General features: G+C 66.5%; 97 protein-coding genes, 1 tRNA gene and 4 pseudogenes (1 of these 102 running past the window's edge). 50 read left to right on the forward strand and 52 right to left on the reverse strand.

The window, feature by feature from the left end:
* A protein-coding gene (locus K0O62_RS22675; protein ID WP_073857991.1) for a type VII secretion EssC family protein crosses the window boundary here: on the reverse strand, nt 1–3,091 show its 5' portion. 1,343 nt of this gene lie to the left of the window's left edge; 3,091 of the gene's 4,434 nt are visible here — the first part of the coding sequence; its start codon is at nt 3,089–3,091; its stop codon lies off the left edge, out of view.
* The gene (locus K0O62_RS22680) at nt 3,091–3,591 is read right to left on the reverse strand and encodes an RDD family protein (RefSeq protein WP_234800199.1); all 501 of its coding nucleotides are present in this window, start codon (nt 3,589–3,591) and stop codon (nt 3,091–3,093) included. The genes K0O62_RS22675 and K0O62_RS22680 overlap by 1 nt, the downstream gene beginning before the upstream one ends.
* Before the next feature lie 701 nt (nt 3,592–4,292).
* Here K0O62_RS22680 and K0O62_RS22685 point away from each other — a divergent pair.
* Both K0O62_RS22685 and K0O62_RS22690 read left to right on the forward strand, forming a co-directional pair.
* Nucleotides 4,293–4,490, forward strand: coding sequence for a DUF4190 domain-containing protein (locus K0O62_RS22685; protein ID WP_073857992.1), 198 nt, complete (start codon nt 4,293–4,295; stop codon nt 4,488–4,490).
* Nucleotides 4,491–4,740: 250 nt separating this feature from the next.
* A complete protein-coding gene (locus K0O62_RS22690) occupies nt 4,741–7,086 on the forward strand; it encodes a DUF7159 family protein (protein WP_097933590.1) in 2,346 nt (781 codons plus the stop codon).
* A 10-nt stretch (nt 7,087–7,096) separates the two neighbouring features.
* Here K0O62_RS22690 and K0O62_RS22695 read toward each other — a convergent pair whose 3' ends face one another.
* Complete coding sequence (locus K0O62_RS22695) at nt 7,097–7,753, reverse strand: DNA-binding response regulator (RefSeq protein ID WP_073857994.1); 657 nt, start codon at nt 7,751–7,753, stop codon at nt 7,097–7,099.
* Nucleotides 7,754–8,145: 392 nt separating this feature from the next.
* Here K0O62_RS22695 and K0O62_RS22700 point away from each other — a divergent pair, with 392 nt between their 5' ends.
* From K0O62_RS22700 to K0O62_RS22720, 5 genes are all read left to right on the forward strand, one after another.
* The gene (locus K0O62_RS22700; protein ID WP_073857995.1) at nt 8,146–8,949 is read left to right on the forward strand and encodes a WXG100 family type VII secretion target; all 804 of its coding nucleotides are present in this window, start codon (nt 8,146–8,148) and stop codon (nt 8,947–8,949) included.
* Between the two features lie 15 nt (nt 8,950–8,964).
* Nucleotides 8,965–9,573: a hypothetical protein gene (locus tag K0O62_RS22705; RefSeq protein WP_131817428.1), complete on the forward strand. Its 609-nt coding sequence runs from the start codon at nt 8,965–8,967 to the stop codon at nt 9,571–9,573.
* A 620-nt stretch (nt 9,574–10,193) separates the two neighbouring features.
* A complete protein-coding gene (locus K0O62_RS22710) occupies nt 10,194–11,258 on the forward strand; it encodes a hypothetical protein (RefSeq protein WP_073857997.1) in 1,065 nt (354 codons plus the stop codon).
* Nucleotides 11,259–11,299: 41 nt separating this feature from the next.
* Complete coding sequence (locus tag K0O62_RS22715; protein ID WP_073857998.1) at nt 11,300–12,271, forward strand: hypothetical protein; 972 nt, start codon at nt 11,300–11,302, stop codon at nt 12,269–12,271.
* On the forward strand, nt 12,268–13,935 hold the full coding sequence (locus K0O62_RS22720) for a vWA domain-containing protein (RefSeq protein ID WP_073857999.1): 1,668 nt from the start codon (nt 12,268–12,270) through the stop codon (nt 13,933–13,935). Before K0O62_RS22715 ends, K0O62_RS22720 begins: the two co-directional genes overlap by 4 nt.
* Before the next feature lie 7 nt (nt 13,936–13,942).
* Here K0O62_RS22720 and K0O62_RS22725 read toward each other — a convergent pair whose 3' ends face one another.
* Together K0O62_RS22725 and K0O62_RS22730 are read right to left on the reverse strand one after the other, a co-directional pair.
* Nucleotides 13,943–14,308, reverse strand: coding sequence for a hypothetical protein (locus K0O62_RS22725; protein WP_073858000.1), 366 nt, complete (start codon nt 14,306–14,308; stop codon nt 13,943–13,945).
* Between the two features lie 57 nt (nt 14,309–14,365).
* Nucleotides 14,366–14,941 carry a hypothetical protein gene (locus K0O62_RS22730; RefSeq protein ID WP_073858001.1) on the reverse strand — a complete coding sequence of 192 codons (576 nt, stop codon included), beginning with the start codon at nt 14,939–14,941 and terminating at the stop codon, nt 14,366–14,368.
* Nucleotides 14,942–15,408: 467 nt separating this feature from the next.
* On the opposite strand from K0O62_RS22730, the gene K0O62_RS22735 reads away from it, so the two are divergent.
* A complete protein-coding gene (locus K0O62_RS22735; protein WP_165777139.1) occupies nt 15,409–16,053 on the forward strand; it encodes a hypothetical protein in 645 nt (214 codons plus the stop codon).
* 345 nt (nt 16,054–16,398) lie between these two features.
* Here the strand turns inward: K0O62_RS22735 and K0O62_RS22740 are convergent, their stop codons facing one another.
* From K0O62_RS22740 to K0O62_RS22775, 8 genes are all read right to left on the reverse strand, one after another.
* Nucleotides 16,399–16,866, reverse strand: coding sequence for a hypothetical protein (locus tag K0O62_RS22740; RefSeq protein WP_131817429.1), 468 nt, complete (start codon nt 16,864–16,866; stop codon nt 16,399–16,401).
* A gap of 143 nt (nt 16,867–17,009) precedes the next feature.
* Complete coding sequence (locus K0O62_RS22745; RefSeq protein WP_073858004.1) at nt 17,010–17,807, reverse strand: M14 family zinc carboxypeptidase; 798 nt, start codon at nt 17,805–17,807, stop codon at nt 17,010–17,012.
* Entirely contained in the window at nt 17,801–19,441 is a 1,641-nt protein-coding gene (locus tag K0O62_RS22750; protein WP_073858005.1) for a hypothetical protein, read from the reverse strand. Before K0O62_RS22750 ends, K0O62_RS22745 begins: the two co-directional genes overlap by 7 nt.
* Nucleotides 19,442–19,594: 153 nt before the next feature.
* On the reverse strand, nt 19,595–20,503 hold the full coding sequence (locus tag K0O62_RS22755) for a serine hydrolase (RefSeq protein WP_097933588.1): 909 nt from the start codon (nt 20,501–20,503) through the stop codon (nt 19,595–19,597).
* 414 nt (nt 20,504–20,917) lie between these two features.
* Nucleotides 20,918–21,928, reverse strand: a complete 1,011-nt coding sequence (locus K0O62_RS22760; protein ID WP_073858006.1) for a DUF2189 domain-containing protein — start codon at nt 21,926–21,928, stop codon at nt 20,918–20,920.
* A gap of 104 nt (nt 21,929–22,032) precedes the next feature.
* A complete protein-coding gene (locus K0O62_RS22765) occupies nt 22,033–22,656 on the reverse strand; it encodes an Rv1078 family RDD domain-containing protein (protein ID WP_073858007.1) in 624 nt (207 codons plus the stop codon).
* A gap of 156 nt (nt 22,657–22,812) precedes the next feature.
* Nucleotides 22,813–24,207: a cystathionine beta-synthase gene (locus K0O62_RS22770; RefSeq protein WP_073858008.1), complete on the reverse strand. Its 1,395-nt coding sequence runs from the start codon at nt 24,205–24,207 to the stop codon at nt 22,813–22,815.
* Between the two features lie 29 nt (nt 24,208–24,236).
* Complete coding sequence (locus K0O62_RS22775; RefSeq protein WP_073858083.1) at nt 24,237–25,283, reverse strand: alpha/beta hydrolase; 1,047 nt, start codon at nt 25,281–25,283, stop codon at nt 24,237–24,239.
* Nucleotides 25,284–25,480: 197 nt separating this feature from the next.
* On the opposite strand from K0O62_RS22775, the gene K0O62_RS22780 reads away from it, so the two are divergent.
* The 3 genes from K0O62_RS22780 to purT all read left to right on the forward strand — a co-directional run bounded on the left by K0O62_RS22780 (nt 25,481) and on the right by purT (nt 29,003).
* The gene (locus tag K0O62_RS22780; RefSeq protein ID WP_073858009.1) at nt 25,481–26,455 is read left to right on the forward strand and encodes an SGNH/GDSL hydrolase family protein; all 975 of its coding nucleotides are present in this window, start codon (nt 25,481–25,483) and stop codon (nt 26,453–26,455) included.
* A gap of 45 nt (nt 26,456–26,500) precedes the next feature.
* Nucleotides 26,501–27,718, forward strand: a complete 1,218-nt coding sequence (locus tag K0O62_RS22785) for an acetyl-CoA C-acetyltransferase (protein ID WP_073858010.1) — start codon at nt 26,501–26,503, stop codon at nt 27,716–27,718.
* Nucleotides 27,719–27,803: 85 nt separating this feature from the next.
* Nucleotides 27,804–29,003 carry a formate-dependent phosphoribosylglycinamide formyltransferase gene (purT, locus tag K0O62_RS22790; RefSeq protein WP_073858011.1) on the forward strand — a complete coding sequence of 400 codons (1,200 nt, stop codon included), beginning with the start codon at nt 27,804–27,806 and terminating at the stop codon, nt 29,001–29,003.
* On the opposite strand, the gene K0O62_RS22795 is transcribed toward purT, so the two are convergent.
* Nucleotides 28,984–29,898 (reverse strand): endonuclease domain-containing protein, encoded by a 915-nt coding sequence (locus tag K0O62_RS22795; protein ID WP_073858012.1) that lies wholly within the window; start codon nt 29,896–29,898, stop codon nt 28,984–28,986. The genes purT and K0O62_RS22795 overlap by 20 nt on opposite strands.
* Nucleotides 29,899–30,020: 122 nt before the next feature.
* Nucleotides 30,021–30,872, reverse strand: a pseudogene (locus tag K0O62_RS22800) (Bax inhibitor-1/YccA family protein).
* A gap of 186 nt (nt 30,873–31,058) precedes the next feature.
* Between K0O62_RS22800 and K0O62_RS22805 the strand changes: the two are divergent.
* Genes K0O62_RS22805 through K0O62_RS22815 form a run of 3 tightly spaced genes read left to right on the forward strand, consistent with a single transcriptional unit; the run spans nt 31,059 to nt 34,612 of the window.
* Nucleotides 31,059–32,117 (forward strand): enoyl-CoA hydratase/isomerase family protein, encoded by a 1,059-nt coding sequence (locus K0O62_RS22805; RefSeq protein ID WP_073858014.1) that lies wholly within the window; start codon nt 31,059–31,061, stop codon nt 32,115–32,117.
* A gap of 14 nt (nt 32,118–32,131) precedes the next feature.
* A complete protein-coding gene (locus K0O62_RS22810; RefSeq protein WP_073858015.1) occupies nt 32,132–32,905 on the forward strand; it encodes an enoyl-CoA hydratase in 774 nt (257 codons plus the stop codon).
* Between the two features lie 9 nt (nt 32,906–32,914).
* Entirely contained in the window at nt 32,915–34,612 is a 1,698-nt protein-coding gene (locus K0O62_RS22815) for an alpha/beta hydrolase (protein WP_073858016.1), read from the forward strand.
* Here K0O62_RS22815 and K0O62_RS22820 read toward each other — a convergent pair.
* Nucleotides 34,577–34,987, reverse strand: a complete 411-nt coding sequence (locus K0O62_RS22820; protein ID WP_073858017.1) for a rhodanese-like domain-containing protein — start codon at nt 34,985–34,987, stop codon at nt 34,577–34,579. The two genes, K0O62_RS22815 and K0O62_RS22820, sit on opposite strands and share 36 nt — an antisense overlap.
* A 3-nt stretch (nt 34,988–34,990) precedes the next feature.
* Nucleotides 34,991–35,575: a cysteine dioxygenase gene (locus K0O62_RS22825; protein WP_073858084.1), complete on the reverse strand. Its 585-nt coding sequence runs from the start codon at nt 35,573–35,575 to the stop codon at nt 34,991–34,993.
* Between the two features lie 114 nt (nt 35,576–35,689).
* On the opposite strand from K0O62_RS22825, the gene lpqV reads away from it, so the two are divergent.
* Both lpqV and K0O62_RS22835 read left to right on the forward strand, forming a co-directional pair.
* Nucleotides 35,690–36,124 (forward strand): lipoprotein LpqV, encoded by a 435-nt coding sequence (gene lpqV / locus K0O62_RS22830; protein WP_073858018.1) that lies wholly within the window; start codon nt 35,690–35,692, stop codon nt 36,122–36,124.
* Between the two features lie 58 nt (nt 36,125–36,182).
* A complete protein-coding gene (locus tag K0O62_RS22835; protein ID WP_073858019.1) occupies nt 36,183–37,145 on the forward strand; it encodes a patatin-like phospholipase family protein in 963 nt (320 codons plus the stop codon).
* Nucleotides 37,146–37,186: 41 nt separating this feature from the next.
* On the opposite strand, the gene K0O62_RS22840 is transcribed toward K0O62_RS22835, so the two are convergent.
* The gene (locus K0O62_RS22840) at nt 37,187–38,035 is read right to left on the reverse strand and encodes a patatin-like phospholipase family protein (RefSeq protein WP_073858020.1); all 849 of its coding nucleotides are present in this window, start codon (nt 38,033–38,035) and stop codon (nt 37,187–37,189) included.
* Between the two features lie 3 nt (nt 38,036–38,038).
* The gene (locus K0O62_RS22845; RefSeq protein ID WP_073858085.1) at nt 38,039–38,512 is read right to left on the reverse strand and encodes an SRPBCC family protein; all 474 of its coding nucleotides are present in this window, start codon (nt 38,510–38,512) and stop codon (nt 38,039–38,041) included.
* 27 nt (nt 38,513–38,539) lie between these two features.
* Here K0O62_RS22845 and K0O62_RS22850 point away from each other — a divergent pair, with 27 nt between their 5' ends.
* Entirely contained in the window at nt 38,540–39,586 is a 1,047-nt protein-coding gene (locus K0O62_RS22850; protein ID WP_073858021.1) for a zinc-binding dehydrogenase, read from the forward strand.
* Here K0O62_RS22850 and K0O62_RS22855 read toward each other — a convergent pair whose 3' ends face one another.
* Nucleotides 39,587–40,663 carry an NAD(P)H-dependent amine dehydrogenase family protein gene (locus K0O62_RS22855; protein WP_073858022.1) on the reverse strand — a complete coding sequence of 359 codons (1,077 nt, stop codon included), beginning with the start codon at nt 40,661–40,663 and terminating at the stop codon, nt 39,587–39,589.
* Between the two features lie 181 nt (nt 40,664–40,844).
* On the opposite strand from K0O62_RS22855, the gene K0O62_RS22860 reads away from it, so the two are divergent.
* Nucleotides 40,845–42,035, forward strand: coding sequence for a lipid-transfer protein (locus tag K0O62_RS22860; protein WP_073858023.1), 1,191 nt, complete (start codon nt 40,845–40,847; stop codon nt 42,033–42,035).
* Between the two features lie 189 nt (nt 42,036–42,224).
* Here K0O62_RS22860 and K0O62_RS22865 read toward each other — a convergent pair whose 3' ends face one another.
* Nucleotides 42,225–43,853 carry a fatty acid--CoA ligase gene (locus K0O62_RS22865; RefSeq protein ID WP_073858024.1) on the reverse strand — a complete coding sequence of 543 codons (1,629 nt, stop codon included), beginning with the start codon at nt 43,851–43,853 and terminating at the stop codon, nt 42,225–42,227.
* Between the two features lie 105 nt (nt 43,854–43,958).
* Here K0O62_RS22865 and K0O62_RS22870 point away from each other — a divergent pair, with 105 nt between their 5' ends.
* Nucleotides 43,959–44,264 carry a hypothetical protein gene (locus tag K0O62_RS22870; protein ID WP_073858025.1) on the forward strand — a complete coding sequence of 102 codons (306 nt, stop codon included), beginning with the start codon at nt 43,959–43,961 and terminating at the stop codon, nt 44,262–44,264.
* A gap of 27 nt (nt 44,265–44,291) precedes the next feature.
* Here the strand turns inward: K0O62_RS22870 and K0O62_RS22875 are convergent, their stop codons facing one another.
* The gene (locus K0O62_RS22875; protein WP_073858026.1) at nt 44,292–45,314 is read right to left on the reverse strand and encodes an MmpL3/TtfA transport complex stabilizer; all 1,023 of its coding nucleotides are present in this window, start codon (nt 45,312–45,314) and stop codon (nt 44,292–44,294) included.
* 411 nt (nt 45,315–45,725) lie between these two features.
* Nucleotides 45,726–46,505, reverse strand: a complete 780-nt coding sequence (locus tag K0O62_RS22880; RefSeq protein ID WP_234800200.1) for an amidase — start codon at nt 46,503–46,505, stop codon at nt 45,726–45,728.
* Between the two features lie 301 nt (nt 46,506–46,806).
* Between K0O62_RS22880 and K0O62_RS22885 the strand changes: the two are divergent.
* From K0O62_RS22885 to K0O62_RS22895, 3 genes and pseudogenes are all read left to right on the forward strand, one after another.
* Nucleotides 46,807–46,965 (forward strand): annotated as a pseudogene (locus K0O62_RS22885) (C4-dicarboxylate transporter DctA); the annotation flags it as partial.
* A gap of 130 nt (nt 46,966–47,095) precedes the next feature.
* On the forward strand, nt 47,096–47,782 hold the full coding sequence (locus K0O62_RS22890) for a DUF3060 domain-containing protein (protein WP_165637013.1): 687 nt from the start codon (nt 47,096–47,098) through the stop codon (nt 47,780–47,782).
* Between the two features lie 195 nt (nt 47,783–47,977).
* Nucleotides 47,978–48,919, forward strand: a complete 942-nt coding sequence (locus tag K0O62_RS22895; protein WP_073858027.1) for a methionyl-tRNA formyltransferase — start codon at nt 47,978–47,980, stop codon at nt 48,917–48,919.
* Between the two features lie 10 nt (nt 48,920–48,929).
* Here the strand turns inward: K0O62_RS22895 and K0O62_RS22900 are convergent, their stop codons facing one another.
* The 4 genes from K0O62_RS22900 to K0O62_RS22915 all read right to left on the reverse strand — a co-directional run bounded on the left by K0O62_RS22900 (nt 48,930) and on the right by K0O62_RS22915 (nt 53,041).
* Nucleotides 48,930–49,778, reverse strand: a complete 849-nt coding sequence (locus tag K0O62_RS22900) for a peptidoglycan recognition protein family protein (RefSeq protein WP_073858028.1) — start codon at nt 49,776–49,778, stop codon at nt 48,930–48,932.
* A 7-nt stretch (nt 49,779–49,785) separates the two neighbouring features.
* Complete coding sequence (locus K0O62_RS22905) at nt 49,786–50,559, reverse strand: amino acid ABC transporter ATP-binding protein (RefSeq protein ID WP_073858029.1); 774 nt, start codon at nt 50,557–50,559, stop codon at nt 49,786–49,788.
* 6 nt (nt 50,560–50,565) lie between these two features.
* On the reverse strand, nt 50,566–52,047 hold the full coding sequence (locus tag K0O62_RS22910) for an amino acid ABC transporter substrate-binding protein/permease (RefSeq protein ID WP_073858030.1): 1,482 nt from the start codon (nt 52,045–52,047) through the stop codon (nt 50,566–50,568).
* Nucleotides 52,048–52,150: 103 nt separating this feature from the next.
* Nucleotides 52,151–53,041, reverse strand: a complete 891-nt coding sequence (locus K0O62_RS22915) for a glycosyltransferase family A protein (protein ID WP_073858031.1) — start codon at nt 53,039–53,041, stop codon at nt 52,151–52,153.
* A 440-nt stretch (nt 53,042–53,481) separates the two neighbouring features.
* On the opposite strand from K0O62_RS22915, the gene K0O62_RS22920 reads away from it, so the two are divergent.
* On the forward strand, nt 53,482–56,118 hold the full coding sequence (locus tag K0O62_RS22920) for an alpha/beta fold hydrolase (protein ID WP_079244118.1): 2,637 nt from the start codon (nt 53,482–53,484) through the stop codon (nt 56,116–56,118).
* 64 nt (nt 56,119–56,182) lie between these two features.
* Here K0O62_RS22920 and K0O62_RS22925 read toward each other — a convergent pair whose 3' ends face one another.
* Together K0O62_RS22925 and K0O62_RS22930 are read right to left on the reverse strand one after the other, a co-directional pair.
* Nucleotides 56,183–56,680, reverse strand: a complete 498-nt coding sequence (locus K0O62_RS22925; RefSeq protein ID WP_131817430.1) for a hypothetical protein — start codon at nt 56,678–56,680, stop codon at nt 56,183–56,185.
* A gap of 494 nt (nt 56,681–57,174) precedes the next feature.
* A complete protein-coding gene (locus tag K0O62_RS22930) occupies nt 57,175–58,572 on the reverse strand; it encodes a cellulase family glycosylhydrolase (protein ID WP_234800206.1) in 1,398 nt (465 codons plus the stop codon).
* A 261-nt stretch (nt 58,573–58,833) separates the two neighbouring features.
* Here K0O62_RS22930 and K0O62_RS22935 point away from each other — a divergent pair, with 261 nt between their 5' ends.
* The 3 genes from K0O62_RS22935 to K0O62_RS22945 all read left to right on the forward strand — a co-directional run bounded on the left by K0O62_RS22935 (nt 58,834) and on the right by K0O62_RS22945 (nt 61,703).
* Entirely contained in the window at nt 58,834–59,700 is an 867-nt protein-coding gene (locus K0O62_RS22935) for an LLM class F420-dependent oxidoreductase (protein ID WP_073858034.1), read from the forward strand.
* A 90-nt stretch (nt 59,701–59,790) separates the two neighbouring features.
* On the forward strand, nt 59,791–60,942 hold the full coding sequence (locus K0O62_RS22940) for an acyltransferase family protein (protein WP_073858035.1): 1,152 nt from the start codon (nt 59,791–59,793) through the stop codon (nt 60,940–60,942).
* Nucleotides 60,939–61,703 (forward strand): DUF427 domain-containing protein, encoded by a 765-nt coding sequence (locus K0O62_RS22945; protein WP_073858036.1) that lies wholly within the window; start codon nt 60,939–60,941, stop codon nt 61,701–61,703. The genes K0O62_RS22940 and K0O62_RS22945 overlap by 4 nt, the downstream gene beginning before the upstream one ends.
* Before the next feature lie 126 nt (nt 61,704–61,829).
* Here K0O62_RS22945 and K0O62_RS22950 read toward each other — a convergent pair whose 3' ends face one another.
* Nucleotides 61,830–62,216 (reverse strand): hypothetical protein, encoded by a 387-nt coding sequence (locus tag K0O62_RS22950; protein ID WP_073858037.1) that lies wholly within the window; start codon nt 62,214–62,216, stop codon nt 61,830–61,832.
* A complete protein-coding gene (locus K0O62_RS22955) occupies nt 62,213–62,848 on the reverse strand; it encodes a hypothetical protein (RefSeq protein WP_234800201.1) in 636 nt (211 codons plus the stop codon). Before K0O62_RS22955 ends, K0O62_RS22950 begins: the two co-directional genes overlap by 4 nt.
* A 278-nt stretch (nt 62,849–63,126) precedes the next feature.
* Between K0O62_RS22955 and K0O62_RS22960 the strand changes: the two genes are divergently transcribed.
* Nucleotides 63,127–65,127, forward strand: a complete 2,001-nt coding sequence (locus tag K0O62_RS22960; protein WP_073858039.1) for an Ig-like domain-containing protein — start codon at nt 63,127–63,129, stop codon at nt 65,125–65,127.
* Nucleotides 65,128–65,152: 25 nt separating this feature from the next.
* On the opposite strand, the gene K0O62_RS22965 is transcribed toward K0O62_RS22960, so the two are convergent.
* Nucleotides 65,153–65,551 carry a YkvA family protein gene (locus K0O62_RS22965; RefSeq protein WP_372512872.1) on the reverse strand — a complete coding sequence of 133 codons (399 nt, stop codon included), beginning with the start codon at nt 65,549–65,551 and terminating at the stop codon, nt 65,153–65,155.
* 468 nt (nt 65,552–66,019) lie between these two features.
* Between K0O62_RS22965 and K0O62_RS22970 the strand changes: the two genes are divergently transcribed.
* The gene (locus K0O62_RS22970) at nt 66,020–66,634 is read left to right on the forward strand and encodes an LGFP repeat-containing protein (RefSeq protein WP_073858041.1); all 615 of its coding nucleotides are present in this window, start codon (nt 66,020–66,022) and stop codon (nt 66,632–66,634) included.
* A gap of 45 nt (nt 66,635–66,679) precedes the next feature.
* Here the strand turns inward: K0O62_RS22970 and K0O62_RS22975 are convergent, their stop codons facing one another.
* On the reverse strand, nt 66,680–67,117 hold the full coding sequence (locus tag K0O62_RS22975) for a hypothetical protein (protein WP_073858042.1): 438 nt from the start codon (nt 67,115–67,117) through the stop codon (nt 66,680–66,682).
* A gap of 275 nt (nt 67,118–67,392) precedes the next feature.
* Between K0O62_RS22975 and K0O62_RS22980 the strand changes: the two genes are divergently transcribed.
* The gene (locus K0O62_RS22980; RefSeq protein WP_073858089.1) at nt 67,393–70,110 is read left to right on the forward strand and encodes a cation-translocating P-type ATPase; all 2,718 of its coding nucleotides are present in this window, start codon (nt 67,393–67,395) and stop codon (nt 70,108–70,110) included.
* Between the two features lie 18 nt (nt 70,111–70,128).
* On the opposite strand, the gene K0O62_RS22985 is transcribed toward K0O62_RS22980, so the two are convergent.
* Together K0O62_RS22985 and K0O62_RS22990 are read right to left on the reverse strand one after the other, a co-directional pair.
* On the reverse strand, nt 70,129–71,313 hold the full coding sequence (locus K0O62_RS22985; protein WP_073858043.1) for an osmoprotectant NAGGN system M42 family peptidase: 1,185 nt from the start codon (nt 71,311–71,313) through the stop codon (nt 70,129–70,131).
* Nucleotides 71,314–71,477: 164 nt separating this feature from the next.
* Nucleotides 71,478–72,638 carry an alpha/beta hydrolase family protein gene (locus tag K0O62_RS22990; protein WP_073858044.1) on the reverse strand — a complete coding sequence of 387 codons (1,161 nt, stop codon included), beginning with the start codon at nt 72,636–72,638 and terminating at the stop codon, nt 71,478–71,480.
* 123 nt (nt 72,639–72,761) lie between these two features.
* Between K0O62_RS22990 and K0O62_RS22995 the strand changes: the two genes are divergently transcribed.
* Both K0O62_RS22995 and K0O62_RS23000 read left to right on the forward strand, forming a co-directional pair.
* Nucleotides 72,762–73,619: a class II glutamine amidotransferase gene (locus K0O62_RS22995; RefSeq protein WP_073858045.1), complete on the forward strand. Its 858-nt coding sequence runs from the start codon at nt 72,762–72,764 to the stop codon at nt 73,617–73,619.
* Between the two features lie 20 nt (nt 73,620–73,639).
* Entirely contained in the window at nt 73,640–74,500 is an 861-nt protein-coding gene (locus K0O62_RS23000; RefSeq protein ID WP_073858090.1) for a patatin-like phospholipase family protein, read from the forward strand.
* A gap of 12 nt (nt 74,501–74,512) precedes the next feature.
* On the opposite strand, the gene K0O62_RS23005 is transcribed toward K0O62_RS23000, so the two are convergent.
* A complete protein-coding gene (locus tag K0O62_RS23005; RefSeq protein ID WP_073858046.1) occupies nt 74,513–75,301 on the reverse strand; it encodes an SDR family NAD(P)-dependent oxidoreductase in 789 nt (262 codons plus the stop codon).
* A gap of 230 nt (nt 75,302–75,531) precedes the next feature.
* Between K0O62_RS23005 and K0O62_RS23010 the strand changes: the two genes are divergently transcribed.
* The gene (locus tag K0O62_RS23010; protein WP_234800202.1) at nt 75,532–76,464 is read left to right on the forward strand and encodes an alpha/beta hydrolase; all 933 of its coding nucleotides are present in this window, start codon (nt 75,532–75,534) and stop codon (nt 76,462–76,464) included.
* A gap of 73 nt (nt 76,465–76,537) precedes the next feature.
* On the opposite strand, the pseudogene K0O62_RS23015 reads toward K0O62_RS23010, so the two are convergent.
* The 5 genes and pseudogenes from K0O62_RS23015 to K0O62_RS23035 all read right to left on the reverse strand — a co-directional run bounded on the left by K0O62_RS23015 (nt 76,538) and on the right by K0O62_RS23035 (nt 81,616).
* Nucleotides 76,538–76,932 (reverse strand): annotated as a pseudogene (locus tag K0O62_RS23015) (nitroreductase family deazaflavin-dependent oxidoreductase).
* A gap of 169 nt (nt 76,933–77,101) precedes the next feature.
* Nucleotides 77,102–78,595 (reverse strand): hypothetical protein, encoded by a 1,494-nt coding sequence (locus K0O62_RS23020; protein ID WP_131817431.1) that lies wholly within the window; start codon nt 78,593–78,595, stop codon nt 77,102–77,104.
* A gap of 349 nt (nt 78,596–78,944) precedes the next feature.
* On the reverse strand, nt 78,945–79,136 hold the full coding sequence (locus K0O62_RS23025; protein ID WP_073858049.1) for a hypothetical protein: 192 nt from the start codon (nt 79,134–79,136) through the stop codon (nt 78,945–78,947).
* A gap of 591 nt (nt 79,137–79,727) precedes the next feature.
* A complete protein-coding gene (locus K0O62_RS23030) occupies nt 79,728–80,120 on the reverse strand; it encodes an ASCH domain-containing protein (RefSeq protein WP_205870698.1) in 393 nt (130 codons plus the stop codon).
* An 11-nt stretch (nt 80,121–80,131) separates the two neighbouring features.
* Complete coding sequence (locus K0O62_RS23035; protein WP_131817432.1) at nt 80,132–81,616, reverse strand: GNAT family N-acetyltransferase; 1,485 nt, start codon at nt 81,614–81,616, stop codon at nt 80,132–80,134.
* 365 nt (nt 81,617–81,981) lie between these two features.
* Between K0O62_RS23035 and K0O62_RS23040 the strand changes: the two genes are divergently transcribed.
* From K0O62_RS23040 to K0O62_RS23055, 4 genes are all read left to right on the forward strand, one after another.
* The gene (locus tag K0O62_RS23040; RefSeq protein WP_131817433.1) at nt 81,982–82,413 is read left to right on the forward strand and encodes a hypothetical protein; all 432 of its coding nucleotides are present in this window, start codon (nt 81,982–81,984) and stop codon (nt 82,411–82,413) included.
* Between the two features lie 199 nt (nt 82,414–82,612).
* On the forward strand, nt 82,613–83,215 hold the full coding sequence (locus K0O62_RS23045) for a recombinase family protein (RefSeq protein ID WP_073858051.1): 603 nt from the start codon (nt 82,613–82,615) through the stop codon (nt 83,213–83,215).
* 345 nt (nt 83,216–83,560) lie between these two features.
* The gene (locus K0O62_RS23050) at nt 83,561–83,983 is read left to right on the forward strand and encodes a hypothetical protein (RefSeq protein WP_131817434.1); all 423 of its coding nucleotides are present in this window, start codon (nt 83,561–83,563) and stop codon (nt 83,981–83,983) included.
* Nucleotides 83,984–84,079: 96 nt separating this feature from the next.
* Nucleotides 84,080–84,973, forward strand: coding sequence for a DUF4062 domain-containing protein (locus tag K0O62_RS23055; RefSeq protein WP_073858053.1), 894 nt, complete (start codon nt 84,080–84,082; stop codon nt 84,971–84,973).
* An 848-nt stretch (nt 84,974–85,821) separates the two neighbouring features.
* On the opposite strand, the gene K0O62_RS23060 is transcribed toward K0O62_RS23055, so the two are convergent.
* The 4 genes from K0O62_RS23060 to K0O62_RS23075 all read right to left on the reverse strand — a co-directional run bounded on the left by K0O62_RS23060 (nt 85,822) and on the right by K0O62_RS23075 (nt 89,088).
* Nucleotides 85,822–86,019 carry a helix-turn-helix transcriptional regulator gene (locus K0O62_RS23060; protein WP_073858092.1) on the reverse strand — a complete coding sequence of 66 codons (198 nt, stop codon included), beginning with the start codon at nt 86,017–86,019 and terminating at the stop codon, nt 85,822–85,824.
* A gap of 215 nt (nt 86,020–86,234) precedes the next feature.
* Nucleotides 86,235–87,554: a tyrosine-type recombinase/integrase gene (locus K0O62_RS23065; protein ID WP_234800203.1), complete on the reverse strand. Its 1,320-nt coding sequence runs from the start codon at nt 87,552–87,554 to the stop codon at nt 86,235–86,237.
* A 63-nt stretch (nt 87,555–87,617) separates the two neighbouring features.
* Nucleotides 87,618–87,694: transfer RNA gene (locus tag K0O62_RS23070), tRNA-Leu, on the reverse strand.
* A 92-nt stretch (nt 87,695–87,786) separates the two neighbouring features.
* On the reverse strand, nt 87,787–89,088 hold the full coding sequence (locus K0O62_RS23075; protein WP_073858054.1) for an HNH endonuclease signature motif containing protein: 1,302 nt from the start codon (nt 89,086–89,088) through the stop codon (nt 87,787–87,789).
* Between the two features lie 161 nt (nt 89,089–89,249).
* Between K0O62_RS23075 and K0O62_RS23080 the strand changes: the two genes are divergently transcribed.
* Nucleotides 89,250–89,795 carry a DUF6611 family protein gene (locus K0O62_RS23080; protein ID WP_073858055.1) on the forward strand — a complete coding sequence of 182 codons (546 nt, stop codon included), beginning with the start codon at nt 89,250–89,252 and terminating at the stop codon, nt 89,793–89,795.
* Between the two features lie 114 nt (nt 89,796–89,909).
* On the opposite strand, the gene K0O62_RS23085 is transcribed toward K0O62_RS23080, so the two are convergent.
* Nucleotides 89,910–90,221: a hypothetical protein gene (locus K0O62_RS23085; protein WP_073858056.1), complete on the reverse strand. Its 312-nt coding sequence runs from the start codon at nt 90,219–90,221 to the stop codon at nt 89,910–89,912.
* 10 nt (nt 90,222–90,231) lie between these two features.
* Complete coding sequence (locus K0O62_RS23090) at nt 90,232–90,858, reverse strand: flavodoxin family protein (RefSeq protein WP_073858057.1); 627 nt, start codon at nt 90,856–90,858, stop codon at nt 90,232–90,234.
* A gap of 132 nt (nt 90,859–90,990) precedes the next feature.
* Between K0O62_RS23090 and K0O62_RS23095 the strand changes: the two genes are divergently transcribed.
* A complete protein-coding gene (locus K0O62_RS23095; RefSeq protein WP_073858058.1) occupies nt 90,991–91,569 on the forward strand; it encodes a hemerythrin domain-containing protein in 579 nt (192 codons plus the stop codon).
* Here K0O62_RS23095 and K0O62_RS23100 read toward each other — a convergent pair.
* Entirely contained in the window at nt 91,538–92,251 is a 714-nt protein-coding gene (locus K0O62_RS23100) for a hypothetical protein (RefSeq protein WP_073858059.1), read from the reverse strand. The two genes, K0O62_RS23095 and K0O62_RS23100, sit on opposite strands and share 32 nt — an antisense overlap.
* 217 nt (nt 92,252–92,468) lie before the next feature.
* Here K0O62_RS23100 and K0O62_RS28785 point away from each other — a divergent pair, with 217 nt between their 5' ends.
* The 9 genes and pseudogenes from K0O62_RS28785 to K0O62_RS23140 all read left to right on the forward strand — a co-directional run.
* On the forward strand, nt 92,469–92,564 hold the full coding sequence (locus K0O62_RS28785) for a potassium-transporting ATPase (protein WP_073858060.1): 96 nt from the start codon (nt 92,469–92,471) through the stop codon (nt 92,562–92,564).
* Nucleotides 92,561–92,650: a potassium-transporting ATPase subunit F gene (locus K0O62_RS28790; protein WP_109789074.1), complete on the forward strand. Its 90-nt coding sequence runs from the start codon at nt 92,561–92,563 to the stop codon at nt 92,648–92,650. Before K0O62_RS28785 ends, K0O62_RS28790 begins: the two co-directional genes overlap by 4 nt.
* Nucleotides 92,650–94,329, forward strand: coding sequence for a potassium-transporting ATPase subunit KdpA (gene kdpA / locus K0O62_RS23110; RefSeq protein ID WP_073858061.1), 1,680 nt, complete (start codon nt 92,650–92,652; stop codon nt 94,327–94,329). Before K0O62_RS28790 ends, kdpA begins: the two co-directional genes overlap by 1 nt.
* Nucleotides 94,329–96,458: a potassium-transporting ATPase subunit KdpB gene (gene kdpB / locus K0O62_RS23115; protein ID WP_073858062.1), complete on the forward strand. Its 2,130-nt coding sequence runs from the start codon at nt 94,329–94,331 to the stop codon at nt 96,456–96,458. The genes kdpA and kdpB overlap by 1 nt, the downstream gene beginning before the upstream one ends.
* 1 nt (nt 96,459) lies before the next feature.
* On the forward strand, nt 96,460–97,347 hold the full coding sequence (locus tag K0O62_RS23120) for a potassium-transporting ATPase subunit C (protein WP_073858063.1): 888 nt from the start codon (nt 96,460–96,462) through the stop codon (nt 97,345–97,347).
* A 7-nt stretch (nt 97,348–97,354) separates the two neighbouring features.
* On the forward strand, nt 97,355–99,901 hold the full coding sequence (locus tag K0O62_RS23125; RefSeq protein WP_275564748.1) for a sensor histidine kinase: 2,547 nt from the start codon (nt 97,355–97,357) through the stop codon (nt 99,899–99,901).
* Nucleotides 99,898–100,578, forward strand: coding sequence for a response regulator (locus K0O62_RS23130; protein WP_073858065.1), 681 nt, complete (start codon nt 99,898–99,900; stop codon nt 100,576–100,578). Before K0O62_RS23125 ends, K0O62_RS23130 begins: the two co-directional genes overlap by 4 nt.
* Before the next feature lie 23 nt (nt 100,579–100,601).
* Nucleotides 100,602–102,377: a sensor histidine kinase gene (locus K0O62_RS23135; RefSeq protein ID WP_073858094.1), complete on the forward strand. Its 1,776-nt coding sequence runs from the start codon at nt 100,602–100,604 to the stop codon at nt 102,375–102,377.
* A 103-nt stretch (nt 102,378–102,480) separates the two neighbouring features.
* Nucleotides 102,481–104,358: pseudogene (locus K0O62_RS23140) on the forward strand (propionyl-CoA synthetase); the annotation flags it as partial.
* A gap of 119 nt (nt 104,359–104,477) precedes the next feature.
* Here the strand turns inward: K0O62_RS23140 and K0O62_RS23145 are convergent.
* Nucleotides 104,478–106,034 (reverse strand): hypothetical protein, encoded by a 1,557-nt coding sequence (locus K0O62_RS23145; protein WP_131817435.1) that lies wholly within the window; start codon nt 106,032–106,034, stop codon nt 104,478–104,480.
* Between the two features lie 287 nt (nt 106,035–106,321).
* Between K0O62_RS23145 and K0O62_RS23150 the strand changes: the two genes are divergently transcribed.
* Nucleotides 106,322–106,813 (forward strand): MarR family winged helix-turn-helix transcriptional regulator, encoded by a 492-nt coding sequence (locus tag K0O62_RS23150; protein WP_079244216.1) that lies wholly within the window; start codon nt 106,322–106,324, stop codon nt 106,811–106,813.
* Between the two features lie 6 nt (nt 106,814–106,819).
* On the opposite strand, the gene K0O62_RS23155 is transcribed toward K0O62_RS23150, so the two are convergent.
* Both K0O62_RS23155 and K0O62_RS23160 read right to left on the reverse strand, forming a co-directional pair.
* The gene (locus K0O62_RS23155) at nt 106,820–108,001 is read right to left on the reverse strand and encodes a cytochrome P450 (RefSeq protein WP_073858068.1); all 1,182 of its coding nucleotides are present in this window, start codon (nt 107,999–108,001) and stop codon (nt 106,820–106,822) included.
* Complete coding sequence (locus tag K0O62_RS23160) at nt 107,998–108,834, reverse strand: mycofactocin-coupled SDR family oxidoreductase (protein WP_073858069.1); 837 nt, start codon at nt 108,832–108,834, stop codon at nt 107,998–108,000. The genes K0O62_RS23155 and K0O62_RS23160 overlap by 4 nt, the downstream gene beginning before the upstream one ends.
* A gap of 51 nt (nt 108,835–108,885) precedes the next feature.
* Here K0O62_RS23160 and K0O62_RS23165 point away from each other — a divergent pair, with 51 nt between their 5' ends.
* On the forward strand, nt 108,886–109,482 hold the full coding sequence (locus tag K0O62_RS23165; protein WP_073858070.1) for a TetR/AcrR family transcriptional regulator: 597 nt from the start codon (nt 108,886–108,888) through the stop codon (nt 109,480–109,482).
* A 349-nt stretch (nt 109,483–109,831) separates the two neighbouring features.
* The gene (locus K0O62_RS23170) at nt 109,832–114,232 is read left to right on the forward strand and encodes a lectin-like domain-containing protein (protein ID WP_220045473.1); all 4,401 of its coding nucleotides are present in this window, start codon (nt 109,832–109,834) and stop codon (nt 114,230–114,232) included.
* On the opposite strand, the gene K0O62_RS23175 is transcribed toward K0O62_RS23170, so the two are convergent.
* Nucleotides 114,229–115,026 carry a siderophore-interacting protein gene (locus K0O62_RS23175; RefSeq protein ID WP_073858072.1) on the reverse strand — a complete coding sequence of 266 codons (798 nt, stop codon included), beginning with the start codon at nt 115,024–115,026 and terminating at the stop codon, nt 114,229–114,231. The genes K0O62_RS23170 and K0O62_RS23175 overlap by 4 nt on opposite strands.
* Nucleotides 115,027–115,343: the final 317 nt, after the last annotated feature.

Below are 115,343 nucleotides of genomic sequence, written 5' to 3' on the forward strand. Positions count from 1 at the left end.
ACTTACCGGAGCCACTGGTCCCGATGATCACGAGGTTGCCCTGATCCGGCTGATAGGTGGCGGTCGGCTGCAGCTGCTGGGCGGGGCGGTCGAGCCGCCCGATGACAAGGTGCCCGACCGGTGCGGGAATCGACTCCAACGCATAGGTGGGATCGAGCGGGGGCAGCCACGGCTTGCGCGGTGTCGTGATGCGCAACTGATCCGAGGCTGACCGAACGTTGGCGACGGTCCGGGCGATGTCGGTCGGGCCGGACGCCGATCGGCCGGTACCGCTCATCTGCACGTTCCACGGACGGTGCCGTCCGAAGACGAACTCGCGGATGTCGATGGGGGCACTCTCGGGTTGGTCCCCGGTCCAGCCACCCACATATCCGGCCTGGAACGTGGTGAGTCGTCCAGGTCCGGTCTTGGCGACCGCCCGGCCCGGAATCTCCGGGGGGAAGTGCGCGGCCATCGGATCACCGACGACATCAACCGAGTCGTCGACATCGTTGAGTCGCAGCGCGATCCGCAGGTTGGTGTTGGCTCGGAGATTGTCCTTGATGACGCCGGCCGGCCGCTGCGTGGCCAGGATCAGGTGCAAACCCAGTGACCGGCCACGTTGCGCCACGTCGATCACACCGTCCACGAACTCCGGAACCTCACCGGCCAGTGCCGCGAACTCGTCGACGATGATCACCAGCGCCGGCGGGGTATCCGGGTCCCCGGTTTGCTCCAGGGACACAAGGTCCTTCGCTCGCTTGAGATTCAGCAGTTCTTCTCGTCGGCGGATCTCGGCCCCCAGTGAGGTCAGTGCCCGACGGACGAGGTGCGGCGACAGGTCCGTGACCAGGCCCACGGTGTGCGGTAGTTGTGCACATTCGGCGAAGGCCGTGCCGCCCTTGTAATCGACGAGCAGAAAGGTCAGCCGGTCGGGGCTGTTGGCGGTGGCCATACCCAACATCCAGGTCTGCAGAAACTCGCTCTTACCGGATCCGGTGGTGCCACCCACCAGCGCGTGGGGTCCGTGTTCGCGAAGGTCGAGATAGAAGTCCTGTACGCCGGTCGAGCCGACCAATGCCCCCAGCGCGGCCGGTTTGCGCGATGGCTTCTTCACCGACCCGTCGCGCGGAATGACCGAGTCGTTGGAAATCCACAGCCGGGCGACAGCGGCTGGTTCAGAGGCGATCTCGGTTCCCGACAGACTCAGATAGGACACCGACCGCGGTAGGTCCGTGTCGTCCTCGACGGCGGCACCCACGTCGACGACCGGGGCCAGCAGCAGGGCGACCTGCCGTGCGTCGGGCACATCGATCGCATCACAGGCGACCGGATAACTGTGCCGCCCGTGCCGCACCTCTCCGACGGTGGAACCCGACTGGGTATTTTCGATCAGTACGAAAGTGCGGCAGGCAGCGGGCAGGCTCGTCAACTGTGTCGCCACCCAGATCACGTGCACGCTCACCGTTGCGCCCCGCTCTGCCAGTCGGGTCAACCGCGACCGATCGATCGGTGCGGTGTCGTCGACCAGCACGATGACTGCGGGCAATGTCAGCGCCGCGCGGGTCTCCGCGCCGGTGTCTCCGCCCGGGATCGAGCCGAATGTGGCTGCCTGACCGGAGGTTTTGTCCCCGGTGCGCGCTTTGACCAGATCTTCCAGCCGGGAGAGCAGCGCGATACCACCATTGGGACTGTCCGTGAGGTGGTTACCGGACAGCGGGCTGTACACCGATCCGGCGTGCGGCAGCCACTCCAGCCACTCCCATGATGACCGCGAGTGTTGTGAGGCGAAAGCGGTGATGGTCAGCTCGGCCGGCGAATGAAGTGCGATCAGCTGCATGATGATGCCGCGGGCCACACCGTCGACGACGCCCCGAGGACCGCACACTCCGAACGCCCCGCATTCCCGCAGATCGGCGACCACGGGCACATCACTGACCTGAGCGAAATCGTCGCGCAGTTGCGTCAATTGCTGCAGGTACTTTGTTTCGGCATCGTTGTCTCGGGACATCTCGATGTGGCATCTCGATGGTGCGTCCCCGAGTCCTATACGCACCTTGAGAAATTCAGGGCTCTCCGGCCGGTGTGTCCAAAGCAAGGGGCCGAGCCGGTGAATCGCCTCGACCACCTCCGCCAACGCCGGGGTCTCTGTCCGCCGTACTGCTCGCTCCACCTGCTGTGCGGCGGTCAGATCGGCGGCGAGCTGGCGCTGCGCCTCGGCGAAGCGCTGAACGTCGCTCTCGTACTTCTTTTTCGCCTGATACTTGCTGTCGAAGTACATACCGAGCATCAGCAACGGGCTCAAGGCGATGAACACCACGGACAGCAGGCTGCGGGTGACCGCGAACATCACCAATCCGAGCACGAGCGGAAGCAGCATCGACACGATCGGAAAGTGCGCGGGCTGCAACGGTTGTGGCGGCTTCGGAGCAGCGAAGACCGTCTTCTCGGATCGCGCCACCACCCTGGGCGATCTGTTGAACTCGATCGCCACGCTGTCGGCCTGCACGGCACCCGGGCGGACCGTGTGCAGGATCGCCACCGAGGTGCCGGCCAACTGGACCACATCGGAGGACCCCACGACCGCCCGCTGCACGGGCTGGCCACCGATCAGCACACCGGTCGGGCCGGCGAGGTTCGCGATCTCGATGCTCTCGCCGACGGTGACGGCGGCATGCACTTCGGCAACGCCGTGATCGTGCAGTTGCACTTCACTGCGCAATCCGCGACCGATGACGGAATTACCAGGTGCCAAGGGGAACTCGCGGCCGATGTCCGGCCCGTCCAGCACCCGCAGAACGGCAACCGAGCGCCCCCGACGAGACCGTGGCACCCCGGCCGGCGCGCTGGCGATACTGACCGTCGATCCGGACCTCATCCCCGATTCGATGAGGCTGCGCCCCGGGTCCAGGACCTTCCCCTGTACCCCGTTGTCGAAGGCGGACTGCTCGAGTTTGAGGGTCAGGCTGCCCTGCACCCGGGCCGGGCGGTAGTCCGGATCGCCGGTCGCCAACGCCGTCGCAAGGTCCGATACCGAAGCGGTGGCATCCGCGGTGACCGCGACCTGCGCTCGACTGCCATCATCGCGACGCAAGATGAATTTCAGTTGCACTACCGGTGCCCCGTCGCATTAACCGGCAGTGGCGCGGCCACCCTGTTCAATCCGCGGTCCGGCGATCGGCGGAACACCGGATCTTGCTTTTTCCCAAGTGGATTGGCCCCCTGCACGACGTCGATCATGATGAGTCCGGAAACCTTGTCGTGCAATCCGGGGTGCGGTGTCTCATTCATGATGACCGGTATGGCGGCCAACCCCGCGGTGGCCCCGAAGACACCGCTGCGGGTCATGCACGCAGCCAGGCCGGGCGGACGGTTGTCCGACGCGCGGATCAATCGCAGGCCGAGCATGGACCTCCCGAACGTCAATCCGGTGTAGCCCTGCCAGATCTGCATCCACAACCAGACCGCGGCGAACGCCACCGGCAGCACGACGTAGACGATCTCGGCGACCCCCAGTACCGCGGCCGCGATCGCCAATGGGAGTGCCGGACTGAACATCACCGCCAGGTCCATCAGGTAGCACGCGCACCGGACCCCACGGCCGGCACCCACGATCTGATCCGTCGGCGCCGCCGGCACTGCCGGGGCACTCGGAACCGGAGCGGCCGGCCGCGGGGGTTGCTGTCCGCGGTTGGGCACCGACCGTCCACATGAACCGCAGAACGGTGCGCCCACGTGCAGGGGCGACCCACAGTGGCGGCAGGTGCCGTCACTGTTAACCGCTGACCCGTGCATCATGTTTGCCCCATTCGCTCTTGACGTACTGGACCCTACAAAACGCTGATGCTGATCGGCGTGGTTTGTTCGTACGACATTGCCATTTCAATCAGCGGTTCGCTCGGCCGAATAGACACCGAAGTACCCTCGCCGAGATTTTGCGAAGCCATCGAAGCCGGCACGCAGTCCTGCGCAAGTCACCGTGTCCGCCGAACGGATGATTGACGCATACGCAACTTCGCTATCACAATCCACAGGCCTGTTTCATATGGGCAATTCGAGACACCTGTGTCGCGCAGCCCACCGACCACCTCGCGCAAAGGAAGGCCCGATGTTCGCAGCACACGAGGCCGACCACCGCCGTGTCTGACGGACAACAACTGCGGCCGAGCAGGTTCGCCGCAGGACACACAGTGGGCGGGTCGCCCGCCCCCACAACCGCCACCCTGCCGCCTGCACGACCGATTCACGTGCCGACTACAGCGGCATCAATTTCGTTCACAGCCACTCCGCAGGGGACCAACCGACTGGCTGTCATGTCGTTCGTCCTCGTGGTGGCGCTGGGGCCGCTGACCGCGCCGGCCGGCGTTCCACTCGCGCTCGTGGCGCAACGGCAGTGCGAGCGCACCGGTGAGCGCGGAACCGGCCTCGCCAAGGCCACGATGTTCATCGGAATTGCCTATCTCGTCCTGGCCGTCGCGGTCGTACTGCTCGGTCTGCTCACGAATGGCTAGTTGATTGCGGAGCTCCCACGACGCCTGTCGTCCGGACGTCCGACGACACCGCATCCCCACCCGTGCGATGGTTTCCTCAAGCATTAGCTACAGCTTCGTCATCGCGGGTACTCCATCATTCTGTTTTAGCGCCCGTCGCTGTCACATTTGCGGTACCGTCGGCCCGATCGAAGCACGTAACGGGAATCGCGGATCCGAAACAATCGGCATGCCCGCGTGCGTGCTCGGAATTAGCTAGGGGGACACCTAGATGCAACTCGTCCTTGGCGTGGCCGTGGCGGACTCCGTCGCGCGCCTCGCCCTCGTGGATGCGTCCAACCCTGCGTCCGTGCTCGACCGGTTCGAAGTCCGTCTCGCCGACGGGACCACCCGCAGCCTGGTGCGTACCATCGTCGACACCGAACACTCGCTGGCCGCAGACCAGCATTACCTGTCGGCCATCAATGTCTGCTCGGCAGACAAGGCTGAGGCGAACACACTGCGCAACTCCCTGGCCGGCGAGGGTGTCAACAATGTGACGGTCGTGTCGGCGGCCGACGCGGCCACGGCCTTCGTTCGCACCACCGCGGGGAGCGCCGGAGAACAGACATCGGCGCTGCTATTGGTCGACGCGGAGACAGCAGCGCTGTCTGTCGTCGGCGCCGATGACGCGCATACCAGTTTGATCGACGCCGAGCAGTTGGCGTCGTCCGGTTCCGAGTCGGCCTGCACTGCGATGCTTGAGCGCCTGCGTGAAGAAACCGGTGGGGCACAGACACTTTATGTGCTCAGCACTTCGGAGGACTCCGCCGCGCTGACCGATCGACTCAGCCCGGAATCGCCCATACCGGTGCATCTGGCGGAGGAGCCGGCGTACGTCCTTGCGCGTGGCGCGGCGTCTGCGTCGGCGATGCCGACGACATCGATCCCGGCCGCCCACCCGTCGCAGTACGCCACGTCCGCCGGCCCGGTGATCGGCGAGCATCTCGCGTACTCGCTCGCCGAGGACAGCGGGTCCATCCCCATCGCAGAGTACGAGGACAGTGGGCCACTCCAGGCGCCGATGCCGCCGCTGAGCAACGTGCCCTCGCCGGCCAGCTATGCCGACGATCCCAGGGAGATGGACGTGCCGGTCGCCGCCGGCCGCCCCCGAGTGTTGCTGCTGGGCAGCACCATCGCGGCCGTTGTGGTGGTGGGATTCGCCGCGCTCGCGGTCGGGGTGGCGATCAACATCAAGCCGGTGGTGAGCCAGCAGGCCGTGCGCGATTACGAAGCGGTCCCCGGCAAGTACCTGCCGCCGATGCCCGGTCAGGGCGTGGAGCCGGTCAAGGATGTGGCCGCCTACAGCGTACCGGTGGTGCCAGTGTCCGCGGCGCCGACGCCGGAGACTCCCGCGGTGTACACGCGGGGCAACCGTGGAGGGTCGGGCTCCTACTCGACGAGCGCGGGTAGGACCGGTGGTGCACCTGCAGTCGTCGGTGGCGGGGCTGCACCGCCCGCCCCCGGTGGCCCTACACCGGCGGGCAGCGCTGCCGGGGGATTCAGGTTGAGTGACTTCATGCCCGAGCTCCCGGACGTGGTCATCAACTTCCCGGACGGTCAAGGGTGTGACCTGTCGTCCGCACTCTGCATACTCAAAGAGTTCGGCTGCTGGGTGGACCGACCCGGCTTCAACGACTGCATGACGAAAGCCATCACCCAGCGTTGGCCCGGGGAAACGAAGCCGGAGCCGACGGACCGCGACTCCCCGACTGTGCCTGATCCCGACGCGGACGAGCTGCAAGTCGAGGCCGAAGACACCGAACAATCCGAACAGCGACAGAAGAAGACATCGGACGATCCTGGTCAGTCCGAACCTGCCGAGGAATCCGACAAACCCGCAACCGTGAACGACGGCGATGAGCCAGCCGACACCGCCACCGACGCTGAGGTCGCCGACGACCCGAAGGACGCTCCCGACACCGCTGACGCACCCGAGGCACCAGAGGCACCCGAGGGAACCCCGCCGTCCGACGCGCCGGCCGAGACATCTTCGGAACCGGCAACCGAAGGCAGCGGCCCCACCACGACTCGTACGACAACATCCCCGGCAGCCAAGCCGGACAAGACAACTCCGACGTCGGATGCACCCACGTCGTCTTCGGCGCCGAAGGTGAGCTCCGCACCCGCCCCGGCGCCCGAGCCGGCCGAGCAAGCACCGCCGGAACCCCGGTCGGCACCGCCTGTGCCTGAGCCCGCTCCGGAACCTGCACCAAAGCCCGCACCCGCACCGAAGCCTGCTCCGGCACCCGCTCCGGCCCCGGCACCCGCTCCGGCCCCGGCACCCGTTCCCGCGCCGGCCCCGGCGCCCGTGGTCGAAGCTCCCGCTCCGCCGCCACCACCCCCGGCACCCGCCGTCGTGGAGGCACCTGCACCTGCACCTGCACCTGCACCTGCACCTGCACCTGCACCGGTGGTTATACCGGAACCCGTTGCACCGCCGGCAAGTAGCGGAAGCTCAGGCAGCGGCTCCGGATCGTCATCCTCCGGCTCCTCGTCGAGCAATTCGGGGTCCGGATCATCCGGTTCGAGCTCGTCCGACTCGGCTCCGGTGACCACCGAAGTGGAGTCACCGTAGCCGGTTCGCCTCAGAGGTCGTCGGGCCCCAGAATGCCGTCTTCGATGGCCCGAGCCAGCAGGGCAGACTTTGTCGGAGCCGGACGCCCCACGAGGGAGTACTTGGCGCGAGCCCGCTGGAGGTGCGTGCGCACCGTGGTCGGAGCGATGTAAAGCCTCTTGCCTACCAGCTCTTTGCTCTCGGTCTGAAACCATGCCACCAGCACTTCGCGTTCACGGTCAGACAATTTGACGCGACCTAGCGTGCTGTCATTGAGCAGCGCCCGACCCATCCTCGGACCGACGTAGGGAGATGAGTTACGCGCGGCGTAGATCGCATCGATCAGGTGCCGCTGGCCTTCCGACTTCACCAGATACGTCGCAGCACCGATATCCAGCGAGGTGAGTATTACTTCGTCAGCCGTGAGGTGCGAGTACACAATTACTTTCTGTCCGCCAGCACAGAATCGACGCAGAGTATCGAAATCCGGCTTCGTACCGCCGAATTGCAGATCCAAGATGACCACATCGACCGACGGCGACACGTCGAGATAATCGTCCGACGTGAAAAAGCTACCGGCCACGCGAATCCCGGGATCGGCTTCAGCACACCATGCTTCGATACCGGCGTGCACCACATCGTGGTCATCAATGATCGCCACTGCGGTCGGCTCGTCACCCAGGATCATCGCCCTGCCCCTATCCGCAGTTTTCGAGATTTGGCAAGATCGTAACTACCGAGCAGTCGACATGCGTAGCTAATGCCACTCGCGGTTACCGGTCGTCGGCAACTGCACTCAACCTGCCTCAAGACGTAAACCAATGTTTAAGCAGCACAGTTACGCACCTCGTACTCAACTCAGTTTCTCCCATAGATGAGGAACATTCACAAGCACCTTTCCTTCTAGTCGCCGCAAGCGCACGCCGTCTAAGCAAAATTCATACGTTCGACGTATTGGCAACACCCAAACAAGCTGGTTTGTCGGTCATTGGAACGACACCGAAGCGAATGGAAACCTGCTCTGATGGTCGTAGCATCCAATCTGGCCGGTTCTGAGCAGTCAGTCGAGAGGTAGATGACATGGGGATGGTCGGTGCCGACGTCGACCAGTTACGCGGCCTCGCACGAATTTTGATACAGGCCGCGGATCGACTTGAGGGTATGTCCGGGGAGGTCAGTGGGCGACTGTCGACGGTTTCGTGGCACGGCTCGGACTCTCAGCAATTCCGGTCACGCTGGCAAGGAGATTCGCAGCCCCAGATACGCGGCGTGATCACCGCATTGCGCGGTGCGGCTGCCGACATCGACCGCAACGCGAACGAGCAGGAACAAGCCAGTGCGAGTAATGGTGCGGCCTCCTACGGTGGCGCCGGCAGCACGGTACCCTTTTTGGCTCCAACCGACGTGCCCGCGCTCCAGCTCCCCAACTACTTCAGTGGGATGTTCGCGAATCCGCTCGCTCCGTTCGTAGATATTCGCGACTTCCTCAACGGCAATACAATCTGGCCGATCAACAACGGCTTCGCCATCGGGGAGGCCATCCCCGGAGTGGGTCCGGTACTGCCGCTCCTCGACGCGCTGGGTATCGCCGGCGATACGACGTTGAGCCCCGATGACAGAATTGCTGAATCGACCCGTGCTTTGACCGACCTCGGAGGCGGGCTACTGAAGGACTTGGTTCCCGGCCCCGTGGGATATCTCAGTGGCGTGGCGGTCGCGCAGTGGGGTGATGTGGCGTACGAAGTGTCCAAGGCCGATTTCAGCCCGGCGGCGTTGCAGACCACAGCCGATTACATTGCTTCCGACCCCGGCGGCGCCTTCGAGGCGGCGCGGGATGCCGTATTCGGCTATGCGCCGAAATTGATCTCGAACCTTTGGAAATAGCAGGGAAGGTCTGCCGTGGAAGATACTGCGCTACTCACTGACGATGAGATAGTTGCCCTGTGTGCCGCCGATGGTCGGCCGTGGCCGCTGAGTCTGCCGACAGTTGAACCAACCGCAGAAGCGCTGGCTCACGCCGGTGTGCGCGGCATGCGGTCACTGTTGGTACGCCGACTGGCCGGTGCCGACGCCGACGCACCAGGCGTACGTCCGCACGAGTGGATTGCCCGCGATGTCTCGGCCTTCCTCGGTGCCACGGAACGTATCGGCGCGTACATCGCACCGGCATCTGATGATTTGGTGCTAGGTGGCGCGGCGGTGAGCGCGGCGTGCACGGACGATGGCTGGGTTATCAACACCTCAACGGCTGCCGGAGTACACACGTTGCGCGCCACCACGGCTGAAGACGCGGCTGACGCAGTGGTCGAACTGGCAGAATCTGCGCACAACGGAACCCTGTTCAAGGATCCGAATCTTGCCGCAGCGTGGACATGTGTCGTGCGCTTCGGCGCCGACGCCCAGAACACCATCGTGCTGGGGCCTCACTCGGTCCGAGGAACCGTCGACGGGAACCCGGTTTCCGAATGGGACCCCGCTTTCATCCGCGGTTTGTTCGCCGCATCTTAGGTTTCCACTGAGCAGGAGTATTGGTGACTAACCTCGACGACAACACCCGCCGTGAGGGGTACCCGCACCCTGGCCCGGCGGGGAAGGCCTCGCCGCCACCACGTATCAACCGGGACGCAGTCAGTGCCGTGGACGCTCCTGACCAAGCCGTCACAGAGCAGTGGACAGCCGAACCAGCGCAGGTACAGCCGCAGCCACCGACACCACGACCCAGCCGGTTCGCAGCCGGAGTGACCTACAGCGGACTCGCCGACGCGTCAGACCCCCCACCTGTGGTGCCTACAGACATCCCCAGGCCCAGCATGAATTTCGTACCCGACGACGCGCCCACCCAACACCTCACCGCGCCGTCGGCTAACGTGCCACCGCAGCAGCAGTCGATGCCGGTCTCACCGGCTCCGCAGGGATCTCTCCCACCCCAGCAGTCCATGCCTGTGACTGCGCCGTCGACCTCCGGTCCACCACAACCACCGCCACCGTCGGCGCCTCCCGAGGGAACTCCTCCGCCCCAGCAGTCGATGCCGATTTATCCGTCGGATACCGGCGCTGCCCCGGACCAAGACCCTACGACTCTCGGCCCAGCGCAGCGGTTCGAACTCCAACCGTCCCATGCATTGTGGGTGCTCACCGTCTTCGCGGCGCTCGCGACGCTGGTCTCCAGCCTGGGCTGGATCCTGGTGGTGGGCGGCTGCGCCTACGGCGCGTGGTACCTCGATCAGCGACAAGCCCGGTGGCCCGCCGACATTCGAGATCTCCTGGCTCGCGCCGGCCTGGCCCAACCCACGAGTGCGGCGGCTCGACACAGCGGAACGCCCCCGACTGCTGTCATCCCGTTCCGTCCGATGTCGTTCCCGGAGATCTTCACCGGCGCGTTCCGGGTGGTTTCCCGACAGTGGCCCACCGTGGTGGGGATCCCGATGGCATTCCTGCTCGTGGCCGGGATGCTTCTCATGGGCGTGCTCTACATCATGTTGCAGACCGTCGTCGGCTCCCCGTTGATATACGGCTCATCCGGACTCGGTGGATTTCTGGTCGTCTTCGTGGTGCTCGGGCTGCTGATGTATGCGGTCGCACTGCCACTGGACGCACTACTCATCGCGTTGACCGTCGTCACCAGCGACAAAGCTGTCCGCGGTGAGCAGATCCGGATGGCCGACATCTTCACAGTGGCGCGGCAACGTATGTTCGCGGTGCTCCGATTGACCCTAGGGTTTTATAGCATCTTCATCCTCACGGATGTGTTGGTGTACGTGATCGTCGTCGCCGCACTGCTGAAGTCCGCCTTGGCGGCAGGCATCTTCTTCTATCTCCTCCTGCTTGCGGCGAACTTCGCGATCGGGATTCTGTTCAGTCTCGCCCCCATCGTGGTGATCACCGAGCAGCGTGGGGCGCTTGACTCCTTCAAACGTTCAGTGCAGCTGGTGAAGTCCGTGTGGGGACGAATCCTGGGCATCCACCTGCTGTGGGCGGTGTGCGTCATACCGATCCTGCTGATACCCGCGTTGACGATCTCCTTTATCCTCGGGTCGCTCGGCATGGCGATCTTCATGCTCGTGGCCCTGTCGTTCCTGTTGGCTTTCACGCGCACACTCCAGGTGCTGGTCTACACCGATCTCCGTATGCGCCAGGAGAACTACGAGCACGAGTTGATCGCCGACTGGGCACGGAACACCGGAGTCCGTTGATGCACCCGGATGATGAACCACAGCCGCCATCGAACCCAACGATGAACGTCACGCAAGGGCTGCTGGTCGCCGGCGCCGCGATGGGCGCCACGGCCGCCCTCGTGGTCGTCAACTGGTTCTTGACAGAACTTTTCGGTGGTGCCGCGGTCGTTCTTGTGGTGCTCCTTGTCACCGTCGCCGGCGCCTATCTGTGGTTCCGGCAGCAGAATGCTGCACAGGCACGCGCGATGGAGTCACGCGTGAAGCAGTTCACCGGTAATGCGATGACTCAGATGTCGGCCCGGTACGCGGCCAGAGGAACGGCCGGAGGCACGGGTTACCCATCTCCGCCGGCGGCCGGGCCCCTTCACCCCGGCGTCCCGTACGTAGCTCCCACGGGTGCCGCATCGGACAGTTCCGCCTGTCTCGTCAGTGCCCTTCTACTCCTCCCCAGCCTGCTCGCCTACGGCCTGGTCTACGGGTCCGTATCCTTTAGTTCGATTTGGCAACCATGGTGGATCATCAACGGCCTCAACCTGTTCTTCGTGCTGTGTGTCCTCGGCAGAGCTCGGTCGGCGGGACAACGGACGGCTGCGATGCTGCCCGCCATCGCCGGACTCGTGATCATCGGGTTGGCGACGAGTCCTTCCCGGGATGTCAGCCTCACATCCATCTTCTCGACCAGACATTCGGTCGGCGGCTACACCTACACCGCGCCCTCGCCTGACCTGATGCCTTGGCTGATGCGCGCACCGATGCTCACGATTCTGCTGTTCGTCCTGGCGTGGGGCCTGGCGCGCCGCCAGGGCAGTTGGGCCCTGGGTCTGATCCCCGCGGGACTGGTGCTGTGGTGGGCGATCTGGTATCGGGAGAACGCGTTCACCGGAGAGGCCGGCTGGATCGGGGTCTGGGGATTGAATGTGGGTGTCTTTGTCGTGGGTTGCTTGGCGTGTTGGGCGGCCGATGCCTTGACTCGACCGCACCCCGCACCCAGCAGCAGCACTGGCCCCGTTGAGGCGTCCGAGGCGTCATGAAACTGCGCTCGTCCATCGGAATCATTGCCTGCGTTTCACTACTGGTGAGTTGCTCCAGCTCCGCGGCGCCTGGAACCGATGATGCGGCCGCCCCCGTACCCACCGTCTTGATCCTCGACGGCTCCGGCTCGATGAACGAGGAAGACGCACCCGGCCCTCGAATTGCAGCCGCCAAGAACGCAGCCCATGAGTTCATCGACGCACTACCCGATGCCGCCAGTATTGCGCTGCAGACGTACGGGACGAACCACGGCACCTCCGAGGGCGAGAAGAGCGCCAGCTGTGAGGATGTGACGACGCTGCTGCCGCTGGGCCCGCTCGACCGGACCGATATGGAGGCCGCCATCGACGGCATCATCCCCTCCGGTTTCACGCCCATCAATCTTGCCCTGCAGCACGCTGTCGATCAGCTACCCGACGGTGACGCTCAACAGGCCGTTGTACTGGTCTCCGATGGAGAGGAGACGTGCGACGTTCCTCCATGTGCGACCGCGGCACAACTGAAGGAGCTGCGGCCCGGCCTGACCATCTCCACGGTTGGATTTCGCGTCGACGGAACCGCCGCCGATCAGCTGGCCTGTATCGCCGACGCGTCCGATGGCATCTCCGTACAGGCTTCCAACGCCCGCCAGCTTGTGACCAGGCTCTTGGCTACCCAAGACATCGACCGGGCGGGCAAGTCACTGTCGGCATCCGGCATCTTCGATATCGACCTCGGCGGCAGCCTCGATGACATTCGCGCCAAGCATCGAGGCTTCCCTGACGTATCGCCCGAAGGCAGGGTGGTGGTCGAATGGCTCAACTGTGACTTCGGTTTTCAGGATGGCATCCTCGGTTCGATCAGGCCTCATACCGGCTCACGGACCATCGACGGGCTCGGCATCGGGTATCCCAAGGTCGCCGCCGACGATTTCTACGGCGCACCGTTGAAAGCCGTGAGCAACGGCGACGGCACCATCACCTTCACCTACGATGCCGATCCGCACAGCGACGCGGCATATCAGATCACCGTTCATGCGACCGGTTTGCTCACCGGCCACATCAAGTCAATCGTGCTCTGCCTGTGCAAGCCGCGGGCAGGAGGCGCTCCGGACCAGTCTCCCGTCATCACCGAGGACACCGTACTCAACATGACGTTCCCGGCCGGGACGTGTGGGGATGGATACTCCGGCTGGTCTCATGACGCCCCCATTACTGTGACCAACGGCGACGGGGAGTCCCGCACTGCATCTGGTGAGTTCGGTGGAGCATCGATCAGAGAAGCTAAGCTGATCGGACTGTTGGATGCCGATGAGGACGGCGTCGAGGAAGCGGTCGTCTCGTTCGTCTGCTTCGGATCAACCTTCGCAATGTGCTGTGCAGGGCGCTCTTCAAACATGCTGTATGTAGGAGTATTCGACTTCACAGACCCACTTGCACCCCAGGCGATCGGTGAAACCATCAGACCTGGTGTATCACCGGTCCGGGGTGAGAAGTACGGAGAGTCCCGTTACATCGATGAGGTGCGAGTCGCAAGCTCAGCGATCATCGCCTATGAGAAACTGATATACGCCGACACGAGCGGCGCAACTGCGGATCTGGATCATTCCCCCTACGCGACAATTGAAGTCACGCACCGTTTTTCGGACGGCGAGTGGGTATCTACCGAACGTGTCATCGGCTAGCGGACCGTCAGAAACGGGAAAGGCTGTAGAGCTCTTTACCGTTCTTGGCGAAGACGGTGGCTGCATCTGCGCCGGAGAACTCGACGAAGTACGACGCCTCGTTCGGCCCCTGGGTGACAAACAGTTTGAAGCGTCCCGATTCATCGGGTTGGCTGGACAACTGACAGGTTGACGGTCCGCCGATGTCCAGCGGTTTTCCTGTCGAACTAGCATAGAAGAACCCACGACATCCACCCCCTTCGCTGAACGTCTTCACCGACGTTCCGTCGGACGGTGTCCAACTCCCGAACAGAATCGGCGGGCTGGTCGATTCTTCGCCGTCCGCCGGCATCGAACAGGCCGACATCACGACCATCACCGAACCCGCCAGCACTGCCCCTATACGAATCATCTGATCGCCCCTATCTGATCGAATCGATAACCGACAACGTCATATCCGCGGCGGACTGGGCTGCGCTCTTGACACGGTCGCGGTCGGGTCAAGCTGAAGCAGCGGACTGAGCATCCACGGCATGACGTTCTCCAGCACGGCCTCATCCGTCCAGTCCGGGTTGCTGGAGAACCTCGTCAACCGCACACGTCCATCGGTGGGAGGACCGATGAGGCTATGCGTCAGTTCGGCGACGACGACCGGAGTTCCGGACGCCTTCAGCCTCGGCCCCCCTTCCACTTCGAATCGGGTGTCTTCGTGCCAGGCGATGTCGACAATGAAACGTCCCGGCTCGTCAGCCTGGACGATCACCCGGTTGGCCGGATGGAAGTCGTCGCCGGCGAAGTGGGATGCAAGGGTGTCGTGCAGAACCGCCGGCGACATGGCGGTTTGAAACTGAAGTCCGTGAACCAGTGTTTGAGACTTCGCCTTCTCTCGGGCCCTAGTCGCCGCCGCGAAGGGCGCTTTGATCACAGCCACCATGCCCGCCAGCACGCCGTCGACCATCTTCTCGAGGATCATCGAGCCGACGATGAGCACCACTACGATCAGGATGAAGATTCCGATGCCTTCCACAAGGATTCCCTTCGCATGTCTGGAACGTTCTTCAAGTCTGCCCCTTCCAGACGGTCCCACTATTCAGCACCCTTTGCTATAACCCAAACGTTCGACAGCGCAATCTGATACGCGCCGTCTTTCAGTTCCACGGCTACCGAGAACCGGGGCCGCAACATTTCGCACAACCGATCTGAGACGACGAAATATCCAGACTCACCGGGTGGTCCGGCTAACATTCGGGGATGAGGTGACGGTGGATTCTTTCCCCGGCGATGTGCTGTCTACTGCCGGCGGGATGCGCCACTGATCGCTTCATCGGCTTCTCTGACACCACCGCTCCAGCAGGTCCGTCCGACGCGACCGCGCACCCCATATCAGTTCCGACTGTGTTGGTCCTGGATGGCTCGGCGTCCATGGCCGAGCAGGACGCGCCCGGCCCGCGTATCGAGGCCGCGAAGGCCGCTGCCCGGGGCCTGATCGACGCCATGCCCGACGATGCCGCCCTCGCGCTGCAGACCTACGGCACCGCTATAGGTACCACGCCGGAAGACAAGGCTGCCGGCTACGGGGATGTCAGCTTGTTACTCTCGCTGCGCCCTCTGGATCGGGAGATCATGTACACCGCAATCGATTCGATCACCCCGTCGGGCTCGGGCACCGGCCTCGGAAACATCCACCTCGGCTCGACGATCGACGACATCCGCGCCACGATCCCCGACTTCCCGGATACCGCGGGGACCGGATCGACGACCGTTGTCTGGCGCGACTGCGACTTCACCTTCGTCGACGGAGTCCTCGACACCATCGGGCCCCGTAGAGGCGGCCGGACCATCGATGGGATCGCACCCGGCAAACTGGTGGCGAAATCCACTAACCTGCACCGTGATTCGCTGACCACCATCCCCGGCAACGGTGGCACCACAACCGTCATCTTCGATGCCGCGTCGGGCACCGACAATGCCTACCGAATGACCGTGGAGAAGTACGCCGCGGCTGGCGACACCCGCACCGGGACCGGGACCGGGACCGGGACCGGGACCATCAAATCCATCGTGCTGTGCAGGTGCAAACCGCGAGAACAACGGCGTGTAGATCTCGTTCTCAACACATCGAGGTCGGAAGAGGATTAACTCGCTTCGACCTGGACAGACGGTGGGGAACTCATCAGTTTTCCGACGTATCCAACGTGACGTTCGATACCCCGAGCGCCAACATCACATATTCGTGGGACCGCGAATCTCGTAGCGATTCGCGTCTCGCCTGGGATATCTCCCAGCGAACCTCACCTGACCCACCCCACCCCGCGGACTGTCAGGGAGGACCGTCCTCCCGTACGGTTCCGCATTTGATCGCTGGAGATTACGGCTGCCGATCCGACGAACGACGGGTGACGTGTGTGCACCTACCTTCGGGACACGGGTTCCACGTCAGCCGCGAAACCTTCGAGCCATTCTGATATCCGGGCGGCCCGTCGGTCAGAACACCACGAGGTCGAACGGCAACTCGGCATGCTTGACCTCACCGGTGTCCTTGTTGGTCACGTCGAGGATGTATTTGAACGTGCCGAGTCCGAATACCCTTGCCCGCCAGCCGCCACCGCCGGTGCACCCTCCACCGAGATCCTGTTGTCGCTCGAACACCACACCGCCGAACGGATTGAGGATCTTCACCTCCTCATGGCAGTACGCGCCCACAGCCTTGCCGTTATTGGTTTCCCAGCGCAGTCCGACGGTGACGGTGCCGTCACGACCGGGCTTGAATCGGTTCGGGCCGGCTTCCTTCCCGGAATCATCGACATTGTGGGGCTTGGTGAGACGAGGCACCAGCACCGTGTCATCCGCGTTAGCGACCGGGGCACAAAAACCAGCCGTAACCACGGCCGCTGCCGCCAGGAGCGATCCCGCACGCCGCGCGGCCCGACCCGTTGATCTCACGCGAATCATCTGTCCACTCCTCATCCCGAGCCACGGCTCTGCGCCCGGCTCCGCTCCTAGCAAACTAGCGCAGTGGACATGAGTCCTCCACGGATACTGGTGCACCCGAGCTGTTTTCGTACGATCGGAGTACACCGGCGGGTCACTGGGCGTCAGCCCACGATCACCTGCAACAACGCGAATCGCAATCTGTCCCAGGTCACCTGCGGGTCGGCCCCTTTGAGCACCTCGATACTGAGCACGGGGATGCCTCGGTCACGTCCAGCGTATGAGCCCAACGAGCCAGGTGTCGGCGCGAATTCCGAGGAAGCCTTGACCTGGAAGCCACTGGTCGACGAGAACTGCTCTGCCAGACTCCGGGCCGGCCCATCGAAGTTGATGAACTGGTCTCCTGCCCATGCGTGAAACGCAATGACCACACTGGGTTCGATACGGTCGATGGTTTCGGCGACGGCCCGCGATTCGGGCTGACTCAACGGGGTTTTCCCGTTGGCCGGATCTGTTCCATCGAAATTGGTGGCAGGGAAGTTTCGATTGACATCGATACCGTTAGCGTTGCCACGCGTGCCTGCGGCTCGACCGTCGGGGTTGGCATCCTCCAGAATCGTCAGTGCGACACGGTCTGCCAAACCTGCCGCCTCGAACGCCGCGGGCAACTGGTCTGTCGTGAACTCACCTTCGGTCTCATCGCCGTGGATGCCCCCGATGAAGAGCACGGCGCGCGGACCATGTCCCACCGTGCGTGCACGTATCGGACGGCCCTGAACCGATGTGCCCACCTGTTCCCAGTCCGAGCGGCCGACGACAATTGTCCGGCTCGGCGCTGCTGTCTCGGCGGCGTAGGGTGCGGCGGCCTGCGACGTCGTCGCTTGTATCGCCGAGCCCGCTGTCGAACCGCATCCGACGATGAGAGTTCCCGCGGTCAGCGTCGAAACCGCGATTTTCAGCACGCTGAGATGCCTGCCGGGGATGTATTCATGTACACCGAAGCCACGTAGGCGTTGTTGGCCAGCCGGTACCAGACACTGCTCGAACCGCGGCCATCACTGGAACGGACGTCACCAATCGTTTGGCACACTACCGTCACAGCGTTGCCGTCGTGTAAGTCGTTGGGCACCAGACGGTCTGCGGCCGTGTACGGCGCACTGCGCTGCTTGACACCACATGTGCCGCCCTCATCGCAGGTTCCCACGATCACCAACTGCCACGAGGACTGTTGCGACGGAAGCGGCGGCGGTAGGGGGGCAGGCGATGTCGACGTACGCGGATAAGACCAGGACTCATTGGGAACCGGCACGTGATCGGTGACGGCTTCCGTGGTGTATTGCGGAGTCGCCGTGGGTTTCTCAGTCGAGGCCGCTACTCCGACCAGGACTCCTACCCCGACCAGGACCCCGATGATCAGCACGCTCCACAACACCCATCGATTGCCCTTTCCGCCGGATGGGCCGCCTACCGCCGTATGCGCACTCACGGGGGTCGGCTGCTTCGGCGGAGGACGGTGCTGGCTGAGCGAGGGCATGACGGTCTGTTGGGGCCGCGGCTTACGCGCGCGCCGCGCTGCCTCGATACCACACCAGGGGCACATGCCCGATTCCGCCGGAATCTGGTGTCCGCTGGGACAGTTCACCACCTGAATACGCGTGAGCGCTTGCCGCCACTCCTCTGCCGTCGGCCGTGCGCTCGGATTCCGGGCACCGTCAGTGAATGCGCGCCTGAACAGTGCCTGAATCTCGTTGGGCAGAAACTCGACCGACGGCGCAAAGGGATGTGTGTGCAGCGGGGATCCGGGACCACCGGCCCAGCTGCCCTTCCGCGCCAGCGTCAGCGCATCCGGTTGGTCGCCCGGGCCCGTCCACACTCCGCGCAGGAACGGATGATTGCCGGCCATGATCAGCAGGTGAATATGGATGGCCAGCGCGAACAGATCGGACGCCTCAGCCCGGGCAGTGTTTCGCAGGTCGACGTTCACCAACTCGGGTGCCGTGAACTCAGGCCGACCGAGCGGCGAGAGATATTGTCGCCCAGATGAATCGGTGAACTGCATCGAGTCACAGTCGACCAGCGTGACGCGCACGGTGTCAGCGACCAGAATGTTCCGTTCTTGAAAGTCCCCGATCACGGCTCCCGCGTGATGAACGACGTCGACTGCGAGACAGAGATTTGCGGCCGCTGTCACCAGATGGTTCCAGGTCGCTCCGGTTGTCCACTGAGGGGCGGACGGCAGCGGATTGGCACGATTTGACGGGTTGCTCAGCGAGTGGATCTCGACCGCTTGAGAAGTCGAGATCCGAGGCATCAGAAAGCCCACGGGCGCACCGTCGCGGTAGACCATCTGCCGCGGCCAAGCCAACACGACGAATCCGTCACTCTGCACGGCGCCCTCCGGCGTCGTGTCGACCATCGCCGCGACCTTCGCCAGCTTTACATCCAGCCCGTCGAGGTCGGGATGAAACACCTTGACCACGACATCCGGGCGGCCGGCCACGTCGTAGATCGTGCCCTCACCGGCCTTCGCCAGAACCGATCCCAGCTCGATCCATGAACCGCCAGCCGAGGACAGCAGGGACTGTGGAGAGCTCACCCACGGCGCCTTTCTCAAGTCGACGTCTCTTTGATGCGACGGATGAGGATCTTGCCATGTGCATCAGGGTCAGGTAGGCCACGCGCAGTCATCCGATCGGCGGACAGACGGCGCGCACGGCACAATCGGTTCGGCGCCGGACGCCGTGTGCGCCTAGCCGACTTGGCACTCTCCCGCATCGAGATCACCGGCGTGCTCTTGGACCCACGTGGCGATACGGCTCAACGCCGTCGTGCCGTCACCGAACGCACCGGAGTTGGCCACAGCAGCGAGTGCAACGGCCACCCGGCCCGTCGGCGTCGGCACCACCCCGAACTGACGGACCAGGTACAGACCGTCTGTTCCCGGCCCCCATCCGCCCTTGAAATAGGTGCCGTCAATCGTGCCCAGCCCCCACTGCTGCCCAGAGGCAATCTGCCCCATCAGGTCCGTCACGGGGGCGGCTTGCGGATCGCAGGCTGTGCGCGCGAGGAATCGCGCCTGGTCGGCCAGAGACCAGTCCGTCTGGCCGAATATCGAGAACCCCGCCCGACGAAGCTCGCTGGGAACATCGGTTGCCGGATTGCCGGCCTCGGCTAGGACCTCCTCGATCTTGCCGGCAGCCGCATCACCGCCGCCGAGTTGCTCCCACATCGACTGAGCCGCAGCGTTGTCCGACACGGTGATCGCCGATTGCATCGCAGAACTGGAAGTTCCGGTCTCGCGCAGCAGTGCGAGGGCTAGCGGCACCTTGATGGTCGACCAGGCCGGTCCGCTGGACCAGTCGCCGAGGAGTGTGACCCGATCTGGTTGGCCCAAAGGTGCATAGGCGAAGCCGATCTGGGCGTCCAAACCCGAGCTGAGTTCCTGGAACGATGCAGCCAAATCGTCGCCGATGGGCGATGCAGCCGGATCTGGCTGCGGCGTCGGTACGACCGGTAATTCCGGGGATGGCGGGGCGACCGGCACCAGTGGGGACCCCGGAGCGGCAACCGCCGGGCTGCTCGCCTCTTCCGAACCCAGGCCGTACAAGGCGAAGGCGCCAACGACGGCCACCGAGGCCAGGACTACAGCGACCTTCACGCGCGCATTGGGTTCGTATGGAAGGCGATGGCGGGCATACGGATCCTCTCGGGTATGCATGTGGTGATAGTCCTGTCGCTCAGATGACCACTTCCGCAGGGCCGTCGGCATCGGACCTCCGGCCCTGCGCGACCGAAGCCCACGGCTGCTCCCGCACGGGCGCTGTCGAGCGGATACTCGCCCCAGTCGGCGGGCTCCTCGAAGCGGGACACTCGATAGCTCCTCTAGACCCCAGGCGATGATGCCGGCCCGAACCGATGAGACGGCAGATCTATGAGATCAGGTTCGAGATTGATTGGCTGTCGTCCCAATGACCGACACGCGGCCGGCGCCGCGCTGTCCGGGATAGCAGATGAGGAACGGGGCGGACCCTTGCGATCCACCCCGTTCCTGTTGCATTGCCAATCGATGCGCCTACGGCGTCATGGGCGCGACCTCTGCTCCGGTCAGGCGCCGGTAGGCGTAGACGGTGATCAGCGAGATCAGCGGGTACGCGACCAGCAGGCCGACGAAACACGCCAGCACACCGAGAATCCCGATACCGATGGTGGTCAGCCAGGTCAACGCCATCGCTCCGAAGTTGGCCTTGCCGATCTCGAAGCTGGTCTTGACGCCGTCGATACCGGAGGTGTTGCGGTCCAGCACGATGACCGTGGTGAACAGCAGCATGATCGTCGCGATGATGCCCGGCACGATGCACAGCAGGACGCCGATGAAGACGATGATGCCGGACACGACGGAGGCGATCACCACATTGCCGACGTTGCGCGGTTTGAAGAACGAGCCGATCTCCACGGGCTGCCCGTTGGCGATGTCGAGCATGCCGCCGATGTAGGCGGACTGCACCACGGCCGCCACCACCAGCATCACCGCGCTACCGAGCAGCGAGACGATGACGCCGCCGGTGCCCATCGAGAAGCTCGCGGAGTAGTCGTCGACCGACGTCGTGGTGAACTGGCCGGAGATGAGCTGGATGATGCCCTGCACGACGGCGTAGACCAGGCCGAACACGATCGTCGGGACGAGGATCGCCGCGACGTTCTTGCTGAACTTGTTCCACGCCCAGGAGACGGCCTCCCCGACGCTGTAGGCCGGCGCACCGAATCCGGGGGCACCGGGGTATCCGGCCGGCGGGTAGCCGCCCTGCCCCGGGTAGCCGCCCTGCCCCGGGTAGCCCCCGGGCGGGGGTGGCGGCGGGTACCCACCCTGCGGCGGCGGCGGGTAGCCCCCGGGCGGCGGTGGCGGCGGGTAGCCACCCTGCGGCGGCGGCGGGTAGTTGCCCGGCGGCGGGTATCCACCCTGCGGCGGCGGGTAGCTCCCGGGCGGCGGGTAGCCGCCCTGCGGTGGCGGCGGGTAGCCGCCGGGGGGCGGGACGTTCTCCGGGGGCGGCGGGTATCCGCCGGGCGGGGGTGGTGGTTGAGTCATGTCACCTTCTCGTGAGTGAAACGCTGACGGGAAACACCGGTCTGCAATTGTGAATCCACGAACCGGCATTTCGGATGTACCGATGACGCCGCGATGAGCTTATGTCACAACGGCAGACAGACGGTCTTCATTATCTTGTCGGCCAGTGTCTGACGTTTGGCATCCCAGAGCGGGAACAGGAAGCCGATGTAGCAGATGATCGCATCCACCACGTGCGCCAACTGCCGCACGATGGACGGGCCGAAACCGATTGGCTGACCGGTATTCTCGCTGACAACCTTGAATTTGAGGATGCCCTTGCCGATGCTCGACCCGGTGGTGCCCTGCCGGTAGCCGTAATTCCAGATCAGATAGACCAGCGCAAGGATCCAGGTGACGGTGAACGACACCTGCCCCAACGTGGACGCCCCGGTGGCGCAGAACTCGCCGAGTTCGTATTCCGAGGAGTCGGTGATGCACACGGTTTCCCGAGTGCCGATGAGCAGGCCGTAGCCGATCGCTTCCAGGATCGCAACCGGGAGGATGTCGATGATCCAGGCCAGCACGCGGGTCAGCCACGGCGTGTAGGCCTCTTTCGGCAGTCCGGCACCGTAACCGCCCGACGATGGTGGTGGCGGCGGAAATCCGCTCTGCGGCGGGGGCGGATACCCCCCGGGCGGTGGGGGCGGAACATTTCCAGGCGGAGGCGGCGGGTAATTCCCCGGAGGTGGGGGCGGTTGCTCTGTCATGTGCGCGCCTTCCAGGTGAGGAATTTTGCTGACTCTGCGGCGTGTAACCCTACCTGAGACCGTGCTCAGATTGGCGCCGCTGAGCCAACTTCATCTACCCGATACGGCGCAGGTCAGCCGCTTATTTGCCGACGCAACCAGCGCGTTTCGCCACCCCTAGTGATGCACTCGCCCCTCGGACAGCGATCCCAACAGGTCGTGGCGGGTCAGCACGCCGATCGGCTTGCCTTCCTCGACGACCATGACAGCATCGCAGTCCCGCAAGGTTTTTGCCGCGGTCCCGAGCAGTTCACCGGACCCGATCAGCGGCAGCGGAGCGCTCATGTGCAGCGCGACCGCGTCGGCGAGCTTTGCTCGTCCTTCGAAAACTGCTGACAGCAACTCCCTTTCGGACACGCTGCCGGCGACCTCGCCCGCCATCACCGGGGGCTCCGCGCCGACCACCGGCATCTGCGACACCCCGTACTCGCGAAGGATGTTGATGGCGTCACGCACGGTTTCGGACGGATGCGTGTGCACCAGGTCCGGCAGCGCACCGGACTTGCGGCGCAACACCTCTCCCACCGTGACATCCTCGATGGACCCGTCGAGCCGGCTGCGCAGGAAGCCGTAGGACGACATCCAGGCATCGTTGAAAACCTTTGACAGGTAGCCCCGCCCGCCGTCGGGCAGCAGCACGACGATCACCGCATCGGGCCCGGCCTGCTCGGCCACCTTCAGCGCGGCCACCACGGCCATCCCGCACGATCCGCCGACCAGCAGCGCTTCTTCGCGGGCCAGCCGCCGGGTCATCTCGAACGAATCCGCGTCGGAGACCGCGATGATCTCGTCCGGGACGGTGGGATCGTATGCGCTGGGCCAGAAATCCTCACCGACACCCTCGACCAGGTACGGCCGCCCGGTGCCGCCGGAGTACACCGAACCCTCCGGGTCGGCGCCGATGATCTTCACCCGCCCGCCGGAGACCTCCTTGAGGTAGCGGCCGGTGCCGGTGATGGTGCCGCCGGTGCCTACCCCCGCCACGAAATGGGTGATCTTGCCGTCGGTGTCGGCCCAGATCTCGGGGCCGGTCGTCTCGTAGTGGCTTTCCGGCCCCATCGGGTTCGAGTACTGATCGGGCTTCCACGCGCCCTCGATCTCCTCGACCAGTCGGTTGGACACGCTGTAGTAGCTGTCCGGGTGATCCGGCGGGACCGCCGTCGGGCACACCACCACATCGGCGCCGTAGGCCCGCAACACGTTCTGCTTGTCCTCGCTGACCTTGTCCGGGCAGACGAACACGCAGTGGTAACCACGCTGCTGGGCAACCAGCGCCAGCCCGACGCCGGTGTTGCCGGAGGTGGGTTCGACGATGGTGCCACCCGGTTTGAGCTCGCCGGACGCCTCCGCGGCGTCGATCATCTTGACCGCGATGCGGTCCTTGGAGCTGCCACCCGGGTTGAGGTACTCGATCTTCGCCGCGACCAGGCCCGACCCCGGTGGAACCACCGAATTGAGCTGGACGAGCGGAGTGTTGCCGATGAGCTCGCTGATGTGCCGGGCGATACGCATGCCTCTATGGTCTCAGGCCGCCCGGCGACTCACCAGGTGGCCTCGCGAATGTAGTCACCGATCTGCCGCAGGGAGCGGGTCGCCTCGCCGACGATCGGCGAGCACAGCTGGAACACATGCATCTGACCGGGCCAGATGCGCACCTCGACAGGGACCCCGGCCTCGGCCAGCATCCGCGCCGCCTTTCGCGCGTCGTTGAGCAGAACTTCCGAGCCCGACACGTGGATGAGCGTGCGCGGCAGGCCCGGCTCGATGTGGTCGAGCGGTTCGTAGATCTCCTCGCCCTGCCGATCGGCGGCCGCGCCGATGATCTCCACCAGCGCCTCGAACGCCTTCCCCGGGAACATCGCGTCGGTCCGGGCGTTGGGGTGGTGGGCGCGGCTCCTGTTGTCGATCTCGAACAGTGGGGACATCGTGACGACCGCGGCGGGCAACTCCTCGTCGAGACCCTCGGCCTGCAGCCGCTGGGCCAGCGCCAGGGCCAGGTATCCACCGGCCGAGTCGCCCGCGAGCACGATCCGCTCGGGCGCGTAACCGGCCAACCGCAGCCACTTGTAGGCGTCATAGCAGTCGTCGAGCGCCACCCCGATCGAATGCTTGGGGATCATCCGGTAGTTCACGACGAACACCGGGCTGTCGGCGAACCTCGACAGCTCCGTCGTCAGACGGCCGTGGGTGTTGACCCCGCAGGTCAGGAACGCTCCGCCGTGCAGGTAGAGGATGATGCTGCGCTTGCCGTCGGCGGGCAGCACGCCGGCCGCGCGCACCAGTTGCGCCGTGCAGTGCGGCAACGCGATGGTGGCCCGCACCGTGCCCGGGGCCGGGCGCAGCACGCGAGCGGCGAAATCCAGCATGCCGAACGGCCACGGCAGCTTGGGAACGTGGCTGCCGATGGCCAGGGTGGGCTTGATCGTCATCATCGCGACTAACCCCGCCAGGCGGCCCGCGATGCCGGCGCCGTCCTCGACGATCTCTGACGGCCGCCGGTCCCCGACCGGGAAAAGTCGAGGTTGACGGGCTTGAGCTGGGCTTATTGCCGCGCGCGCAGTACCAGAGACCTTGCTTGGTGCCGTCATCGCCACCACTTCCTACGCCGTTGAGATACCTGTTGTCGGTATTTACTTAGCCGCCCGGGGTAATTTAGCTTGCCGCACCGCTAACAGGTTCAACAATCAAGGAATCTGTTTTGCTACCGCCTTCGGTACCCCAATGTGACCTGCGCTAACCCATCGGGGGCGCCGACAATCTGGCCAACGTCTCTAACATCGACGGTGTGGGTTCACGCAGCCGTGCTCCTCGCCTCCGAAACCGGTCGACCCTGGCCGCGGCGGCGGTCGCCACCGTCGCCTCCACCGGCTATCTCGGGGCGCGCAGTCTGCTCAGCGGGCAGGCCGCCCAGACCCGCCAGGTGATACCCAAGTCCTGGGACATCCCGCCCCGCGCCGACGGCGTCTACTCCCCCGGCGGTGGGCCGGCCGAACGCTGGACCCGCGATGTGCCCTTCGACCTGCACCTGATGATCTTCGGCGACTCGACGGCCACCGGGTACGGCAGCGCCACCGCCGACGAGGTGCCCGGCGTGCTGCTGGCCCGCGGTCTGGCCGAGGAGTCCGGCAAGCGGATCCGGCTCAGCACGAAGGCGATCGTCGGCGCCACCTCCAAGGGGTTGTCCGGGCAGATCGACGCCATGTTCGTGGCCGGCCCCCCGCCGGACGCGGCGGTGATCATGATCGGGGCCAACGACATCACCAAACCCAACGGCACCCGGGCGTCGGCGCGCCGACTCGGACGGGCCGTCGGGCGCCTGCGCGTCGCGGGTGCGGTCGTGGTGGTCGGCACCTGCCCGGACTTCGGCGTCATCAAGGCCATCCCGCAGCCGCTGCGCTGGGTGGCGCACAGCCAGGGCCTGCGACTGGCCCGGGCGCAGGCGGCCGAGGTGCGGGCCGCCGGCGGCATGCCGGTGCCGTTCTCCGACCTGCTGGCCCCGGAATTCCACAAGACCCCCGAGGTGCTGTTCTCCTCGGACATGTTCCACCCGTCGGGCGCCGGCTACCGGCTGGCCGCCCAGCAGCTACTACCCGCGCTACGTAATACGTTGGGCGACTTCGTATCTGACGGACCGTCCGAACCGGCGCTGGAATCGCGGGTGGATGAGAACAATTCGCTGCTGGCCCGGATCGGCAACGTGAGCCGGCTGTGGCGTCGCACAACCGGGGTCCCCGCTCCGATCGTGGCGCCCGCGGGCTAGGTTCCTTGGAACACGTTCTAGATGTCTGAATACCGAGGAGTCGCCATGCCCGAAGCCGTCATCGTCGCCACCGCCCGATCCCCCATCGGGCGCGCCGTCAAGGGGTCGCTGGCCACCATGCGTCCCGACGATCTCGCCGCCCAGATGGTGCGGGCCGCACTGGACAAGGTGCCCTCGCTGGACCCGCGCGACATCGACGATCTGATGATGGGCTGCGCACAGCCCGCAGGTGAGGCCGGTTACAACATCGGACGCGCGGTCGCCGTCGAACTCGGCTACGACTTCCTGCCCGGCACCACCGTGAACCGGTACTGCTCGTCCTCGCTGCAGACCACCCGGATGGCCTTCCACGCCATCAAGGCCGGTGAGGGTGACGTGTTCATCTCCGCCGGTGTGGAGACGGTGTCGCGTTTCGGCGTCGGCGCCGCCGACGGCGCCCCGAACAGCAAGAACGCGCTGTTCGCCGAGGCCCAGGCCCGCACCGTCAAGCAGGCCGAGGACGAGTCCACGTGGCATGACCCGCGCGAAGACGGGCTCATCCCCGACGTCTACATCGCCATGGGCCAGACCGCGGAGAACGTCGCCACCTACACCGGCATCAGCCGCGAGGACCAGGACCACTGGGGTGTGCGGTCGCAGAACCGGGCCGAGGAGGCCATCAAGAGCGGCTTCTTCGAGCGTGAGATCTCCCCCGTCACGCTGCCCGACGGCACCGTCGTCTCCACCGATGACGGCCCGCGCGCCGGCACCTCCTACGACAAGATCAGCCAGCTCAAGCCGGTGTTCCGCCCGAACGGCACGATCACCGCCGGCAACGCCTGCCCGCTGAACGACGGCGCGGCCGCGGTCGTCATCATGAGCGACACCAAGGCCAAGGAGCTGGGCCTGACCCCGCTGGCGCGCATCGTGTCCACCGGGGTGTCCGGCCTGTCGCCGGAGATCATGGGCCTGGGCCCGATCGAGGCCATCAAGAAGGCGCTCGCCAAGGCCGGCAAGACCATCTCCGACATCGACCTGGTCGAGATCAACGAGGCCTTCGCGGTGCAGGTGCTCGGTTCGGCGCGCGAACTGGGCATCGACGAGGACAAGCTGAACGTGTCCGGCGGCGCGATCGCGCTGGGCCACCCGTTCGGCATGACCGGCGCCCGGATCACCGCCACCCTGTTGAACAACCTGTCCACCTACGACAAGACCTTCGGCATCGAGTCGATGTGCGTCGGCGGCGGGCAGGGCATGGCGATGGTCGTGGAGCGGCTTTCCTGAGTTCACGTCGACCCCGCGGTGAGGGCGCCGAGGTGCGCGAGCACGGCACCCTCACCGCGGGGTCGTTCCCTTAGACTCCGTGCCGATGACCACTCTCGGAACACCCCTGTCCCCGAACGCCACCCGGGTGATGCTGCTCGGCTCCGGTGAGCTCGGCCGTGAAGTCCTGATCGCGTTGCAGCGGCTCGGCGTGGAGACGATCGCCGTCGACCGCTACGCCGATGCGCCCGGGCAGCAGGTCGCCCACCACGCGCGCACCATCTCCATGACCGATCCCGAGCAGCTGCGGGCGCTGATCGAGGCCGAGAAACCGGATCTGGTGGTGCCGGAGATCGAGGCGATCGCCACCCCGGTCCTGGAAGCGCTGGAGGACGCCGGCGTGGTGCGGGTGATCCCGACCGCGCGGGCGGCCCGGCTGACCATGGACCGCGAGGGCATCCGGCGGCTGGCCGCCGAGACGCTCGGGGTGCCGACCAGCCCGTACCGGTTCTGCGATTCGCTGTCCGAGCTGCAGGCCGCGGTCGCCGAGATCGGCTACCCGTGCGTGGTGAAACCGGTGATGAGCAGCTCCGGCAAGGGCCAATCGAAGATCGACGGGCCCGAGGGCGTCGAGGCTGCCTGGGAGTATGCGATGTCGGGCAGCCGGGTGAGCAACACCCGCATCATCGTCGAGGGGTTCATCGACTTCGACTACGAGATCACGCTGCTGACGGTGCGCGCGGTCGGCGCGTCCGGGCAGGTGGAGACCCAGTTCTGCGAGCCGATCGGGCACCAGCAGGTCAGCGGCGATTATGTGCAGAGCTGGCAGCCGCACCCGATGTCGGCGGCCGCGCTGGCCGGCGCCCAGGAGATCGCCCGCAAGGTGACCGAGAACCTGGGTGGGCAGGGCATTTTCGGCGTCGAACTGTTCGTCAAGGGCGACCAGGTGTGGTTCAGCGAGGTCAGTCCGCGCCCGCACGACACCGGCATGGTCACGATGATCACGCAGTGGCAGAACGAGTTCGAACTGCACGCGCGGGCCATCCTGGGCCTGCCCGTCGACACCACGCTCAAGACGCCCGGGGCGAGCGCGGTGATCTACGGCGGCGTGGATGCGACCGGCATCGTCTTCGATGGGGTGGACGCCGCTCTGCAGGTGCCGCGCACCGACATTCGGCTGTTCGGCAAGCCGGAGAGCTTCGTGCGACGCCGGATGGGTGTGGCGCTGGCCTACGACGCGGACGTCGAGGTCGCGCGGGCCAATGCCGTCGAGGCGGCCGGCCGGGTCACGCCGCGGGTCCCCTGAGCGCCGACGGTGCACACAGATCGCCTTTTCGGTGAAAATCTCGATCTGAGTGCACTCTCGCGTCCCAGGCCCGCGCGAGCCGCTGGAGAATCTCGGGTTTGTTGTGCCGCTTGGTCACGCGGATCCGAATCCACCCCAGATCTTCGAGGTCCTCGGTGCGGACGATGTCGTGGGCGAATTGCGCCGGACTGGTGCGGTGATGGTCCCCGTCGTACTCCACGGCGAGCTTGAGCCGCTCCCAGCCCATGTCGAGGAAGTATCTGCGGCGCCCGTCGCCGCTCACCACCGGGATCTGGGTCTCGGGGCGCGGGTAGCCGGCGCGAACTGTCAGCAGACGCAGCCAGGTTTCGCGCAGCGATTCGGCGCCCGGATCGTGTAGGTCCAGCGCGATCTCGAGTTGCCGTATCCCGCGTTTGCCTCCGTGCCGCGAGCGTGCCCAGTCCAGCACCTCGGGGGCTCGGAAGCACCGGGCGTTTCCCAAAGCGTCCAGTCGGGCCACCGCCTCGTCGAGGGGACTGCGCCGGCCCAGGTCGAACACCGTGCGTGCGATGGAGGTCGCGGGCAGTCCCCACTGCCCGGCTTCGGTGATCTCGCCCTCGCGCAGTTCGTGGTTGTACGCGCGGATACCGCCTGGTGGCCGACGATTCGGCGAGACCAGTTCGACCGGCTGCGTGTCCTCGACATAGCGCGCGCCGTGTAGCGCCGAGGCGGTGAGCCCGCACAGCACCGCCCGCCGGCCGGACCACAGCCAGGCGCCCAGCGCGCGGTCGTCGAGGGTGAGGTCGGCATCGTCGGCGACATAGACGTCGGGGTAGATCGCGGTGAACCGGCTGCGAAGGTCGTACTTCGAGGCACGACCGGCCGCGACCGCCTCGCTGCCGAGGAAGGGCGCCATGAGACGAGAATCGCGTGTCGTGGGCGCCCGGTATACCCCCGCCGCGGCATCTGTGGATGAATCGGCGCCGGCGCATGAAAAAGGGCGCCCACACTGTGGACGCCCTTTCTCTCGCGGTACTGCTAGTCGTTGTTGAAGTAACTCAGCAGGCGCAGGATCTCCAGGTACAGCCACACCAGGGTGACCATCAGGCCCAGGGCGACGCCCCACGCGGCCTTCTCCGGAGCACCGGCGCGGATCATCTGGTCCGCCGAGTCGAAGTCGATCAGGAAGCTGAACGCCGCCAGACCGATGCAGAGCAGCGAGAAGCCGATCGCGATCATGCCACCGTCACGCAGGCCCATACCGGCGCCGCCACCGACACCGAACAGGCCGAGCACCAGGTTCATCAGCATCAGGGCGACCACACCGAACAGGCCGGCCACGATCATGCGGGTGAACTTGGGGGTGACCCGGATGGCTCCGGTCTTGTAGACCACGAGCATGCCGAAGAACACGCCGAGCGTGCCGACGATCGCCTGCGCGATCATCCCTGCCCCGCCGACCGAGGCGATGTTGGCGATGATGAACGACACGGCACCGAGGAACAGGCCCTCCAGCGCGGCGTAGCTCAGCACGATCGCCGGGTTGTCCTGCTTACGACCGAAGGTCGCGATCAGCACCAGCGCCAGGCCGCCGAGCGCACCGACGAGGGTGAACGGGCCGGCCAGGCTGAGGTTCTGGCTCACGAGGAAGTAGGAAACGACCGCCACTGCCGTCAGGATCGCCAGGCTGATGCCGGTCTTGGTGACGACGTCGTCGATGGTCATCGGCCGGGAAACGCCGGCCTGCTGCTGGTCGGGGTACTGCGTCGCCGCGTATGGGTCTGCATGCACCTGCTGCGCACCGAAGCTTGCGGCTCCGGTACCGAACTGCGCGTATCCGCCCTACCCCTTGGGCAGCGATCGGAATACCGGGTTGCTGCTTTCGCGCACCGTAGGTCCTCTCCTGAGTACTGGTGGTTCGAATTGCCGAACACACGATCAACGATCAACGCTCCGAACAGGTTCCCATGCCCTGCCAGGGACAACTGAGAAAGTCCTCAGGAAACGTCCAGGTTGATCTTGGTCCAAACCCTACCCGTCGCACGTCACGCCCGGACTACGAACTACATTGCAGACGTGGCAGAAAACGAGGACATCCTAGTAAGTGTCCGGAACGGCGTCGGCATCGTCACGTTGAACCGCCCCAAGGCGATCAACTCACTCAATGACGTCATGGTCGCGGGCCTGCAGCAAGCACTCACCGAGTGGGAGCGCAACGACGAGGTCAAGGCCGTCCTGCTGACCGGCGCCGGTGAGCGTGGCCTGTGCGCCGGCGGCGACGTCGTGGCGCTCTACCACAGCGCCAAAGGCGACAAGGCCTACGCGCGCAAGTTCTGGTGGGACGAGTACCTGCTCAACGCGCACATCGGGCGTTTCGCCAAGCCCTACATCGCCGTGATGGACGGCATCGTGATGGGCGGCGGTGTCGGCGTCGCGGCGCACGGCAATGTCCGCGTCGTCACCGAGAAGACCAAGATGGGCATGCCCGAGGTGGGCATCGGCTTCATCCCCGATGTCGGCGGCACCTACCTGCTGTCCCGCACCCCCGGACTGCTCGGCGTGCACGCCGCGCTGACCGGCGCCCCGTTCTCCGGGGCGGACGCCATCGCCATGGGCTTCGCCGATCACTTCGTCCCGCACGACCGACTGCCCGACTTCATCGAGGCCGTCGTCACCGGCGGGCACGAGGACGCGCTGAACTCCTACGCGGAGGAGCCGCCGGAGAGCGACCTGCTGGCCCAGCGGCACTGGATCGACAGCTGCTACGCCGGCGACACGGTGGAACAGATCCTCGCCGACCTGCGCAGCCACGCCGACGAGGCACAGGGCCACGACGGGGGCAACGCCGCCGCGGCCGCCGCGGATCTGATCGCCACCCGTTCCCCCATCGCGCTGGCGGTCACGCTCACCGCGATCCGCCGGGCCGCGCATCTGCACACCCTGGAAGAGGTTCTGCAGCAGGAGTTCCGGGTGTCGGTGGCCTCGCTGGCCTCGCACGACTTCGTCGAGGGCATCCGCGCCCAGCTCGTCGACAAGGACCGCAACCCGCAGTGGTCGCCCGCCACGCTCGACGCGGTGGACGAGGCGGCGATCGACGCCTACTTCGCTTCCGCCGACCCCGATCTCACCTTCTGAAGAGGAGCATCCACATGAACTACGAGACCATCCTGGTGACCCGCGAGGGTCGGGTCGCCACCATCACCCTGAACCGGCCGAAGGCGCTCAACGCGCTCAACAGCCAGGTCATGCGCGAGGTCACCACCGCGGCGGCAGAACTCGACGCCGACCCGGGCGTCGGGGCCATCATCCTCACCGGCAGCGAGAAGGCCTTCGCGGCCGGCGCCGACATCAAGGAAATGGCCGACCTGTCCTTCGCCGATGTGTTCAGCCAGGACTTCTTCGCGCTGTGGGGCGAGTTCGCCGCCACCCGCACCCCCACCATCGCCGCGGTCGCCGGGTACGCCCTCGGCGGTGGCTGCGAGCTGGCCATGATGTGTGACCTGCTGATCGCCGCGGACACCGCGAAATTCGGTCAGCCCGAGATCAAGCTGGGCGTGCTGCCCGGCATGGGTGGCAGCCAGCGGCTCACCCGCGCCATCGGCAAGGCCAAGGCGATGGACCTGATCCTCACCGGCCGCACCATCGACGCCGCCGAGGCCGAGCGCAGCGGTCTGGTGTCGCGGGTGGTGCCCGCCGACAGCCTGTTGGAGGAGGCCAACGCCACCGCCGCGACCATCGCCGGGATGTCGCTGTCGGCGGCGCGGATGGCCAAGGAGGCCGTCAACCGCGCCTTCGAGTCGACGCTGGCCGAAGGGCTGCTCTACGAGCGGCGGATCTTCCACTCGGCCTTCGCGACCGAGGACCAGAAAGAGGGAATGGCCGCGTTCACCGAGAAGCGCGCGGCGAACTTCACCCATCGCTAAAGTCGAGCGGTGACCGCCGTTCCCGCCGCCGCGACGTCCGATGCGTCAGCGCCCGAGCCGACCGTCAAGTCCGCCTTTTGGATTCGGCACTACACCTTCACCGGCACCGCCGTCGGCCTGGTGTTCATCTGGCTGTCGCTGACCCCTTCCCTGCTGCCCCGCGAGCCGCTGTTCCAGGGGCTGGTGAGCGGTGCGGCGGGCGGTATCGGCTATGGCCTCGGCGTTTTCGGCGTCTGGCTGTACCGGTACATGCTGTCCAAGGACAGCACCCCCGCGGCACCGCGTCTCGCCTGGGTGATCCTGGTCGTCGTCGGTGTCCTCGGCCAGATCGCCGCGATCGTCTATTTCCACGTCTGGCAGGACGACATCCGCGACCTGATGGGCGTGCCCCGGATGGGATTCTGGGACCACCCGCTGACCGCGGTGCTGGCCATCGTGTTCCTGTTCATGTTCGTCGAGATCGGCCAACTGATCGGCAAATTGGTCCGATTCCTGGTGCGCCAACTGGAGCGGGTCGCGCCGCCGCGGGTGTCCGGCGTGGTGGCCGTCGTGCTGGTTCTGGCGCTGGCGATCGCCTTGCTCAACGGCATCGTGGCGCGGTTCGCGATGACCACGATCAACAACACGTTCGAAAGCGTCAACAATGAGGACGATCCCGACAATCCCGCTCCGACAACAGTTCTGCGCTCCGGCGGGCCGCAGTCACTGGTCAGCTGGGAGTCGTTGGGACATCAGGGCCGCAACTTCGTGGCGGGCGGGCCGACGGTGGCCGAGCTCACCGAATTCAACGGCGCCCCGGCGACCGAGCCGATCCGCACCTACGCCGGGCTGAACTCCGCCGACGGCATCAAGGCCACCGCCAAGCTGGCCGCCGAGGAACTGCGCCGCACCGGCGGGCTGGAGCGCGACGTCATCGGCATCGCGACCACCACGGGCACCGGATGGATCAACGAGGCCGAAGCGTCGTCGCTGGAGTACATGTACAACGGCAACTCCGCCCTGGTATCCATGCAGTACTCGTTCCTGCCCAGCTGGATCTCCTTCCTGGTGGACCAGGAGAACGCACTGCAGGCCGGGCAGGCGCTGTTCGAGGCGGTCGACGCCATGGTCCGGGAACTCCCCGAGAACGACCGTCCGAAGGTCGTGGTGTTCGGGGAAAGCCTCGGGTCCTTCGGTGGCGAGGCCCCGTTCCTGGCGCTGAACAACCTCATCGCCCGCACCGACGGGGCGTTGTTCTCCGGGCCGACGTTCAAGAACGAGATCTGGACCTCGCTCACCATCAACCGTGACGAGGGTTCCCCGCAGTGGCTGCCGATCTACGACAAGGGTGAGAACGTCCGATTCTCGGCGCGCCCGGAGAACCTGGGCCGCCCCGATGACCCGTGGGGCCGGCCGCGGGTCGTCTACCTGCAGCACGCATCGGATCCGATCTCCTGGTGGAACCCGGATCTGCTGTTCGCCAAACCGGATTGGCTGCGCGAGACCCGCGGTTACGACGTGTCCCCGCGGATGGAGTGGATTCCGGTGGTGACGTTCCTGCAGGTGTCCGCCGACATGGCGGTGGCCGTGGATGTGCCCGACGGGCACGGCCACGTCTACGTCCGCGACGTCGCCAACGCGTGGGCGGCGATCCTGCAACCGCCGGGCTGGACGGCGGAGAAGACCGAGAAGCTACGCCCGATCCTGCGCTCCGACGAGAACAGTTGACCTCAGTTCGTCCGGAAGGGCGTGGTAGCCGCCGATGACGTCGGTGGCCTTGTGCAGGCCGAGATCCTGCAACGCCGCGGCGGCCAGGCTGGAGGTGTAGCCCTCCGAGCACAGCACGATCCATTCGACGTCGTCGTCGACGGCCTCGGGGATGCGGGCGTCGCTGGTCGGGTCGCAGCGCCATTCCAGGTGATTGCGCTCGATCAGCAGGGCTTTGCAGGCCGGGGCCACGTCGCCCTCATCGGCCCGCTGCCAGCCCGGCCGGATGTCGACCAGCAGCGCCCCGCGGCGCAGCGCCTCGGGCACGTCCCGGGCTTCGATCCGTTGCAGACGGGCCCGGGCGGCCTCCAGCACGGCGTCGATTCGACTGGGCATGAGCTATCCCTCCGGCGCGTCGGTGAGCTCGGTGCGGTTGCGGCGCAACGTGTTCCGCTCGGTGACCTCGTAGTACGACATCGCCGACAACGGCGGCGAATAGGCGTGCACGCTCAGCGTCACCGGGGCCGGCTGTGCCGATCCCCCGGTCGCTGCGCTCTCCCGCGCAAGCGGGCGGTGCCCCCAGCCCGACGGGGCGGCCCAGACCACATCGTGCACCCAGCCCAGTGGGAACGCGGCCTGATCGCCGGCGGTGAGCTCGCGGTCACGCAGGGTCTGCCCGTCCCAGCGGGTCTCCCGCAGGGCGCCGGACACCACCGTCAGCGCGCCCAGCGACCCGCCGTGATCGTGCAGTTCGGTGGACTTGTCCGGCACCCAGCTGATCAGCCAGATGTCGAGTTCGTCGTCGCCGTAGAGCCGGTTGTACCAGCGCTCGTCGACCGTCAGCGGGGCCGCGGCGAGCAACCGGTCGTAGCGGCCCGAGAGCACGTCGTCGGCGCAGCGGTCGGTGGCCTGCAGCAGATCGGGCAGCCGCAGTCGGGTCGGTGCGGACACGGCGGGAGGGGTTTGCAGAACGGGGGCAACCATGATGGAACTCCAGGAAGAGAAGACGAACAGATGGGCGGGCGTCAGACAGCCCGACAACACCCCTGGTACGCCGTTCCCTCCGTCATGGCGGTCAGTCTTGCATAGATTGGCCCCATGCGCCGCTACCCGATCCTCGTGACCGCAGCCGCCGCCGCCCTGCTGGCGGGGTGCACACCGACCACCGAGAAGCCGTCCACCGAGACCTCGACGCCGAGCCCGTCGAGCACCGAATCGCCGTCGCCGTCCCCGTCCGGGACGGCAGCCCGCGGCGCCGTGCAGGTGTCTCCGGGCGGCGTCACGACGGCCGTGGACGCGCCCGCGAACGCGACCGAATCCGGCTATGGCCAGGCCTGTCGTGCCGCACGGGCGTGGATCGACGGGCGTCCGGGAGAGCCCGCTGAGCTGGCCGAGGCCTACCTCAAGACGGTGCAGGAACCAGGCGCGGTCGGCCCGGGCAGCTTCAACGTGGCGTGGGCAGATCTGACGCCCGGCCAGCAGGCCGGCGTCATCATGGCGGTCAACTCCGCGGCCGCCAAAGAGTGCGGATAGCGTTCGGATCACGCCGAGCGGAACGGCGGCCCGCGCCGGGTTACACCACAATGGAGCCATGCAGATTGCGCTGGCACTGGGTAGCGGAGGGGCGCGCGGCTACGCGCACATCGGGGTGATCAACGAGCTCACCGAACGCGGCTATCAGATCGTCGGCGTCGCCGGATCGTCGATGGGCGCGCTCGTCGGCGGTCTGCACGCCGCCGGGCGGCTGGACGAGTTCGCGCACTGGGCCGGTTCGCTGACCCAGCGCGCGGTGCTGCGTCTGCTCGATCCGTCGCTCAGCTCGCCGGGTGTGCTGCGCGCGGGCAAGATCCTCGACGCGGTGCGCGACATCCTCGGCGATGTCGCGATCGAAGACCTGCCCATCCCGTACACCTCGGTGGCCACCGACCTGATCGCCGGGACGTCGGTGTGGCTGCAGCGCGGCGCCCTCGACGACGCCATCCGCGCGTCCATCGCGATCCCCGGCATCTTCACCCCGCATGTGCTCGACGGCCGGCTGCTGGCCGACGGCGGCATCCTCGATCCGCTGCCGATGGCGCCATTGTCGGGAGTCAAGGCCGACCTCACCGTCGCGGTCAGCCTGGCCGGTGGCGACCCGGCGGTCCGGTTGGACGAACCGCCGGCTCGGGTGACCACCGCGCGGTTGAGTCGGATGTGGCGCAGCACAACGGCTCTGCTCGACACGTCGACGGCGCAGCGGGTGATGGACACCCCGGCCGCCAGATCGGTGCTGAGCCGGTTCAGCAGCTCGCTGGAGGATGGGGCCGAGGCCGCCGAATCTCTGGCCGAGGGCGACTCCCCCGCACTCCCGCGGCTGGGCAGCTTCGAGATCATGAACCGCACCATCGACATCGCCCAGTCCGCGCTGGCGCGCCACACCCTGGCCACCTACCCGCCCGATCTGCTGATCGAGGTCCCCCGCAGCGCCTGCCGCAGCCTGGAGTACCACCGGGCCGAGGAGGTCATCGAGATCGGTCAGGAGTTGGCGGCCGCGGCGCTCGATGCCCTGGGCTGACGAAACGCCGGCGTCGCCATGCCCTCACCCGCCGGTTCGGCTCAGCCGGTGAGGAACTCCGTGATCGCCGCGGCGACCCGGCGTCCCTGAGCCCGGCCCGCCACCGCCGACGGTTGCCGGCAGGCCGGGTCCAGCGGATTACGCCCGAACGCGGCGAGCGCGTCATCGTCGGCGAACACCGCGAACGTCCGGCCGGGAAACTCCGCGATCTCGGCGGCCGTGCCGTCTCCGAACGGGGACGGCGCGTTTTCTCCGGCCGGCACCAGCACCACCGCCGCATCGCAGTCCTGTGCGACGGCCATGTGCACCGTGCTACCCACGCCGCCGTCCATGTACCGGCGTCCGTCGATGGTCACCGGCGGCCAGGCCCCGGGCACCGCGCAGCTGGCGGCGACGGCGTCGACCACGGCGACACCGGAACGACGGGTGAAGACCACCAATTCGCCTGTGCCGGTGTCGATCGCGGTGATACGCAGATCCCGGTCGGGCCAGTCGAGCGAGGGCAACCGGTGCGCAATGACCGTGCGGCGCACCGATTCCGGCACGGTCTGGGCGGACAGCGCGATCGTGCCGATGCGCTGCAGCCGTTCTCGGGTACTGCCCGGGGCGCCGAGCGCTGTCAAGAACACCGCGGTGATGTCGTCGACGGTGACGCCGGAGTCGATCTCGTGGGATTCCTCGGCGGTCTGTCGGGCGTACAGCTCATCGAGGTCGGCGCCGCTGCCGATCTGGGCGGCGACCGCCGAGCCGGCCGAAGTGCCCAGCAGCACATCAGAATTCACCAGTTTCGAGGCGGTATCGGGCGCCGCGTCGGCGATTCCGGCCAGCACCCCGGTCTCCCAGGCGATGCCGGCCAGCCCGCCGCCGGCCAGGACCAGTGCGCGCGGCATGCCTCAGCGCACCAGCAGATTCGACAGTTCCTCCAGCGACTGGCGGGCGTAGCCCTTCCACAGCCGGCCGAAGACGGGCAGCGCCGGCGCGGCCAGCGCCGAGCGGGGATGGATGGTCCACCGCCAGGTCACCTGGGTTCCGGTGCCGATCGGCGCGAACAGCCACAGCCCGTCGACATGGTCGACCAGCGGCGCCAGCGGCCCCTTCACCTGCGACAGGGTGTACCCGAAGGACCGCGGCGGGTCGTAGGAGGTCAGTTCCTCGCGCATGCTGCCCCCACCGGTGAGCAGCACCGTGCGCGACTGCCCCACGCCGTCCCAGTCCCCGGTCTGGCCGCGGGTCGCCTTGATCGGCGGAATGGGCCCGTACCAGCGGCGGAACAGGTCCGGCAGCGGCATCGGCACCAATCCTGCGAACAGGTCGACGGGAGCCAGCGGGATCGCTCGTGATTGCTCCACCACCAGTGGTTGCGCCATGATGGCCATACTAGCGAGGGGAGCAAGATGACCACCGGGACCATGCGCGCCCAGCGATTCTATGCGGACACCAAAACCTTTGCCGTCGAGGACGTTCCGATACCCGAGCCGGGGCCCGGCGAGGTGCTGGTGAAGGTCGCCTTCTGCGGCATCTGCCATTCCGACCTCAGTCTGATCAACGGCACCTTCCCGGCCCAGGTGCCGGTGGTCACCCAGGGCCACGAGGCCTCGGGCACCATCGCCAAGCTGGGGCCCGGTGTCAGCGGCTGGACCGAGGGCGATCGGGTGGTCGTGGCCGCCGGGCGGCCGTGCCAGGGCTGCCCGAACTGCGCCCGCGGCGATTTCGCCAACTGCCTGCGGATCCGGTTGATGGCGTTCGCCTATGACGGCGCCTGGGCGCAGTACACCGTGGCGCAGGCGTTCGGGTTGACCCGGGTGCCGGACAATGTGCCACTGGAACAGGCCGCGATCCTGGCCGATGCGGTGTCCACGCCCTACGGCGCGGTGGTCCGCACCGCCAAGGTCGGCATCGGCGAATCGGTGGGCGTGTGGGGCGTCGGCGGGATCGGGACCCACATCGTGCAGTTGGCCCGGCTCGTCGGTGCGGCGCCCATCATCGCCGTCGACATCAAGCCGGCCGTGCTGGACCGGGCCCTGGAACTGGGCGCCGACCACGCCTTCGACGCCCGCGACCCCGCCCTGGGAGAGAGGATCACCGCGGTCACCGGTGGACGCGGCCTCGACGTCGCCTTCGATGCGGTGGGGGTGGGCTCGACGTTCGACCAGGCGCTGGCCGGTCTGACCATGGGCGGCCGACTGGTCGGGGTGGGCATGAGCGCCGACGCCCCCAGCATCGGGCCGACCTCGCTGTTCAACTTGACCCGCAAGCAGGTGCTGGGCCATCTGGGCTACCAGAACGCCGATATCGCGACGCTGGCCAACCTGTTGTCGCTGGGCCGCCTCGACGTGAGCCGTTCCATCAGCGACATCGTGCCACTGGAGGACATCGCGGCCGGGATCGACAAACTCGAGCGCGCCGACGGTGATCCGATCCGAATACTGGTGCAGCCCTGACTAACCGAGCCTCGGTGCGGCCTTACCTCCGAAGAACGGCAGATCCCGGTAGGTCACCACGCCGGGCGGTGCGGCGCACACCGCGGGGATCGAGTTCACGCAGTGCGCGGCGGTCGCGACGACGCCAGGTTCGGCGGAGCCGCCGATCCAGCCGGAGCCCGGGCCGTCCTCGCCGACCTCGCCCTGGAATCCCTTGATGGAGACCGTGAAGTCGGGGTTCCCACGCACCTCCATCTCGTAGCGCTGGCCCTCAGGGCCGAAATCCCATGCCGGCTCCAGGTTCTGCTCGCCCATCAGCCAGTTCACCGTCACCCGCACCACCACCTCGTCACCGACGAGGGCCTCCCAATGGAACTTTCGCGCCGCCACCTGACCGGGTTCGATGATCCCGATCGGCGAGTCGATCGGCGCGGTGGCCACCGCAATCTCTTGACGAGCAACGATTTTCGGGTCGGCGTTGAAGCCGAACTGGTCGACGCACATCCGTACCGCCTGGATGAAACCGCCGTCGAGCAGCTTCTGCATCGGACCGGACAGCGCCTTGTCGGGCGTGGCACCGAAGCCCATCACATGGCGCACCACGTCGGGTGCATGGTAGGTGCGCAGATCCGAGAACTCCTCGGCCCGAACGAAGGTCACCCCGGTGGACATCGCCGAGAACAGCACCGGGAACTTCTCGCTGATACCGCCGGGCGCGATGCCGGTGCCGTGCAGGGTGGCGTTACCGGCCAGCCCGGCCTCCCGCAGCGGCGCGGCCTGCTTGTCGCTGGGATACACCCAGCCGACGGGGGTGACGACGTTCTTGCCCGACCGCAGCAGCGCCGCGACCTCGTCGGGGTCGGGCATCAGCGGTGCGTAGATGACGGCGTCGGCGTCCAGCGCCAGGATGTCCTCGACGCTGGTGGTGGCGTTGACACCCAACGGCGCACCGCCGATGAGTTCCCCGACGTCGCGGCCGTGTTTGGACTCCGAATGCACCCAGCAGCCCACCAGTTCGAGGTCCGGATGCTCCAGCACCCCCTTGATCGCGGCGACGCCGACTCCGCCCGTGGCCCACTGCACGACCCGCAATGTCATCAACCGCCCCTTCCACAGAACTAGAACACGTTCTACCACTTCGGGTGCATGGTCGGAGCACAACCGCGCAGGTGGCCCGATGGCGGGCACCTGACTTCCCGCCCAGGCCCCGCAATACGTCGGCGCGCTCGGCCCAGGGGTTATGTTGGGCCTGCACCGCAGCGCAGCGAAAGGGACAGCCATGCCGAATCGGGTATTTGTCGTCGGAGTCGGGATGACGAAGTTCGAGAAGCCCGGTCGGCGTGAGGGCTGGGATTACCCGGACATGGCGCGTGAGTCCGGCACCAACGCGCTGGCCGACGCCGGCATCGAATACACCGAGGTGCAGCAGGGCTTTGTCGGCTATTGTTCCGGCGATTCGACCTCCGGGCAGCGCACGCTCTACGAACTCGGGATGACCGGCATCCCGATCGTCAACGTCAACAACAACTGTTCCACCGGGTCGACGGCGCTCTATCTGGCCGCCCAGTCGATCCGGGGTGGACTCGCCGACTGCGTGATCGCCCTGGGTTTCGAGAAGATGCAGCCGGGATCGCTCGGTGGTGGCGCGCAGGACCGCGAATCCCCGATGATGCGCCATATCATGGCGCTCAACGAGATCGAGGAGATGCAGTTTCCGGTGGCGCCCTGGATGTTCGGCGCCGCCGGCCGTGAGCACATGAAGAAATACGGAACCACCGCGGAGCATTTCGCCAAGATCGGCCACAAGAATCACAAGCATTCGGTGAACAACCCGTACGCGCAGTTCCAGGACGAGTACACCCTCGACGACATCCTGGCGGCCAAGATGATCTCCGACCCGCTGACCAAACTGCAGTGCTCACCGACCTCGGACGGGTCCGGCGCGGCCATCGTGGTCAGCGAGGCCTTCGTCGACTCGCACGGCCTCGCCGATCAGGCGGTCGAGATCGTGGGCCAGGCGATGACCACCGATTTCGCGTCCACGTTCGACGGAAGCGCCGCCAACCTCATCGGCCATGAGATGAACGTCAAAGCCGCGCAGCAGGTTTACGCACAGTCCGGGCTGGGACCCGAGGACTTCCAGGTCATCGAACTGCACGACTGCTTCTCCGCCAACGAGCTGCTGCTCTACGAGGCGCTGGGCCTGTGCGGTCCGGGTGAGGCCCCGGCGTTGATCGACAACGAGGACACCACCTACGGCGGGCGCTGGGTGGTCAATCCGTCCGGCGGACTGATCTCCAAGGGTCATCCGCTCGGGGCCACCGGGCTGGCCCAGTGCGCCGAGTTGACCTGGCAGCTGCGCGGCACCGCCGACAAGCGTCAGGTCGACAACGTGAGTGCGGCACTGCAGCACAACATCGGGCTCGGCGGGGCGGCCGTGGTGACCGCGTACCAGCGCGCGCAGCGCTGAGCCGGGTCCGCAGGCGTCCGGTCAGGTAGCACTGCCGCCGGCCGCGTCGTCGACCACCGTGAACAGCGATTCGCCGGGCCCGGCATCCGCCTCGGGGTCGATGTCGGGTTCCTCCTGCCCTCTGTTTCGTCGGTGCTCATGCCTCACGGGTTGACCGACCGACGCCGAGCCAAACGTACCGGCCGGTGATCAGAGCGTGACGACCTCATAGCTGCCCTCGGCGTGCCGGGCCCGGATGGTCTTCTTGTCGTACTTGCCGACGCTGGTGCGCGGCACCTGCTCGACGAAGGTCCAGCGCTCGGGCAGCCACCAGCGAACCACCTTGTCGGCCAGGAACTCTCGCAGTTCCTCGGGGGTGTGGGCGACGCCGTCCTGCAACACCACCACCGCCAGCGGGCGCTCTTGCCACCGATCGTCGGGCACCCCGACAACGGCCGCCTCCAGCACACCCGGGTGCCCGATCAGGAGATTCTCCAGCTCCACCGAGGAGATCCACTCGCCACCCGACTTGATGACGTCCTTGGCCCGGTCGGTCAGGGTCACGAACCCGTCCGCGTCGATGCGGCCGACGTCACCGGTGCGCAGCCACCCGCTGTCGAACTTCTCCGCGTCCCGGCCCAGGTAGTAGCCGCCGGTGATCCACGGGCCGCGAACCTCCAACTCGCCCACCGCTTCTCCGTCGGCGGGCAATGGGTGTCCGGCATCGTCGACGATGCGGATCTCGACCCCGCACATCGGCCTGCCCTGCGTGGCGCGCATCTCCCAGTGCCGGCCCTCGGACACGCCAGGCAGCGGTTTGGCGACGGTGGCCACCGGCGACGTCTCGGTCATCCCCCAGGCCTGCTGGATGTAGACGCCGTGGCGCTCCTCGAAGATCTGCATCAGCGACAGCGGCACCGCCGATCCACCGCAGGCGACCAGTCGCAGGGACGAAATGTCATGACCCGGGTTCTTCTCCAGGCAGTTCATCACGTCGTTCCAGATGGTCGGCACCGCCCCGGCCAGGGTGGGCCGCTGCGATTCGATGAGTTCGATCAGCGACGCCCCGTCCAGGAAGCGGTCCGGCATGACCAGATCAGCACCGGCCATCAGAGCGGCATAGGCGAGCCCCCACGCGTTGGCGTGGAACATCGGCACGATCGGCAGCACCACATCGCTGCTGCTGACGTCCAGCGCATTGGCGGTGCAGGTGTTCAGCGAGTGCAGGTAGGTCGAACGGTGGCTGTAGACAACACCTTTCGGGTTGCCGGTGGTGCCGCTGGTGTAGCACATCGCGGCCGCCGCGTTCTCGTCGATCTCCGGCCAGTCGAACTGGGTCGGCTGCCCGGCCAGCACGTCGCCGTAGCCCAGCACGGTGATGTCGGTGCCGCTCAGGGCGGCGGTGTCCGCGCCGCCGGTGACGATGACGGTGTGCACCGTCGTCAACAGGGGCAGTACCGGCGCCAGTAGCGGCACCAGTGAACCGTCCGCCACGATCACCTGGTCCTCGGCCTCGTTGGCGATGAAGGCGATCTGCTCGGCGGACAACCGGATGTTCAGGGTGTGCAGCACCGCGCCCATCGCCGGGGCGGCCAGGTAGACGGCCAGGTGCTCGGCGTTGTTCCACATGAAGGTGCCCACCCGCTGGTCGCCGGTGACACCCAAACCGCGCAGCCCGTGGGCCAGTTGGGCGGCCTGCTCCCCGAGCTCGGAGTAGGTGGTGCTGCGGTAGCCACCTTGTCCGGTCGCGGTGGTGACGACGCGGTCGCCGTTCACTCCGCACGCGTGCCGCAGGATCGCGGCGATGGTCAGGGGCCAGTTCTGCATGGTGGACAGCACCCCGGCGATGTTAATGCCATCGCAGACCCGGATTGCAACGAATCGGCAACTGGCGGCGATGTATCTGGCAGAAGCACTTTGAGCACCTCAGACAGGGGGCGCACGATGCGTCCGATCATCGTCGTCGCGGGACTGCTCACCGCCGCGCTCGTGGTGTCCCCGCCGTGGGCGTGGGCCGAGCAGACCGCTGCCGAGACCATCGCCTCATGGCAGGCCCAGGGCTATACCGTCAACCTCGACCGGATCGGCAGCGCACCGTTGGATCGGTGCGTCGTCACCGGCGTCCGCAATCCCCAGCGGGTCACCCGCTGGATACGCGTCGAGGACGACGGCTGGAACGGGCACGACTCCGAACTGGTGGAGGTCGTGGTCAGCCGATCGGTGTCGGTGTCGCTCGACTGCGCCCACTGACCGTTGGGGCCCTTCGAGCCGTTCGGGTCAGACCCCGGCCGGGGCGAGCTCGCGCACCTGGTCGAAGGCGGCCGCGTCGAACGGCGAGTACATCGGCGCGGGTGCGGCGACCCGGAACGCGGTGACGTTGCCGTCGACATCGGCGATGTAGAGCCGGTCACCGGGGGTGTTGAGGGCGGCCGCCATCGGGCGGGCACCGACGGTGATGGTCTCGACGACCTCGCGGGTGACCGTGCAGAGCACCGCGACCTCGTCGTAGTCGACGACGTAGGCGAGCGCACCGTTGGCCGACAGCGCCATCTGGATCGGCAGCGTGCCGGCGCCGATGCCGGCGGTGATGGCGAAGGTCCTGGGGTCGATGACCTCGATGACGCCGCGGGCCGCAAGATCGGAGGTCAGCACGTACACCGTGCCGTCGGCCGCGACGGCGAGGTCGCGGATCGGCGCCCCGAGGGCGATCGACTTGCGCGCCTTGGCCGTTTCGGTGTCGACGACGACGAGTCGGCTGCCGGTGCTGGTGGTCACCGCGACGTAGAGCCGGCGCCCGGACGGGTCGACGGCCAGGCTGTCGATGACGGAGGTGGCACCGAGGGCGATGTCGACGGTGCCGACGCGCTCCGCGGTGGTGTCGATGACGGCGACGTCCACGTGATCGTGTCCGGCGCGAGCGGCGTAGGCGCGCTTGCCATCCGGGGAAGCGGCGACCGCGGTGACCGTGAACGCCAGGGGGTAGGTGGCCAGCACGGCGTTGGTCCGGGTGTCGATGACCTGAACCGCATCCGCCTCGGCGGCGCTGACGACGACGAAGGCACGGTCATCGGTGAGGGCGACCGCCAAGGGCTCGCCGCCCACGGGCACCCGGGCGGGCGCGCCGGCGGAGTCCGGACGGACCACCGAGACGCTGGCATCGCCGTAGTTGGCGGCCACGACGGCGCCGGCGTTGGCCGACAGGTCGGCGATCGGACCGTGGTTGATGGCGACCGAGCCTGCGAAAGCGGTCTGCGGGTCGTTCAGCGCTGCCGCGTTGGCGCGCACGAAAACACTTGCCATTTCTTCGACACCTCCGCCGGATGGTCATCCGGCACTAGATTCAGTCGGCGTGCGCCCTGTTGAGCGCATTGCAATCGAGTCTAGCGACGGAAAAACGTACCCAATCCGGGTCGGGACCGCGCGCCGAGTTAACGAGCACGCAACCTCTCATACGCCCCTCAGGAAAAGATTGTTATGGACTTGTGACCTAACTGGAGCAATGTCGAAAACCGCGATCAGCTGCGGAAACCCCTCGATGAGCTAATCGCCCGCAAACCCGGAACCTCATCTGTCACACACTGTTTCCTCAGAACGCCGGCCGAAAATGAGCGGCAGATCACAGCCGACACGCAGCAAACTTTTCCGCGTCACGACGCGCACTTGGTACGGGAACATACCTGAATTGACGTTGCTGCCAGATTAGCGGGAGCCTCACGGCGCCGGGATGTAGGACAGTCCGGGAGCGGCCTTGACGGTGCGGCCCGACCAGATATGCGGCGCAGTTCCCGGCGCCCCCATCTCGGTGACTCGCAGATACACCCCGTCCGCCCGGTTCGAGGTGGCGTCCACCCAGGCCACATGCCCCGAGTCGGGGGCGTCGAGCACCCCGGGCGGGATGACCACCATCGCGCGGGCGCGCGGATCGCCGACCACGGTCCACCCCGCGCTCCGCGCCACGGACACCAGGTCGCGCGGTGTGCCCCGCACCGCCGGATAGGACCGTTTCCCGGAGGTGAAGTACCACTTCTCCAGTGCCCCCCACAGCGCGGTGCCCTCCTCGGCCGGGTTGCGGGTGACCGTGGCACCGGCCGGGCGCGGCGCCGCCGGGCGCGTCGATTCGGTGGCACACGGTGGGACAACGGGGTCGTTGGACCCGGTGACCAGCATCGCGTCGGTGACGTAGCCACCGTCGGCCAGCCGGTTCCACAGGTTGGTGGTCAGGTCGAAGGGGCCGCCGCTGAACACCGTGCCGCGCGCGTGGCAGGTGATGACCACCCGGGAACCGTTGCGCACCGTGCCGACCCGATGGCTCGTCGCCGACGGCGCGGAACGCACATTCAGATCACCGCTGTCGGTCCGCACGGTGACGGTCACCGCGCCCGCGGTCGCCTCCGGGGCCGCGGCGGCGGGGATCTCCGTCAGCCCGATACCGGCCGCCAGCACCGCGGGCATCACCAGCGCCAACCGCCGAGCCAATCCAGTCGTGTGCACAGCAAGCCTTTCGGACACCGGTGGAAAGAATGGTAATTCCGCCACGGTATATTTGCTGTGGTCACACAAAGTATTTGCTGAACCGAGATCTGACGGGGTGCGGGACACAGAATCAGGCTCACCTCGCGGGAACCGCGGCCGGCGTCCGGGCGCACTTCGGCCTGGTAGCGGCCGCCGAGGGTGTCCTCGTTGGCGCGGATGTCCTCCTGGATCAGGCCGTGCTGGATGCCGCGGACCACCTCCGGGGAGATAGGAGCGTGGGTCGAGGAAGGCGAGTCGAACTTCGACACTCGGCGCCACCGATAACGCAGACGGCGTCGGTCTCGTCGTCGGCATCGACCGGTTCATGTCCGAGGCGCGGGCGCTGACCAACCTCTCCGGCAATGCGGTCGCGACCCTGCTGGTCGGATCCTGGACCCAGACCATCGACCGCGACCGGGTGGACGCCGTCCTGGCCGGCGCGGCCCGGTTCCGGTGTAGGCCCCGTCGGAACCGGCGGCGCCGGAGCCATCCCGCGGCGGTGCCGGCACCGCATTCGGGTGCCCCGGCACCGGCCCCCCGAGACCGCACGAATATGCGACCATCGGCCGATGAACCCGCAGGACGATCCGGAAGCCCGGGTCCGCGCGCTGGAACCCACCGAACTCGGGTACGAGAACAGGCCGCAGACCGCGGCGCCGCCGACCCAGCAGTGGCCCGGCCAGGTCGGTTACGGTCAATCTCCTTACGGCGCAGACCCTTACGCCACCGCATACTCCGCGCCGTATCCGTCGGCACCGCAGCGGCGCCCCGCCATCCGGCCATGGATGGTGCTCGCCGCGATCCTGCTGATCTTTCTTGCGCTGGCCGGTGCCGCGGCGGTATTCGTGATGGCCTCCGGCACCTCGACGCCGGGCGTGCCCGCCATCTCCGGTGGCGGCGACGTGCTCACCGACGAACCCGGCGGCCCCGTGCCGCCGACCCTCATCGAACCCCCTGGCGCACAACGGCCGTCGAACCCGATCCCGGAGTCGGGTAGCACGCTGACCATCAGCGGGATCGGCGCCGACAAGTCCGTGACCTGTAACGACAACGTCGTCATCATCAGCGGAGCGAACAACACGGTGGACATCACCGGTCATTGCACGGCCGTGACGGTGTCGGGATTCGACAACGGCGTCACCGTGGAATCGACCCGGGAGATCACCGTGTCGGGGTTCGACAACACCGTCACCTACCGCACCGGAACGCCGCGGGTGAGCGAGTCGGGCAACGGCAACTCCATCAACCGGGGCTGACCGGTGCCCGCCCCCGGGCGCGCAACCTCAGCAACCTCACCGCCGGCGGTTCATCGGCCGCCCGCCTGGACACAGCCCGCACACAGGGAAGACTTAGCTTAGCCTTAGGTAATCTGCTAACTTAGCGATGTCATACCGGGGTGGGGCGGCCTGTTCCATGGCCGGCAGCACCACATTCAGCGAGGTCAGTGGCGTATGCGCATCGTTTCGTTCGGCTTTCAGACCTGGGGGGTCAAGACCCTCCAGGCGCTCGTCGACCTCGGCCACGACGTGGCGCTGGCGGTCACCCACCCGGCCAGCGACGACTCCTACAAGGGCATCTTCTCGGACTCGGTCGAAGAACTCGCCCGCAGCTACGGCATCCCGGTCCATCTGACCGAACGGGTCGACAATGCGACCATCGACCTGGTCAGGCGCGCCGAACCCGACGTCATCGTCGTCAACAGCTGGTACACCTGGATGCCGCCGGAGCTCTACAACCTGCCGCCGCACGGCACCCTGAACCTGCATGATTCGCTGCTACCCAAGGGCACCGGGTTCTCCCCGGTCATCTGGTCGCTGATCAGCGGGCAATCCCAGATCGGCCTGACGGTGCACCGGATGGACGAGAACCTCGACACCGGCGACGTGCTGGTCCAGCACTCGCTGCCGATCGGCCCGAGGGACACCGGGACCGAACTGGTCGAACGCGGCATCGACCTGATTCCCGGGGCATTGAAGGAGGCGCTGAGCGCCCTGGAGTCCGGGAACCCGCAGTGGCGGCCGCAGGACCGGGCCGCGCGCACCTACTTCCACAAGCGCTCCGAGCGGGACAGCCTGATCGACTGGAACTGGCCGGCCGAGGATCTGGAGCGACTGGTGCGCGCGCTGTCGGCGCCCTATCCCCCCGCCTACACCCACTACCGGGGCGAGCGGATCGAGGTTCTGGAAGCCAAGGTCTCCGAGATCCGTTACGGCGGAACGCCGGGCCGGGTGATCGTGCAGGAAGGCGGCGGCGCGGTGGTCTCCGGTCCCGCCGCCTACCGCGGTGGCAACCTCGGGCTGGTGATCACCCGGGTGCGCACCGCCGACGGGGCCGAGCATTCGGGCGACAAGTTCTTCCGGCGCGGCGGCTATCTGACGGCCACCGCCTCCTGATCCGCCCGGGTCACACGATTCGCAACCGTAGCGCCGCGGCAGTCGCAGGGCCGACGATGCCGTCGACCTCCAACCCGCCGGAGCGGCGCTGGAATTCCCGCACCGCACGCCCGGTCTGCGGCCCGTAGACGCCGTCGACGACGAGATCGCCGGCATAGGCCGCATACGCCGTCCTGAGCCGGCGTTGCAGTTCGGCCACCTGCGGACCGGCACTGCCGCGGTACAGCAGGATGCCGGTGTACGCGCCGACCGGCACCGGCGGCCTCGGTGTCGGCGTCCCAGCCGGGGCGGACGCGATGGTCACCGCGATGTCGGACCGCAGGACATCCATGTCGATGGCGCCCGGATCCCACTTGCCCTGGGCGTGGCCCGCGTACTCCTTGTGCCCGATCGTGCGCGCCGACGTCTGACCGAGGTGCCGGTTGATCGCCGCGCAGCAGCGCACCAATGCGAAATACTGTGCGTCCGGCCAGTTTCGGCGGTGTGGCGCCGATGGACTGGTCCCGCTGTTGGCACATTCGATCCCGATCAGGTGCCAGTTGCCCATGTTCGCCGGCACCCACGGATACATGCCGACGCCGGCGTGCCAGGCGACCCCGGCGGCCACCACCGTGACCGTCCCGTCGCGGGCGATGTGCAGCTGGGACAGCGGGCCGGCCAGGTCCGGACGCCCCTCGGCGATGGACGCCGCACTCGCGGTGTCCGAACCGGTGTGATGCACCATCACACCGCGCAGATCCTTGAACGCGCCGTGCCCACGGCTGCGCCAGCCCGGGTACTCCACCGGGGCCAGCCCTTCGGCGCGCAGCACCACGGCCAACCACGTCGGATCCTGCGCCCCGGGCCTGATCTGCGGCACTACGACCTCACAGCACCTTGGACAGGAACTCCTGCAGCCGAGGATGTTTCGGGTTGCCGAACACCTCTTCCGGGGAGTCGTCCTCCACGATGTTGCCATCGGCCATGAAGATCACCCGGGAGGCCACCTCGCGCGCGAACCCCATCTCGTGGGTGACCACCACCATCGTCATGCCGGCGGCGGCCAACTGGCGTAACACCTCCAGCACGTCACCGACCATCTCCGGATCCAGTGCGCTGGTGGCCTCGTCGAACAACATGATGGACGGGTTCATGGCCAGCGCCCGCGCGATCGCGACCCGCTGTTTCTGGCCACCGGACAGCGTGGCCGGCTTCACATCGGCCTTCTCGGCCAGCCCGACCTGAGCGAGCAGCTCGCGGGCCTTCTTCTCGGCGGCGGCCTTGTCCGCTTTCTTCGTCAGCAGCGGCGCCAGCGTGACGTTCTGCAGCACCGTCATGTGCGGGAAGAGATTGAAATGCTGGAACACCATCCCGATGTGCTGACGGACCTTGTCCAGGTTGACCTTCGGATCGGTCAGGTCGTAGTCGTCGATGGTCACCTTCCCTGCGGTGATGTCCTCCAACTTGTTGAGGCAACGCAGGAACGTCGACTTGCCGGAGCCCGACGGTCCGATGACGCAGACCACTTCGCCCTGGCTGATCGTTGTGCTGATGCCGTCCAGAACCAGCAGATCCCCGAAGGACTTCTTCAGCCCTTCGATGCGGATCTTGACAGTGCCCTCCGGGTCCGCGGAGGCGGCTTCGGTTACCAGTTCACTCATTTCGCTCTAGCCCCTCTCCAGCCGATTCGCGATTCTGTCCGAAAGCTTGGTCAGCGCCATGATGACGACGAAGTAGATGATGCCGACGATCAACCACATCTCGAAAGCCTTGTAGTTGCCCGCGATGATGATCCGGCCACTCTGCGTGAGCTCGGCGATACCGAGCACAGACAGGATCGACGTGTCCTTCAAGGTGATGACGAACTGGTTGATGTAGGACGGGATCATCGTGCGGACCGCCTGCGGCAGAATCACTTTCCGCATGGTGGGCAGGTAGCCGATCCCCAGGCTGCGGGCCGCCTCCATCTGCCCCTTGTCCACCGAGAGAATGCCACCCCGGACGATCTCGGTCATATAGGCGCCGGCGTTGAGCGAGAGCGTGATGATGCCCGCGGTGACCGCCGACATCTGGATCCCCAGCGTCGCCGGGATGCCGAAGTAGATGAAGAAGGCCTGCACCAGCAGTGGTGTGCCGCGGAAGATGTCGACGAAGGCGGTACCGATGGCGCGCAACCAGATCGACCGGGACACCCGGGCCAATCCGAAGATGACACCGAGTATGAGCGCGAAGAAGATCGATACGACCGTCAGGATGATCGTCATCTTCAGGCCCGCCAGCAACATCGGGCTGGTGCTCTTGATGAGCCCGAAGAACGAGGTGTCGTTCTCGGTGGCCTCTGCACCGAGGTAGCGTGCGATGATCTCGTCGTACCGGCCAGACTCGCGCAGGTTGTTCAACCCGGTGTTGAACTTCTGCAGCAGCTCGGAGTTGCGCCCCTTGTTGACCGCGAAACCGTACCCGGTGGGGTCCTCCTTGGGTGTCACGGTCTTGAAGCCGTTGCCCTGCGCGATCCCGTAGAGCAGCACCGGGTAGTCCTCGAACACCGCGACCGAGTTACCGGTCTTCACCTCGTCGAACATGGTCGAGGAATCCGCGAAGGAGACGACCTGGAAGCCGTACTCGTCCTTGATCGAGTTGGCGAAATCGGATCCCTGGGTGCCGTTCTTGACCGATACCCTCTTGCCCCTCAGATCCGCATAGGACTTGATCTCGTCATTGGACTCGAGCACCGCCATCTGCACACCGGACTCGAAGTAGGGTTCGGAGAAGTCGAACACCTTCTTGCGTTCGTCGGTGATGGACATGCCCGCGATCACACCGTCGACCTGGTTGGCCTGCACGGCCTGCAGGGCCGCGTCGAATCCGAGCGGTTTGATGTCCACGGTGAATTTCTGGTCCTCGGCGATCGCCCGGATCAGATCCATGTCGATACCGACGAAATTCCCCTGGCTGTCCTGGAATTCGAACGGTGCGAAGGTCGTGTCGGTGGCGATGGTGTAATTCTCGCCCTCGGCGGCCGCTGTCGCCGGAGCGAGCACCGCGGTGCCGAACAGCGCCACCAGTAGACCGGCGACCAGAACCGTGACCTGCCGTCTGTACCTCTGACTTCGAATGCGTCGCCCGTTCGGCGAGGTCTGCGCTCGCATGTTGGTCTCCCCTCCGCTGTGCCTGGAGGTTCACGCTAACGCCGCGAGCGCCCTCTGCGCGTGATCTCCCCACAATCACGGGCAGATCGACATCCGCAGATGATCACTCGGGGGGCGAGTACCCCTGCAGGTAGGCGGTTCTCGGCCGCGGCGACATGAACGACGGAAGGCGTGGCGACCGGTCGGGTTTCAGAGCAGGCAGACCGACCGAGGACCACACCGTGGACGCCGGGCCCTTGGAGGCGTTGATACCGAAATCCCGCGCCAGGTGCGGGCGGTACGGCCGCGCGGGGCCGAGCAGCTCATTGCCGGAGTGGTTCTCCCCGGTATCCACGTGATAGACCGCCCCGGAGAACGGTAACGGCTCCAGCACCCGGCCGCGTCGCTCCCACCACTCCAGCGAGTACCGGTGATTACCGAGAACCTCTTCCAGACCGTCGCCGAAGGCGTCGGCGATCTCCTGCTGGGTCGCCGACACCGTCAGGTGTGCCGGGACCTCGTAGGCCTCCAACGGGACGATGAACGAGGTGCCGCAGATACGGAACAGTCTGCGTTGCACGGTGTAGGCGTTGCGGGCCCGTGAGTACATGACACCGCGCTTGAGCACCCAACCGGGCCGGCCCGGATTGTCGTGGGCGAACGCGGCGAGGTCCCGGTGCACGAAATCGTCGGCGTCGACCTGCATGACGTATTCGGGGTTGAACTCCCCCGCGGCGACCAGCCCGACGCCGACCTTGGTGCCCTTGTCCCACACCAACGGCGCGTTGCCGGTCTGCGCCGTCCGTTGTAGCGACGGGCGTACGAAGTCCACCTCGACGAAATGCGTCCTGGACGGGAGCGGGAACGACGGCGCACGGTTGCCGACCACGATCACGACGTAGTCGTCGCAGGTCTGCCGGGCGATCGAGGCGAGGGTGTCCTGGAGCAGCGCTTCGACACGTCCATAGTCGGCCGAGTTGTGCGGATGACGCAGCGTGGTGATGAAGGCCAGCATCAGCAGCCACTCGGCCCGTCGGGCGTCACTCCCATGAAAACCCTGCTCCGTTTCTGCAGAACACCACACCGGCGAGGGCCTTGCCAGCGAATTCTGGACCCGCCGGACGCAGGAACAGCCGCTGACAGCCCACGCCGGCGGCCGCAGGGCCGACCGGTCGGCCGAGGCGGAGCCATCCCCGCCCTCGACCGCGGACAGAACCCTGTGGGTCTCCCGTGACGAGAAGTGCGACCGCACCACCCGACGCCGTGATCAGGACACCGCCGGAGTCGAGCACTCTCCGGCCGGTCCATGATTACCGGCAGTTGCACAGGTTAGGCTAACCTCCGCCAAGAGTCCACTTCTGAGCGAGTTCCCGAAGGATCAGCATGCGCGGCAACACGGTTGGGCACCGAGACTGCAGATTCAGCAACTCCCTGGGTGGTGCCCGGCCGGCCACGATGACGCAGGTCACGAACATCCTCGGGCGCACGGGCAAGGCACCCCGCACAACCCGGCTACTGGCCGCCGTGATCCTTCTCACGGCCGGCGCCACGATCTGGACGGCGCGATCCCGGCCGCGCGACGTGGTCGCGGCGGCGGCCGCGGTCGACGACGATCACCATCCCGGACCGGTCCCCCAGGCACCGGCACTGCCCGACCGGCCGCTCGAACATCGCTGCGTTCCCGCCCATTTCGCGGCCACCGCGCACCACCGCCCCGACCGGGTCGCGATACGGACCGCGACGTCGACCGTGACCTACCGCGAACTGTTGAGTGCGACACTCGCTTCCACCCGCCCGCGTCCCGCCGGCAGCGAGCCGCACGCCGCGATGCTCTCGGCCCCGCTGACCCCGTCCGCGGTGGCCACCGTGCTCGGACTGTTCGGCTCCGGCATCGCCGTCGTGGCACTGGACCCCGCCATGCCGCAGAACCGGGCCCAGACGATCGCGTCGATCCTGACCGAACACGGTTATCGGCTCCAGCACGTGCAGGTCCCGGCCGAGCTGCCGGCCGGCCCGGTGCCCGAACCCGGCGCCGGGCTCGGTGGCGGCACGGACGTCGACGATGTCGCGAGCATCCAGTTCACCTCGGGGTCCACCGGTGTGCCCAAAGCGGTGCTGCATCCGCACGGTCTGTGGCTTGCCGACGCCCAGTTGCTCAACGATCGCTTCGAACTCGGCGACGGCCGCACGGTCGCGCTGTGCATGCCGATCAGCTTCGCGGCCGGACTCAACGTCGCGATCGCCGCGCTGCTCGGCGGGGCGGAGATCGTCGCGATCGACCCGCAGACGACCTCCGCGGGCGAGGCGTTGGACCGCATCGCCGATGCGGGCGCCCACGCGATCACCTGCACACCGGCGTTCGTCGGCGCCCTGCACGCCGCCGCCCGCGGCCGCACCCTGCCCGCGGTTCGGCGCATCGTCACCACCGGTGAGCCCGCGCATGCCCGTCACGTGCGGCTGGCCCGGGAGCTGGCGCCGAACGCGGTGTTCACCAACTGGGCCGGGTCCACCGAGACGCTGGCCATCGCCAGTTACGACATCCCGCCGACGGCGGCATTACCGCACGGCGTCATTCCGGTCGGAGTTCCCGCCCCGCACAAGCGGATCGACATCGGCGAGGAGGGTGCCGTCTCCATCAGCTCGCGTCATCTCGCCCTCGGTTATCTGGATCCGGCGGCGTCCGCGGCGGCCTTCACGGTGCATCCGGACGGGTCACGGACCTATGCCGGCGGGGATGTCGGGCGGTGGGACGACCAGGGCAATCTGGTGCTGTCGGGACGCGCCGATGCCACCGTCAAGATCCGCGGCTACCTCGTCGAACCGTCCGAGATCGAATCCACCCTGCTCAGTTACGACGATGTCCGCGAAGCCGCGGTGGTCGCCGGCACGGTCGACGACACCCCCACCCTGACCGCCTATGTGTCCGCCGATCCCGAGGCCCGCACCCCCGCGGTGGCCGAACTGCGCACCCGCCTGCACCGGGACCTGCCCGCCTACATGGTGCCCACACACCTGGTGGTGTTGCCCGCACTGCCCCGCGGTGACCGCGGCAAGGTCGACCGGATGGCGCTGCCTCCGGTGCAGCGGCCGGTGTTCGATCCTGCACGCGGAGAAGCGGAATCATCGGTCGCCCGGCTGTGGTCGGAGGTGCTGCGCGTCGAGCAGGTGGGCCGCGGGGACGGCTTCTACGCCCTGGGTGGGGACTCGTTGTCGGTGACGCAGATGCTGGCGCGCGTCACCGAGGTGCACGGGGTGAAGCTCAACCCTTCGGATCTGGCCGGCGCACCGACGGTCGCGGAGTTCGCGGCGAGGTTGGCCGGCGACGGCCAGGTGGGCGCGTCGACACGGGACTCCACGACCGTGGCATTACGCCCGGTGTCCGCGGATACCGTCGGCGCGCCGATCTTCTGCTTTCCCGGGGCGGGCGCCTCGTCGTTGTGCTTCAGGCCGTTGGCCGAGCGGTTCGGCGAGCAGACCGCGGTGTATGCGCTGGAGCCCAAGGGGCTGGAGAAGCGGGCGATCCCGGATCTGTCGGTACGTGCCGCGGCGCGGCGCCAGGTACGCAATCTGCGCCAGGTACAGCCGGCGGGCCCCTACGTCCTGGTCGGGCACTCACTGGGCGCCCACATCGCCTTGGAGACCGCCCGGCTGCTCGAAAAAGACGGTGAGACAATAGAACTGCTCGTGCTGCTCGACCCCTGGTTGTCGCCCCGGGCAGCCAGGCTTGCGCGTGGCGACCTACCGGATGTGCAGGTGACACTGCAGCAGACGGTGCCCACGGACCCGCGGTCGTGGTGGGAGCACCAGAAGAAGCTGCCGCTGGCCGGCTTGTTCGTCGGTGACCTGCACCGCAGGACCATGGCGGTCGAGGAGGTCGGCGTCATGACCGGGCTGCGCTACGTCCCGCGGCCCTGGGCCGGCCGGGCCCTGGTGGTGCTGAGCCATCTCAACAAGGACGATCCGCGACTGTGGCCGCGGATCCTCACCGGGGACCTCAGCGTCGAACGCCTGGAGTGCACGCACGCGTCGATCGTCCGCGAACCGCATGTCGGCGCCGTACGCGCCATGATCGACGATCGCCGCCGCGGCTAGCGCCGGCCGGGAACGACAACGGGCAGCGGGTGAATCACCCGCTGCCCGCCGTAAGTTGCCGTGATCAGAAGCCGAGGAGGCCGCCGACCAACTTGCCGACCTGCTTCTGCAGGTTGCTGCCCGCCTTGCCGACCTGGTTCTGCAGGTTCGTGCCCGCGTCACCGACGCGATCCTGCAGGTTCGTGCCCGCATCGCCGAGCCGGTCGCCGATATCCGAGCCCGCGGTCCCGAGCCGGTCGCCGATATCCGAGCCCGCCGTACCGAGGCGATCCTGCAGGTTGCTGCCCGCCCGGCCGATCTGGGTCTGCAGGTTGCTGCCGGCCTTGCCGAGCTGCTTCTGCAGATTGCTGCCGGCCCGGCCGACCTGCCCCAGCACCGACTTGTTGGAGCTGGAGCTCGATTTGACGCTGGAGCTGGAGCTGGAGCTGGAACCAGAGCTGCTGTCGCCGGTGTCCGCGTACGCGGCCCCTGCCGAGGCGACTCCCATGGCCAGCGCGATTCCGCCCCCAGCCACGACCGTCGCGACACGCATCCTGACGGAGGTTTCCTGACGTCCCGACATTGTGGATCATCCTTTCAGCAAATTCCCCAAATAACATCGAGAAGTTAGCATGACAGTTGCCCGACAAACTAGTCCTGGGTGCAAATTTTTCGCCGGAATAAGTTTTACGGGGGCGACAATTTGTTTGCCTCCCATAACTGACATTGCAGCGTCGTGCAATGTTCAGCCGCGCGCAGCCGGGAACAACCGCGACCAATGGCGGTGTATCCCCAGTTCAATCCGACCTTCGAGACGCCCGAGTCGACCCGGCCGGCACTGGGATCAACATGACCAATGGCGCATTGAAGGTTGCTGAATTTTCACGGGGGTCACCAGTTGCAGGTGGCTCCAGTGCGATTTGCCCCCTACCCGATCGAGGCCAGATCAAACCTGTTTGCAGCAAACTATTCCGCACATGCGCGCAAGGATTGTCCGGTCGACGCAAAAGCGATGGTCAGCGCAGCAACCGGCGCGCCGGGTCGGCGGCACCGCTGCGATCTGCGCACGGCGTGCGATTACTGAGAGAGGTACACCTTGACGCCGATGAAGGGCCGCCACGTCATGACGCCGCGCTGGAAGTCCACCCGGGTCGCCCCGTTCACCCACCTCTGCGAGGACGTCGCCAATCCGAGTTCGGGCACCCACTTCTTGACGAATTCCGCGTTGCCCCAATGCGCGCCCGTCTGCGGGGAATACCAGATACGGAAGCGCTGCGAACCGGCAAAGTCCTGATAGCCGTTGGCGAAAGCGCTTGTCGGAGCGCCCTTCTGCGACCGCGCCAGATCCGCGACCGGCGTCGGGGACACCAAGAAGCTGCCCGGTGCGGTCTCCCACAGCGTGCCCTCGGTACGCATCTGCGCCCAGACCTTCGACGTCACCGCGTAGACCGGGCTGAGCACCTCCCCGAGGCTGGGATCGGTGTGCACGGAAAACCGCCGGAACACCTCGGTCGTACCGGGCGGGGACTGCACCACCTTCTGTGCGAGTTTGGGCGCCCAGTTCGATCGATAGATCCCGAACCGCTCCTCGTCATTCCAACTGTGGCTGTTGATGTCTCGGGTCGTGTACAGCATCAGCGGACCGGCGTACGGGAGTTCCCGCCAGGTGCTGATCATGTCGGAGATGTAGGCCGCCTGCGTCGACTCGCTGACCCGGGTGGTCGGCAGGCCGTACTCGGTGACCCAGATCTTCTTCGCGCCGTCCCCCTGTTCCAGCATGATCTTGCGCATCCGCACCAGTTGGTCCACCGGCGTTCCGGGCTGCTGCATGCCGGCCGAGAACTTCATGCTCCAGCTGTACGGGTGGTACGACAATGCGTCGAAGAAGGGGGCCGCGCCGTGGGCGTACATCTGACTCAGAAAGGTGACCGGATTGATGGTCAGCTGACCCCAGCTCGATCCGGATCCGAGCACGCCCCCGACGACGATGACACCGGGATCGGCGGCCTTGATGCGTGGATAAGCCGCCTTCATCAGCTTCACATAGCCGGCCGGGTCCGGTTTCGGGGAATAGCCGGTGAAACCGTTCGGCTCGTTCCAGATCTCATAAGCGGCGATTTTGCCCCGGTACCGTTCGGCGACTTTTGCGGCGAACAATCCGTAGGCCTCGGTCGACGCCGGCCGGCCGTTCGGCGGCATCGCCCCGAATGCGGTTGCCCACCACGGCGGGGAAAGGATGGAGGCGATGACCGATATGTCGGCGGCCCCCGCGGCATTGACCACCCGGTCGGATCGCGACCAGTCCATTCTTCCCTTGACGGACTCGACTCCGGACCACGGAATACCGATCCGGACGGTGCGGATGTTGTCCGCGACCCATCGCTGCACGGTGTCGGCGACCTTCGCGTCGTCGTAGAAGTAGATGCGCGAATCGGCGAAACCGAGTGTGGTGGCCGAGTTGCTCAATGTGGCCACGTTGTCGGTGACCACTTGGCGGTGCCGTTGAGAGGTGGGGGTCGAAATCAACGCGACCACGCACAGCCCCGACACAATTGCGCCGAGAGTCGTGCGTATGAATTCGCGGCGCCGGAACTTCCTTCCGCCGCGCACCATAGCCACATTCCTCCCGGCGCTTTGTCAATTGTGACGTTATTTCTAACGGAAAGCGTCGGCGAACTGCGGCAGCGAATTCGGCGTGTCGAAAACCCCCGGTCACAATAGGGATACGGTGTGGGTATGCGAATCGGTGTGGTATTTCCGCAAACGGAGTTGGGCGGCGATCCCGGTGCGGTCCGCGCCTACGGCCAACGGGTGCAGGATCTGGGATTCACCCACGTGCTGGCCTACGACCATGTCGTCGGCGCCGACCCCGCCGTACACACCGGGTGGGCGGGCCCCTATGACGTGCACACCACCTTCCACGAACCGCTGGTGATGTTCGGCTATCTGGCCGCCATCACCACCACCCTGGAACTGGTCACCGGTGTCCTCATCCTTCCCCAGCGCCAGACCGCCCTGGTGGCCAAGCAGGCAGCCGAGGTGGATCTGCTCAGCGCCGGACGGCTTCGCCTCGGCGTCGGAATCGGCTGGAACGCCGTCGAGTACGAGGCGCTCGGCGAGGACTTCGGTAATCGCGGCGCACGCTCGGCCGAGCAGATCAGCGTGCTGCGCCGACTGTGGAGCGAACCGTCGGTGACCATCGAGGGGCGCTATCACCGGGTCACCGGCGCCGGCCTGGCACCGCTGCCGGTACAGCGGCCCATCCCGGTGTGGATCGGGTCGGCCTCGGATCCGGGCTACCGGCGGGCCGGCCGGCTGGCCGACGGGTGGTTCCCGATGATGGCACCCGGGCCCGCGCTCGACCACGCCCGCGGCGTGGTCGACGACGCCGCGCGGGCTGCCGGCCGGGACCCGGCCACGATCGGCATGGAGGGACGGGTGTCCTGGCGCGGCGACGATGACGCGACCCGGCGCGACATCGCGGCCTGGGCACAGGCCGGCGCCACTCACCTGTCGATCAGCACCATGGGAGCCGGGCTCAAGGATGTCGACGAGCATCTGGAGGTGCTGGCCCGTATCGCGGCCGGCCTGACCATGCCCTGAGTCCGCGAGCCACCGCGGTGGCCGCCGTACGCTGTGGTGGTAATGCGTGCAACAGGCGGCTCGCCGGTCACCGGCAGTCCCGATTCCGGCGTGAGCACCGGTACCCGGACCGATCGGCCCACCAGTTCTCGGGTGGCGTCGCTGACAGGTCTGCGCGCGCTGGCCGCACTGTTGATCGTGGCCACCCATGCGGCCTTCGGCACCGGCCAACTGTCCGACGGCTATCTCGGCGCGGTCTACGCACGCCTCGAAGTCGGCGTCCCGGTGTTCTTCGTGCTGTCGGGATACCTGCTGTTCCGGCCCTGGGTTCTGTCCGCCGAGCGCGGGACCCCGGGGCCGTCGGTGCGCCGCTATGCGCGCCGCCGGATCCGGCGCATCGCTCCCGCCTATGTCATCACGGTGCTCACCGCCTTCGCGATCTACCACTTCCGGGACGCCGGGCCGAATCCCGGCCACAGCTGGCTGGGCCTGCTGCAACACCTCACGTTGACCCAGATCTATCCGCCGAGTTACTTCGCGGTGATGCACCAGGGCCTCACGCAGATGTGGAGCCTGGCAGTGGAAGTCGCCTTCTACGCGGTGCTGCCCCTGCTGGCGGGACTGCTGTTGACGGTGCTGTGCGGCCGGCGCTGGCGACCGACCCTGCTGCTGACCGGACTGGCGCTGCTCGGTGCGGTGACACCGCTGTGGCTGTGGTTCACCCAGACCACCGACCTGCTGCCCGGATCGGCCAATATCTGGCTGCCCGCGCACCTGATCTACTTCGTGGGCGGGATGACCCTGGCGGTGCTGCAGGTACGCGGGGCCCGCTGCCGGCCCTGGCTCGTGCTGCCGCTCGCGTTGGCCGCGCTGCTGGTGGTGGCCTCACCGGTGGCCGGGAACATCAGCGGCCAGGACCTCGCGCCCTGGCAACCGGTGGTCAAGACGTTCCTCTACGCCGTGTTCGCCTGCGCGCTGATGGCGCCACTGGTCCTCGGCGACGGCGGCCGCTACGCCCGCCTGCTCGGTTCCCGGCCGGTGGTCTGGCTCGGCGAGATCTCCTACGAGATCTTCCTGTTGCATGTCATCGTGATGGAGTTCGCGATGTCGGAGGTGCTGCGCTGGCCGGTGTTCACCGGCGCGATGCCGGTGCTGTTCGGCGTCACCGTGGCCATGACCATCCCGGCGGCCTGGGTGTTGCACCGCTGGACCCGGGTACCCGGCGCCGAACGCGCCGAACGCGCCGAAAGGAGCCGTCCATGAGTTCACCGGAGCAGGACTACCCACCACCGGCCACCGAACGCGGCCGCGTCGAACCGGTCCCGCGCCGGATACGCGGCTACGCCGGTACCGATCTGGTCTTCGACACCCTGGGCGCCCGCTATGTCTGGGAGATCCCCTCCTACCCGCACTATTACGTCCCGCTGCGCGATGTGCGCGCGGAGTTCCTGTCCGACGACGGGCATCCCCAGCGGGTGCAGTTCGGGGCGTCGCGGCTGCACACGCTCGATGCCGGCGGGCGGTCCTGTCCGGGCGCGGCCCGGGTGTTCGACGACGGACTGCTGCCCGGCCATGTGCGCTTCGAATGGGACAGCCTGGCCTGGTTCGAGGAGGACGAGCGGATCTACGGCCACCCCCGCAGCCCGTACTCCCGCCATGACGCGCTGCGTTCGCACCGCCACGTCCGCGTGGAGCTCGACGGCATCGTGCTGGCCGAGACCCGGACCCCGGTGCTGCTGTTTGAAACCGGCTTGCCGACAAGGTATTACCTCGACCCCACGGACATCGCGATGCAGCATCTGGAGCCCAGCGACACCCAGACCCTGTGCCCGTACAAGGGCATCACCTCGGCGTACTGGTCGGTGCGGACCGGCGAGACGGTGCACGCCGATCTGGCCTGGATGTACCAGTACCCGCTGCCGGCGGTGTCCCGGATCGCGGGGCTGGTGGCGTTCTACAACGAGAAGGTGGACCTGGTGGTCGACGGCGTGGCGCTGCCGAGGCCGGTGACGACGTTCACGTAGGCCCTTTCCGTCCTTCGGTGACAAATATAGGTAGCGCACTACTCACCTCGGGTAGCCCGGCGGCGTGCACACTGGAGCCGTCGACAAACTGCAGCGGCCTCTTCCCCACCGAGGAGGCCGCTGCTTTCACTCGTGGGTGCCGGTCGCGCGCTGGGTGCCGGACTGCGCGCTGACGAGTTCGACGCCGTCGCCCACGTCGACGGTGACGGTGACGACGTCCTCGTGCGGTTGCTCGAAGAACGGCAGTTCGAGCAGACCGTGGAGGTCGCCGGTGTCGACGAAGGTGTGCGCGCGGGCGAACAGCGGCGCCACGTCGAAGACCCGGACCCGGAGCTTCTCGCGGTTGAGCCTGCCCAGTTCCCGGCCCGATTCCGGGTCGGTGATGACCTGCGGCGCACCGGAGTAGACGGCGAACACCATGCCCGCCACCACTCCGGCGTCGGCGCCCCTGTTGATGACGAGCGTGTAGTCGTCCTCGATCAGGGCGACCTGACCGATGAGCGTTCCGCTCATGAGGCCGCCAGTGAATTGCTCTCTGAGATAGCCGATTTCGATGCCGGGCCGGGCTGGATGCGCGGCCTGAGCCGGTAGGCGTCGACCTGCACCGGTGCGTTGTCGGTCTCGTCCTCGTCCTGCTCGGTCCCCAACGCCAGTTCGACCGCGGTCTTGGCCTGGAAGAGCGCGATCACCGCCTGCTGATGCCGGTCGGAGCCCAGCGCATTCAGGGCGAGGGTGAGCTTCTTGTCGACATAGAGCACCGACCTCGACAGGTCGGACGGGGGCACCTCGACCGCGGGCGCCGGCGCCGCAGCGGCGCCGGGTTTGGCCATCGCGCGGTGTCCGAGGGCACCCAGGGTGATCGAGGCGACCGGGACCACCAGCACCGCGCAGATCACGCTCGCGGTGCCGGCGAGGGCGATGGTCCCGACGATGCCGGCGAGCATGAGGACGCCCGCCACGAACATCATCTTCAGCGCCGGCGGGATGGCGTCGAACGCGCGCCAGGTCTGCATGGCGACCGTGGCGACGTATCGGGCCAGCCCGGCGATGGCGCGCGCGACGGCGGATGCCGTCTTGACCACCACGTCGGCGGCGGCCCGCCCGAACCGGTCGACCTGCTGCTTGTCCAGCTGCGGCTTCGGCATCGACCAAGTCCGCTTCGGCGCAACCGGCGGCTGCGGGGCTGCGGGCTCGGCCGCGGTCCGGGCAGTGGACTGCTCATCTGGCGACTCGGCAGCGACAGCCTCATTGGTCACATTCGCATCAACAACCACATCTGCATCTTCCCGCGCGGTCTGCCAGAACGCCCGAGGCGCGCCGAGGGCGCCGAAGTCTGCCCCGCGCCCCGATCTGCGTCAATCGGCCGATCCCGGCCCGATAACCGGTTACAGTTTTGGCGAAATTGACGTAAGGGGTAAATATCGTGGCGGGCAAGCACACGAAGCGTGCGGTGCGCAAGCGCCAACGCAGGCTTCAGTCCGACGTCCTCCCGGTTCACCGGTGGCTGGTCGCCGGGGCCGCGTCCGCCGGCGTGACCGCGACCCTGTGGGGCCTGTCGGTCGCCGGACCGGAGATCAGCGTCGCCGCCGCCGACGATGGCGCCTCCTCGAGTTCCACCGGCTCCGACAGCGGCTCGGGCAACACCGACTCCGCCGGTTCGGAAACCTCCGGGGCATCCACCGCCGCGGGGAGCGAGTCCAAGGACGATTCGAGCGACCGCACCTCCGGACCGAGGGGGCCGCGCTCGGTCAAGTCCTCCGCTGCCGACGATGATGCCGAGCCCGAGCTGTCGGCCCCGCGCGGAAGCGCGGCCGGGGACACCGATGAGACCACGGCCCCCGACGACGATCCTGCCGAGGCCGAGGCGACACCCGCAGAACCCGCAGAGCCCGCCGGCACCGACGAATCCGCTGCCCCGCAACCGGATGGCTCCACGAACGCGCCGGTGGTCCGGCCCACGTCGGCGACCGGCTCCCACAGCGCGGCCGATACATCGACGGACGACGTCACCGACACCGACACCGCATCGGCGCAGCAGCCCCCCGCCGCCACCCCGACCGGTTCGAATGCCGAAGCCGCCGGTAGCACGGAGACGGTGACCCCGCCACGTTCGGTGGTGGTGTCGGTTGGCGCTCCCGATCCGCGGCGGCAGGCGATCGCCGATCAGATCGCCGCACTCATGACGACCTACCGGACCATGATCTCGATGCTGCCGGTGGCCAAACCGGTCAAGACATGGATGTACGAATCGCTCGCCGGAACCCGGCGCACCTTGTTCAACCAGGCCCCCTGGCTGACTCCCGTGCAGATCAGCGGAACCGGTGACGGCCCGATCGTCGGCACCTTGGGCGCGGTCGATCTCGAGGGCGATCTGATTCGGTACATCATCGTCACCGGCCCCGCCTCGGGCACCCTGATCGTCGACGAGCAGGGCACGTTCACCTACACCCCGGGTGTCGGGTTCAACGGCGTCGACAACTTCGTGATCTCGGCCCGGGACATCGGCACGCATGTCAATCTGTTCGACCCCTTCCGCGGCGCCGGCTCGTCGGCGTCCCTGCTGGTGAACCAGAATGCCGTCAGTTTCGTCTTCAACTACCTGACCGGGGCGCAGTACTGGACCACCGATGCCCGCACCGCCCTGCAGCGAGCCGCCAGCACCCTGGTGAGCCAGTTCATCGTGAAGGCCCCGGTGGTGGTGACCTACGACATCACCGGCCACAGTTCGTCGTCGTCCGCCTTCCTGGCCTCGGCGGACAGTGCCCTCATCTCGTCCAGCCCCGGCTTCCACCCGACGGTGGTGCAGTACAAACTGCAGACCGGCCTGGATGCGAACGGGGCCGCGGCTGACGGCCGCATCGACTGGAATTTCGCCTACCCGTGGGCATTTGGCGACTTTGTCACCGGATCGCAGTACGACTTCAGCACCGTCGCGATGCATGAGTTCCTGCATTCCTTCGGGCTGATGTCCTACGTGGAGCCCGGGGCGATCGAGACCCGGCGCTTATGGACGATCTACGACAGCTTGCTGCAGTCCTCCGACGGCACCCGGCTGATCGGCGCGGACTTCCGAGTGAACAAGGCGCTGACGAGCAATCTGCAGGGCGGCAACGGTGGGCTGTTCTTCGGCGGCATCAATGCCGCCGGAGCCGCCGGCGGCGCGGTGGCGGTGTACACCCCGAGCACCTGGACCCAGGGCAGCTCGCTGTCCCACCTCATCAGTGCGGCGGCCGCCGGAGCGGACCGCTCGCTGACGAGTCCGCGGGTGCCCCTCGGACCGGGGCCGCGCACCCTGACCGCGACCGAGCGGGGCCTCATGCAGGATCTCGGATACACGCTCACACCGCTCGATGCGACCTCGATGCTGGCGTTCGTCGGGTTCGTGTTCATTCGCCGCCGGCGTACTGCGGATATCGCCGCCTGACCAGGCCGTTCCGGGTGCGTGAAGCCTAGGTCGACGACTGCGGCAGGCCGCACAGCCGCCGCACCGCGGCCGGCCCCGCTGTCGTCCCTGGCCAGTGCCTTTCCAGAGCCTCGGGTCCGGCCCGCCGGGTCACGGACCGCAGCATCAACGCCACGACCACTGCGTCATCGGCATAACCCAGCACCGGGATGAAGTCGGGTACGAGATCGATCGGTAGGGCTAAGTAGCCGAGTAACAACGCCAACCGTATGCGCACACCCCGGGGCATGACGCTGTCGGCCGCAAGCCTTTTCAGCAGGCGGATCAGATCAGGCAACAATCGCATCGCGTTTCGCAAACTGATGTCGTCGGGCTTGCCGCGCCACAACACGATGACCAGCACCGTCCACAGAACCAGTAGTCCCGCCACGATGCCGAGCACAATCTCCCACCGATCGGACGACACGATCAGACCCTATCCCCCGGCGATTGGCCGTTCGCCGCGCCGCTTTTCGCCGATGTCATCGGGCGCTCCGACGACATCGGCCCCGTCGTGCCGGGCTCCCGCGGACCCGTGTCCGTCCCCGCCGGCACGAGCAGAGATCCGCGGTGGACGGCGGCACCTCTCCAGTTAACGATTTCCGGTCTTCCAGTTAACTGCATTCCTTCCCACTGCAATCAGGACACACTGATCGAGACGCCGTCACGGCAGTGGCATCGAACCGATCGAATAGCGTGGCCTCACCAATTCGCCTTTGCTGCTTACACTTTGATCATGATATTCGACCACCCAGGGCAGCGGCACCGTCCCGTGCCCTCGACAACCCGCGCTCACGGTGCCGACATCGGGCCCACTTTCCCAATCCTCGAAGAGTTGCTGACGTAGCGGTGTGCGCGGTGTTACGTTCGGCCAATGAATCAAAAAGCGATGAAACGAACCGGTGCGGTCGCTGCAGCACTTGCTATTTCGGGTGCCGCCGTGGTCGCCTGCTCACAGGAATCCCAGGATTCGGCGAAAGAATCCATGTCGAGCGCGACGAGCGCCGCGTCTTCGGCCATGGACGCCGGCACCAGCGCCGTCAAATCGGGCGCCAGCGACGCGTCGACGGCGATGTCCTCGGCCGTCGCCGGGGCCCCCACCACGATCGAGGCCCCGGGCATCGGCCCCGTCACCCTCGATCCGCCGATCGCCGAGGCCTATGCCGACGCCGGCGGCCAGGACACGCTGGGCCCGCCCACCGCGGCACCCGAAAAGGTGGGCGATGGCACGGTGCAGGCGTTCGCCAACGGCACCATCTACTCGTCACCGTCGGCCGGCACCTGGCTGGTGCAGGGTGAGATCCTGCGGGTCTACAACGAAAATGGTGGACCTGCCGGACAACTCGGGTTCCCCACGGCCAGCGAGGAAGAGACCGGTGGTGGCCCCGACGCGGCCAACGGCGGCTGGATCACCGAGTTCCAGAACGGCACCATCACCTGGCTCAACACGGGTGACGGGACGTTCGTGGAAACGATCACCCCCAACTAGCGGTCCTCGGGCACGCAGCACGCCGATTGCGTGACCGCAGCAGCGCTATGAAGTCTTGGATTTGAGCGCGTCGGCATTCGCGCGTGCGTAGACGGCGTCGAGACAAGCGGCGGCTGCTTCCTCCACCGCACTCTCGGCGAACCAGATTGCGTCGTCGGCGTACGCCTCAGCCCATTCGGCCTGGCGTTCAGCGGATTTCGCGTCGTGCTCCTCTTTCTTCTCTTCGATGTCGGAGCGCACCTTGGCGAGGTGGCTCTTCCAGCTGTTGCGGAGCTCGTCCCACTGAGAGGACACCCGTTCCGAGGCGTCGTCCACCTTCTCCTTGAAACGGTCCGCGGTCGACGTGGCACGCTCGCGTGCTGCGGCCGCATCCGCCTTCAGTTGATCCTTCTCGTGTCCCGCGGAAGCCTTGAGCTTGTTCGCAGATTCCTTGGTCTTCTCCGAGAGTGCGTCGAATTCTCTGCTGAGACGGTTGTCGGCCATTTGATGCTCCTCAATTCACGTGTCCGGCCCGAACGAAGGCCCGGTATCCATCCAGACTGTCACTCGTGGCGCTGCTCGGACAGCCCCTGGGACGGTCGAATCCAAGCCAGATTCCGAAACGGCCGGTCTGCGGGAGCCTCTCGAGGCCCGGGGTGATTCCATGACCGCGCCGAGTGACGGCGAAACGGGTTGAGGGTCAATGCTTCTGACTCCAGGAAGCACAAACCGTGACGCCGGGCTTGCGCACCCGCCTCCGCCGCTGCAGAGTCATGGGCATGCAGAGTCCACAATCGCAGGTGGACACCGAGGCCGAGGCTTTCGCAAACCTTGCCCACGCGCGGAGTCGAGCCGAGATCCTGGCGGCGCTGCGCACCTCTCCGGCGGGCCTGACCGATGCCGAAGCCGCGGCACGACTGGCTGCCGAAGGCCCCAACCGGCTGCCCGCGCCCCGGCATCGTTCAGCCGTCGTGCGCTTCCTGGCTCAGTTCAACAACGTGCTGATCTACATCCTGGTCACCGCCGGCGTGCTGAAGGCGATCCTCGGCGAATGGGTGGACTTCGCGGTGATCATTGCCGCCGCCGTGATCAATGCGCTCGTGGGGTACCTACAGGAGGGCAAAGCCGAGCGCGCGCTGGACAGCATCCGCACGATGCTGTCCGTCCGCGCCGAGGTCCGCCGCAACGACAACTGGGTCGACGTCGACTCGGAGTCGATCGTGGTGGGCGATGTGGTGCGGATCAGCTCCGGAGACCGGATCCCCGCCGATATGCGGCTCCTCGAGGTGACCAACCTGCAGGTGGACGAGTCGGCGCTGACGGGTGAGTCCGTACCCGCGACCAAGAGCACCACCCACGTGGACTACGACGCCGACCTGGGTGACCGCACGTCGATGGTCTACTCGGGCACGATCGTGACCGCGGGCAACGCGGTCGGCGTGGTGACGGCGACGGGCACGGCCACCGAGATCGGCCGGATCCAGGAGATGATCGCCGACGTCCACGGCATCCAGACACCGTTGACGCGGGAGCTCGAGCGGTTCGGCAAGCAGCTGTCGCTGGTGATCCTCGGTATGGCGGCACTGATGCTGCTGGTCGGCCGCCTGATCCATGACTTCTCCATCGAAGAGCTGATCTCGGCGGCGATCGGCTTCGCCGTCGCCGGTGTCCCTGAGGGGCTGCCGGCGGTGGTCACGGTGACGTTGGCGCTCGGCGTGCAACAGATGGCCCGCCGCAATGCCATCACCCGCAGGCTGCCGGCCGTCGAGGCGCTGGGTTCGGTGAACGTCATCTGTTCGGACAAGACCGGCACCCTCACCCAGAACGAGATGACGGTGCGATCGGTGGTGACCTGCGCGCACGACTACGCGGTCACCGGCACGGGGTATCGCCCCGAGGGCACCGTCGAACTCGCCGGAGTGCCGGTGGACCTCGACGATCACCCCGATCTGCGGGCCGTCATCGTCACGATGGCGGTGTGCAACAACGCTCAGCTCACCGAGGCGGACGGCGGCTGGCACATCGTCGGGGAGCCCACGGAGGGCGCGCTACGAACATTGGCGGAAAAGGCGGGCGTCGACGACGCGGATTACCCGCGGCTCGCCGAGTTGCCGTTCGAGTCGGCCCAGAAGTTCATGGTGACCCGCAATGCCGGCCCCGACGGAGGCCGGGTCCTGCACGTCAAGGGGGCACCGGACCGGCTGCTCGACCGCGCCACCACCCAGTGCCGGGATGGGCGGCTCGAACCGCTGGACCGAGCGATGTGGGACCGCCGCATCGACGAGATCAGCGGCCAGGGACTGCGGGTACTCGCCGCCGCGCGCAAGCCGGCCCGCGACACCGGCGTCGATGCGATCTCGGTCGACGACGTGCAGGACGGCCTGGAGTTCCTCGGGGTCGTCGGCATCCTCGACCCGCCGCGGCCCGAGGCAATCGAAGCCATCCGGAAATGCCACAGCGCGGGGATCCGGGTGAAGATGATCACCGGGGATCACGCCGGCACGGCACGCGCCATCGCGCGCGAGATGGGCATCACCGATGCCCCTGACCCACCCGTGCTCACCGGTTCCGACCTGCAGGCGATGAGCCAGCCCCGGCTGCGCGAGATGGCCGACGAGGTGGACATCTACGCCCGGACCAGCCCCGAGCACAAACTGCGCATCGTCAGCGCGTTGCAGGCCTCCGGCCAGATCGTCGCCATGACCGGGGACGGTGTCAACGATGCCCCGGCGCTGACCCGGGCCGACATCGGCGTCGCCATGGGCATCAAAGGCACCGAGGCCACCAAGGAGGCCGCGGGCATCGTGCTGGCAGACGACAACTTCGCCACCATCGAGCGCGCCGTCGAAGAAGGCCGGCGCATCTACGACAACATCCGTAAGTCGGTGCTGTTTCTGTTGCCCGCCAACGGATCGCAGTCCCTGGTCATTCTCGTGGCGATCCTGTTCGGCTTCGCGTTGCCGCTGCAGCCGGTACAGATCCTGTGGGTGAACATGATCAGTGCGGTGACGCTGTCGTTGGCGCTGGTCTTCGAGAAGGCCGAGGACGGCCTGATGTCCCGGCCGCCGCGGCCGCACAACCGGTCGCTGGTGGCGCCCATCGACCTCGCGATGATCGCGCTGGTGTCGGTGCTGGTCGCGGGCGCCACGCTGGCCGTCTACTTCCTGGCGCGCGCCGATGGCCAGCCGCAGGACGTCTCCCAGACCGCTGCCGTCAACATGTTGGTGCTGGGTCAGCTGGCCTACCTGTTGAACTGCCGATTCATCACCACGTCGAGCCTGCGACCGGCGGTGTTCCGCGGGAACCCGTGGGTGTGGCGGATGTCGGCTGCGCTGCTCGTGCTGCAGGCAGCGTTTGTCTACGCCCCGTTCATGAATTCGTGGTTTCATTCGGCGCCGGTCACACCGCGAGGGTGGGCGGTGGCCTGCGGGCTCGCGGTCGTCATCTTCCTGACGATCGAGGCCGCCAAGTCCGTGGGACGCCGGCTGGGATACTGAGTTCCCGGCGGGCAGGCGTCATCGTTGCTCGCTGCGGGATAGCTGCACCCACTTCTCCCGGGGCGCAGGCTGTCTGGACGACGGGAAGTCACGCAATTCTCCGGCACCCGAAGGCTTCGCATCCCACTCGGCGAACGTCAGCGGTGACCGGATCCAGGCGTGCAGCAGGCTGTAGGTCGCCTTCATCGAATCGAGGTGGGTTCTCTCCCAGCCGTGGCTGCCGTCGACGCCGAAACCAACCAGCGCGGCGCGGGTGTTCGCACCCGCTTCGATCGCCGCGGCCGCATCGGAGCGGTAGTACCGGAACACATCGCGGGTGAACGGGATGTCCCCCTCCTCGGCGAGCCGGCAGAGCTTTCGGGTCAGGTGGTAGTCGTAGGGCCCGTGCAGATCGGACATCGGGACGGTCACGGTGTCCTCCCCCGAGTGTTGGCCCGGCGCACACACCGCGTTGTCGACCGAGATCATCTCGGCGATATCGGCGGGCAGACCCGTGCTGGCACCGTAACCGACCTCTTCGGCGATCGTGACCATGACTGCCGTGCGGTGCGGCAGCGTCACCGAGTTGTCGGTGAGGTTCTTGATCAGAGCGAGCACGACGGCCACGCCCGCCTTGTCGTCGAGGTGGCGGGAGACCACGAACCCGTCTTCGGTCAGAACCGGATTCGCCATCAGCGGGGCGTAATCGCCGATTTTCACGCCCAGCCGGATCAGGTCCTCCCGGGACGAGACCTGCCGGTCGACGCGGACTTCGACGTGGTCCCAGTCGGTGGGCTGGTTGTCCACCTCATCGCCGAACGCATGCCCGCTGGCCTTGAGCGGCATGATGGTTCCGGTGATGAACTTCTCGGTGTCCTCGCTGAGGATCCGAACGCGTGAACCGGCTGCGAAGCGCGCCGAGAAGGTGCCGACGGGTATCACTTCGAGGCGACCGTTGTCCTTGAGTGCTCGAACCATGCAGCCCGTGGTGTCCGCGTGGACCACCAACGCCCGGTCAGTCGTCGCCGATTCCCCTGGGAGTTCGACGATCAACGCGCCTCGACGGGTCAGTGAGAACGACAGACCGAAGTCCTGGAAGACCCCGCCGATCATCTGCATCACCGCATCGGTGCGCCCTGTCGGGCTCGGGGTCTGCAGCAGCGCCAGCAACATGTCGATCATCCATGCGCTGTCCGCATCGGACATGAGCACATCTTCGCGCATGACGTCTCCTCTGCGCTCGAACCCCGGATCGCGATAGACCGCCGGTTGCGCCGCGAGATGAGGTCCTCGTCTGGAGCGTAACGGTGGCCTGTCCCCGTCCGCAGCGATACGCGCGGTATGGTGCCGCGCTCGGCTTCGGAGTGCTCGCGCAGTCTGCGGCCCGATCAGTGCGGACAGGTATCGACCGATTCCCCGGCCGTCACGGTATCCACAAAATTCCGCACATCCCCGAGCGAGGCGGCGATGACGCCACGGTGGTCCTGGCCGTCGTACACCCGGTAGTCAAGATCAACGTCCTTCGCGCACATCGCCTTCGCGAGTTCGTCGACTCCGGCCGGGGATACCGCGGCATCGGCGGAGCCCTGGACGAGCATGACCGGCACCCGCGGGGCGAGGCGAACCGGATCCTGGCGGTCGAGATAGGCGCGCAGCCCATCGAGATCCGCATCCGGCGTGAACACCTGGCCCGGCGGGACGAGCGGAAGCGCATTCACCTGCGCGACACACTCGGTACGTGCCGTGGTCAGCAGCGGGCGCGCTTGGCCGGAGAAGATCCGGTCGGGTTCGATCGACGGGTCCACCACCGCGGCTCCCAGGACCAGTAGCGGCAGAAACCGCTGTGCGGCTTGCGCTTCCGGGCTACCGGCACGGATGAGGTCGACGGCCTGGTTGATTCCCACGCCGCCGGGCGCCATGGACACCGCTGCCAGTAGGTTGAGCTCGGGTGCGCGGTCCTGGGCGTCCTGCGCGGTGAACAACGCCGCCTGCCCGCCCTGACTGTGGCCCATCACCACCCATTTGGAGCCGATCCGCGGATCGACGTCCCGCGCCGCACGGACGATGTCGGTCACCGTGTTCGCTTCACTGATGCCGTCGACGTAGGGGTGCCCGCCGGGAGTACCCAGCCCCTGGTAGTCGGTTTGGACGACGGCGTAGCCGCGCGTCACCCAGCTGTCGAGGATGGGGGTGACCAGGCCGACGTAGTCGTGGACGAGTCCGTCGACGGTGTCGGCCGAGGGAGCGCAGGTGTCGGCGTACCCGGTGGTGCCGTGCGCCCAACTGATCACCGGCCAGCCACCGTCGGGTGGTGTCGACCTGGGCACCGACACGGTGCCCGACACGACGATGGGTTCACCGTGTGAGTCGTCGGAGACGTAGGTGATCAATTGGGTGTCGGCGCTGGGCAGAGCGGCGGCGGTGGTCAGCGGACGGGCGGTGAGCAACTGACCGGGACGCAGGCCGGGTTCGGTGGCGGTGGTGGTGCAGCCGGTCAGCACGGCCATCGCGACCAGGCCGGCGAACCAGCGCTGAGGGTGCTCGCTCATCGAGCACCCTTCGGCGCGAGACAGACCATGGCTTGCAGGTTATGTCGCCGGACGGCGGAATGGTCGGGAACGCGCACGCCGGAATGTCCATCCGGACAGTCGGTGCAGGAGTAGAAACTACCTATGTGCCGCCTGTTCAGCCTGCACGCCGGCCACACCGTCCCCGCGACGTTCTGGCTGTTGAACGCGCCCGACAGCCTGGCCGCGCAGAGCAGGCGCAACCCGGACGGCACCGGCCTGGGGGTGTTCGAGGCCGACGGCACACCGGTGGTGCGCAAGCAGCCGATCGCCGCATGGCGTGATCTGGATTTCGCGACCGAAGCCCGCGAGCTGACGGGTACGACGTTCGTCGCCCACGTCCGGTACGCGACCAACGGCGCCCCCAAGGACGTCAACACCCATCCGTTCCTGCAGGACGGGCGAATCTTCGCGCACAACGGTGTGGTGGGCGGCGTCGAGACGCTCGACGCGAAGATCGCCGAACTCGGCGTCACGGACCTGGTGCACGGAGACACCGACTCCGAGCGCGTGTTCGCCTTGATCACCGCGTCGGTCCGCGGTCACGGCGGCGATGTCGGCGCCGGTCTGGTGGAGGCGCTGAGCTGGCTGCGCGAGAATGTCCCGATCTACGCGGTCAACGTCCTGCTCGCCACCGCCACCGACCTCTGGGCGCTGCGCTACCCCGATACCCACGAGCTGTACATCCTCGACCGCACCGGTGCGGGCCGCGGGCGATTCGCGTTGCACAGCAAGAGAATCGCCGCGCACAGCGGCGACCTGGACTCCTCGCCATCGGTGGTCTTCGCCAGTGAGGTGATGGACGACGAGCGGTGGGAGCTGCTCCCCTCGGGCGAGCTGGTGCACGTCGACGCCGATCTGAGCATCACGCGGCGCACGGTGCTGCCGGAGCCGCCGGTCCACCGACTCACGCGGGCTCACCTCAGCCCGGCCGTGGCGTCCGCTCAGCACCCGTCCTCCTGACCAGGTGCCCGGAGGTGAACATGCAGTTGGCGGATCTGCCCCGGCCCATCGGTTACGTGCTCGGGGGCGGCGGCAGCCTCGGCGCGATCCAGGTCGGCATGCTCCAAGCACTCAGTGAACACGACATCGGCCCCGATCTCGTCGCCGGAACCTCTGTCGGATCGCTCAACGGTGCCGTCGTCGCGATCGATCCGAAGGGGGCCGCCAACCGGTTGTCGCACACCTGGGCCCGGCTGGAGAGCCACGATGTCTTCCCGGGCAACCTGCTCGTCCAGGCCGGGGCGCTGCGCCACCGTAAGACCCATCTGTTTCCCAACACCGGGCTTGCCCACTTCATCGCCGATTCGCTGGGCGAGAGCACGGACTTCGCCGACCTCGCCGTTCCGTTCGCCGCCGTCACCACGAACATCGCCACCGCACGACCACATCCGATACGGCAGGGACCGCTGCTGCCGGCGCTGTTGGCCAGCGCCGCCATTCCCGGCATCTTCCCGGCTGTCGAGTTCGACGGCCTGCACCTGTATGACGGCGGGCTGGTCGCCAACGTCCCGATCCGCCAGGCCGTCGACATGGGGGCACGGTCCGTGGTCGTGCTCGATTGCAACTTTCCCGGTGAGATGCCATATTTCCCAGCAACTCTCGCCGAGTCACTGATGTACTCGATGATGGTGATGATGCGGGCGCAGAGCATGACCGAGACACTGCTGGCCGCCGCAACGGTCCCGGTGTTGTACCTGCCCGGCCCGGCGGCCCAACCGGTGTCGACGCTGGACTTCCGCCACACCGCCGCGCTCATCGAAACGTCCTACGAGGCCGCTCGCCCGTTCCTCCGGGACCTCGAGATCACCGGCCCGGGCCTGTACGGGTCGCCGTCGGGCTGAGGCCGTCTGCGGTCACTGATCGAGCAGTCGCCGGCGACTGGCCGCGATCGGACTCTGCGCGGTCAAGCCACCGTCGAGCACCAGGGTCTGCCCGGTCATGTAGCGGGACTCGTCGGAGGCGAGGTACACCATCGCCCACCCGATGTCTTCGGGGTCGCCGATCAGGTCGAGTGCGTTGTGGCTGCGGATATCGTCGATGGCCTCCGCCGGGAGGTTGTCGCGCAGGGCGGGGGTCATGATGGCGCCAGGGGCAACAGCGTTGCAGCGCACGTTGTTTCGACCGTATTGGGTGGCGATGTACTGGGTGAGCCGGATGACGGCGGCCTTGGCCGCGCCGTAGGCGCACTGCAGGGTGTCACCGGCCAGACCGGCGACCGAGACGGTGTTGATGATCGAGCCACCGCCGTCGGCGATCATGTGCGGCAACGCCAATCGGGAGGCGACCACGGTGCTGCGCGCGTTGAGCACCATGGTCTTGTCCCATTCGGCGAGGTCCAGCCGCAGCAGGTCGAGATCCTTGCGTGGGTTGCTGCCGCCCACGTGGTTGCACAGCACGTCGATGCCGCCGAACTCGGCGACCGCATGATCGATCATGGTGGCGACCGAACTTTCGTCCATCACGTCCACGCCGATCCCGAGCGCGTTGTCGCCGATCTCGCTCGCGGCGCGGGTCGCCGCGTCGGCGTTGAGGTCGGCGATGAGCACCCGGGCGCCCTCGGCGACCATCAGTTGGGCGGCCGCGCGGCCGATGCCGCTGGCTGCGCCGGTGATGACGACCCGCTTGTTCTGTAGACGGTTCATCGCTTCCCACCCGTCCCCGTTGCCGGCGGCCTATTGCCGCCACTTGCAGGCTATGCCGCCTGCAACAGGAATGGTCCGAAACGGCGCTGTGGTCAGAGTGCGGGCCGCAAGTGCACCCGTCGGGTCGAGCCGGGTCTGCTGTTCGGGGGCTGTGAGAGACGACACCCGGTGATCATCGACACCACACGCGGGCGTCAAGGCGCGTGTGCGGGCGTGCGACGATGTTCGCCGTGCAACAACTTCAGCCGGATGTCCAGATGCTTCTCGATCAGGTGGCGGGCCTCAATGCTCCGCCGCTGGAGTCACTTTCGGTCGACCAGGCCCGCGCTGCGTTCCTGGCCGCGGGCGACGGACGGCCGACCGGCCCCGAGGTGGGCGAGGTCATCGACGGCCAGTTCCCCGGCGCCACGGGTGCGCTCAACTACCGGCTGTACCGGCCGGCGACGCCCGGCCCCCACCCGGTGATCGTCTACTACCACGCCGGCGGCTGGGTACTCGGCGACTTCGACTCCGATGATCCGCTGTGCCGCGACCTGTGTGCGCGCACCGGCGCGATCGTGCTGTCGCTGGGCTACCGGCACGCTCCCGAGCACCGTTTCCCCTCGGCGACCGACGACGCGTTTGCCGGGCTGCAGTGGGTTGCGGAGAACGCGGCCGACCTCGGCGGCCGTGCAGACCAGCTGATCGTGGCGGGATGGAGCGCCGGCGGCGGCATCGCTGCCGTGGTGGCCCAACTGGCGCGCAACGCCGGCGGCCCGCAGCTGGTCGGCCAGGCCCTGCTGACGCCGGTCACCGACAACGACATCAGCCGGCCCTCCTACGTCGAGTACGGCGAGGGCTATGGCCTCGACACGACCTTGATGACGTGGTGCTTCGACCAGTACGTGGATCCGGCCGACCGCACCGATCCGCGCGTTGCACCGCTGCGGGCCGAGGACCTGAGCGGGCTGGCCCCGGCCGTGGTGGTCACCGCCGAGTTCGATGTCACGCGCGACGAGGGCGCTGCCTACGCCGACGGGTTGGCGGCTGCCGGCGTGCCCACCACACACATCCGCGCCGAGGGCCACAACCACCTGTCGTTGAGCCTGGTCGATATCGTCGCCTCGGGTGCACCCGTGCGGGATCAGTTCGCCGCGGCGATCCGCGGGTTGCTGGGTAGCTAGACGCGGACAGTCGGCTCGAGCCGGCACCGGGCGGATTGAGGTCCGGTTGCTCGGCTCCGAGCGCGGCCCGAGGTCAGCCTGCCGAACCCGCATTCGTCAGCAGCAGGGCTGCCTCGTTGTAGGGAAACGCTCGGTAGAACAGCCGGGAACGCGGTACGACGAGGGCTGCGGCCTCTGCCTTGCTCACCACCTGGGGGTTGACGAGCGCGATAGCCCGTCCGCGCTTTCGCAGCACCGTCGGTCCGCCGGCCAACACATTCTTCAACCAGTCGGTCTGCAGGCCGTAGCCGATGAGGATGGCATAGCCATCATGGGTTCTGAACGCCAGCAGCGGCGTTCGATATGCTTACCCGACTTCCGCCCGACGTGCTCGAGCGTCCCGAGGCTCGGAAGCCACGGCGTGATCGTGCGAGCCACCGGGTTGGTGACTCGTTTGTTGAACTCTGCGACTCCGCGAGGCATGCGCATACTCGGAGTGTAGATATCGACCGACACGAAGACTCAGCAGAATCGACGCGCGCAATCGGAAAGCCTTCTGCCGGCACCACCGACGGTGGCGCACGGTGACCGCGGCCAGGTGATCAGCTGGGACCGACGCGAGGATGGGGCCACCCGAAGGTAGCCCCATCCCACACGATCAGTTCGTCGAATCAGATTGTGCCGAGCCCGCTTTCACGGAATCACCGGAATCGGCGCGCTTGACCCCGAGACGTCCGCTGCGGGTTGGGGGTCCCACGGCCGCAGAGGTGTCGGCCGCGTCGGCAGTCACGTAGGTCTTGCCGTCGTTGTCGTCGTCGTTGTCAGTGCCAAACGTGTCGCCGTCCTTGTCGCTGCCGCCCTTGACGCTGCCGTCCTTGACGGTGACGTACGTGTCTTCCTCGACAGTGACGGTCGTGCCGTCGTCTTCGACAGTGACGTCCTTCTCGGCATCAGTGGTCTCATCGACCGTGGTAGATCCGTCGTTGTCGTCGATCACCACATAGTCCCCGCCATCGTCCGAATCACTCCCGTTGCCATCCACCGGGATTTTCACCTCGCCGTCTTCGATCACGATCGTCGTGCCGTCGTCGATCGTCGTGCCGCCGTCCTTCTCGCCGTCTTCGATCACGATCGTCGTGCCGCCGTCGCCGTCGCCGTCGCCGATCACGATCGTGCCGTCGCCGTCGCCGATCACGATCGTGCCGTCGCCGTCGCCGTCGCCGTCGCCGTCGCCGATCACGATCGTGTCGCCGTCCTTGTCGCCGGGAGTCGTCGGCTCCGGTTCGGGCTCGGGCTCGGGCTCGGGCTCGGGCTCGGGCTCGGGCTGGGGCTCCGGTTCGGCCGGTTCGGCCGGTTCGGGCTCGGGCTGGGGCTCAACGCTGTTCGGCACACCGGCGATCGCCTCACCGATTGCCACCCGGATCACCTGCACTGCGGCCAGCGGTCCGGCAACCTTGAGCTCGGGATCGTAGGGGGTGAGCAACCCGACCGCCTTGACACCGCCGAGGCCGGTGCCGTGCCCGTTGAGAATCGCGCCGGTCAGGTCGGCCGGGAGGTTCACCAGCGCGTTCACCACCGCGCCTAGATCGCCACCGGACAAGCCGTCCACCACCAGCCCCGCCGAGTCGATCAGCGCGTTCACCGCCGAAAGGACCGGTCCGGTCGCCGCGAGCACCACGGCACGCAGCGTGTCCGGATCGGTGAGCACCCCGACCGCTGCGGACAGGTCGGCCACAGCGGTTCTGACCGCTTCGACTACCGCGGCACCGGGTTCAAGCACGGCAAGCCCGAGCGTCAACACCGGGTCGAACAGCGTCGTGGCCGCGCCCTGCACATCGCCACGGGCAAGCTGAGCCATAGCCGTCAACAGCGCCTCGGGAATCTCCGCGACCGCGGGCACAGCCTTGACATATGCAGTCTCGACCGACTTGAAAACTTCGATGGTGCTGTAGATCTGCGACTTCACCACCTCCTTGAGCACCGGTGCGGGATCGGTGAAAATGCCCTTGCCGATCTCAGTGGTGTAGGAGACCGATTCCTTCAGCGTCGTCGTCCACACCTTCACCGGGTCGCGATACTTCTCGTAGACCGCGACGTTGTCGCTCACCACCGCCCGTAACTCGACGGCCGGAGCCGCGGGAGCGACCGGCATCAGCGCCAGCGCACCAACGCCGACGAACGCGACACCGGCGATGAGATGCGAACGGACAGAAATGTGCACGAGACCCCTTTTTACTTGCATAGGCAACTATTGACGGGCGCAACAATAACGCAGGCGATGCCATCTCGTAACCAGATCTTTATGTTTGCCCACCTCAGAAATACAACGATGACTAACGTTCATTCCCAAATTGCACACTCGGGCCTACAAGGTGTACAAGACCCGTGCTCACACGCTTAGAAGCGCCGACCGGGCGACCGGGGCCGGCCATAGATCGTGGCGCACCACCGGTTGGACAAATTGACGATGAAAATTTGCTGCGTCCTGTACTTCGGCCGGATTATCGGGTTACCGCGACCGATGCCTCAATGCTGAGATAGCTGTTATTGATTGCCGTCGACACATCGGCCGAGCCGACGACGTCCATGAACGGTGGCACCGTCGCCGATCCGAATGCCTTGCCTGCAGGGAAGGTCCGATCAGAACTGCGGTTGACGACACCGCCCGGGAGGCGCAGTGTGACCTCAGTCACGCAATCAGCCGGGTGGTGCGGGAAGGGCGGCATGCCACGACGACGAGTCCCCTAGCAGGCCTTACTCGGTACCCCCAGTCGGGCTCGAACCGACACTGTGCGGATTTTAAGTCCGCATATCTGATGGTTTGTATGCATTGGTATTTCTCGGTACCGATGCAGAAATGGCTCTTATCTGCACATTTATTCGAACTTGCGTTGGCGTCATTAGGGGCCATTCGACGACGTGTGCTTACACCGTGTTTGCACAAGCGAAGCCCTAAGCACATGCAGTAACCACGAATCGACTTCCAGCGCTCACTCCCCATCTGGACCCAGCTATGCAGGTAGCACCGAGCGAAACACGATCTGCAGCATCCGGAGACGGGAGTTGAGACAACCGCCAGTGGGCGAATGGCGAATTGTAAATGTAAACACTTTTCGATTTCGCCGGAGAGAGAGGCAGCGATTTGCAAGAGGTGTCCCCCTGCCGCAGACCAAGGGGGTCCCCGCCAGGCAATCCGCTACACCTCAACGATTCATCGACTCGTGTCCCGTGACCGTCCCAAGCCCGCCCTCTCACCACGACTCAGGGGGGCCAGGCTCACCTACCTAGACAAGCACCCCAGCAAGTTTCGGCGCGGTCTGCCGCAAGGTGAAGTATTGAAAGCTCTGCGGTGGGCGACTGATGCCGAACGCCTCCTGCAGTGTGAAGTTGTCCGGGAGGCCGGTCATCTCGCCGACCCTAATCCCGACACCCGTGCTGCAACCCCGGTAGTAGTCCATGAACTTAGCTTTCGAGATACCTGCAACGTTGTGGAACATGTTCCATAGCTGGCGGGGCGATTCCATCACCTGTTCGCGAATGGAGAACACTCCCACAACTCGAGCGACTGGCTGTGTTGCATAAATCACCACGTGAGTCACGTCCGGCGCAAGTGGCCGCTTGCGGAATTCGACAGTCTTTCTCCCGCTTACCAATGCACTGGCGTATTCGGGATGCACGGACAGAAGCGCTAGTCGGACAGGACGTCCTTCAACCACGACAATGCACCCCCGTCTCTCACTTGTTGGATACTTTGAGGAGAGCGTGCCATCACCCGGCGTTGCACCAGTTCATTCGCGGCGATGGGCGTGTCGAGAACACGATCCAGCCGAAACCTCACCGCGAGAACGGCCCCGTTTCTGCACATGCCATCAATCTCGTTTGGAGTGTAGACGGTCCGCCGACCGGTGAAGGCAAGGACTTCGGTGGGATCCGACGAACGCAGCGTATCTTCAACTATTCCAACTACGTTGACCATCTGCTCCGTACGGGTACGCAGAAAGAGCAACGTGTCTCCAGCCCCAAGTTGGCGAGAGTTGGACTTACACAAGTACGCCTTGCGGATCGCGTTCCCGTGGTCACTCAGCCCTTCGTACAGAGACAATTGGCGACTGTCGTCGGCGACTGGGAACAGGCTCCGGTGCCATCGAGGCACGATCGGCACGAGGAAAACGCGGTCGAGCTGTAGCGCTCCAGGACCGTAGGCAATATTGAACTCAAGCGGAGATTCGATCCGGCTGGAGGAAGCTTCGGGGTACATACGCTTTGCGAGAACGACCTCACCTTTTCGACGCGTACTCGCGATCCGCATGAACCCGAAACTGGCGAACAGGTGAATGACTTCATGCTCGTGCTCGAACGCCTCGACAAAGACGGAGGTGAACCCATTGACACGAGCGTGCTCAAAGATCGCCCAAAGCAGCAACTCTCCGCGCTTCACCCCACGGGCCCGCTCTGCCACCTTGAACGTGCAAATCTTCAGCACACGACCCGGTAAGTCCCAAGTATCGTCTGACTCGTCCTTGAGGATTACAACGGCATCTAAGTCGCCCTCGGGCCCCCGCATAATCAAGCATGGACGCTCCTCGGCCGCGACCTTCTCTCGCAGCCAGGCGCGAATGTTGTACTCGGGTGCGAAGTCATTGAAGATTTGATCATCGCGATCGAGTTCGTAACCGGCGACAGTGCGGATTGCAGGGACACTTATCGGCCGAAGCTGTTGAAGGTCTAGCACGTCGAGCGCATCGCTCAATGTGAAGACTCGATCCTCCAGCCCCAAAGCTCTGGCATGCGGAAGAATTCGTAAGTCTTCCGTCACGAGCCATTGCGCTGCACCTCGGTCCAGAGCGAGCAGCAGAGTCATGTCAACCCGACTGGACTCGTTGATCCGGGGCGGATAGCCAGCCCTGGCCTGGAACCCTGGAGGCACCTCGATCGGATTCAGCACGTGATAGCGAGCGAGCTGCAGTCGGCGTTTCTGCTTATGGTTCTCGTCCCGATGACGAGCAATGTCGTCGCGAATCCCGGAACCCAGGCATAACGTGTGTCCTAGCTGCGTGGCCGAACTGTAGAGCTTTTTTGCAGCGTCAGCATTCACGTGGGGCGGGTAACTATCGCTTTCGGCCGCGATGAAAATGTTTGTGTCCAGAAGGATCCGCAAACCCGCAGCACTCAAAGCACGCCTCCCCTCTGTCTAACCCAGCATCCCGCATTGCACAGCGAAAACGTCGAAACTCCACTACGGCGGGTTTGGTGCGCCCTGCAGGATGTCGCAAATTGGCTCATTGGTATCAACCGGCCTTAGGGATACCGCGTTGTTTGCGGCAGCAGTCTTAGACGACCCTCCCTAAGTCTCGGCATTGCTGCGGAAACGGGACCGAAGTAAGAACGTGCAGCCTGCCCCAGTCGGTGGTTCAGGCAGGCCGCGCCTAACGATCGAGAAACCACCGGCGAGGTCGTACGCCTCTGAACTCCAACACCTTGCCGACGCCGGATTCAAGACCACACAGCTACTCTGATTCCGCTTTTCCACTTGTGGGCATGGGACCGAAAGAAGGCAATCACTCAATGAGACCCCGCATCTTTGTCTCTGTTGTTGGCGCGACAATGTCGCTCATCGTGCCGGGATGCGCGACTCCATCTGAGGTGGCGGCCACGACGACCGTTACCACAACTGTCACCGCCAACGGGACCCCATCAACCAGATCGGTGCGGCAGATAATCGAAGAAGACGGCCCCACTGACTGGCTCAAACGGCTTGATAGCGTCGGGCTTGGAGAGTGGCCGCTCGTTACGCTGAACGATTGGGCGTGGGATATATGCGAGCAGCTTTGGGTCGGTGGCGACTACGAAAAAATCATTGCTGCGAAAGCTGTGGGCTCCGTATCTCGCGAAGACGTGGTAGCCGTGTACCGCGCAGCGGTCGGCAAGACCTGCAACCAGCCGCCAGGCGCACCGCCCGGAATGCCTTGAACCGAAACGACGACCCGCCACACATGAAGCCATCGATGCTCTCGTGTCTCGACTGGCTTCATCTCAGAACTAAACAACTGAGACACGACCCCGACATCCACAGGGGCGATATCAACTCCCAGGTGGGTCTGTGTCAAAAGGTGACTCAAAAGAGCGGTCGCATATTGACGGGTTGTGCAACTTTTGAGACACTGTCTGCATGGCTGCGACAACCGCCCCCACCGCCACTGGGACCGTTCTGGGTTACGCCCGGGTGAGTACTGGTCATCAGTCCTTGGATCAGCAGGCCGACGCTCTTCTCGGCGCAGGTGTCGATCAGGACCGCATCTACTCGGACAAGCTTTCGGGTATGTCCACGCGTGAGCAGCGTCCTGGGTTGGTGGCTCTGCTGGACTACGCTCGAGAAGGTGACACCATCGTGGTTGTCGGTATTGATCGACTGGGCCGCAACGCTGCCGAAGTCATGTCCACAATCCGCGAACTTGGTGAGCGTGGCATTGTCCTGCGGAGCTTGCGTGAAGGTATCGACACCTCCAACGCCACTGGGCGCATGATCGCGGGTGTGCTGGCGAGCTTGGCTGAACTTGAACTTGAGCTTGGCCGCGAGCGCCGTACGGCGGCGCGTGAGGCGCGCAAGGCACGTGGGCAGGCGATCGGCCGGCCCAAAGCTCTCGACGCCCAGAAAGCCGCACTGGCACAACGGATGCACGCGGCAGGGGAACCTGCGACGACTATCGCGTCAACCCTTGGCGTCAGCCGGGCGACGGTCTATCGGGTGCTGGCACAGGAGGTCGAGTCGTAATCGCGACCCCCTAGGGGGTGCCTCCAGTGGCCCCATCAGGTCCGCCTCGTACTGCCAGCGACCCATCCTCTCTCCGAAATTGTCCGTTAACGCACCCAACGTCGCAGACCCCCACAAACGCCCAGCAAGGAGTTCCGGTTGAAGAAACGTCTCGTCAAGAGAGGAAACGCTGGCCCAAGGCTTTGCGTGGCCAGTACGATTCGGCCGCATGGGGGGCAATCAGTGGGTGGGTTTATTGGCGCGATTCTTGGCGTGATTGTCGGTGGTTTGGTCACGTTGGGAACCACAGTCCTAATTGAGCGCACGAAGTGGAAGCGTGAGGCGAGTGCGCGATGGGAAGGACGTGTGGTCGAGGCCCTGGTGGCCTATGCGGCTGCGCTCAAAATGCAGTCGAGGATGTGTCTGCGAATATCGGGCAGCTACTGGCCAACCATGACCAGCAATCCCATCGCGGCTCACGAAGGTGTGATCGAAATCGCGGAGTACGAGGACGAGCGGTCAGTGCAGTTCGAGAAGGTGCTGCTCTTGGCGGGACCAGAGGTTGTCGCCAAGGCTCGCAGATGGCAGGAGTCAGTATGGGCGCTCCACACCATCCAAGACGGTCCGAGTTCGATTTCCAAAGATGATTTCGACAAGAGGCTGGACAAGGCACGTCGGTGTCGTGACGAGTTCTACAACAGCGTGCGCACGGAACTGGGACTGGAATTGTTGCCGTCGACCCCGACACGCGCCTCGCCCGACGACCCCGCTTGGCTCTCGCCCGCCTAATGGCCGAGCAGAGTCCGGCGGCGACGGCGAAAGTTTTGCGGGAGAGCGTCCGTCGCAACACAATCCCTCACTACATAGTAAGGATGATCCCAACCGATGGCCTATCCCACGCTCGCGCTTCACCTGCTCATATCTGCGCCTGGGGACGTGCCGCTCGGCGACATGGCGGTAATCCGCAAGACGATCAGCCAGTGGAATCTCAACCTCGGGCGCGCGGTCGGGTTAACCGTGTTGCCTGTCTCCTGGACTGAGCACGCTGTCGCTGAGTTCGGCGAGCGACCCCAGGCGATCCTGAATCAACAGATCGTGGAGGAGGCAGATCTTGCCGTCGCGCTCTTCCACGACCGCCTGGGGACGCCGACCGGAGAAGCGGAATCCGGGACGGCTGAGGAGATTCAGGTACTCGTCGAGGCCGGGAAATCGGTGGCTGTGCTGGTGAACGCGACTCCGCGCCCGCCTCTCGACGGCCAGGCACTGGACGAGAGGCAGCGGCTCAGCGCCTACCTGAAGGACCTGCGCAAGACGGCGCTAGTCTTCGAGTACGCCAACGCGGGCGATCTCATCGGACAGGTGAACAATTTTCTCAGCCGTGCAACGGCGCAATTCCAGCAGTCGGTCGAGTCCTCGAAGAACGCGGAGCCGGATGGTCTGGATCCCTCTGAGGGAGTGTGGCCCCGCGTCGAGGTACGCGAGAGCGTCCGAACCGACAACAGAGGACGCGTCAGGACGCAACGCCGCTGGTCGCTGGTGCTCCACAACACTTCCCGCGGCCCAGCGTTAGACGTCGACTTCTCGTTCCTGAACGTGCCGGAAAACGCCCTCTTCCAAGTGCACCGCGAGGACGGCTCGCTCGGCACCATACCTCCCGGCCAGGAAGCACGTTTCCCTCTGTTGCTGGCCATGGGATCGCCAGACGCAGTGGAGTGCGTCGTCACGTGGACCGACGCCGCCGGTAACCCCCGCGAGACGAGGGCTACCGTCCGGACCTGACCTCGTAGAGTTCCGGTTCCAAGCGAGCGGGTCAGCTTGGTGCTGGCGTATCAGATGCAGCCTTTCATCGTGCAAGAGCATCCGGTGTCCGCTTGTGTGGCACCTCGGTCCGCAGTGCGCGCAGTAGCTCAGGCATCCGTCGAAACCCGCCTCACATAACCAACGGTTTGACCTGCGTATTCTTAGCGCACCCAACGCGGCAAACCCCCGCAAACGCCCAGCAAGAAGTTCCGCTTCAACTTCATATTCCCGTGATCTCGGTGTGCGTGAGGGGACGGTCATAATCAGCGCGGAACTCGCCGCGTACGGCACCTTCTCGACGCGTCAGGCGGAACATTTGGTTCCGCTTGAGGGAACTGTTCGTTCCTACAAAACCGCCCTGGCCTGCGCAGTCATGGCGCGCTTATAAGACTCTCTTTCAAGTAGCTCGGAGTCGTAGTCACGGACAGTGATGTGTGTCGTCGGTGATGGCGTAATCGCCATGCAGTGACGGCAAGGTTCGTCCGATCCCGCAAGTCCGCTACTGACTGCGTCAGCCGGAAGGACGAGGCAGTTCGCGTCGCTCATCTGATGGAGCTGGCCCGACTTGATTGCATCGCCTCGTGCCTTGCGAATCCCTCGCGGACTCGCCGTGGCGATCCGCCCACCGGGATGTGCGACGGTGAGAATCTCGGCTACTTTACCGTCTTCAAATGTTGCGTGCCCGTTCGGCTTTGCCTGCCACATAGCCAACCAGTAGAGCCGTTCGCGCAGCGTTAGGCTGTGATTGTTCGCCTGGCTCTTGGCGAACTCTTCTCGGACCATTTTGTATTTTGGTATGCGCCGGAGTCGCTTACCTGGTTCTCGGCTCACAGAGCGCCCTTCGTGCTGACGGCTTCGTTCGAGGCGATCCACAACGCCAGCTTGTCGGCGGGATACACCACTGTCTTCTTGCCGAGCTTGAAGCTGGGCGGTCCCTCGTTGCAGTGACGCCACCACCGCAATGTTCCTTCGGGGATGCCCGTCTGCAGAGTCACCTGCTTCGTTCGCAAGAGATCAGTGGTCATGTCCTGCTCCATCTTCCAGCGGGGAATCGTTCCGCTTCCCCTCAACAAGTCATCCGTTGGCCACGCGGCGCCGGTTCGCTCGGCCTTGCCAACAGAAACAACGATAGGCAACCGAAAAGTTGGGTTCCGGGGAAAATTGAACCGCACGGCGACCGGGGTTTACGTGGAACGATGATCGCCAGTGTTGCGGTCTATCGAAACCTCCCAAGGAGGCGCTAAGCGACGGCGGCGATTGCCTCACCCAGAGCGTCAGCGACGCCAGCAAGATCGTCACTCATCAAGTGCCCGTAACGATCCAGCGTCATTGTCGCCGTGGCGTGCCCGAGCATGCGTTGCACCACTTTGACGTTGGCACCAGCCGAGATAGCCAACGATGCCGCCGTGTGTCGTAGGTCGTGCGGTGTGGCGTAAGGGAACACCGGTGTTGTCTCCTCGCCCTTCGGCTCCGCTTTCCGCTCCTCTGCAGCGGCTTCCCGAAGTGGCTTAAGCGCATTGTCGAACGCCCACCGGTACTCACCAAGCGGTAACACACCACCTTTGCGTGACGGGAAGACATAGGCGTCAGGATCGGAGGGCAGCTCCGCCTTCAACCGCTCCCAAACAGGTGCTGGTACTGGGACCGTTCTCGCCTCCCCACTCTTCGTGTCCGTCTCCACAATGCCCCGTTTCGCCACGTTCGTAGCCGACGCCTTCACGGTGATCTCGCGATTGCCAATATCCCTGCGCCGCAACGCCGCAGCTTCCCCAAAGCGAAGGCCGCAGTAACCAAGGACCAATGTAAGCGCTTCAAACCGACCTGTGCCGCTAGCCAAGTCGAGTAGCTGACGATGCATCAGGCAATGCATCTCTTTCTGCTTCTTCTCCCTGGGCAGTTCCGAACGTTCAACCTCGGCAGCGATGTTCTTAGCCGCGAGTCCAGCACGCACCGCGTATTTGAACACCGCACCCATCAGCTGATGCGTCTGCCGTATCCGGCTTGGTGAGAGCCCGGTGCCCGACTGGGATCCATTCACCGACAGCTCTGCGATCCACGCAGACAGGTCGCCATAGGTGATGGCCTTCACCGGCCCATCACCCCACTTGGGCAACACGAGGTTATCGAGGATGGAGCGGTAACCAGCGACCGTACTGGGCTTGCGGTGAGCTTTGGTCTTGAACCACTGCTCTGCAACGACTCGGAAGGTGTCGGCACCTACGTCAGGGCTCACCCAAACATTCGTGACCACCTTGCCGCGTTCAGTGTTTGACCACTTCTCGGCTTCAACCTCCGTGCGGAAGTCCTTTGTTCGCGATTTGCCATCGTCGCCGACATACCAGCCGCGCCACCGGCTACCTATACCCTGCGGCTTCCCGAGGCCCTCCGCCCATCGGCCTGTGGCGCGCTTTGTGGGCCTACCCCGCTTGTCCTTCCATAGATCGATCACACCTCCCGTACCGGGCGTGCGCCTTATGGCGCGGGGCGAATGGGAACGCGCAGCGGGTGTGCCGTCCAAGTCGACCGGTTCGGTATCCGCAGGTACTGACGTCGTCTCCACGGCCCCGAGCTTACAAGCTGCATACATATCAGCACCGCGACAAAACAAATATAAGCCCTGAGCTGGTACCCCCAGTCGGGCTCGAACCGACACTGTGCGGATTTTAAGTCCGCTGCCTCTGCCAATTGGGCTATGGGGGCATGTACCGGTCAGAGCCTAGTTGTCCCGTGCCCCGGCAGTCGGGCCAGCCATCGAATACCGCGATACCGGTAGGCGGCCGCGAGGTAGCTACCTAGTTCGGCGCCGGTGGCGGCTGTGGTTCGAACGGTGTGTACCACCACCATTGGGCGCGTTCGCCGGTCGGTCCTTTGCACGGTGGTACGTCTGGTGGGTCTGTGGTGGGTGGGCGGGCCAGGGATGCCCCGGTCATCGGATCGCCGTCGCTGTCGGTGACGCGGAGCCGGTGGGCGGGCCCGGTGAGGGTGATCCCACCACGGTGGTGCATGCGGTGGTGAAATGGGCAGAGCAGCACCAGGTTGTCCAGCTCGGTCGGGCCGCCGTTCTCCCAGTGCACGAGGTGATGGGCGTGCAGACCGCGGGTGGACCCGCAGCCGGGCACCACACAGGTCTTGTCCCGGTACTCCAGGGCTCGGCGGAGTCGGCGGCTGATGGTGCGGGTGGTCCGCCCGGCCCCGATCGGGGTGCCGTGGCGTTCGAACCACACCTCGCAGGTGGCGTCACAGAGCAGGAACCGGCGCTCCTCATCGGTAAGCGCCGCTCCCAGATGCAGGGCGGCGACCGGCTTGTCGGCGTGGCGGTCCAGATCGACATGCGCCACCACGGTGGTGCGGGTACCGTGCGGGCGGGCCGCCGCGTCAGCGTCCCAGCCGGCCTCGATCAGGCTCATGAACGCATCGGTGGTGTCCGGGAACGGCGGTGCCTGCTCGCAGGTCTGCGCACCGGCCTGCTCATCGTCGCTGTCGCCGGCGTCGTGATCGCGTCTCCAGTCCGCGACCAACGCATCCTTGTGCGAGGCCACCGCCGCATCGAACTTCGCGGCCTCCAGCTTCGGCAGCCGAATCTTGTACGTCGTATACCCTTCACTGTCATAGGAACTGAACCCGCGCTTGGGTTCGGGCTTGCGGTCGGGATCGGGGCGGGGTTCCTGCTTGACCGCGGTCCGCAGCTGGGTGACCGTGGCGTACTGCACCAGATTCGCGTAGTGGTCATCGCAGCCCGCGCCGGCCCGTTCGGCGATCACCCCGACCCGGTCCAGCGACAACCGGCCCTCCCGCAATCCCTCTGCCAGACGAGGCAACTCGTCGAGGCGGTGCGCCACGGCGACCATGGTCTCGGCATTGCGCGGGGTCACTCCGGCCTTCCACGCGACCAGGGCCTCGATCGAGCGGCATCCGGTGCCACCCCACAGCGGGTTGCCGTCGGCCGCACCTCTGCCGTCGATCTCGGCCACGATCTCCACCAACCGGCCATCGATGGCATTGCGCTGCCCGGTCAGCTCCGCGATCTCCGCGAACAACGCATCCAGCCGCGGCTCGACGTAATTCTCGGCGAAAGGAGTTGTCGGAGGCGGCATACCAACATTCTCGCAGAGGGGTCCGACAAGTGAATCGATGTCGCGACGGCAGCTGCATCGCCCTCGGCCGAGCAACAATCCGCGTCAGGAAATCCGCCGACACCGTCAAGATTCCATATGAACCACCCAAACGTGCCCCGCGGACCGAGCACCCTGGAGCAATGCACGACACCGAACTGCGCGGCCCGCTCCCCCGGCGCATGTGGCGCCAACTTCTCGACGGCATAACGCCATGGGGCTCAATCGATATCCGCCCGGTCCGCTGGGGCGGCACCTGCTACCGACTCGTGCTCTATCCGCCCGGCATCACCCACGCCGAACGACGCCGGGTACGGCTATGGCGCGGCTGGCCCATGTGGGGTGCCGGACTGTGGCTGCTGATCCTGATGGTGCTGGCCCGCACCACCGATCCGTGGACAGCACTGGGGTGGGCCACCGCCGGGTACCTGGCCGCCGGCGCGGCAGCCTACGTGTGGGCCGGCGACATCCGCGGGCGCGTGCGCACCGCGGAAGTGCACGTACTCGCCTCGAAAAACGATGTGCCGACACTCATCCGGTCACGGGTCATCCGATCGCTGGGCACCACGATGGCTCGCGCCGACGAACAACTGGCGGCCGGAGAAATCCGTTCGGCCGACTACGAAGCAACCTGGTGGCGGGTCTACGACCGTCTGACGCCGGGCGTCTTCGAGGCCGGAATCCGATGATGGACCTGCTGGCGGCGCTCATCCTGCTCGGCGCGCCCGCCGCCGCCCTGTTCGCGATTCGCTGCGCCATCAACCACCAGGGCCGCGACGATCGCGGCGCCTGACCGCACCCGGTCAGCTGGTCGGCGGCTCGAATGTCGCCTCGGGGTGACTACGCACCCATTCCTCTTGCTGCTCAGCGACTTTACGATGCATACGGGACAGCCACGCCAGCCCGCCGCCGATCAGCAGCACAGCCAGCACCACGCCGACGACACCGGCCGCCATCGAACTGTTGGCGAACGAGAACAACCCGATGACCAGTGCGAGCACGCCCAACCCGACCGCGATCAGGCCGGGTGAGTTCTTTCCGGCCTTCATCGTCTCGCCGGCGTGCTGCCGGTAGGTACGGGCGTGATCGACCGGATCTCTCGAATTATCAGGCATGCCATCCTCCTTACTCATACGCCGGGTACGTCGACTGCTTGAGTACCCGTGCCAGATGCACCGCATTCCGTGCGGCGGCCGCGGTAGTCGCGGCCACCTGCTCGGGGACCCCGTCGAGGTCCTTGTAGTCCTCGGACCCCATGGCAGGGCCGGTCCAGTACGTGCAGCCCTGCGCCGGGATGCTGTAGCCGACATCGTTGAGGCCCTGGAACACGTCGGCGACCACCTTGTGCGCCCCGTCCTCGTTGCCCACGACGCTGACCAGCGCCACCTTGCCGGCCATGACGGGTCGGCCCTGGTCATCGGTGTTGGACAGTTCGGCGTCCAGCCGCTCCAGCACCCGCTGGGTCACCGATGACGGGTGTCCCAGCCAGATCGGGGTACTGAGCAGCAGAATGTCCGCGTCCAGCACCTTCTGCCGGATCTGCGGCCACTGGTCGCTGTCGCCCATATCGGCCTCCACACCTGGGGCGATGTGGAAGTCCACACAACGAACCGCTTCGCATACTGCGCCTTCCTTGCGAAGGGACTGGAAGACATGCTCGGCCATCAACTCGCTACTGGAGGGAGCCGGGCTCGGTTTCAGGCTGCAGACCAGCGCGATCGCGCGCACAGGTGAAGACTCGTCGGCGGTCATGCCTGCTGAAGTACCCGGTGCGCGGCAACCTGAACCGTTTCGCCGCCGACCGGGTCGGGTACCAGTGCTGCAACGCGACCACAGCCCCCCGGCGCGTCCATCCAAATGATCACTGCCTCAGGGAGGTTCATCATGAGTGCACCGGACATCCGCTCGACCGGCGATGTCGTCGACTATCTGAAGGCCCAGCACGCGACGATTCGGGAACTCTTCACCGAAGTTCTCGACGCGGCCGGCGCCGAGACCCGTGACCAGGCATTCACCCGTCTTCGCACCATGCTCGCCGTCCACGAGACGGCCGAGGAGATGGTGGTGCACCCGCGGGTCCGGCGCAAGATCGACGGCGGCGCGCAGATCGTGGACGAGCGGCTCGCCGAGGAGCACGACGCCAAGGTGCTGTTGCGCGACATCGAGCAACTCCCGCGCGACAGCGCGGAGTTCAGCAAGGCAGTCATTCACCTCCAGGCCGCCGTCCTCAAGCACGCGGAGGCCGAGGAGGAGCTCGAATTCACCGCACTGGAAGCGGAATTGGATGACGACGAGCTGAACAAGCTGGCCGATGCGGTCGCGGTCGCCGAACGGATCGCCCCGACCCACCCGCATCCCGGCGTCGAATCGGCCGCCGCCAACTTCGCCGCCGGTCCGTTCGCCTCCGTATTGGACCGGGCCCGCGACGCTCTCAGCGGGGTGTTGGCGTCCAGGACGTCCTGACCTCGGGCGCAGACCCGGAGGGCACGAACGTCACCGACGGCCGGGGCACCCGCCAGCGGGCGCAGCCCTCGTCGATCGCCTCGTCGACGGCCGTCGCGATCGCACCCAGCTCCGATTTGTCACCGTCGATCCAGGCCGCCGTGGGCCCGCCGGTCAAGCTGATCCGGGTCAACGGCGGCCCGCCGGATCGCATTTGGGCGATCCGGCCCAGCAGTTGCCCAGCAGCCGTGCCCCAGTCCACGGGCGCGCAACCTCCGACGTCGCTGTGCAATCCGATCACGTCGAGGCCTCCCTCGTCCGGCACCGCCGGGCATCCGTGGTCCACGTGCACGAGCGTGCCGGGCGGCGCGCAGGAGACGAGCACGCCGGCCTGCTGGCCGGTCGACACCACGAACCGCTGTACCCCGGCCGCCACCGCTTCCCGAATGGGCTCGGCGGCCCCACCGCAGCGCAGCACCACCTGAGCGACCGGCACACGGCACCAACCCGCCAGGTCCATCTCGGTCGAGTCGCCCGCGTACACCGTCACGCCGTGCGCCCGCACCCAGTCGGCCACCGCAGGATCGCCGAGCACTGCAGCGGGCAATCCGCACCCGGCCAGCGGTAACAATCGCCGGATGACCCGCATCGCGGCCGGCAGTCGGTGCCGGCCGCACGGTCGAGGCCTGTGCAGAACTGTCATGCATCCGGTGTACGCACCGAGCCTGCGTGCCCGCTGTGTGCTTTCGTAACGCCGGCCGTGCGCGGGTGCCCGCGCATGGAGTCCGTAAAGATGCCCGTAACGGGCGTCAAGGAACCATCAACGCGCAGGTCGGACCGGCTTTACCGGCATACGTTGGCGTCCGCGGACCACCACCTCCGGGGTCTGCGTCAACGATTTCAGGAGTGCTGATCACACCGTGACGACAGCGATATCCACCGTCATCTACCTCGCGCTGACCGTGGCGGTATTCGCCCTGCTCGGCCTGGTCCAGAGGTTGGTCGAACGACTGTGAACCTTGCCAACACCGTCGGCCTGGTGCTGGCGAGTCTGATCGCCCTGTTCCTGTTCGCCGCCCTGCTCTTCCCCGAGAGGTTCTAGTGACCACCACCACCGCGGGACTGCTGTTCCTGGCAGCACTCGTCGTCGTGCTGGCCGCCACCCACGCGCCGCTGGGCGACTACATGTACCGGGTTTACAACGGCGAGAAGAACACCCGCATCGAACGCGGCATCTACAAGCTGATCGGCGCCGACCCGAAGGCCGAGCAGACCTGGGGCGCCTACACCCGCAGCGTGCTCGCCTTCTCGGCGGTCAGCATCGTGTTCCTGTTCGTCCTCCAACTCGTGCAGGGCAAGCTGCCGCTGCACCTGAACGACCCGGGCACCCAGATGACCCCGGCGCTGGCCTGGAACACCGCCGTCAGCTTCGTGACGAACACCAACTGGCAGGCCTATTCCGGGGAGTCCACCCAGGGCCACCTGGTCCAGATGGCCGGCCTGGCGGTGCAGAACTTCGTCTCGGCGGCCGTCGGGATGGCCGTGGCGATCGCGTTCGTACGCGGCCTGGTCCGGCGCAGCACCGGCGACCTCGGCAATTTCTGGTCCGACCTGGTGCGCGGCAGCCTGCGAATTCTGTTGCCCATCTCCGTCATCGGCGCCATCATCCTGATCGCCGGTGGGGTCATCCAGAACTTTGCGCTGCACGACGAGGTGGTCAACACCATCGCCGGCGGGCAGCAGACCATCCCGGGCGGCCCGGTGGCCAGCCAGGAGGTCATCAAGGAGCTCGGTACCAACGGCGGCGGGTTCTACAACGTCAACTCCGCGCACCCATTCGAAAACCCCAACAGCTGGACCAATTTCCTCCAGATCCTGCTTATCTGCCTCATCCCGTTCGCGATGCCCCGCACCTTCGGCCGGATGGTCGGCGGAAAGCACGGGCGCCGTCAAGGTCTGGCGATCGTCGCCGTCATGGGCACCATCGCGACGTTGAGCGTCGGTCTCCTGATGCAGTTCCAACTGCAGGCGCACGGCACCGTGCCCAGTGCCGTCGGATCGGCCATGGAAGGGGTCGAACAACGGTTCGGTGTGGCCGATTCCGCGGTGTTCGCCGCGACGACAACCCTGACCTCCACCGGCGCGGTCGACTCATTCCACGACTCTTACACCAGCCTCGGCGGGCTGATCACCATGTTCAACATGCAGCTCGGTGAGGTCGCGCCCGGCGGCGTCGGCTCGGGCCTGTACGGCATGCTGATCCTGGCCATCATCACCGTGTTCGTGGCCGGTCTGATGGTGGGACGCACCCCGGAATACCTGGGCAAGAAGATCACCCCGCGGGAGATCAAGTTCGCCGCAACGTATTTCCTGATCACGCCGCTACTGGTACTGACCGGCACGGCGCTGGCCATGGCCATGCCCGGACAACGTGCGAGCATGCTCAACAGCGGACCGCACGGCCTGTCCGAGGTGCTGTACGCGTTCACCTCGGCGTCCAACAACAACGGCTCGGCGTTCGCCGGCATCAGCGTCAACACCGAGTGGTACAACACCGCGCTGGGCCTGGCCATGGTGTTCGGCCGATTCCTGCCCATCATATTCGTGCTCGCGCTGGCCGGTTCGCTTGCCGCGCAGGGCAAGACACCCGAGTCCGCCGGCACGCTACCCACCCATCGGCCGCAGTTCGTCGGAATGGTGGTCGGTGTGACGCTGATTCTGGTCGCGCTGACCTTCCTGCCCATGCTTGCGCTCGGCCCCCTCGCTGAAGGAATTCACTGATGCCCACCGCCACCACCATCGATGCGGCCACCACGACGCAGCCGCACAACCCCCAGAGGTCCGTCCGGGGTGGGCTGCTGGACCCGCGCATGCTGTGCAAGTCCCTGCCCGGTGCGCTGCGCAAGCTCGACCCGCGCACGCTGTGGCGCAACCCGGTCATGTTCATCGTCGAGATCGGGGCGGTACTGGCTACCTGGTGCGCCGTGCTGGATTCCAGCTGGTTTGCCTGGTTGATCGTCGGGTGGCTGTGGTTGACGGTCATCTTCGCCAACCTGGCCGAAGCCGTCGCCGAGGGCCGCGGTAAGGCGCAGGCAGCCAGCCTGCGCAAGGCCAAGACCGACACCATGGCCCGCCGGCTGACCGACTCGGGCCGCGAGGAGCAGGTCGCCGCCCCGCTGCTGCAGCGGGGCGATATCGTCGTCGTCGAGGCGGGGCAGACCATTCCCGGTGACGGCGACGTCATCGAAGGTATTGCCTCGGTGGATGAATCGGCCATCACGGGTGAATCCGCACCCGTGGTCCGTGAATCGGGCGGGGACCGCTCGGCGGTGACCGGTGGCACCACCGTGCTGTCCGACCGCATCGTCGTGAAGATCACCCAGAAACCCGGCGAGAGCTTCATCGACCGGATGATCGGCCTGGTCGAGGGCGCCAACCGGCAGAAGACCCCCAACGAGGTCGCGCTCAACATCTTGCTGGCCTCGTTGAGCATCATCTTCGTCTTCGCGGTCGCCACCCTGCAGCCGCTGGCCATCTTCTCCAAGGCCAACAACCCTGGTGTGCCGGACTCCTTGTCGCTCAACGGTGATGGTGTCACCGGCATCGTGCTGGTGGCACTGCTGGTCTGCCTGATCCCGACCACCATCGGCGCCCTGCTCAGCGCGATCGGCATCGCCGGCATGGACCGGCTGGTGCAGCGCAACGTGCTCGCCATGTCCGGCCGGGCCGTCGAGGCCGCAGGCGACGTGAACACCCTGCTGCTCGACAAGACCGGCACCATCACCCTCGGCAACCGGCAGGCCGCCGCGTTCACACCCCTGACCGGTGTCACCACCGAGCAGCTCGCCGACGCCGCCCAGTTGTCCAGCCTGGCCGACGAGACCCCCGAGGGCCGTTCCATCGTGGTGTTCGCCAAACAGGAGTTCGGTCTTCGGGCCCGCACCCCGGGCGAGCTGGAGAACGCCACCTGGGTTGAATTCAGCGCCACCACAAGGATGTCCGGCGTCGATGTCGGCGACCGCCGGCTTCGCAAGGGAGCGGCCGGGTCGGTTGCCGCCTGGATCCGCTCCGAGGGCGGCACCGTCCCCCCCGAACTCGACGATCTCGTCGAGAGCATCTCCGCGGCGGGCGGAACGCCGCTGGCCGTCGGCGAGCTGCATGACGGGCAGGCCCGCGCTCTGGGTGTCATCCACCTCAAGGACGTGGTGAAACACGGTATGCGGGAACGCTTCGACGAGATGCGCCGGATGGGCATCCGGACGATCATGATCACCGGCGACAACCCGATGACCGCCAAGGCCATCGCCGATGAGGCCGGTGTCGACGACTTCCTCGCCGAGGCGACGCCCGAGGACAAGATGGCGCTGATCAAGAAGGAGCAGGCCGCCGGACTGCTCGTCGCGATGACCGGTGACGGCACCAATGACGCACCGGCGCTGGCCCAGGCGGACGTCGGGGTGGCCATGAACACCGGGACCTCGGCGGCCAAAGAGGCCGGCAACATGGTCGATCTGGACTCCGACCCGACCAAGCTCATCGAGATCGTCGAGATCGGTAAGCAGCTGCTGATCACCCGGGGCGCCCTGACCACCTTCAGCATCGCCAACGACATCGCGAAGTACTTCGCGATCATCCCGGCGCTGTTCGTCGCGCTGTTCCCCGGACTGGACCTGCTGAACGTCATGCGGTTGCACAGCCCGCAGTCGGCCATCCTGTCCGCGGTGATCTTCAATGCACTGGTCATCGTCGCGCTGATCCCGCTGGCGCTCAAGGGTGTGCGCTACACGCCCAGCAGTGCGTCGAAGTTGTTGAGCCGCAACCTCTGTGTCTACGGGCTGGGTGGGATCATCGCGCCCTTCATCGGCATCAAACTGATCGACCTGCTCATCCAACTCTTCCCGGGAATGTGACATGAACTTCGCCAATCTCATCCGCCGGCACACCGCCGCGCTGCGCGCCCTGCTGGTGCTGACAGTCATTCTGGGCATCGCCTACCCGGTGTTCATCTGGCTGGTGGCGCAACTGCCCGGTCTGCGCGACAAGGCCGATGGTTCCCTGATCGAGGTCGACGGCAAACCGGTGGGCAGCAGCTTGATCGGGCAGCTGTTCACCGACACCGACGGAAACCCGCTGCCGCAGTACTTCCAGTCCCGGCCCTCGGCGGCCGGCGACGGCTACGACCCGCTGTCGACCAGCGCCTCGAACCTGGGGCCGGAGGACATCGTCGACACGGCCGCCCGGACCAGCCTGCTGACCGAGGTGTGCACCCGCAGCCTGGCCGCCGGCGCACTGGACGGCGTCAGCGGCGCCCGCCCGTTCTGCACGAGTGACGGCGTGGGCGCGGTGCTGTCGGTGCTCGGCCCCCGCGACGCCCGCGGCAACGTGAGCGCACCCACCGAAGTCATCAGCGTCAACCAGATCTGCCCATCCACCCCGTTCGTCTCGACCTACCGCGGCGTGCCGGTGCGGTGCAATGACGGCACCGACCACACACCCGGCCAGATCGTCCCGATCCGCGGCGCCGGGGCCGACCCCGCGGTGCCCGCCGACGCCGTCACCGCCAGCGGCAGCGGGCTGGACCCGCACATCTCCCCCGCCTACGCCGCCCTGCAGGTCGATCGGGTCGCGGCGGCCCGCGGGATCAGCCCCGAGCAGGTCCGCACGCTCGTCGATCAGCACACCGACGGGCGCACCCTGGGGTTCATGGGCGAGCCGGGGGTCAACGTGGCGCAGTTGAACCTGGCGCTCGACGATCTCGGCGAGAAGCTTGCGGTTCACCGCGACGATCTAGGTGGATGATGAGCAGGTGACCGACCGACCGAAACGCGGTGAGCTGCGCATCTACCTGGGTGCGGCTCCCGGCGTCGGCAAGACCTTCGCGATGCTCGGCGAAGCGCACCGTCGACTCGAGCGCGGCACCGATCTGGTGGCGGCCGTGGTCGAGACCCACGGCCGCAAGAAGACCGCCGAGCTTCTCGAGGGCATCGAGATCATTGCGCCGCGCTACATCGAATACCGCGGCTCCAAGTTCCCCGAACTCGATGTGGCCGCTGTACTCGAGCGCCGCCCACAGGTGGTGCTCGTCGACGAACTGGCGCACACCAACACCCCGGGCAGCGCGAATCCCAAACGCTGGCAGGACATCGAAGAACTCCTCGAGGCCGGGATCACGGTCGTCACCACCGTCAACGTCCAGCACCTGGAGAGCCTCAACGATGTCGTCGCCCAGATCACCGGCGTCGAGCAGCAGGAGAAGGTGCCCGATGAGGTGGTGCGCGCCGCCGATCAGATAGAACTGGTCGACATCACCCCGGAAGCGTTGCAGCGCAGGCTGTCCCACGGCAACGTTTACACCTCCGAACGGATCGACGCGGCCCTGTCGAACTACTTCCGGCGCGGCAACCTGACCGCACTGCGCGAACTGGCGCTGCTGTGGCTGGCCGATCAGGTCGACGCCGCGCTGGCAAAGTACCGCTCGGACAACAACATCACCGCCACCTGGGAGGCCCGCGAGCGGGTGGTGGTCGCGGTCACCGGGGACAGGGAATCCGAGACGCTGGTGCGCCGTGCCTCCCGCATCGCATCCAAGTCCAGCGCCGAGCTGATGGTCGTGCACGTGGTGCGCGGCGACGGCCTGTCCGGGGTGTCGGCGCCCATGATGGGTGTCATCCGTGACCTGGCCGTCAGCCTGGGCGCCACATTGCACACCGTCGTCGGCGATGACGTACCGGCCGCGCTGCTGGACTTCGCCCGCCAGATGAACGCCACCCAGCTCGTCGTCGGTACCTCGCGGCGGTCACGCTGGGCGCGGATCTTCGAGGAGGGCATCGGCGCCACGGTGGTGCAGAACTCCGGCAGCATCGACGTGCACATGGTCACCCATGGCGGATCCCGCCGGACCACTGCACCCGGCTCACACCGATGGCAGCGCAATGCCCTGTCCTGGACCTCCGCCGTACTGGTCCCCGCCGCACTGACCGCCATGGCCGTCCTGGTGCTCGACCCGTACCTGGGGCTCAGCGGGGAGAGCGCCCTGTTCTTCATCGGCGTACTGGCCGTCGCGCTGCTCGGCGGGGCGGCCCCGGCGGCACTGTCGGCGGTACTGTCCGGGCTGCTGATCAACTACTTCCTGGCCGAACCTCGGCACACCTTCACCATCTCCGAACCCGACAGCGCCATCACCATCGCGGTGCTGCTGGTGGTGGCGGTCGCGGTGGCCGCGCTGGTGGACGGGGCCGCCAAGCGGGCCCGGGAGGCCCGGCGCGCCTCCCAGGAAGCCGAACTGCTGGCCCACTTCGCCGGTTCGGTGCTGCGCGGGGCCGACCCGGTGGCCCTGCTCGAACGGGTCCGGGAGGTGTACTCGCAACGTTCGGTGAGCCTGTTGCGGGAGAGCGCCGAGGGAACCACTGCCGTCGCCTGCGCGGGCAACGATCCGTGCCTGGACCTCGGCGACGCCGACACCGCCGTCGAGGCCGGTGACGACGAGTTCTGGCTGGTGCTGGGCGGACGCAGGCTCTCCGCCCGCGACCGGCGGGTGCTCGGTGCGGTGGCCAAACAGGCCGCCGGCCTGGTCCGCCAGCGCGAGCTGATCGAGGAGGCCGGGCGGGCCGAGGCCATCGCCCGCGCCGACGAACTGCGCCGCTCGCTGCTCTCGGCGGTGAGCCACGATCTGCGCACCCCGCTGGCCGCGGCCAAGGCCGCGGTCTCCAGCCTGCGCAGCGACGACATCGGATTCTCGGCGGAGGACACCGCCGAGCTGCTGGCCACCGTCGAGGAATCGGTGGATCAGCTGACCGCGTTGGTGGGCAACCTGCTGGACTCCTCGAGGTTGGCCGCCGGTGTGGTCAAACCCGCGATGCGCCGGGTCTACGTGGAAGAGGCCGTCGCGCGCGCGCTGATGGGTATCAGCCGGGGCACCAACACCTTCGGCAGTAGCGGAGTGGACAGGGTGAAGGTGGAGGTCGGTGACGCGGTGGCGCTCGCCGATGCCGGTCTCCTGGAACGCGTCCTGGTCAACGTCATCGACAATGCGCTGCGCTACGCCCCCGACAGTGTGGTGCGGGTCAACGCCGGCCAGATCGGGTCACGGGTGCTGATCACCATCGTCGACGAGGGTCCGGGGATCGCCCGCGGCGCCGAGGACCAGCTGTTCGCCGCGTTCCAGCGGCTGGGCGACCAGGACAACTCCACCGGAGTGGGCCTGGGACTGTCGGTGGCCCACGGTTTCGTCGACGCGATGGGCGGCACCATCGCGGCCACCGACACCCCCGGTGGCGGGCTCACCGTGGTGATCGACCTGGCCGCACCGGAGGCGGGCCCGGGCGAGCGAAGCGACGGGGATGGATCACGATGACCCGGGTTCTGGTGATCGACGACGAACCGCAGATCCTGCGGGCGCTGCGGATCAACCTGTCGGTGCGCGGCTATGAGGTGAGCACCGCCGCCACCGGCGCCGATGCCCTGCGGGTGGCCGCCGATCACCGCCCCGATGTCGTCATCCTGGACCTCGGTCTACCCGACATGTCCGGCATCGACGTGTTGGCCGGGCTGCGCGGATGGCTGACCGCCCCGGTGATCGTGCTGTCGGCGCGCACCGACTCCTCGGACAAGGTGGAGGCGCTGGACGCCGGCGCCGACGACTATGTCACCAAACCGTTCGGCATGGACGAGTTCCTGGCCCGGCTGCGGGCCGCGGTCCGGCGCGCCAGCAGCTCGACCGAGGAGGACCAGCCTGTCGTCGAAACATCCTCCTTCACAGTCGATCTGGCCGCCAAGAAGGTCACCAAGAGCGGTACCGAGGTGCACCTGACGCCCACCGAGTGGGGAATGCTGGAGATGCTGGTGCGCCACCGCGGCAAATTGGTCGGGCGCGAGGAACTGCTCAAAGAGGTGTGGGGGCCGTCGTACGCCAAGGAGACGCACTATCTGCGCGTCTACCTCGCGCAGTTGCGGCGCAAGCTCGAAGTCGACCCGTCCCATCCCAAGCACCTGATCACCGAGGCAGGGATGGGCTACCGCTTCCAGGAGTGACCGGCCCGGGGGATGATGGGCGGGTGAGCATCCTCGGCCGTAAACGCGCAGACCTGCGCATCTACCTGGGCGCTGCTCCCGGTGTCGGTAAGACCTACTCGATGCTCGCCGAAGCGCACCGCCGGTTGGAACGCGGCACCGACGTGATCGCCGCGGTGATCGACACGCACGGGCGCCCGCGGACGGCCCAGCAGGTCGCGGGCATCGAGGTGATCCCCCCGAAGATCATCGAGCACGAAGGCCGCCGGCATCTGGAACTCGACGTCGCGGCGGTGCTCGCCCGGCGTCCGCAGGTGGTCCTGGTCGACGACCTGGCGCACGACAACGCCCCGGGCAGCCGTCATGCGCACCGCTGGCAGGACGTCGAGGAGTTCCTCGACGCCGGGATCACGGTGATCTCCACTGTCAACGTGCAGCATCTGGAGAGCCTGCACGACGTCGTCAGCCACATCACCGGCATCACCGAGACCGAGCGCATCCCGGATGAGATCGTGCGGGCCGCCGATCAGATCGAGCTGGTCGACATCACACCGGAAGCCTTGCGCCGCAGGCTCGCTCACGGCAACGTGTACCCGCGCGAGCGCGCCGACGCGGCACTGGAGGACTACTTCCGGCCCGGGAACCTGACCGCACTGCGGCAACTGGCGTTGCTGTGGCTGGCCGATCAGGTCGATGCCGCGCTGGCCAAGTACCGCACCGACAAGAACATCACCGACACCTGGGAAGCCCGCGAGCGGGTGGTGGTCGGGGTGTCCGGGGGCCCTGAATCCGAGACCCTGGTGCGCCGTGCATCGCGGATCGCGTCGCGTTCCGGTGCGGAATTGAAGGTGGTGCATGTCATTCAGGGCGACGGCCTGACCGCCATCTCACCGCAGGAGCGCAAGGCCGTCCGTGATCTCGCGGCCAGTCTGGGCGCCACCATGCACACCGTGGTCGGCGGGGACGTCGCGAGCACGCTGCTGGAGTTCGCCCGCAGCACCAATGCCACCCAGTTGGTGCTGGGCACCTCACGCCGGTCGCGGTGGGCGCGGATGTTCGACGAGGGCGTCGGCGCCGAAGTCATTCAGCGGTCCGGCCGGGTCGACGTGCACATGGTGCCGCACCCCGAATCGCACACCGGCATCTCGTGGTCGCGGCTGGGCCCGCGCCGCAGACGCGTCCTGTCCTGGCTTGTGGCGCTGGCGATTCCGGTACTCATCTGCGGGTTCGCGATGTGGCTGCCGGCGGGAGCGTTGGGTATCGGTGGCCACAGCGCGTTGTTCTTCACCGGGGTGCTGCTGGCGGCGCTGGTCGGCAGGGTGGGCCCGGCCATGCTCTGCGCGGCGCTGTCGGGGCTGCTGCTCAGCTACTTCCTGGTCAATCCGGTACACAGCTTCACCATCTACGACCCGGACAGCGTCGTCACGATCCTGCTGCTCCTGCTGGTCGCGGTCGGGGTCGCCGCAGTGGTGAGCCGGGCCGCCGATCGGGTGGCCGAGGCACGGCGGGCCTCGCAGGAAGCCGAACTGCTCGCGGCCTTCGCCGATTCCGCATTGCGCGACGCCGACCTGAACGTGCTGCTGGAGCGCGTCCGGGAGGCATATTCACAACGGGCGGTGAGCATCCTGACCGCCGGTGGCGACCTGGTGGCCTCCGTCGGGCAGGACCCCTGCACCGACGTCGATGCGGCCGACACCGCCATCGACGTCGTCGACCACGACTACTGGCTGCTCCTGGCGGGCCGCACCCTGACCACCCGGGACCGGCGGGTGCTCAGTGCCGTGGCCGAACAGGCCGTGAACATGCTCAGCAGGCGCTGACCCCGCCGGGGCGGGTCGGTCGACGTGCCGTTCGGCGCATACCGGCTACCGCTGGACCGACGTATTCGGGGCTGCAACGGTCACGCAACGTGACGCGCATTACGGTATGTCCATGTCCGGCTATCGCGAACTGTTCGACGCCAGTATCACCGACCCGTCGGCCTTCTGGGCCGACGCCGCCAAGTGCGTCACCTGGACCCGGGAACCGCAGCAGATACTCGATGACAGCAACCCGCCGTTCTACCGGTGGTTCCCCGACGGCGAGCTCAATACCTGCGCAAACGCCCTGGACCGGCACATCTCCGAGCGGGGCGATCAGGCCGCGCTGATCTACGACTCCCCCGTCACCGCGACCAAGCGCACCTTCACCTACCGCGAACTGCTGGACCAGACGGCCCGCTTCGCCGGTGTACTGGCCGGCCTCGGGGTCACCAAGGGCGACCGGGTCGTCATCTACATGCCGATGGTGCCCGAGGCCGTGATCGCCATGCTGGCCTGCGCGCGTCTCGGCGCGGTGCACTCGGTGGTGTTCGGCGGGTTCGCCGGGCACGAGCTGGCGACCCGCATCGATGACGCCCGGCCGAAGGTCGTGGTCTCGGCGTCCTGCGGTATCGAGACGTCCCGGATCGTGGAGTACAAGCCGATGCTCGACACCGCGTTGCGGCTGGCCGAGCACACCACGCCGAGGTGCGTGATCCTGCAGCGCGAGCAGCATCCGTGTGACCTGGTCGAGGGCCGCGACGTGGACTGGGTGCAGGCGATGGCCGACGCGCAGCCCGTCGACCCGGTGCCGGTGGCCGCCACCGACCCGCTCTACGTGCTCTACACTTCGGGCACCACCGGCAAACCCAAGGGCATCGTCCGCGACAACGGCGGGCACGCGGTGGCGCTGCTGTGGACGATGCGCCACATCTACGACATGGCGCCCGGCGAGGTTTTCTGGGCCGCCTCCGATGTCGGCTGGGTGGTCGGGCACTCCTACATCGTCTACGCGCCGCTGCTGTACGGGGCCACCACGGTGATCTACGAGGGCAAGCCGGTCGGCACCCCCGACGCCGGGGCGTTCTGGCGGGTGGCGGCCGAACACAAGGTGAAAGCACTGTTCACCGCGCCGACCGCGATCCGGGCGATCAAGAAGGAAGACCCGGACGCCGCACTGCTGGCCGACTACGACCTCTCCGATCTGAAGTACCTGTTCCAGGCCGGGGAGCGCCTCGATCCGGCGACCTACGAGTGGGCCGCCGAGAAGCTCGGCATCCCGATCATCGACCACTGGTGGCAGACCGAGACCGGCTGGGCCATCGCCGCCGACCCGATGGGCGTCGAGGCGCTGCCGGTGAAGCCGGGTTCGGCGACCGTCCCGATGCCCGGGTACGACGTGCGCATCCTCACCGCCGACGGATCGGAATGCGAAGCGGGCGAAGAGGGTTCGGTCTGCATCAAGCTGCCGCTGCCGCCGGGCACGCTGCCCACCCTGTGGGGCGAGGACGACCGCTACGTGTCCTCCTACCTGCGGGCCTTCGACGGCTACTACCTGACCGGCGACGGCGGCTACATCGACGAGGACGGCTATCTGTTCATCGTCGGGCGCACCGACGACGTCATCAACGTGGCCGGGCACCGGATGTCCACCGGATCCATCGAGGCCGTGCTGGCCGGGCACCCCGCGGTGGCCGAGTGCGCGGTGATCGGGGTGGCCGACGAACTGAAGGGCCAGATACCCCGCGGCCTGGTGGTGCTCAAGTCCGGCGCCTCGGCCGACGGGCTGACCACCGAACTGATCGACGCCGTGCGCAATGACATCGGCGCGGTGGCGAGCTTCAAGAAGGTGGACATCGTCGGCGCCCTGCCGAAGACGCGCTCGGGCAAGATCCTGCGCAAGACCATGCGCGGTATCGCCGACGGCAAGGATGAGCCGGTGCCCTCGACGATCGAGGACCCCTCGGTGCTCGAGGATCTCAAGAAGGTCCTCAAGGGCTGACCCACCCGTGGATTGATCCCCCGGCCGCTGCGCTCCTGCCCGCCGAACACGAAAGGCCCTTGGGGATCGCCGATCCCCAAGGGCCTTTCAGTGTTCTGGCGGTGCTGTGTCAGCGGTGTCTAGTCGCTGTCACCGGAGCTGTCGCCGCCGGTGCTGCCGCTGTCCGAGGAGCCCGCACCCGCGGTGCTGTCAGCGGAGTCGCTGCCGGACGTGGCGCTCCGTGTCTTACCGGGCTTGGCGGCACCGTCATCGCTGTCGGCATCGCCGGAATCGGTGTCGGCATCGCTGCCGGCTCCGTTGCCGGCGGTCTTGTCGCCACGAATCTTGCGGGGCTCGGTCTTGGCGTCGTCGAAGTCACCGTCCTCGCCGGCGAAGGCATCGTCGGCAGTGTCATCGTCGGCGGTGTCCTCGTCGGCGGTGTCCCCGGCGGTGTCCTCGTCGACCGCGCCGGTGTCGCCGTCCTCGGTCGCAGGAGCCTCGACCACGACGTCCTCGGCCGGAACCTCGGCGGCGGTGTCCTCGGCCGGAACCTCGGCCACGACATCGGCGTCGTCGGCGGTCGACTCGTCCTCGTCACCGACCACGGCGAGCGTGACGGCGTTGTTGTCGGAACCGAAGCTGGTCGACGTCACCGACGGCACCGTGACCTCATCGGCGGCGAGCGCCAAGGGAGCCACGGCCGGGGCCGGCGGGGCGAGCGCGGCGGCGATGGCCTTGGGGATCTGGACCAGGAAGAAGTCCAGGGTGCCGCGCTCGCTGAGCAGGCCCGGGAAGACCTGCGGCGGCCACTGCGGGTCGACGGTGAACTCGGGCACATAGCCGTTGATGAACGCGTTGGCGATCTTGGCCGGCGCGTTGAGCAGCGCGCTCGCCACACCTGCGAGATCTCCGGACGCCAAAGCCCCCCGCGTGGCGTCCAAGATCTCGGTGGTCTGGATGATCGCGGTGACCAGCGGGCCGAGCAGCGCGCGACCGAGGTTGCCGACGGTGTTGCGGTTGAGCACGGAGTCGAACACCCGCGCGAGCGCATGGGCGCCGATGGCGTCGGCGAAGTCGCCGGGGATCGCGAACGCGTCGAGCAGGGTCGCCCGCCCGTCGCCCAGGACATCCACCAGGAACCAGGTGTTGATCTCACCGTAGGCCTCCAGGAACCTGCCCTGGGAGACGAAGGTCAGCGACTTCTGCAGCACACCCGGCAAGTGCGCGAGCGCGGCCAGGTTGGCGCCGACCAGGTCCTGGACTGCGGCGAGGAGGCGGCCGCCGTACTCGAACGGTGCCCGCACGACCTCACCGGCGATCACCAGCGGGTTGGACAGCGTGGAGCGGACGAACGCCGCGAACTCGGCGTGCAGCGCCGGATTGCCGAGCCCGCGCAGCACCTGGCCGGAGGCCTGGATGACGTCGCCGCCCAGGCCGGCGGTCAGGCCGACGGTCTTGGAGATGGTCGCAGCCAGCACCTCGAGCGGGTTCTCGAACGCCGACAGCTCGACGGCCGCCGCCGAGCGGATGTCGGTCAGGGTGGGCATGGCGGGGGTCGCCACCACGGGGTTGACGGCCAGTGCGCCGGCACTCGCCACGGCGACGCCGGCGACCATGAACTTCACGCGATGCGATGCCGCGGCGCCGCGCGACGGAACGTCGCGCACCGGCGAGTCGGCGCTGACTGCTAGATGCACAGCTTTACTCCTCATTTTGCGGGGGTGCCTGATGGCATCCGCAACTTAAGTGAGGCTGGCCTACATTAATAGAGATACGGCACTCACTATTAGGTCAACTAATTAAGACCCGTTGGGTGCGACGTCCCGACGACGCTACCCGCGTCCGCGTATCCGAGGGGCGCTCCCCTGCGCCGCCCACCGGCCCTCGGCTCGCTCTCAGCGATTTCACAGCGGTGAGTACCTACGCTGTCGCTCGAGCCGGCCCCACCGACCGCAGGAGGAGCCACGTCAGACGGAGCCGAATCGTGCACCAGCCCCAACTGAGCGCCGGGCGCACGATTCCGGACGCGGCGGAGAAACTGCACTGGCAGCTCTTCAGGATCATGTCGACCATGCGCCGCCAGGAGTACGACCGGACCGCCGGGGGCACGCTCACCCTCACCCAGTGTTCGCTGCTCTACCTGCTGAACGACCGAGGCCCGTTGCGCATGAGCGATCTCGCCGCCGCAGAGCAGGTCGCACCGCCGACCATGTCCAAGGCGGTGCGCAGACTCGTGGAACTGGGCATGGTCCGGCGGACCCGGGATCTATCTGACCACCGCACCATCTGGGTGACGATCACCCCCAGAGGCGTTGCCGCCCAGCAGGATGCCGTCGCCAACATGTATGAGGTGATCACCTCGTCGCTGAGCCCGGTCGAGATCGAGGCCCTGCACACCGCGTTGGCGCCACTCGAGCAGCTCGCCGACAGCGTCATCGCGATGCCGACGCCGACCGATCCCGAATTCGACTATTGACCGGCGTCAGAATGTGATGCGCAGTTTCTCCCAGCCGCGCACCGTCGAGGTCGGCGCCAACTGCGCTGTGTCGTAGTCGATCTCCCACTCCGGGAACCGGTTGAGCAGCTCGTCGAGGGCGACACGGCCCTCCATCCGGGCCAGGTTCGCGCCCAGACAGTAGTGCAGCCCCTTGCCGAAGGTGAGGTGGCTGATGGTGTCACGGTGCAGGTTGAAGCTATCCGGGTCGGTGTAGCGGCGTGGGTCGCGGTTGGCCGCACCGAACAGCAGCAGCATCGCGTCACCGGCCGGCACCGTCTGCCCGTATGCCTGGAAATCCCTTGCCATCCACCGGGCGACGTGCGGTCCGGTGGGTTCGAAGCGCAGCGTCTCGTCGATCGCGCGGTTCAGCAGCGACCGATCCCGGCAGACATCACGGCGCTGATCGGGGTGCTCGGCGAGCACCTTGGCCAGCCAGCCGATCAGCCGTCCGGTGGTCTCGTTCCCGGCGCCGGCGACCACCTGGGTGTAGTGCAGCACCTCCTTGCGGGTGAGCTTGCGCAGCACGCCGTCCTGATCTTCGAACTCGACGTTGAGCAGTGCGGTCATCAGGTCGTCGGACGGGTTCTGTGCACGCCATTCCACGTAGTCGGCGTAGATCCGGCCGTCGGCGATCTTGTCCGCATCGCGCACCTTCATCGGCGCCCCGGGTTTGGTGCGCAGGTTGGCGTCGTTGGCATCGCGGACCCCGACCTGCTCGGATTCCGGTATGCCCAAGAGCATCCCGATCACGCGCATCGGCATCATGGCGGCCAGCTCGGCGATGATGTCGAACCCGCCGGAGCCGATCTGCGGATCCAGGCAGCGCACGCAGAACTCCCGGATCTGGTCCTCGATCTCGGCCATCCGGCGCGGGGTGAACACCCGCGACATCAGCCCGCGCAGCATCGTGTGCACCGGCGGATCCTCGAACATCATCACCCCGTCGGGCATGTCGAAATCCGACTGGATCAGCTCCAGGATGTCACTTCGGCTGTTGGAGAAGCTCTCCCAGTCCGACAGCGCCCGTTCGACGTCGGCGTGCCGGGACAGCGCCCAGAACCGGTACTTCTCGTTGTAGTAGAGCGGCGCCTCGTCGCGCAGCGCGGCGTAGGTGGGGTACGGATCGTGCACGATGCCGACGTCGTACGGGTCGTAGTAGACCGTCATTTCAGGCAGCTCCCGGCATCGACGGGCAGGGTCACCCCGGTGATGTAGCGCGCCTCATCCGAGGCCAGGAACAGCACCGCGTTGCTGATGTCCTCCGGATTCACCCAGGGGATCGGCAGCACGTGGAAGGTCCGGCAGATCGGCTCCAGGTCGGCTGGGCCGGGGTTCTCCAGATCCGGCCGGAACATCCGATAGGTCTTCTCGTTCATCAACATCGGGCTGTTGACGTGGGTGGGATGCACCGAGTTGACCCGGATGTTGTGCTGGCCCAGCTCGACGGCGAAGGTGCGCATCAACCCGACCACCCCGTGTTTGGCGGCCACATAGTGACCGGTGTGCGGGTAGGCCTTGGTGCCGGCCACCGAACTGGTCAGGATGATCGATCCGCCGCGACCGCCCGCCAACAGGTGCGGAACCGCGGCCTTCACCGATTTCCAGACGCCGCTGAGGTTGACGTCGATCATCTCCTGCCAGAGGTCCTCGGCCATCCGGTCCAGCCGGACCCCGGTGGTGCCGATACCGGCGTTGGCGGCGACGATGTCGAGCCGGCCCAGCTGTTCGACGCCGCTGTCGAGGACGTCCGTGAGCGCCGCGTGATCACGCACGTCGACCTCGGCGGTGACGATCCGGCGGCCCAGGTTCTTCACCAGCTCGGCGGTCTCGGCCAGATCCTCGGTGGTGGCGCCGAGTGCGGGTGATTTCTCGAACGTCGCGCAGATGTCCACGGCGATGATGTCGGCTCCCTCGGCAGCCAGCCGCACCGCATGGCTGCGGCCCTGCCCGCGGGCCGCCCCGGTGATGAATGCGACCTTGCCCTCGACCCGTCCAGTCATGCCACCGTCCTAGGAGTTCCTGGGCAGTCGCCCAACATCTAGACTGCGGCCATGTCTAGCAGCCCTGCGACAAGACGGTCAAGGGAAGGCGATTCCGACGCTCGGCGCGCGCTGATTCGGGCGACCGCCCAGATCATGCTGGAGGAGGGATACGCCGCGGCGACCTCGCGCCGGGTGGCCGCGCTGGCCGGGGTGAAACCTGCGCTGGTGCACTACTACTTCCCCAGCATGGACGAGCTGTACCTCGCCGTGTTGCGGGCCGGCGCCGAGATCAATCTGGACCGTCAGCGTCAGACGCTCGGGCAGGACACACCCCTGCACGCGCTGTGGGAGCTCAACAGCGCGACCGGCGCCCAGCTGTGGATGGAGTTCATGGCGCTGGCCAACCACCGCAAGGCCATCGCCGGCGAGATCGCCGCCTACGCGCAGCGGTTCCGCGATCTGGAGGAGGCCACACTGAGCGCGGCACTGCGCGCCCACGGAGTGGACACCGAGGCGTTCCCGCCGGTGGTGATGTCCATGATCGTGGCCAGCCTGGCTCGCATCATGGTGCTGGAACAGGGCCTGGGCATCTCCCGCGGCCACCGGGAGGCCAAGGCGTTCATCGACCGCCATCTCGACCGGTTCGAATTGCCCGGGCCGGCCTGATCCAGGCCGCAAGGGACGCGATCCACGGGCAGGACCAGATCTCATCGGCGGGTAGCACTAGCTCTCCCCAACCCATGGAACTAGTTCGATAGCAACTGTTCGACCCCGGATTGTCGGCGTAGTATCCACTGCCTTTCACGGCCTTCCAGATCAGCCTACCTGCCCAGCAAATGCCTCAAACTCTTGTTTCAGCAGGTAATTTGGTGCGATATTGTGGCCAGGGAATCGCCGCCATCGGCGGCAAGTGCGAAACACAACCGGGGGGTTGATTATGTTTTCAGCAAACTGTAGTCGGGGGTTGTTGCGACCCATCACCGGGCCCGCACCGTATGCCGCACACATCGGCCGCGTGGGAGCATTGGCGGTCGCCCTCGGCATCGGCGGCGTGATCGTCGGCGCACCTGGCGCGGCTTGGGCGGAGGAGACCACATCGACGCCCTCGTCATCCTCCTCGGACTCGAGGGACTCATCGGAATCGACGTCGCCCGCGCCGAAGTCGACGTCGAACGAACCCGCCGCGACCGGCCCGACGGGCCCGTCCCCCGATGACGGATCCGGAGATGATCCGGATATCGCGAGTGCGCTGCCGGCCGGTGCCACCGACGATGACCCGCCGACGCGCACCCCCGCCGACGATGTGGTCGAACCCGACCGGGAGCAGTCGCAAGTCGTCGGCGCTGATGTCGCGCCTGAGCGGTCCCCCGAATCGCCGACCGCCCCCACCCGGTGGGTGGCCCCGGCCGGGAAGAACAGCGACGCCAGACGGGCCGTGTCACCGACGGCTCCGACACGGACAGCGGCACCGGCCGACTCGGACTCAGTCCCCGGCCGCTTCGCGTCCCGACCGGCGGTCGCCCCGGCATCCGGAACCCGAATCGCTTCTCCCAGAGTGCAATTACCCTCGAACGAGGTCCCGGTAGCAGCGGACCAGACCACCGAATGGAGCAACCGAACCGCAGCGGCCGTCTTCGCTGCACCGACCGGGTCCACGCCGGGCGCGTCCGAGGAGTTCCGGCTGGTGGGCAACGGTCACCCGCCGGTTCACGACCCGGGCCCGATCGGGCTGGACTCGTCGGCGATGTGGGCTGTACTCGGGTCCGCTGCCCGCCGGCACTTCAGCGAGCAGGTCACCGGTCACGCACAGCTCGCCGGCCTGGCCCAGACGCTGCAAGGGGAACCGCTCGGGCAGGTCGACGAGCAGGGGCCCGCAGCGCTGATCGAGCAGCCGACGACGTCGATCTTCTTCGAATCCAGCCCGACCGTCGGTGAGGCCGCGGGAACCGTGCTGATTCCCATCGTCCGCACGGGCGACCTGACCCGGGAGTCCACGATCGAATACGGAATCACCTCCGATACCGCAACCGCCGGCGTGGATTACATCGGCCAGGGCGGAACTATCACCATGGGAGTGAATGTCGACCGCGTCTTCATCAGTGTCCAGATCGTCAACGACACTCTGGCGGAGTCGACCGAGACCTTCGTGGTGTCGATCATCAACGTGGACAGCGGCTCGCGGTTGCTCTATCCGCGGACCGCACGCGTCGACATCCTGGATGACGAAACTCCGGTGGTCGATCCGCCGTCGCCGCCGCTCACCTCGAATTACAACGTCACCCAACAGGTGGTGGCATCGGGGCTGGGACAACCGCTGGCGATGGAGTTCTCGTCCCACGATCCGTCATTGATCTACGTCGCGGAGAAGGGCGGCATCATCAAGGTCGTCGACACCGATACCGGCGTTCAGACCGTCTTCGTGGATATCAGCGCGAAGGTGAACAACATTCAGGACCGCGGCCTGATGGACATCGTGCTGCACCCGAATTTCGGTAAACCAGGCCTGCCGGGGAACAGTTACCTCTACGCCTTCTATGTCGTCGATCCCGCCGGTACCGCGGGCCAGGCCAACGCGAATGCGCGCCCCGACGGTGGCGGAAACCGCTTTGCCTATCTGGTTCGCTTCACCGCCGATGCGGCGACCAACTACACCACCGCCGTACCGAACAGCGAGGTCATCCTGCTCGGCGGCGCCCCGGCCGCTCCGGGTGGCACCGGGTTGACCCCGCGCACCCTGCAAGACATCAGCGGAGCCGGAGTCGTCGACAGCACAAGCAATTTCAGCCAGGCCGAATCCGGATTCAACGCCCAGACGGGTCAGTACGTCGACAACTACATCAAGGTCGATTCGCTCAGCCATGCCGGCGGATCGATGGCGTTCGGTCCGGACGGTGCGCTCTATGTGTCGATCGGCGACGGCACGTCGTTCAATGCGACGGATCCGCGCAGTGTCAGTGTGCAGAACATCAACAGTCTCTCCGGGAAGATCCTGCGCATCGACCCGTTGACCGGACTGGGGTTGTCCGACAACCCCTTCGTCAAGCCCGGCGATGACCTCAACGCCAACCACGCCAAGGTCTACCAGTTGGGCCTGCGCAACCCGTTCTCGATCGGGTTCGCCGAGGATGGGCGGTTGTTCATGGCGAACACCGGCTGGTTCAGTTGGGAGGAGATCGAGAGCGGCCACGCGGGAGCCAATTTCGGTTGGCCGTACTTCGAGGGCGGCGACAACGGTGTCCTGCTCAAAACCCCCGGCTACGACGCGCTTCCCGCGGACGCCGCGCGCAATGCTCCCAGCGCCGCCGCCTTCTACGCCGCGGTCGCGAACGGCACCATCAAGATCACTCCGGCCTATCGCGCTTTCTCGCACGATCCCGGCGCGCCGGGATTCCAGGCCGGGGCGATCGTGGGTGTCGACGCGGCCTACACCGGGTCACGGTATCCGGCCGAGTTCCGCAACGACATCTTCTTCACCGATGTCAACGCGGGCACCGTGTTCGTCGCCGATGCCAACAACCGCAGCGATGTGAAATTCTTGTACCGCAGCACAACTGTCCCCATCGCCTTCAAACAGGGCCCGGACGGATACATGTATGTCGCGAACATGGCCGGCACCATCACCCGGTTGCTCATCGAGTCGAAGAACCCGCCGCCATCGGACTCGCTGCTGTCACCGAAGGGCAGTGCGACCGTCGCCAACAACGTGTTCACCCTGACCAGATCCACCTACCAAGCCGGCGCCGCGATGTCGACCCAACGCATCGACATGCGCCACGACTTCACCCTCGCCTTCGACATCAACCTGGGCACCAACGACTCCGGCGGCGACGGCGCAGCCCTGGTGTTCCACAATGATCCACGCGGCGTCAACGCCATCGGCACCACCGGCAGCGGCCTGGGCGTCGGCGGAATCCAAAACGGACTCGCCATCGAATTCGACACCTACAACAGCACCACCGCACACCTGAACACCTCCCGCATGCCCGGCGCCGACATCGCCGCCGACCACACCGGCTTCCTCGACACCGACGGCACCTACGCCAGCACCCCCACCGCACTGCCCAACCTCGAAAACGGCGCCTGGCGCACCGTCGTCGTCACCTGGAACGCCACCACCCAAACCATGAGCTACACCATCAACGGCCAACCCACCGCAACACCACTGACCGCCAACATCATCAACACGTTCCTCGGCGACTCCAACTACGCCCACATCGGATTCACCGCCGGCACCGGCGGCAGAAGCAACACCCAAAGCATCCGCAACTTCACCCTCGCCGCCACCTACGAAGGACAAGCACCCGCCGCCAACCCGCCGTTCGCGGGTTCGGATACGGCGACGACGCAAGCCGGTAAGGCGGTGACCATCAATGTGCTGGCGAACGACAGCGATCCCGACAATGACCCGCTGACGCTCATCGAGGTGACGAACCCGGTGAACGGCACGGCGACGCGAAACATCGACAACACCATCACCTACACGCCCAGGGCCGGCTTCTTCGGATTCGACGGATTCTCCTACACGATCTCCGACGGAACGATGCAGAGGTCCGCACAGGTCAGCGTCACGGTCACGCCGCAGGCCGGGGTGGTGCTGTCACCGAAGGGCAGTGCGACCGTCGCCAACAACGTGTTCACCCTGACCAAATCCACCTACCAAGCCGGCGCCGCGATGTCGACCCAACGCATCGACATGCGCCACGACTTCACCCTCGCCTTCGACATCAACCTGGGCACCAACGACTCCGGCGGCGACGGCGCAGCCCTGGTGTTCCACAACGATCCACGCGGCGTCAACGCCATCGGCACCACCGGCAGCGGCCTGGGCGTCGGCGGAATCCAAAACGGACTCGCCATCGAATTCGACACCTACAACAGCACCACCGCACACCTGAACACCTCCCGCATGCCCGGCGCCGACATCGCCGCCGACCACACCGGCTTCCTCGACACCGACGGCACCTACGCCAGCACCCCCACCGCACTGCCCAACCTCGAAAACGGCGCCTGGCGCACCGTCGTCGTCACCTGGAACGCCACCACCCAAACCATGAGCTACACCATCAACGGCCAACCCACCGCAACACCACTGACCGCCAACATCATCAACACGTTCCTCGGCGACTCCAACTACGCCCACATCGGATTCACCGCCGGCACCGGCGGCAGAAGCAACACCCAAAGCATCCGCAACTTCACCCTCGCCGCCACCTACGAAGGACAAGCACCCACTTCCGGCCCGGGTGTGGGTGCCTCCGTTGCTCCGGCGCGGGCGCTGAAAGTCAGCGCAATGCAAAGCGCATCGGAGCGCAGCAGTTCCAGGTCCTACCGCGATCTGGTTCCGGGCTATTGGTTCACGGCATCCGACGACGAGTTTCTGCAGGGGGTGTGGGACTCGTTCGCCGAGCGGGGCTAGAGGCCCGCTCGTTCCAGGGCCTCGTCGAACTCCTCATCGGCCAGCCGGTGGCTCTTTCCTCCGGCGACCGCGCGGGTCCAGACGGCGGCGACCTCCTCGGACACCAGTGCGAACTTGTCGTCCCAGGCTTCGGAATCCAGTCGCCAGTAGCCGGTGACGTCGAGCTGATCGATCGCCCAGCCGGCACCCCGCAGGTACTTGCGGACGGCTCGTGATTCGGCGGCCTCCCCGGCGAACCAGCAGTACCCGCGACCGGGCGGCAACTCCAGCTCACGAACCAGATGCGCAAGATTGCTTGCCGCATAGCCGTTTCCGGTCCCGACGCTGGCCACGACGGTGAGGTCCGGGTGGGTCGGCAGATAGTCGAGGTCCTCATCCTCGGCCACCTCGACGATCGCGGTCACCGGCACGCCGCCGGGCAGCTTCTCGATGATGCGGGCGGCGGCGGGCAGCCCCGACAGATCCGCCACCAGCAGTTGCCAGTCGGTGCCCGGGCCAGGGAGATACCAGGAACGCGCGTGGTCGAGCCCGACGCGATCGCCGGGGCCGGCGCCGGCCGCCCACGTGGTGGCGACGCCGGGACCGTGGCGCACCACGTCGATGTCGATCAGGTCACCGTCACAGTGGCGCACGGTGTAGTTTCGGCCCTGCCCGCCCGGGAAGTACACCCCCACCGCGGAGTCACCCGCCTGCCGCACGTCGAGCGCCCCGGGGTCGTCCACCCGCAGCGTGATTCTGCGCAACCGCGCGTTCAGATCCTGGACCCGCACCACGGACGCCGACGACTTGTGCACCCCGCCACGCTAGCCAGGGCGCTCGCGAGGACACCGCCTGACCGCCTCCGGGGCCGAGTTCACCGCACCGCTTTCGATAACCGCAGCAGCGGCAATACAGGCGTATGGAGCAAACCCGACCGAGTTAGCACCCGGCCGGCAGGGAACCCGCTGACCGGCGCAGCAAAGTAAGGTATGCGCCCCATCGTGGTTGCTGGACTGCCGTGTCGCGATTTTTGAACAACGGCTCAAAGTGGCGGAGACTGACCCGACGGGACAGTTGCGCTGTTCCGTATGCCCTGCTGACCTGCTAACTTCGCTAATTGTGTGCACCCCAC

Source organism: Mycolicibacterium diernhoferi (genome assembly GCF_019456655.1).
Classification (GTDB): Bacteria; Actinomycetota; Actinomycetes; order Mycobacteriales; family Mycobacteriaceae; genus Mycobacterium; species Mycobacterium diernhoferi.

Coding starts and splice junctions, on each gene's coding strand:
- K0O62_RS22685 (WP_073857992.1), top strand. CDS start 4,293: ATGTCGTTCGTCCTCGTGGTGGCGCTGGGGCCGCTGACCGCGCCGGCC.
- K0O62_RS22690 (WP_097933590.1), top strand. CDS start 4,741: ATGCAACTCGTCCTTGGCGTGGCCGTGGCGGACTCCGTCGCGCGCCTC.
- K0O62_RS22695 (WP_073857994.1), bottom strand. CDS start 7,753: ATGATCCTGGGTGACGAGCCGACCGCAGTGGCGATCATTGATGACCAC.
- K0O62_RS22700 (WP_073857995.1), top strand. CDS start 8,146: ATGGGGATGGTCGGTGCCGACGTCGACCAGTTACGCGGCCTCGCACGA.
- K0O62_RS22715 (WP_073857998.1), top strand. CDS start 11,300: ATGAACGTCACGCAAGGGCTGCTGGTCGCCGGCGCCGCGATGGGCGCC.
- K0O62_RS22720 (WP_073857999.1), top strand. CDS start 12,268: ATGAAACTGCGCTCGTCCATCGGAATCATTGCCTGCGTTTCACTACTG.
- K0O62_RS22735 (WP_165777139.1), top strand. CDS start 15,409: ATGCCCGACGATGCCGCCCTCGCGCTGCAGACCTACGGCACCGCTATA.
- K0O62_RS22740 (WP_131817429.1), bottom strand. CDS start 16,866: ATGATTCGCGTGAGATCAACGGGTCGGGCCGCGCGGCGTGCGGGATCG.
- K0O62_RS22760 (WP_073858006.1), bottom strand. CDS start 21,928: ATGACTCAACCACCACCCCCGCCCGGCGGATACCCGCCGCCCCCGGAG.
- K0O62_RS22765 (WP_073858007.1), bottom strand. CDS start 22,656: ATGACAGAGCAACCGCCCCCACCTCCGGGGAATTACCCGCCGCCTCCG.
- K0O62_RS22770 (WP_073858008.1), bottom strand. CDS start 24,207: ATGCGTATCGCCCGGCACATCAGCGAGCTCATCGGCAACACTCCGCTC.
- K0O62_RS22775 (WP_073858083.1), bottom strand. CDS start 25,283: ATGACGGCACCAAGCAAGGTCTCTGGTACTGCGCGCGCGGCAATAAGC.
- K0O62_RS22785 (WP_073858010.1), top strand. CDS start 26,501: ATGCCCGAAGCCGTCATCGTCGCCACCGCCCGATCCCCCATCGGGCGC.
- purT (WP_073858011.1), top strand. CDS start 27,804: ATGACCACTCTCGGAACACCCCTGTCCCCGAACGCCACCCGGGTGATG.
- K0O62_RS22795 (WP_073858012.1), bottom strand. CDS start 29,898: ATGGCGCCCTTCCTCGGCAGCGAGGCGGTCGCGGCCGGTCGTGCCTCG.
- K0O62_RS22810 (WP_073858015.1), top strand. CDS start 32,132: ATGAACTACGAGACCATCCTGGTGACCCGCGAGGGTCGGGTCGCCACC.
- K0O62_RS22820 (WP_073858017.1), bottom strand. CDS start 34,987: ATGCCCAGTCGAATCGACGCCGTGCTGGAGGCCGCCCGGGCCCGTCTG.
- K0O62_RS22825 (WP_073858084.1), bottom strand. CDS start 35,575: ATGGTTGCCCCCGTTCTGCAAACCCCTCCCGCCGTGTCCGCACCGACC.
- lpqV (WP_073858018.1), top strand. CDS start 35,690: ATGCGCCGCTACCCGATCCTCGTGACCGCAGCCGCCGCCGCCCTGCTG.
- K0O62_RS22835 (WP_073858019.1), top strand. CDS start 36,183: ATGCAGATTGCGCTGGCACTGGGTAGCGGAGGGGCGCGCGGCTACGCG.
- K0O62_RS22840 (WP_073858020.1), bottom strand. CDS start 38,035: ATGCCGCGCGCACTGGTCCTGGCCGGCGGCGGGCTGGCCGGCATCGCC.
- K0O62_RS22845 (WP_073858085.1), bottom strand. CDS start 38,512: ATGGCGCAACCACTGGTGGTGGAGCAATCACGAGCGATCCCGCTGGCT.
- K0O62_RS22850 (WP_073858021.1), top strand. CDS start 38,540: ATGACCACCGGGACCATGCGCGCCCAGCGATTCTATGCGGACACCAAA.
- K0O62_RS22855 (WP_073858022.1), bottom strand. CDS start 40,663: ATGACATTGCGGGTCGTGCAGTGGGCCACGGGCGGAGTCGGCGTCGCC.
- K0O62_RS22860 (WP_073858023.1), top strand. CDS start 40,845: ATGCCGAATCGGGTATTTGTCGTCGGAGTCGGGATGACGAAGTTCGAG.
- K0O62_RS22870 (WP_073858025.1), top strand. CDS start 43,959: ATGCGTCCGATCATCGTCGTCGCGGGACTGCTCACCGCCGCGCTCGTG.
- K0O62_RS22875 (WP_073858026.1), bottom strand. CDS start 45,314: ATGGCAAGTGTTTTCGTGCGCGCCAACGCGGCAGCGCTGAACGACCCG.
- K0O62_RS22890 (WP_165637013.1), top strand. CDS start 47,096: ATGAACCCGCAGGACGATCCGGAAGCCCGGGTCCGCGCGCTGGAACCC.
- K0O62_RS22895 (WP_073858027.1), top strand. CDS start 47,978: ATGCGCATCGTTTCGTTCGGCTTTCAGACCTGGGGGGTCAAGACCCTC.
- K0O62_RS22905 (WP_073858029.1), bottom strand. CDS start 50,559: ATGAGTGAACTGGTAACCGAAGCCGCCTCCGCGGACCCGGAGGGCACT.
- K0O62_RS22910 (WP_073858030.1), bottom strand. CDS start 52,047: ATGCGAGCGCAGACCTCGCCGAACGGGCGACGCATTCGAAGTCAGAGG.
- K0O62_RS22915 (WP_073858031.1), bottom strand. CDS start 53,041: ATGCTGGCCTTCATCACCACGCTGCGTCATCCGCACAACTCGGCCGAC.
- K0O62_RS22920 (WP_079244118.1), top strand. CDS start 53,482: ATGACGCAGGTCACGAACATCCTCGGGCGCACGGGCAAGGCACCCCGC.
- K0O62_RS22925 (WP_131817430.1), bottom strand. CDS start 56,680: ATGTCGGGACGTCAGGAAACCTCCGTCAGGATGCGTGTCGCGACGGTC.
- K0O62_RS22935 (WP_073858034.1), top strand. CDS start 58,834: ATGCGAATCGGTGTGGTATTTCCGCAAACGGAGTTGGGCGGCGATCCC.
- K0O62_RS22945 (WP_073858036.1), top strand. CDS start 60,939: ATGAGTTCACCGGAGCAGGACTACCCACCACCGGCCACCGAACGCGGC.
- K0O62_RS22950 (WP_073858037.1), bottom strand. CDS start 62,216: ATGAGCGGAACGCTCATCGGTCAGGTCGCCCTGATCGAGGACGACTAC.
- K0O62_RS22955 (WP_234800201.1), bottom strand. CDS start 62,848: ATGCCGAAGCCGCAGCTGGACAAGCAGCAGGTCGACCGGTTCGGGCGG.
- K0O62_RS22970 (WP_073858041.1), top strand. CDS start 66,020: ATGAATCAAAAAGCGATGAAACGAACCGGTGCGGTCGCTGCAGCACTT.
- K0O62_RS22975 (WP_073858042.1), bottom strand. CDS start 67,117: ATGGCCGACAACCGTCTCAGCAGAGAATTCGACGCACTCTCGGAGAAG.
- K0O62_RS22980 (WP_073858089.1), top strand. CDS start 67,393: ATGCAGAGTCCACAATCGCAGGTGGACACCGAGGCCGAGGCTTTCGCA.
- K0O62_RS22985 (WP_073858043.1), bottom strand. CDS start 71,313: ATGCGCGAAGATGTGCTCATGTCCGATGCGGACAGCGCATGGATGATC.
- K0O62_RS22990 (WP_073858044.1), bottom strand. CDS start 72,638: ATGAGCGAGCACCCTCAGCGCTGGTTCGCCGGCCTGGTCGCGATGGCC.
- K0O62_RS22995 (WP_073858045.1), top strand. CDS start 72,762: ATGTGCCGCCTGTTCAGCCTGCACGCCGGCCACACCGTCCCCGCGACG.
- K0O62_RS23000 (WP_073858090.1), top strand. CDS start 73,640: ATGCAGTTGGCGGATCTGCCCCGGCCCATCGGTTACGTGCTCGGGGGC.
- K0O62_RS23005 (WP_073858046.1), bottom strand. CDS start 75,301: ATGAACCGTCTACAGAACAAGCGGGTCGTCATCACCGGCGCAGCCAGC.
- K0O62_RS23020 (WP_131817431.1), bottom strand. CDS start 78,595: ATGCCGGTCGCTCCCGCGGCTCCGGCCGTCGAGTTACGGGCGGTGGTG.
- K0O62_RS23040 (WP_131817433.1), top strand. CDS start 81,982: ATGGGACCGAAAGAAGGCAATCACTCAATGAGACCCCGCATCTTTGTC.
- K0O62_RS23045 (WP_073858051.1), top strand. CDS start 82,613: ATGGCTGCGACAACCGCCCCCACCGCCACTGGGACCGTTCTGGGTTAC.
- K0O62_RS23055 (WP_073858053.1), top strand. CDS start 84,080: ATGGCCTATCCCACGCTCGCGCTTCACCTGCTCATATCTGCGCCTGGG.
- K0O62_RS23060 (WP_073858092.1), bottom strand. CDS start 86,019: ATGACCACTGATCTCTTGCGAACGAAGCAGGTGACTCTGCAGACGGGC.
- K0O62_RS23075 (WP_073858054.1), bottom strand. CDS start 89,088: ATGCCGCCTCCGACAACTCCTTTCGCCGAGAATTACGTCGAGCCGCGG.
- K0O62_RS23080 (WP_073858055.1), top strand. CDS start 89,250: ATGCACGACACCGAACTGCGCGGCCCGCTCCCCCGGCGCATGTGGCGC.
- K0O62_RS23085 (WP_073858056.1), bottom strand. CDS start 90,221: ATGCCTGATAATTCGAGAGATCCGGTCGATCACGCCCGTACCTACCGG.
- K0O62_RS23090 (WP_073858057.1), bottom strand. CDS start 90,858: ATGACCGCCGACGAGTCTTCACCTGTGCGCGCGATCGCGCTGGTCTGC.
- K0O62_RS23095 (WP_073858058.1), top strand. CDS start 90,991: ATGAGTGCACCGGACATCCGCTCGACCGGCGATGTCGTCGACTATCTG.
- K0O62_RS23100 (WP_073858059.1), bottom strand. CDS start 92,251: ATGACAGTTCTGCACAGGCCTCGACCGTGCGGCCGGCACCGACTGCCG.
- kdpB (WP_073858062.1), top strand. CDS start 94,329: ATGCCCACCGCCACCACCATCGATGCGGCCACCACGACGCAGCCGCAC.
- K0O62_RS23120 (WP_073858063.1), top strand. CDS start 96,460: ATGAACTTCGCCAATCTCATCCGCCGGCACACCGCCGCGCTGCGCGCC.
- K0O62_RS23130 (WP_073858065.1), top strand. CDS start 99,898: ATGACCCGGGTTCTGGTGATCGACGACGAACCGCAGATCCTGCGGGCG.
- K0O62_RS23155 (WP_073858068.1), bottom strand. CDS start 108,001: ATGACGGTCTACTACGACCCGTACGACGTCGGCATCGTGCACGATCCG.
- K0O62_RS23160 (WP_073858069.1), bottom strand. CDS start 108,834: ATGACTGGACGGGTCGAGGGCAAGGTCGCATTCATCACCGGGGCGGCC.
- K0O62_RS23165 (WP_073858070.1), top strand. CDS start 108,886: ATGTCTAGCAGCCCTGCGACAAGACGGTCAAGGGAAGGCGATTCCGAC.